The organism is Aestuariivivens sediminicola (assembly GCF_022662015.1).
In the GTDB taxonomy this organism is placed as follows: Bacteria; Bacteroidota; Bacteroidia; order Flavobacteriales; family Flavobacteriaceae; genus Aestuariivivens; species Aestuariivivens sediminicola.
In genome coordinates, this window is sequence record NZ_JAKMCM010000001.1 from 749,730 (window position 1) to 865,072 (window position 115,343).

92 protein-coding genes (2 of these 92 cut by a window edge) are annotated in these 115,343 nt (G+C 40.5%); 45 read left to right on the plus strand and 47 right to left on the minus strand.

The window, feature by feature from the left end; all coding sequences use genetic code 11:
* A protein-coding gene (gene uvrC / locus MR041_RS03330; RefSeq protein ID WP_242092164.1) for an excinuclease ABC subunit UvrC crosses the window boundary here: on the minus strand, nucleotides 1-56 show its 5' portion. The gene continues 1,738 nt to the left of window position 1, outside the view; 56 of the gene's 1,794 nt are visible here — the first part of the coding sequence; the start codon lies at nucleotides 54-56; its stop codon lies off the left edge, out of view.
* Nucleotides 57-141: 85 nt separating this feature from the next.
* Between uvrC and MR041_RS03335 the strand changes: the two genes are divergently transcribed.
* The 4 genes from MR041_RS03335 to MR041_RS03350 are packed head-to-tail and all read left to right on the plus strand — an operon-like array spanning nucleotide 142 to nucleotide 2,980.
* A complete protein-coding gene (locus MR041_RS03335; RefSeq protein ID WP_242092165.1) occupies nucleotides 142-585 on the plus strand; it encodes an ATP-dependent zinc protease family protein in 444 nt (147 codons plus the stop codon).
* Complete coding sequence (gene rimK, locus MR041_RS03340; protein ID WP_242092166.1) at nucleotides 563-1,438, plus strand: 30S ribosomal protein S6--L-glutamate ligase; 876 nt, start codon at nucleotides 563-565, stop codon at nucleotides 1,436-1,438. The genes MR041_RS03335 and rimK overlap by 23 nt, the downstream gene beginning before the upstream one ends.
* Nucleotides 1,439-1,441: 3 nt before the next feature.
* A complete protein-coding gene (locus MR041_RS03345) occupies nucleotides 1,442-2,413 on the plus strand; it encodes a succinylglutamate desuccinylase/aspartoacylase family protein (protein WP_242092167.1) in 972 nt (323 codons plus the stop codon).
* A gap of 3 nt (nucleotides 2,414-2,416) precedes the next feature.
* On the plus strand, nucleotides 2,417-2,980 hold the full coding sequence (locus MR041_RS03350; protein ID WP_242092168.1) for a 5-formyltetrahydrofolate cyclo-ligase: 564 nt from the start codon (nucleotides 2,417-2,419) through the stop codon (nucleotides 2,978-2,980).
* Here MR041_RS03350 and MR041_RS03355 read toward each other — a convergent pair.
* From MR041_RS03355 to panC, 8 genes are all read right to left on the minus strand, one after another.
* On the minus strand, nucleotides 2,977-3,609 hold the full coding sequence (locus MR041_RS03355) for a lipoprotein signal peptidase (protein ID WP_242092169.1): 633 nt from the start codon (nucleotides 3,607-3,609) through the stop codon (nucleotides 2,977-2,979). The genes MR041_RS03350 and MR041_RS03355 overlap by 4 nt on opposite strands.
* A 248-nt stretch (nucleotides 3,610-3,857) precedes the next feature.
* Entirely contained in the window at nucleotides 3,858-4,232 is a 375-nt protein-coding gene (locus MR041_RS03360; RefSeq protein WP_242092170.1) for a TraR/DksA family transcriptional regulator, read from the minus strand.
* A 4-nt stretch (nucleotides 4,233-4,236) separates the two neighbouring features.
* Nucleotides 4,237-7,641, minus strand: coding sequence for an isoleucine--tRNA ligase (gene ileS / locus MR041_RS03365; RefSeq protein WP_242092171.1), 3,405 nt, complete (start codon nucleotides 7,639-7,641; stop codon nucleotides 4,237-4,239).
* A gap of 72 nt (nucleotides 7,642-7,713) precedes the next feature.
* Nucleotides 7,714-9,069 carry a DNA repair protein RadA gene (radA, locus tag MR041_RS03370; protein ID WP_242092172.1) on the minus strand — a complete coding sequence of 452 codons (1,356 nt, stop codon included), beginning with the start codon at nucleotides 9,067-9,069 and terminating at the stop codon, nucleotides 7,714-7,716.
* A 45-nt stretch (nucleotides 9,070-9,114) separates the two neighbouring features.
* Complete coding sequence (locus MR041_RS03375; RefSeq protein ID WP_242092173.1) at nucleotides 9,115-10,266, minus strand: alpha/beta hydrolase; 1,152 nt, start codon at nucleotides 10,264-10,266, stop codon at nucleotides 9,115-9,117.
* A 185-nt stretch (nucleotides 10,267-10,451) separates the two neighbouring features.
* Nucleotides 10,452-11,408 (minus strand): lysylphosphatidylglycerol synthase transmembrane domain-containing protein, encoded by a 957-nt coding sequence (locus tag MR041_RS03380; protein ID WP_242092174.1) that lies wholly within the window; start codon nucleotides 11,406-11,408, stop codon nucleotides 10,452-10,454.
* A gap of 85 nt (nucleotides 11,409-11,493) precedes the next feature.
* Entirely contained in the window at nucleotides 11,494-11,844 is a 351-nt protein-coding gene (panD, locus tag MR041_RS03385) for an aspartate 1-decarboxylase (protein WP_242092175.1), read from the minus strand.
* A 13-nt stretch (nucleotides 11,845-11,857) separates the two neighbouring features.
* The gene (panC, locus tag MR041_RS03390) at nucleotides 11,858-12,709 is read right to left on the minus strand and encodes a pantoate--beta-alanine ligase (protein ID WP_339328745.1); all 852 of its coding nucleotides are present in this window, start codon (nucleotides 12,707-12,709) and stop codon (nucleotides 11,858-11,860) included.
* Nucleotides 12,710-12,817: 108 nt separating this feature from the next.
* Here panC and MR041_RS03395 point away from each other — a divergent pair, with 108 nt between their 5' ends.
* The 7 genes from MR041_RS03395 to MR041_RS03425 all read left to right on the plus strand — a co-directional run bounded on the left by MR041_RS03395 (nucleotide 12,818) and on the right by MR041_RS03425 (nucleotide 23,854).
* A complete protein-coding gene (locus tag MR041_RS03395; protein ID WP_242092177.1) occupies nucleotides 12,818-13,627 on the plus strand; it encodes a glycogen/starch synthase in 810 nt (269 codons plus the stop codon).
* A gap of 28 nt (nucleotides 13,628-13,655) precedes the next feature.
* Complete coding sequence (locus MR041_RS03400) at nucleotides 13,656-15,314, plus strand: BamH family beta-barrel-assembly machinery protein (protein ID WP_242092178.1); 1,659 nt, start codon at nucleotides 13,656-13,658, stop codon at nucleotides 15,312-15,314.
* Between the two features lie 173 nt (nucleotides 15,315-15,487).
* Entirely contained in the window at nucleotides 15,488-17,335 is a 1,848-nt protein-coding gene (gene glmS, locus MR041_RS03405; RefSeq protein ID WP_242092179.1) for a glutamine--fructose-6-phosphate transaminase (isomerizing), read from the plus strand.
* A gap of 230 nt (nucleotides 17,336-17,565) precedes the next feature.
* Nucleotides 17,566-20,316: a TonB-dependent receptor gene (locus tag MR041_RS03410; protein WP_242092180.1), complete on the plus strand. Its 2,751-nt coding sequence runs from the start codon at nucleotides 17,566-17,568 to the stop codon at nucleotides 20,314-20,316.
* A 16-nt stretch (nucleotides 20,317-20,332) separates the two neighbouring features.
* A complete protein-coding gene (locus MR041_RS03415; protein WP_242092181.1) occupies nucleotides 20,333-21,853 on the plus strand; it encodes a G-D-S-L family lipolytic protein in 1,521 nt (506 codons plus the stop codon).
* 166 nt (nucleotides 21,854-22,019) lie between these two features.
* A complete protein-coding gene (gene atpD, locus MR041_RS03420; protein ID WP_242092182.1) occupies nucleotides 22,020-23,528 on the plus strand; it encodes a F0F1 ATP synthase subunit beta in 1,509 nt (502 codons plus the stop codon).
* Nucleotides 23,529-23,575: 47 nt separating this feature from the next.
* Complete coding sequence (locus MR041_RS03425; protein ID WP_242092183.1) at nucleotides 23,576-23,854, plus strand: F0F1 ATP synthase subunit delta/epsilon; 279 nt, start codon at nucleotides 23,576-23,578, stop codon at nucleotides 23,852-23,854.
* 194 nt (nucleotides 23,855-24,048) lie between these two features.
* Here the strand turns inward: MR041_RS03425 and MR041_RS03430 are convergent, their stop codons facing one another.
* From MR041_RS03430 to MR041_RS03460, 7 genes are all read right to left on the minus strand, one after another.
* On the minus strand, nucleotides 24,049-25,131 hold the full coding sequence (locus MR041_RS03430) for an acyltransferase family protein (RefSeq protein WP_242092184.1): 1,083 nt from the start codon (nucleotides 25,129-25,131) through the stop codon (nucleotides 24,049-24,051).
* A gap of 50 nt (nucleotides 25,132-25,181) precedes the next feature.
* Nucleotides 25,182-25,907, minus strand: a complete 726-nt coding sequence (locus MR041_RS03435; protein ID WP_242092185.1) for a LytR/AlgR family response regulator transcription factor — start codon at nucleotides 25,905-25,907, stop codon at nucleotides 25,182-25,184.
* 60 nt (nucleotides 25,908-25,967) lie between these two features.
* A complete protein-coding gene (locus MR041_RS03440; protein ID WP_242092186.1) occupies nucleotides 25,968-27,047 on the minus strand; it encodes a sensor histidine kinase in 1,080 nt (359 codons plus the stop codon).
* 11 nt (nucleotides 27,048-27,058) lie between these two features.
* A complete protein-coding gene (locus MR041_RS03445) occupies nucleotides 27,059-30,361 on the minus strand; it encodes a VCBS repeat-containing protein (protein ID WP_242092187.1) in 3,303 nt (1,100 codons plus the stop codon).
* An 88-nt stretch (nucleotides 30,362-30,449) separates the two neighbouring features.
* Nucleotides 30,450-32,363: a SusD/RagB family nutrient-binding outer membrane lipoprotein gene (locus MR041_RS03450; protein ID WP_242092188.1), complete on the minus strand. Its 1,914-nt coding sequence runs from the start codon at nucleotides 32,361-32,363 to the stop codon at nucleotides 30,450-30,452.
* Between the two features lie 14 nt (nucleotides 32,364-32,377).
* The gene (locus MR041_RS03455; protein ID WP_242092189.1) at nucleotides 32,378-35,497 is read right to left on the minus strand and encodes a SusC/RagA family TonB-linked outer membrane protein; all 3,120 of its coding nucleotides are present in this window, start codon (nucleotides 35,495-35,497) and stop codon (nucleotides 32,378-32,380) included.
* Nucleotides 35,498-35,815: 318 nt separating this feature from the next.
* The gene (locus MR041_RS03460) at nucleotides 35,816-36,259 is read right to left on the minus strand and encodes a LexA family protein (protein WP_242092190.1); all 444 of its coding nucleotides are present in this window, start codon (nucleotides 36,257-36,259) and stop codon (nucleotides 35,816-35,818) included.
* A 442-nt stretch (nucleotides 36,260-36,701) separates the two neighbouring features.
* On the opposite strand from MR041_RS03460, the gene MR041_RS03465 reads away from it, so the two are divergent.
* Nucleotides 36,702-37,175, plus strand: a complete 474-nt coding sequence (locus tag MR041_RS03465; protein ID WP_242092191.1) for a regulatory protein RecX — start codon at nucleotides 36,702-36,704, stop codon at nucleotides 37,173-37,175.
* Here the strand turns inward: MR041_RS03465 and MR041_RS03470 are convergent.
* From MR041_RS03470 to MR041_RS03510, 9 genes are all read right to left on the minus strand, one after another.
* Nucleotides 37,165-38,034 carry a cupin-like domain-containing protein gene (locus MR041_RS03470; RefSeq protein ID WP_242092192.1) on the minus strand — a complete coding sequence of 290 codons (870 nt, stop codon included), beginning with the start codon at nucleotides 38,032-38,034 and terminating at the stop codon, nucleotides 37,165-37,167. The genes MR041_RS03465 and MR041_RS03470 overlap by 11 nt on opposite strands.
* A gap of 419 nt (nucleotides 38,035-38,453) precedes the next feature.
* Nucleotides 38,454-39,548, minus strand: a complete 1,095-nt coding sequence (gene bioB, locus MR041_RS03475; RefSeq protein ID WP_242092193.1) for a biotin synthase BioB — start codon at nucleotides 39,546-39,548, stop codon at nucleotides 38,454-38,456.
* A gap of 173 nt (nucleotides 39,549-39,721) precedes the next feature.
* Nucleotides 39,722-40,765 carry an agmatine deiminase family protein gene (locus tag MR041_RS03480; protein ID WP_242092194.1) on the minus strand — a complete coding sequence of 348 codons (1,044 nt, stop codon included), beginning with the start codon at nucleotides 40,763-40,765 and terminating at the stop codon, nucleotides 39,722-39,724.
* Nucleotides 40,765-41,652 carry a carbon-nitrogen hydrolase gene (locus MR041_RS03485; protein ID WP_242092195.1) on the minus strand — a complete coding sequence of 296 codons (888 nt, stop codon included), beginning with the start codon at nucleotides 41,650-41,652 and terminating at the stop codon, nucleotides 40,765-40,767. The genes MR041_RS03480 and MR041_RS03485 overlap by 1 nt, the downstream gene beginning before the upstream one ends.
* Before the next feature lie 90 nt (nucleotides 41,653-41,742).
* Entirely contained in the window at nucleotides 41,743-42,918 is a 1,176-nt protein-coding gene (locus MR041_RS03490) for a beta-ketoacyl synthase N-terminal-like domain-containing protein (RefSeq protein ID WP_242092196.1), read from the minus strand.
* 21 nt (nucleotides 42,919-42,939) lie between these two features.
* Nucleotides 42,940-44,205, minus strand: coding sequence for an adenosylmethionine--8-amino-7-oxononanoate transaminase (gene bioA, locus MR041_RS03495; RefSeq protein ID WP_242092197.1), 1,266 nt, complete (start codon nucleotides 44,203-44,205; stop codon nucleotides 42,940-42,942).
* Nucleotides 44,202-44,810 carry a dethiobiotin synthase gene (bioD, locus tag MR041_RS03500; protein WP_242092198.1) on the minus strand — a complete coding sequence of 203 codons (609 nt, stop codon included), beginning with the start codon at nucleotides 44,808-44,810 and terminating at the stop codon, nucleotides 44,202-44,204. The genes bioA and bioD overlap by 4 nt, the downstream gene beginning before the upstream one ends.
* Nucleotides 44,807-45,187 (minus strand): putative signal transducing protein, encoded by a 381-nt coding sequence (locus tag MR041_RS03505; protein ID WP_242092199.1) that lies wholly within the window; start codon nucleotides 45,185-45,187, stop codon nucleotides 44,807-44,809. Before MR041_RS03505 ends, bioD begins: the two co-directional genes overlap by 4 nt.
* A 9-nt stretch (nucleotides 45,188-45,196) precedes the next feature.
* Nucleotides 45,197-46,417, minus strand: a complete 1,221-nt coding sequence (locus MR041_RS03510; protein ID WP_242092200.1) for an aminotransferase class I/II-fold pyridoxal phosphate-dependent enzyme — start codon at nucleotides 46,415-46,417, stop codon at nucleotides 45,197-45,199.
* Nucleotides 46,418-46,487: 70 nt separating this feature from the next.
* Between MR041_RS03510 and MR041_RS03515 the strand changes: the two genes are divergently transcribed.
* Nucleotides 46,488-47,033 (plus strand): GNAT family N-acetyltransferase, encoded by a 546-nt coding sequence (locus MR041_RS03515; protein WP_242092201.1) that lies wholly within the window; start codon nucleotides 46,488-46,490, stop codon nucleotides 47,031-47,033.
* A 96-nt stretch (nucleotides 47,034-47,129) separates the two neighbouring features.
* Nucleotides 47,130-47,579, plus strand: coding sequence for a DUF3157 family protein (locus MR041_RS03520; protein ID WP_242092202.1), 450 nt, complete (start codon nucleotides 47,130-47,132; stop codon nucleotides 47,577-47,579).
* Between the two features lie 39 nt (nucleotides 47,580-47,618).
* Here MR041_RS03520 and MR041_RS03525 read toward each other — a convergent pair whose 3' ends face one another.
* From MR041_RS03525 to gdhA, 4 genes are all read right to left on the minus strand, one after another.
* Nucleotides 47,619-50,027 (minus strand): TonB-dependent receptor plug domain-containing protein, encoded by a 2,409-nt coding sequence (locus tag MR041_RS03525; protein WP_242092203.1) that lies wholly within the window; start codon nucleotides 50,025-50,027, stop codon nucleotides 47,619-47,621.
* 3 nt (nucleotides 50,028-50,030) lie between these two features.
* A complete protein-coding gene (gene recO, locus MR041_RS03530; protein ID WP_242092204.1) occupies nucleotides 50,031-50,750 on the minus strand; it encodes a DNA repair protein RecO in 720 nt (239 codons plus the stop codon).
* Nucleotides 50,750-53,122, minus strand: coding sequence for a type IX secretion system anionic LPS delivery protein PorZ (porZ, locus tag MR041_RS03535; RefSeq protein ID WP_242092205.1), 2,373 nt, complete (start codon nucleotides 53,120-53,122; stop codon nucleotides 50,750-50,752). Before porZ ends, recO begins: the two co-directional genes overlap by 1 nt.
* Before the next feature lie 84 nt (nucleotides 53,123-53,206).
* Nucleotides 53,207-54,550 carry an NADP-specific glutamate dehydrogenase gene (gene gdhA / locus MR041_RS03540; protein ID WP_242092206.1) on the minus strand — a complete coding sequence of 448 codons (1,344 nt, stop codon included), beginning with the start codon at nucleotides 54,548-54,550 and terminating at the stop codon, nucleotides 53,207-53,209.
* A gap of 243 nt (nucleotides 54,551-54,793) precedes the next feature.
* Between gdhA and MR041_RS03545 the strand changes: the two genes are divergently transcribed.
* Nucleotides 54,794-55,633, plus strand: a complete 840-nt coding sequence (locus tag MR041_RS03545) for a THC0290_0291 family protein (RefSeq protein ID WP_242092207.1) — start codon at nucleotides 54,794-54,796, stop codon at nucleotides 55,631-55,633.
* Between the two features lie 16 nt (nucleotides 55,634-55,649).
* Here the strand turns inward: MR041_RS03545 and MR041_RS03550 are convergent, their stop codons facing one another.
* Nucleotides 55,650-56,114, minus strand: a complete 465-nt coding sequence (locus tag MR041_RS03550; protein ID WP_242092208.1) for a DinB family protein — start codon at nucleotides 56,112-56,114, stop codon at nucleotides 55,650-55,652.
* A 58-nt stretch (nucleotides 56,115-56,172) separates the two neighbouring features.
* Between MR041_RS03550 and MR041_RS03555 the strand changes: the two genes are divergently transcribed.
* A complete protein-coding gene (locus tag MR041_RS03555) occupies nucleotides 56,173-56,532 on the plus strand; it encodes an arsenate reductase family protein (protein ID WP_242092209.1) in 360 nt (119 codons plus the stop codon).
* Here the strand turns inward: MR041_RS03555 and MR041_RS03560 are convergent.
* Together MR041_RS03560 and MR041_RS03565 are read right to left on the minus strand one after the other, a co-directional pair.
* Nucleotides 56,529-57,260 carry an SOS response-associated peptidase gene (locus MR041_RS03560; protein ID WP_242092210.1) on the minus strand — a complete coding sequence of 244 codons (732 nt, stop codon included), beginning with the start codon at nucleotides 57,258-57,260 and terminating at the stop codon, nucleotides 56,529-56,531. The two genes, MR041_RS03555 and MR041_RS03560, sit on opposite strands and share 4 nt — an antisense overlap.
* 141 nt (nucleotides 57,261-57,401) lie before the next feature.
* Nucleotides 57,402-57,830 (minus strand): hypothetical protein, encoded by a 429-nt coding sequence (locus MR041_RS03565; RefSeq protein WP_242092211.1) that lies wholly within the window; start codon nucleotides 57,828-57,830, stop codon nucleotides 57,402-57,404.
* A 215-nt stretch (nucleotides 57,831-58,045) separates the two neighbouring features.
* On the opposite strand from MR041_RS03565, the gene MR041_RS03570 reads away from it, so the two are divergent.
* The 3 genes from MR041_RS03570 (at nucleotide 58,046) to MR041_RS03580 (ending at nucleotide 61,299) form a co-directional block, all read left to right on the plus strand.
* Nucleotides 58,046-58,936: a peroxiredoxin family protein gene (locus tag MR041_RS03570; protein ID WP_242092212.1), complete on the plus strand. Its 891-nt coding sequence runs from the start codon at nucleotides 58,046-58,048 to the stop codon at nucleotides 58,934-58,936.
* A 110-nt stretch (nucleotides 58,937-59,046) separates the two neighbouring features.
* Entirely contained in the window at nucleotides 59,047-60,564 is a 1,518-nt protein-coding gene (locus MR041_RS03575) for a glycoside hydrolase family 10-like protein (protein ID WP_242092213.1), read from the plus strand.
* Between the two features lie 147 nt (nucleotides 60,565-60,711).
* Nucleotides 60,712-61,299 (plus strand): LysE family translocator, encoded by a 588-nt coding sequence (locus MR041_RS03580; protein ID WP_242092214.1) that lies wholly within the window; start codon nucleotides 60,712-60,714, stop codon nucleotides 61,297-61,299.
* Between the two features lie 661 nt (nucleotides 61,300-61,960).
* On the opposite strand, the gene MR041_RS03585 is transcribed toward MR041_RS03580, so the two are convergent.
* The 7 genes from MR041_RS03585 to MR041_RS03615 all read right to left on the minus strand — a co-directional run bounded on the left by MR041_RS03585 (nucleotide 61,961) and on the right by MR041_RS03615 (nucleotide 69,666).
* Nucleotides 61,961-62,317 carry a hypothetical protein gene (locus MR041_RS03585; protein WP_242092215.1) on the minus strand — a complete coding sequence of 119 codons (357 nt, stop codon included), beginning with the start codon at nucleotides 62,315-62,317 and terminating at the stop codon, nucleotides 61,961-61,963.
* 82 nt (nucleotides 62,318-62,399) lie between these two features.
* The gene (locus tag MR041_RS03590; RefSeq protein WP_242092216.1) at nucleotides 62,400-63,602 is read right to left on the minus strand and encodes a hypothetical protein; all 1,203 of its coding nucleotides are present in this window, start codon (nucleotides 63,600-63,602) and stop codon (nucleotides 62,400-62,402) included.
* Between the two features lie 171 nt (nucleotides 63,603-63,773).
* A complete protein-coding gene (locus MR041_RS03595; RefSeq protein WP_242092217.1) occupies nucleotides 63,774-64,535 on the minus strand; it encodes an outer membrane lipoprotein-sorting protein in 762 nt (253 codons plus the stop codon).
* A gap of 19 nt (nucleotides 64,536-64,554) precedes the next feature.
* Nucleotides 64,555-66,933 carry an efflux RND transporter permease subunit gene (locus tag MR041_RS03600; RefSeq protein ID WP_242092218.1) on the minus strand — a complete coding sequence of 793 codons (2,379 nt, stop codon included), beginning with the start codon at nucleotides 66,931-66,933 and terminating at the stop codon, nucleotides 64,555-64,557.
* A 2-nt stretch (nucleotides 66,934-66,935) separates the two neighbouring features.
* On the minus strand, nucleotides 66,936-67,544 hold the full coding sequence (locus MR041_RS03605; RefSeq protein ID WP_242092219.1) for a DUF2461 family protein: 609 nt from the start codon (nucleotides 67,542-67,544) through the stop codon (nucleotides 66,936-66,938).
* Nucleotides 67,545-67,566: 22 nt separating this feature from the next.
* The gene (locus tag MR041_RS03610; protein ID WP_242092220.1) at nucleotides 67,567-68,688 is read right to left on the minus strand and encodes an acyl-CoA dehydrogenase family protein; all 1,122 of its coding nucleotides are present in this window, start codon (nucleotides 68,686-68,688) and stop codon (nucleotides 67,567-67,569) included.
* Nucleotides 68,689-68,802: 114 nt separating this feature from the next.
* Nucleotides 68,803-69,666 carry a helix-turn-helix domain-containing protein gene (locus MR041_RS03615; RefSeq protein ID WP_242092221.1) on the minus strand — a complete coding sequence of 288 codons (864 nt, stop codon included), beginning with the start codon at nucleotides 69,664-69,666 and terminating at the stop codon, nucleotides 68,803-68,805.
* A 173-nt stretch (nucleotides 69,667-69,839) separates the two neighbouring features.
* Between MR041_RS03615 and MR041_RS03620 the strand changes: the two genes are divergently transcribed.
* From MR041_RS03620 to MR041_RS03655, 8 genes are all read left to right on the plus strand, one after another.
* Nucleotides 69,840-72,020, plus strand: a complete 2,181-nt coding sequence (locus MR041_RS03620; protein ID WP_242092222.1) for a PQQ-dependent dehydrogenase, methanol/ethanol family — start codon at nucleotides 69,840-69,842, stop codon at nucleotides 72,018-72,020.
* 150 nt (nucleotides 72,021-72,170) lie between these two features.
* On the plus strand, nucleotides 72,171-72,917 hold the full coding sequence (locus MR041_RS03625; RefSeq protein WP_242092223.1) for a Type 1 glutamine amidotransferase-like domain-containing protein: 747 nt from the start codon (nucleotides 72,171-72,173) through the stop codon (nucleotides 72,915-72,917).
* Nucleotides 72,918-72,931: 14 nt separating this feature from the next.
* Nucleotides 72,932-73,549, plus strand: coding sequence for a class I SAM-dependent methyltransferase (locus tag MR041_RS03630; protein WP_242092224.1), 618 nt, complete (start codon nucleotides 72,932-72,934; stop codon nucleotides 73,547-73,549).
* Between the two features lie 265 nt (nucleotides 73,550-73,814).
* Nucleotides 73,815-74,630, plus strand: a complete 816-nt coding sequence (locus tag MR041_RS03635) for a sterol desaturase family protein (RefSeq protein ID WP_242092225.1) — start codon at nucleotides 73,815-73,817, stop codon at nucleotides 74,628-74,630.
* A 65-nt stretch (nucleotides 74,631-74,695) separates the two neighbouring features.
* Nucleotides 74,696-75,496 carry a 4,5-DOPA-extradiol-dioxygenase gene (ygiD, locus tag MR041_RS03640; protein WP_242092226.1) on the plus strand — a complete coding sequence of 267 codons (801 nt, stop codon included), beginning with the start codon at nucleotides 74,696-74,698 and terminating at the stop codon, nucleotides 75,494-75,496.
* 374 nt (nucleotides 75,497-75,870) lie between these two features.
* Nucleotides 75,871-79,125 carry a SusC/RagA family TonB-linked outer membrane protein gene (locus MR041_RS03645; RefSeq protein ID WP_242092227.1) on the plus strand — a complete coding sequence of 1,085 codons (3,255 nt, stop codon included), beginning with the start codon at nucleotides 75,871-75,873 and terminating at the stop codon, nucleotides 79,123-79,125.
* A gap of 12 nt (nucleotides 79,126-79,137) precedes the next feature.
* A complete protein-coding gene (locus tag MR041_RS03650) occupies nucleotides 79,138-80,646 on the plus strand; it encodes a RagB/SusD family nutrient uptake outer membrane protein (RefSeq protein ID WP_242092228.1) in 1,509 nt (502 codons plus the stop codon).
* A 115-nt stretch (nucleotides 80,647-80,761) separates the two neighbouring features.
* Nucleotides 80,762-81,691 carry a dihydrodipicolinate synthase family protein gene (locus MR041_RS03655; protein ID WP_242092229.1) on the plus strand — a complete coding sequence of 310 codons (930 nt, stop codon included), beginning with the start codon at nucleotides 80,762-80,764 and terminating at the stop codon, nucleotides 81,689-81,691.
* A gap of 116 nt (nucleotides 81,692-81,807) precedes the next feature.
* Here MR041_RS03655 and MR041_RS03660 read toward each other — a convergent pair whose 3' ends face one another.
* On the minus strand, nucleotides 81,808-82,533 hold the full coding sequence (locus MR041_RS03660; protein ID WP_242092230.1) for a FadR/GntR family transcriptional regulator: 726 nt from the start codon (nucleotides 82,531-82,533) through the stop codon (nucleotides 81,808-81,810).
* A 129-nt stretch (nucleotides 82,534-82,662) separates the two neighbouring features.
* Between MR041_RS03660 and MR041_RS03665 the strand changes: the two genes are divergently transcribed.
* The 8 genes from MR041_RS03665 (at nucleotide 82,663) to MR041_RS03700 (ending at nucleotide 97,263) form a co-directional block, all read left to right on the plus strand.
* Nucleotides 82,663-83,832: a n-acyl-d-glucosamine 2-epimerase gene (locus MR041_RS03665; RefSeq protein WP_242092231.1), complete on the plus strand. Its 1,170-nt coding sequence runs from the start codon at nucleotides 82,663-82,665 to the stop codon at nucleotides 83,830-83,832.
* Nucleotides 83,833-83,839: 7 nt separating this feature from the next.
* Complete coding sequence (locus MR041_RS03670; protein WP_242092232.1) at nucleotides 83,840-84,973, plus strand: sialidase family protein; 1,134 nt, start codon at nucleotides 83,840-83,842, stop codon at nucleotides 84,971-84,973.
* Nucleotides 84,974-87,586: a family 20 glycosylhydrolase gene (locus MR041_RS03675; RefSeq protein ID WP_242092233.1), complete on the plus strand. Its 2,613-nt coding sequence runs from the start codon at nucleotides 84,974-84,976 to the stop codon at nucleotides 87,584-87,586.
* Nucleotides 87,576-88,361 carry a creatininase family protein gene (locus tag MR041_RS03680; RefSeq protein WP_242092234.1) on the plus strand — a complete coding sequence of 262 codons (786 nt, stop codon included), beginning with the start codon at nucleotides 87,576-87,578 and terminating at the stop codon, nucleotides 88,359-88,361. Before MR041_RS03675 ends, MR041_RS03680 begins: the two co-directional genes overlap by 11 nt.
* 22 nt (nucleotides 88,362-88,383) lie before the next feature.
* A complete protein-coding gene (locus MR041_RS03685; protein ID WP_242092235.1) occupies nucleotides 88,384-89,544 on the plus strand; it encodes a sialidase family protein in 1,161 nt (386 codons plus the stop codon).
* A gap of 116 nt (nucleotides 89,545-89,660) precedes the next feature.
* Nucleotides 89,661-92,978, plus strand: coding sequence for a glycoside hydrolase family 2 TIM barrel-domain containing protein (locus MR041_RS03690; protein WP_242092236.1), 3,318 nt, complete (start codon nucleotides 89,661-89,663; stop codon nucleotides 92,976-92,978).
* A gap of 285 nt (nucleotides 92,979-93,263) precedes the next feature.
* The gene (locus tag MR041_RS03695; RefSeq protein ID WP_242092237.1) at nucleotides 93,264-95,879 is read left to right on the plus strand and encodes a sodium:solute symporter family protein; all 2,616 of its coding nucleotides are present in this window, start codon (nucleotides 93,264-93,266) and stop codon (nucleotides 95,877-95,879) included.
* A 19-nt stretch (nucleotides 95,880-95,898) separates the two neighbouring features.
* Complete coding sequence (locus tag MR041_RS03700; protein ID WP_242092238.1) at nucleotides 95,899-97,263, plus strand: Gfo/Idh/MocA family protein; 1,365 nt, start codon at nucleotides 95,899-95,901, stop codon at nucleotides 97,261-97,263.
* A 94-nt stretch (nucleotides 97,264-97,357) separates the two neighbouring features.
* Here MR041_RS03700 and MR041_RS03705 read toward each other — a convergent pair whose 3' ends face one another.
* From MR041_RS03705 to MR041_RS03720, 4 genes are all read right to left on the minus strand, one after another.
* Entirely contained in the window at nucleotides 97,358-98,983 is a 1,626-nt protein-coding gene (locus tag MR041_RS03705) for a hypothetical protein (RefSeq protein WP_242092239.1), read from the minus strand.
* A gap of 23 nt (nucleotides 98,984-99,006) precedes the next feature.
* A complete protein-coding gene (locus tag MR041_RS03710) occupies nucleotides 99,007-99,630 on the minus strand; it encodes a porin family protein (protein ID WP_242092240.1) in 624 nt (207 codons plus the stop codon).
* Between the two features lie 8 nt (nucleotides 99,631-99,638).
* Nucleotides 99,639-100,172: a T9SS type A sorting domain-containing protein gene (locus MR041_RS03715; protein WP_242092241.1), complete on the minus strand. Its 534-nt coding sequence runs from the start codon at nucleotides 100,170-100,172 to the stop codon at nucleotides 99,639-99,641.
* 314 nt (nucleotides 100,173-100,486) lie between these two features.
* On the minus strand, nucleotides 100,487-100,918 hold the full coding sequence (locus MR041_RS03720; protein WP_242092242.1) for an RrF2 family transcriptional regulator: 432 nt from the start codon (nucleotides 100,916-100,918) through the stop codon (nucleotides 100,487-100,489).
* Between the two features lie 120 nt (nucleotides 100,919-101,038).
* Between MR041_RS03720 and MR041_RS03725 the strand changes: the two genes are divergently transcribed.
* From MR041_RS03725 to MR041_RS03765, 9 genes are all read left to right on the plus strand, one after another.
* The gene (locus MR041_RS03725) at nucleotides 101,039-101,539 is read left to right on the plus strand and encodes a c-type cytochrome (RefSeq protein ID WP_242092243.1); all 501 of its coding nucleotides are present in this window, start codon (nucleotides 101,039-101,041) and stop codon (nucleotides 101,537-101,539) included.
* 6 nt (nucleotides 101,540-101,545) lie between these two features.
* A complete protein-coding gene (locus tag MR041_RS03730) occupies nucleotides 101,546-102,115 on the plus strand; it encodes a fasciclin domain-containing protein (protein ID WP_242092244.1) in 570 nt (189 codons plus the stop codon).
* 22 nt (nucleotides 102,116-102,137) lie between these two features.
* Nucleotides 102,138-104,108 (plus strand): Sec-dependent nitrous-oxide reductase, encoded by a 1,971-nt coding sequence (gene nosZ / locus MR041_RS03735; RefSeq protein WP_242092245.1) that lies wholly within the window; start codon nucleotides 102,138-102,140, stop codon nucleotides 104,106-104,108.
* Nucleotides 104,109-104,218: 110 nt separating this feature from the next.
* Nucleotides 104,219-104,818, plus strand: a complete 600-nt coding sequence (locus tag MR041_RS03740) for a hypothetical protein (protein ID WP_242092246.1) — start codon at nucleotides 104,219-104,221, stop codon at nucleotides 104,816-104,818.
* Nucleotides 104,819-104,838: 20 nt separating this feature from the next.
* Nucleotides 104,839-105,279, plus strand: a complete 441-nt coding sequence (locus MR041_RS03745; protein WP_242092247.1) for a nitrous oxide reductase accessory protein NosL — start codon at nucleotides 104,839-104,841, stop codon at nucleotides 105,277-105,279.
* Between the two features lie 162 nt (nucleotides 105,280-105,441).
* Nucleotides 105,442-106,680, plus strand: a complete 1,239-nt coding sequence (locus MR041_RS03750) for a nitrous oxide reductase family maturation protein NosD (RefSeq protein ID WP_242092248.1) — start codon at nucleotides 105,442-105,444, stop codon at nucleotides 106,678-106,680.
* Nucleotides 106,680-107,402: an ABC transporter ATP-binding protein gene (locus MR041_RS03755; RefSeq protein WP_242092249.1), complete on the plus strand. Its 723-nt coding sequence runs from the start codon at nucleotides 106,680-106,682 to the stop codon at nucleotides 107,400-107,402. The genes MR041_RS03750 and MR041_RS03755 overlap by 1 nt, the downstream gene beginning before the upstream one ends.
* Nucleotides 107,380-108,162, plus strand: coding sequence for an ABC-2 transporter permease (locus tag MR041_RS03760; protein WP_242092250.1), 783 nt, complete (start codon nucleotides 107,380-107,382; stop codon nucleotides 108,160-108,162). The genes MR041_RS03755 and MR041_RS03760 overlap by 23 nt, the downstream gene beginning before the upstream one ends.
* Nucleotides 108,163-108,805: 643 nt before the next feature.
* On the plus strand, nucleotides 108,806-109,978 hold the full coding sequence (locus tag MR041_RS03765; protein WP_242092251.1) for an acetyltransferase domain-containing protein: 1,173 nt from the start codon (nucleotides 108,806-108,808) through the stop codon (nucleotides 109,976-109,978).
* Nucleotides 109,979-110,120: 142 nt separating this feature from the next.
* Here the strand turns inward: MR041_RS03765 and MR041_RS03770 are convergent, their stop codons facing one another.
* The 3 genes from MR041_RS03770 to MR041_RS03780 form a co-directional block, all read right to left on the minus strand.
* A complete protein-coding gene (locus MR041_RS03770) occupies nucleotides 110,121-112,502 on the minus strand; it encodes a DUF2309 domain-containing protein (RefSeq protein WP_242092252.1) in 2,382 nt (793 codons plus the stop codon).
* Nucleotides 112,503-112,531: 29 nt separating this feature from the next.
* Complete coding sequence (locus MR041_RS03775; protein WP_242092253.1) at nucleotides 112,532-114,013, minus strand: proton-conducting transporter transmembrane domain-containing protein; 1,482 nt, start codon at nucleotides 114,011-114,013, stop codon at nucleotides 112,532-112,534.
* A gap of 179 nt (nucleotides 114,014-114,192) precedes the next feature.
* Nucleotides 114,193-114,507, minus strand: coding sequence for a hypothetical protein (locus tag MR041_RS03780; RefSeq protein ID WP_242092254.1), 315 nt, complete (start codon nucleotides 114,505-114,507; stop codon nucleotides 114,193-114,195).
* Between the two features lie 91 nt (nucleotides 114,508-114,598).
* On the opposite strand from MR041_RS03780, the gene MR041_RS03785 reads away from it, so the two are divergent.
* Nucleotides 114,599-115,343 carry the 5' portion of a LysR family transcriptional regulator gene (locus MR041_RS03785; RefSeq protein WP_242092255.1) on the plus strand. It continues 179 nt past the right edge of the window, so only the first 745 of its 924 coding nucleotides appear in the window; the start codon lies at nucleotides 114,599-114,601; the stop codon falls past the right edge of the window.

A 115,343-nucleotide genomic window follows, 5' to 3' on the forward strand; every position in this document is an offset into this window, starting at 1 on the left:
ACTCCAGGTTGACTTGGTAGGGTTTTTAATTGTATCTCTAAAGCCGGAATGTCCATGACTCTCAAAGGTAATTAATATTTGAAATTTAATGTATTTTGAATTTACTAATTTACTACCTTTCGCCGCTTTTTAATTTTGTAAATGAGTAAAAGAATTATTGGTCGCGTCGATGTTGTCGACTTTCCGCAACTTGGCCTTTATAACATTGATGTTAAAATTGATACCGGTGCGTATACCTCTGCCATACACTGTTCCCAAATAATTGAAGAATACGGAACATTGCGATGCATTTTTAACAGTGCCGTACATCAAAACTTCGGTAAAACAGAAATTGTTTTTGACACCTTCACACATACCAATGTGAAAAGCAGCAATGGTTATGCGGAAAACCGTTACAAAGTAAAATCTGAAGTTATATTTTTTGGAAAAACCTACAAGATTAACTTAACTTTAAGCACCAGAGACGATATGAAGTTTCCCGTACTTATTGGCCGACAATTTTTAAAACGAAAATTTTTGGTTGATGTCGATTTGGAAAACGTATCCTATTTAACATGTCAGCATGAATATAGTTATTCTTTCTAGAAACTCCAGTTTATATTCTACACAGCGTTTGGTAAACGAGGGTGAAAACAGGGGGCATTATATGGAAGTTATCGACCCCCTGAAATGCGATATCATTATCGAGAAAGAGAAACCTACGATTTATTATAAGGATCGTTACCTGGACTATGTTGACGCCATAATTCCCCGCATTGGTGCTTCTGTAACCTTTTTTGGCTGCGCCGTGGTCAGACAGTTTGAAATGATGAACGTGTTTACCTCTGTCACCTCTGATGCCATTATTCGGTCGCGGGATAAATTGCGCAGTTTCCAACGCCTTTCTAAAGCAGGCATTGGTATGCCAAAAACGGTGTTCACTAATTATTCACGGGATATCGACCAGGTGCTTTCTCATGTTGGAGGTACACCGGTTATCATTAAATTATTGGAAGGCACTCAGGGTTTAGGTGTGGTGTTGGCAGAGACTAAAAATGCCGCAGAATCTGTATTGGAAGCATTTAACGGACTTCAGGCCAGGGCTTTGGTACAGGAGTATATTAAAGAAGCCAAAGGGGCCGATTTAAGAGCCCTGGTGGTTGATGGGCATGTGGTCGGTGCTATGAAGCGGCAGGGTAAAGAAGGCGAATTTCGGTCCAATCTGCACCGCGGTGGATCCGCAGAGGTTATTAAACTCAATGAGGCCGAATTAAAAGTGGCGATGAAAGCGTCGCGCGCTCTTAAATTACCTATCTGTGGCGTAGACATGTTACAGTCGAATAGAGGTCCTTTGTTACTTGAAGTGAATTCAACGCCTGGTTTAGAAGGTATCGAAGGGGCAACAGGTAAAAATATAGCCAAAAGTATTATTACCTATATAGAACGAAATCGGAGTTAATTTATGAGTACTGAAAATGAACCCCTGGTCATCTTAAATCAGACTGTTAAACCCGGCGAAAGCAAGGAGGTTAACTTTAGTGTGGCTAATTTACATACCTCTTCCCCGGTAAATGTACCAGTAATCATAGAACGATCGAAAAAACCCGGACCTACCGTTTTGTTTACGGCTGGGATTCACGGAGACGAAGTAAATGGTGTTGAAATTATAAGACAACTTATCGCAAAAGGTATTAACCGGCCTAAAATTGGTACCATAATTTGCATTCCGGTAATAAACATTTTTGGTTTCATTAATTTAAAACGTGAATTCCCTGACGGAAGGGATTTAAACAGGGTATTCCCCGGCAGCCCCAATGGGTCATTAGCGAGCCGGGTAGCCCATAAACTTATCAACGAAGTGCTACCGCACGCCGATTTAATTATTGATTTTCATACAGGCGGTTCGGGACGGTTTAATGCCCCTCAGCTAAGATATGCCAAAGACAAAAAAGACCTTGACATACTCGCAAAGGTATTTGGGCCTCCCTTTGTTTTATACTCTAAAAACTTGTCTAAATCCTTCAGGACAACCTGCAATAAATTAGGGAAACCACTATTACTTTTTGAAGGCGGAAAATCCTTTCATATTGATGAAACAATAACCAACTCGGGTGTTAACGGTTCCAAACGGGTTTTAAAACACATGGGGATGCTGAAGACCGTTTTTAAGTCATCAAAACCAAAAAAGGAATGCATCTTTATTATAGACAGTAAATGGCAGCGTGCCAAATATTCTGGTATGTTCAAGGCCTCAGTAGCCATTGGAACCCAGGTCATAAAAGAAGATATCATAGGCAATATTACAGATCCCTATGGTAAGTTTAACTACTTTGTTCGCGCTGTAAGTTCCGGATACATTATAAACGTCAATGAATCTCCAATCGTTTATCAGGGCGATGCCTTATTTCATATTACTACCAGACTTAAAAAGTGATCCATGACGAAAGCTGAGCTGAGAAGGAAATATAAAAGCCTCCGCCATCATTTAACCCAGAATGATATTGATGACCTGAGTTTGGCTATTGCAAACCAACTTTTAAAATTACCTGTTTGGGAGCATTCATTCTATCATGTATTTCTCACCATAGTAAAACAGAAAGAAATCAATACCGACTATATCCTGAACATACTCTCGGGAAAAGACAAAAACATCGTCATTTCTAAAAGCGATTTTAATACCGGATTGATGACGAACTATCTGTTAACCGATAATACGGTCCTTAAAAATAATGCATGGGGTATTCCTGAACCTGCTGGAGGTATTGAAATTGAAAACCAGGCTATAGACGTGGTGTTTGTGCCTCTTTTGGCCTTTGATAAACAAGGCCATCGTGTGGGCTACGGCAAAGGATTTTACGATACGTTTTTATCTGAATGCAACTCGGATACAGTAAAAATAGGATTGTCCTTTTTTGAGGCTGAAGATCGTATTGATGGCCTGTACGACACTGATATTACATTGAATTATTGCGTGACACCCAAACAAATATTTCAGTTTTAATCGACATCTTCATTTTTTGGAAAGGCTTTTTTATTAAATACAATGAGCATAATAAAACCGGTGCTTATCGCTACATCGGCTACATTAAAAACCGGTTCAAAAAAGGTAAAATACTCACCTCCATAAATGGGCAACCACTCCGGCAAATACCCTTTATACAGAGGGAAATATAACATATCCACCACTTTTCCGTGAAATATCGTATCATAACCTCCGGCCTCAGGTAGAAAAGAAGCTATCTGACCATAGCTGTCATCGAATAAGACACCATAAAAAACGGAATCGATAATATTTCCCAGGGCACCTGCAAAAATAAGGGCTATGGCAAGAATTAATACTTTAGGACTACCCTTTTTCGTGGCACTATATAACCAATAGCCTATTCCAATTATCGCGACGATACGAAATAAAGTGAGTCCAATTTTACCCATTCTATCTGAAATGATGGGGATAAAATCACTGAGCTTAGTCCCCCAGGCCATGCCATCATTCTCAATAAAATAGATCTTAAACCAACTGAAGACAGTAATGTCCTCGGTTAGAACAAAATGGGTCTTCACGTATATTTTACTAATCTGGTCGATCAATAAAATAATTAGAATGAGAATCATGGATTTTTTCAGTGACATAAGACTTGTTCAGGCTCTTGCAACGCACTGCCTTCAACGTAGACAGGTGTTTCTTGTACCCTTTTAAAAATAAAAAACGTCTCCATAAAGAGACGTTTCAAAAGTACATGATTTTTTTAATTTGAAACATCACTTTTACCAAATTAAAAAAATTGCGTACCTGCAAGGCGGTTAACAATGTAAACTTAACCGTTCTATCCTAACTATATAATTTAAGTTTATCAGAGGGCCTGTAGGACGTAAAACCTTTATTGCATATTTTTTGCCTCTATACTCAGGGTAGCATGTGGTACCAACTTTAAACGTTCCCTGTTTATAAGTTTTCCGGTGACCCGACAAACACCATAGGTCTTGTTCTCAATCCGAATGAGCGCATTCTTCAAATCCCTGATAAATTTTTCCTGACGTATGGCCAATTGAGAATTTGACTCTTTACTCATGACTTCGCTACCTTCGTCGAATGCCTTAAACGTTGGCGATGTATCGTCAGTACCATTATTATGATCGTTCATATAGGCACTTTTTATGAGCTCTAAATCGTGCTGTGCTTTTCTGATCTTTTCCTGAATCAGTGCCTTGAATTCGCTCAAATCCTTATCTGAATATCTTACATTTTCTCCCATTTCTCTAATGTTTTTGAATGAAAAGTTTGGTATTTACATCATCAAAAGCAACTTCAATACCTTCCTCTATTTCATCTTTAATTTTTAATTCTTCTGTTAATGTCTCTGTTTTAATATAATCAATATTGGTTTCGATGGCAGTGACAATCTGATCATCTTTTTGGAGCGTGACATTAATCCGATCCGTTACCTCAAAACCTGAATCTTTACGCAAATTTTGAATTCGGTTTACCAATTCCCTGGCGATACCTTCTCTACGCAACACATCTGTGATCGTAACATCCAATGCAACAGTTAAGGCGCCCTCATTGGCCACCAGCCAACCTTCGATATCCTGAGATGTTATTTCCACATCAGTGTGTTCTAATGTAATATTTTTTCCATTAATAGCAATATCTAAAATACCATTTTGTTCTATTTTTTTTATATCCTCCGACGTCAGGTTCATCACCGCGTTGGCTATGGCTTTCATGTCCTTACCAAAACGTGGCCCAAGTACTTTAAAATTTGGCTTTATTTTCTTCACCAGGATATCCGATGCATCCTCAAGAAGCTCTATTTCCTTGACATTGACCTCGTGCTTTATTAAATCCGATACCGCTGCAATTTCTTCCTTTTGTTGCAGACCATCAACCGGTATCATAATTTTTTGAAGTGGTTGTCTTACTTTAATCCGTTCTTTAGCTCTTAACGACAATACCAATGATGATATTGTCTGGGCGTTTTCCATTTTGCGTTCCAATGGCTTATCGACAAAGGAGACATCAAAGGTCGGAAAATCGGCTAAATGCACACTTTCAAACAATTCCTTTTTGGTAACGGCATTCAAATCCAAATACAACCTATCCATAAAGAAGGGCGCAATGGGCGCACCAAGTTTAGCAATAGTGGTCATACAGCTATATAAGGTCTGGTATGCAGAAATTTTATCCTGCTGGTAATCGCCTTTCCAAAAACGTCTTCTACTTAAACGCACATACCAATTACTTAAATAATCCTGAGTGAAATCCGATATGGCCCTTGCCGCTTTAGTGGGTTCATAGTCGGCATAAAAGGCGTCAACCTTTTGAATCAAGGTATGCAATTCCGAAAGAATCCAACGGTCCAGCTCAGGTCGCTGAGTTAAAGGCATATCCGGCTCAGAATAATCAAAATTATCCAAATTGGTATACAGGGCAAAGAAGGAATAGGTATTGTAAAGCGTTCCAAAAAATTTCCGCTTGACCTCTTCAACACCTTCCAAATCAAATTTCAAATTATCCCAGGGATTGGCATTGGCGATCATGTACCATCTCGTGGCATCTGCACCATAGGTTCCAAGCGTTTTGAAGGGATCTACGGCGTTACCCAAGCGTTTGGACATTTTTTGTCCGTTTTTATCCAAGACCAGTCCATTGGATACCACATTTTTATAGGCCACCGAATCGAAAACCATGGTGCCAATGGCATGAAGCGTGTAGAACCATCCGCGTGTCTGGTCAACACCTTCAGCAATAAAATTGGCAGGGAAGGTTTTACCCTCGTCTATTAAATCACTATTTTCAAAGGGGTAGTGCCACTGGGCATATGGCATCGAACCCGAATCAAACCAAACATCAATCAGATCACTTTCCCGGGTCATGGGCTGTCCGCTTTCAGATACCAACACGATCTGATCCACAATATTCTTATGTAAATCGATTTTTGCATAATTGGTATCGGACATGTCACCAACTTCAAAATCTTCAAAAATATCGGCCTTCATGACACCTTTTTCAACGGCATTTGCCATTTCGGTTTTGAGTTCCTTTACAGAACCAATACACTTCGCTTCTTTACCGTCTTCGGTTCTCCAAATGGGCAATGGTATACCCCAATAACGCGATCGTGACAAGTTCCAATCGTTTGCATTAGCCAACCAATTTCCAAATCGACCTTTTCCCGTGGCTTTTGGTTTCCAATTAATGGTTTCATTCAACTCAAACATCCGATCTCTAACATCGGTCACCTTAATGAACCAGGAGTCTAAAGGATAATAGAGAATGGGTTTATCCGTGCGCCAGCAATTCGGATAACTGTGCTTGTACTTTTCAACTTTGAAGGCCTTATTTTCCTCTTTTAATTTTATGGCAAGTTCAACATCTACCGATCGCTCCGGAACTTCCCCATCGTTATAATACTCATTTTTTACATACTTCCCTGCAAATGGTCCCATTTCCGGTCTAAACCTGCCCTGCAGATCAACCAATGGTACCAGGTTGCCATTTTCATCTTTGACGAGCATCGGTGGAACTTCCGGTTTCGCTTGCTTGGCCACCAGGGCATCATCAGCACCAAAGGTGGGTGCTGTATGCACAATACCGGTACCATCCTCAGTGGTGACAAAATCTCCTGAAATTATACGAAATGCGTGTTCAGGATGATGATAGGGTAACGCATAAGGCAATAACTGCTCGTATCGGATACCCACTAAATCTTTACCGATAAATTCCTTCTCTATATAATAAGGTATTTTCTTCGCATCGGACTGATAAGCCGATAATTCTGAATCCTCATCAACCTGGACGAATTTCCCGGAAAATTGATAAGTGACCAACTTTTTAGCCAATACGACATGAACAGGCTCAAAGGTATATTGATTATATGTTTTTACTAAAACATATTCTATTTTCGGACCCACAGTTAATGCGGTATTACTGGGCAGGGTCCACGGGGTTGTGGTCCAGGCTAAAAAGTAAATATCACCAAAACCCTGGAGCAGGTCCGGAAGGGTTTCACGCCTCGCCTTAAACTGTGCTACAACCGTGGTATCGGTCACATCCTGGTAAGTTCCCGGTTGATTGAGTTCATGAGAGCTCAATCCGGTTCCCGCCTTTGGGGAATAGGGCTGAATGGTATACCCTTTATACAGCAATTCCTTATCGTAGATTTGTTTGAGCAACCACCAAACACTTTCCATATATTTAGGCTCATAGGTAATATACGGATCGTCCATATCCACCCAATAGCCCATTTTCTGAGTTAAATCATTCCATACGTCCGTATAGCGCATCACAGCTTTTCTGCAAGCGGCATTATAGTCTTCAACCGAAATGGATTTACCGATATCTTCCTTTGTAATCCCAAGTTCCTTTTCTACACCTAATTCAATGGGCAGACCATGGGTATCCCAACCTGCCTTGCGCTTTACCTGAAATCCCTTTTGAGTTTTATATCGACAAAATATATCCTTTATCGCGCGAGCCATGACATGGTGGATTCCGGGAAGACCGTTGGCTGATGGAGGACCTTCATAAAACACATACGACTCATGTCCTTCCCGAGAAGATACACTCTTATCGAAAATGTTATTTTCCTGCCAGTAGCTTAGAATTTCTTCCGCTACTTTCGGCAAGTCAAGTCCTTTGTATTCAGCAAATTTCACACTCATTTACTCCTAAATCTTATAAGTTCGCGAATTTAAGGAATTTTGATAAAAAACGACTTATGGAATTGCTGTAATTTAGACAATAAATTTTACGATATCCTCGATCTTTGAAACCAACTCAATCGTAATGGATTCAGGCTTCAATGAAATCTTATTGTATTTCGATATGAAAATTGAAGAAAACCCTAATTTCTCAGCTTCTAAAATGCGCTGCTCCACGCGCTGCACTGGGCGGATTTCTCCGGACAGACCCACCTCAGCCGCAAAACACAGGTCACTTTGCAGCGGCCTATCTTCATTCGAGGATAAAATAGCTGCTACAACGGCGAGGTCTATTGCCGGATCGTCGACTGTAATTCCTCCCGTAATATTTAAAAATACATCTTTGGCCCCAAGACGAAAACCTGCTCGCTTTTCTAACACGGCCAATATCATGTTTAGACGTTTAGCATTGAATCCTGTGGCGGAACGCTGAGGTGTGCCATAAACGGCAGTACTCACCAGGGCCTGAACCTCGATCATTAACGGACGCATACCCTCTAAAGTAGCGGCTATGGCATTTCCTGAAAGCGCCTCATCCTTTTGGGAAATCAGCAATTCAGATGGATTAGTCACCTCTCGCAAGCCCGATCCCTGCATTTCATAAATACCTAACTCGTTGGTAGATCCAAATCGGTTTTTATGGGCCCTTAAAATTCGAAACACATGATTACGATCGCCTTCAAACTGCAATACCGTATCGACCATATGCTCTAAAATCTTAGGCCCGGCAATATGACCGTCTTTAGTAATATGACCTATCAATAAAACAGGTGTTGCGGTTTCTTTTGCAAACTTTATCAGTTCCGTGGCACATTCCTTAATCTGTGAAATACTCCCGGCTGACGATTCAATATAGTCACTATGCAAGGTTTGAATGGAATCGATAATCACGACCTCAGGCTCCAAATCTTCAATTTGCTTGAAGATATGTTGTGTTTTTGTTTCAGTTAAAATATAACAGTTCGTATCTGAAGCATGAATCCGCTCCGCTCGCATTTTAATTTGCTTCTGACTTTCCTCTCCGGAAACATATAAGGTTTTATAGGGTAATGTCAAGGCTATTTGAAGGAGCAGTGTACTTTTACCTATTCCCGGCTCACCCCCCAACAAGGTTACAGCACCAGGGACAATACCCCCTCCTAAAACACGATTAAACTCAGCATCATAGCTGCTTAAGCGAGGTTCACTGGAAGTATCAATAGCATTTATTTTTAAGGGTTTAGACGACCGCTTAACCACAGAGGACGACTTCCAGTCGCTCTTCTCAGGTTTCTGAATGAGTTCCTCAACAATGGTATTCCATGCTTTACAGGCATTGCATTGACCTTGCCATTTAGCGTATTGATTGCCACAGTTCTGACAAAAAAATGTTGTTTTTACCTTGGCCATGAGCCTATACGTTCTTAACCAGTTTTGGTGTTTTAAAAAATAGTATCAATACCCGAAATCTATCTTAATAGCATCGGCTTTTTCCAACATTAAATCCTTTGATAGACCCGCTATTTCATCTAAAATATATGCCGATTGATACGTTCTCATAGCCTTCTTGGGCTCACCGGTCTCCTCATAAAATCGTGCTAAATAATAATTTCCCAACAATGTTTTTGGATAATGTTTTCGCGCCATCTTTCCCAACTCCTCATAGTCCTTGAAATTCTCATTTTTCTCTATAGCCGCAGCAATCGCTTTAAAATCATTAACCAATATGCGCTTGTCAATGGAAAAAAGGTCGAATATGGTTTGGTACTTATCCCGAAGATAGCTTACCGGAGAATCATCTAACTTCAAAATGGTTTCCTGGTACTCCTTCTTTGAAATAGGTTGAAATACAAAAAAGATGCTTTCCAGAGCCCTTGGAATGGCATGTGCCGGCACCGAATAGTGTGTGGGTTGCTCAAAACTATCAAATCTGTATAAAACATTATCATTATCGATGTTTTTAATACCAGTATCTAAAGCCTGGGTCATATCTCTTATGGATTTGGAATCGTTGTTTGTGTTCGCTAAATAATAAAATGTTTTACTTCCCAATTTGGCCAGGCGCTCCGGAACATAATCAAGCATATTTGGTGCTAATTCAGGACTTACCACAACATAGGCCTGAAACAAAGGCTCCGGCTTTAACAGATAATAGTTTATGAAATTTGCCGTTTCACCATGACCAATGGCCACTCGAAAGTTAACGGTCCTGAATTTATTTTCTATATAAGGGACCAATTCCATACCTATGAATTCAAAAAAAGCAGCGCCGGTATCTATTGGTAACGAGTTTTGTTCGGAATACAAACAATCATCATAGCGCTGGTCTAATTGATTCACCCCTACCACAATAGCCTCCGGCATATCTTCCCAATAGGAGTAGTAATCAACATTGCCTGCAACGGCCTCAAATAAGTAATCCCCATCCAAAACGATAAAAACAGGATATGCCTTATCCTCATTAGTAGTATACCCTCGGGGTAATTGTATTTTCAGCTGACGGGATTCTCCTAATCTGGTCGATTCCAGGGTCTCGTAGGTGACTTGAGCAGTTACTAGGTTAAAAGCAAAAAATGGTACTAAAACAAAAAGGGTTATGCATTTCATTTTATTATTGATTTGAGATTTATTAGGAGCAAGGTAATAAAAGTATTTCGGTTTATAATTCCATCATTAGGATTTAATTGTTATGACACATACCTTAAAATCGTCTGAAGGATTAGGGAACATTCCAAAAATAATATGGAAGTGCAATCTTTAATTAGGCAAAAAAAGATTTCGCAAAACACCCCTCATTTCCTGGTTCTATTATAGATGGGAAGGTAAATTAAGGACAGTCCCCCTAAAATAATGATTAATAAGGTTTGGGAGGCCCACATGATCCAGCCGAAAGCAATACTGGGGTCCTTTTCTATCCCGAAGATAGAAAAGGCTAAAAATACGGCCACCGGATAAGATCCGATACCCCCGTTCGTTGCTGCTATACTAAAACTGGCAGAAATAAAACCAATCAATACAGCTCCAACGGGAATTTGGTTCAATTCATCAACAGAAAAAGTAGTGACATAAAACATAAAAAGATACATGGCCCAAATGAATAGGGTATGCCATATGTAGGCCCACTTTTTTTTCATCTTAAATATGCTGAGTGTACCTTCAATCAATCCGGTAATAAATTTCTTTATCCGCAATGCCAAAACAGATCTGCTTTTTTTGATGAACCTGTAAAGGAGGATTATTACTCCGCACCCAAACACTACCATAAATAAAAGTTTAGTGGGTTGAAACCTTTCGATTAAGAATTGGTAAATAAAATCGAATTGCAGAAATAAGGTAATACAAATAATGCCCACCATAACCACCATATCGGCTATGCGTTCTGCGACAATGGTCCCAAAGCCCTTCTCAAAGGGAACATCCTCATAATTCGTAATAATAGACGCCCGTGCCACTTCTCCTGCTCGTGGTATCGTATAATTTATTAAATAGGTGGCAAAGACCGCCATAATACTGTTCCCCAGTTTAATGTCATAACCCATCGGTTCTAACTGGAAGCGCCAGCGATAAGCGCGCGACAGGTGACTCAGAAGACCGAGTAACATGCCCAAAACAATATAGGTGTAATCTGCTTTTTTTACATATTGCAGTAATTCTTCGACAGAGACCTTTGAAATTGAATACCACACCAAAAAAACTCCCAATAACAATGGGAGTGTGATCTTAAGGATTCTTTTAATCTTACGGCTCATCCGAACACTATCAAAATGGCATTAAAAAGCTTATGCTTTCAGTACACAATCTATTTAAATGGCCTGTTTAAAGGTAATAACGTGTCTATCTCAACAAATTAGTTGTTTCGTCAGGAAACACCAGCGAAGGCTTAAATACCTTAGCCTCCTCGACATCCATAAAGGCATAGGTAATTAATATTAAAGTGTCTCCAACAGAAACCTTTCGGGCAGCTGCACCGTTTAGCGTAATTTCACCCGTTTTGCGAGGGCCAGGTATACAATAGGTCTCTAAGCGTTCTCCATTATCATTATTAACGATCTGAACCTTTTCACCCTGTATGATATTGGCCGCATCCATTAAATCCTCATCAATGGTAATACTGCCTATATAATTAAGGTCAGCACCTGTACATTTTACCCTGTGAATCTTAGATTTTACTACTTGAATTTGCATGTGGCAAAGATAATTAATTTAACGCGATATTATCGATAAGTCTAATATCATCTGCATATACCGCAATAAACGCTCTATATCTTCTTTTATCGGTCTTGTTTCGAATGGGCCTTAGGGTTTTTTCGTCTGCGATTATAAAATATTCCAACTCCAAAATACCGTGACCCTTAAATTGTTCCTCGACCCATTTTACCACCTCATTGGCACTTTTTGATGCAAATTCCTGCTTCGCCTCTTTCAAGACAGCATAAATAAATGGTGCTGCATTTCTTTGTTCCGAGGTTAACCTGGCATTCCTGGAACTCATAGCAAGCCCGTCGGACTCACGATGAATTTTACATCCTATAATAGTCACTGGAATATCATTCTTGTTAACCATTCGTTTTATAATGGCTAATTGCTGAAAGTCCTTTTCTCCAAAATAAGCATTATCCGGATTTACGATTTCAAAAAAGCGTTTCACCACGGTGGCGACGCCATCAAAATGACCCGGCCTGTATTTACCCTCCATTTCACGTTCCAGACCGTCGAAATCAAATTTCTGAGACCTCAGATTTCCTTCATATATATCATCTACAGAAGGCGTGTAAACCATAATTCGATCTTCATTCAAACTTTCCAGTAAGGCAATGTCCGAATCAAATGTCCTTGGATACTTCTCCAAATCGGAGGCGTTATTAAATTGGGTAGGATTCACAAAAATACTGACTACAACAATGTCGTTGGAATTTAATGCTTGTTTTACCAATGCCAAATGGCCCTGATGTAATGCCCCCATTGTAGGCACAAAGCCTATGACCTGCCCTTTGACCTTTCTCAATTCCAACTCGGCTTTGATTTGCGTTTTTTCTTGATAAACCAGCACTTTTAATAAAAAATTAACGGGTGCAAACTTAAGATTTTACAGTCAATCTGCATAAATTTTTGTACTTTTGCGTGTTTTTTATTTTGAATCTTCAAAAGCAAACTATTTATGAAAGATAAGAGGATATTATACGTATCATCTGAAGTAGTACCATATTTACCCGAAACTGAAATTTCATCAATGTCGTTCGAAGCCCCAAGACTAGTGAACCAACAAGGTGGTCAGATTCGGATTTTTATGCCAAGATATGGAAATATAAATGAAAGAAGACACCAATTGCACGAAGTGATCAGGCTCTCCGGTATAAATTTGGTTATAAATGATCTGGACATGCCTCTTATCATAAAAGTAGCTTCCATCCCAAAAGAACGTATTCAGGTATATTTTATTGACAACGACGAATATTTTAAAAGAAAAGCAACCTTAACCGATGAGGACGGTAAATTGTTCTCCGACAATGATGAACGCGCCATTTTCTTTGCCAAAGGTGTTATTGAGACGGTAAAAAAATTAAATTGGTCTCCGGATATTATTCATGTTCACGGCTGGTTGGCTTCTCTTTTGCCCCTTTATTTAAAGGAATACTACAAGGATGAACCTCTGTTTAATGAAAGTAAAATAGTAACTTCTATATACAATCAAAGTTTCGATGACGCGTTAAACAAGGATATGTTCAATAAAATAAAATTTGATAATATCGATGATGAGGCTATAAAATCGCTTGAAGATCCAACGTATTGTAATCTCATGAAGGTGGCAATAGATTATTCCGACGCCTTAATAATTGGTTCTGAAACGATACCGGAAACCTTAGATGCTTACCTAAAAGACTCCGAAAAACCAATTTTAGAATACAAAAGTAAAGATGAATTTGGTGAAGCCTATACAGCGTTCTTTACCTCGAAAGTATTAAGCTAACCTCCGTTTAGTACATTATTTTAGCCGTATGAAGAAGATATTTCCAGCCCTGAAACCCTCACTTATTTTTGCATTAATGGTGCTGAGCTTTATTGCCTGCGACAAGGATTTCAATTCCATCGACAGCGACGTATTGGGCAAATCGAATGCGAATTTCAACACCACTAAAATCAATATTGAAAGCGTCCTTGGGTACAATAAAAAACTCAACAATACTCAGGTGAACGGTTTAAACTCAAACTTATTAGGCGTTTATAAGGATCCGATCTATGGTCTTACTACAGCCAGTATCCTGACCCAGATTACGCCGGTATCCTACAATCCGGATTTTGGAGACAATGCCACCATCGACTCCGTTGTCCTGAATATCCCCTATTTTAGCAGACAAGATGGTGTAGATGATAATGGGAATGCGACCTATGTGATGAACGAGCGCGATTCCCTCTATGGAACAGAGCCCATCAAACTCTCCATTTACAGAAACAATTACTTCCTAAGGGATTTCAATCCCAATTCTCAAAGTCAGGAAACCCAAAATTATTATTCTTTCGCAGAGAACACGCCAAACAATGCGGAAAACTTTATAGTAACCGAAAGCGGAAGCGTAAATTTTGATGCCTATAAGGGGGCATTAATTTACGAGAGTGATGCTGAGGGCTTCTTCCCAAGCAATGCCTCTGTGATCACAAAAACAGGTGAAGGCGATGAGGCCACGTTTAACTTTGCAGTACCTGCTTTCAGGGTAAAACTGGACACGCTATTTTGGAGAACGGCCATATTTGATGTCGAAGGAGGTAACGAATTAAGTAATTCGAACAACTTTAAAAACTACTTTCGCGGACTCTATTTTAAAGCAGAGGCCATTAATGACGACGGGAATATGATACTCCTCGATTTAAGTTCGTCAAGCGCTACGATAACAATACATTATTCACAGGATTCGACTACCGAGGATGATGCCAGAATACCATCTGCCTATGTCTTCAGTTTTTCAGGAATTAAAATAAACACCCTGACAAACGACTTCAGTACTGCACCGGAACCCCTGGTGGACGGCAATCGAATAGAAGGGGATCAAAGACTGTATTTAAAAGGAACTGCAGGTTCGATGGCTGTAATTGATTTATTTGGCGGAGATCCGGACAATAATGGCATTCCGGATGCCCTTGAGCAGTTACGATCCGAATTTTTAGACGCCGATAATAATCCTATAAAACTTATAAACGAGGCCCATTTGGTCCTTACTGAAGTCCCGGAACTCACAGGGGGCGCCAACCATACTTTTGACAGGCTTTATGCTTATGACATCAAGAATAATCAGAGAATAATAGATTATGAACTCGATCCGACAGGCAATACTACTTTTCCCGCAAGCTCCATTCTAATTCACCTGGGTGTAAGAGATACCCTGTCCCTAGACCCACTGATCTACGGCTATAAAATACGCGTAACCGAGCATGTCAAGAATTTGGTGTTCCGTGATTCTACGAATACGAAAATCGGGCTTGTTATTTCCAACAATGTCAACTATACCGACAATGTTGATCTATTGAACAGTACAGACGATGTGTCGGAAGTACCCGCGGCAACCCAGTTGACCACCAGAGGAACCGTACTTTATGGTTCGAATACTGCGGAGAGCGGTAAATTAAAATTAGAGATTTATTATTCCGAACCGAACGATTAAGAATCAAGGTGGCATCATCTGGAAGTCAGGTTAATGCGATGAGTGATTCCCTTTCAGCACAGGATCTACCTTGATGATTTGATATTCATTCCACGTTTTGTTACCATAAATTTTGAAGGTTAATACATTATTTTCGGATATTTGTTTTCTCAAATACTCAGAAATCATTACTTATGTGTGGCATTGTAGGTTATTTAGGAAGCAGAAAGGCGTATCCCATTATTATCGAAGGATTGAAACGCCTCGAGTATCGGGGTTACGATAGTGCCGGTGTTGCCTTGTTCGATGGCAAGACCCTGAACCTTACAAAGACCAAGGGTAAGGTAGCCGATTTAGAGCAAAAAGTACAATACGACGCAGAGGCCTCAGGCCATATGGGTCTCGGGCATACCCGATGGGCAACCCATGGTATTCCGAATGATGTGAATTCCCATCCCCATATTTCAAATTCCGGTAACCTGGTGATTATCCATAATGGAATCATCGAGAATTATGAATCCCTAAAAAAGGAACTCCATTCCAGAGGGTATACCTTTTCATCCGAAACCGATACAGAAGTACTTGTCAATCTTATAGAGGATGTCAAACTGAAGGAGCATGTGAAACTTGGAAAAGCCGTACAAATTGCACTTAACCAGGTGGTTGGAGCTTACGCTATCGCCGTCTTCGACAGGACGCAACCTGACGAAATGGTCATTGCACGGTTAGGAAGCCCACTGGCCATTGGTATAGGTAACGATGAGTATTTTATTGCCAGTGATGCCTCACCGTTTTTGGAATATACCAAAAATGCCATCTATCTGGAGGACGAGGAAATGGCCATCATACGATTGAACAAAGACATAAAGGTTAGAAAAATTATAGATGATTCTTTGGTCGATCCCTACATACAGCGACTTCAGATCAGTTTGGAGCAAATTGAAAAAGGGGGGTACGATCATTTTATGTTAAAAGAGATCCACGAACAGCCCAGGGCCATTAAAGACACCTATCGCGGACGACTTCATGCCGCTCAGGGCCTCATAAAAATGTCCAGTATTGACGATCATATTGAAAAGTTGCTCAATGCCAACCGCGTTATAGTGGTTGCCTGCGGCACCTCATGGCATGCCGGGTTGGTCGCGGAATACATTTTCGAAGATGTTGCGCGAATTCCTGTTGAAGTTGAATATGCCTCAGAGTTTCGATACCGCAATCCCATTATTACCGAAAAAGATGTGGTTATTGCCATTTCACAGTCCGGGGAAACCGCCGATACTCTGGCTGCCATAAAACTGGCAAAATCCAAGGGCGCATTTGTATATGGTGTGTGTAATGTGGTGGGGTCTTCGATTGCTCGAGAAACGCACACAGGAGCCTACACCCATGCCGGACCGGAAATAGGCGTTGCCTCAACCAAGGCCTTTACGACACAAATAACGGTTTTGGCACTGATGGCACTGCGCCTGGCCAAAGCAAAAGGCACGATTTCCGATTCGGAATTTCGACAACTGCTTTTCGAACTGGAACTCATTCCTAACAAGGTTGAACAGGCACTGCAATCGGATGCCCATATTAAACTGATTGCAGATACGTATAAGAATTCACGTAATTGCCTGTATCTGGGCAGGGGCTATAACTTTCCCGTTGCCCTGGAAGGCGCCTTAAAATTAAAGGAGATCTCCTATATTCATGCCGAAGGCTATCCCGCGGCCGAAATGAAGCACGGTCCCATAGCATTGATAGACGAAAATATGCCCGTGGTGGTTATTGCCATTAAAAAAGGTCACTACGAGAAAGTGGTGAGTAATATTCAGGAAATTAAATCCCGTAAGGGTAAGATCATAGCCGTGGTAACCCAGGGCGACACTCAGGTACGGGCCCTGGCAGATCATATTATTGAAGTACCGGAAAGCTCGGAAATACTCTCCCCTCTTATCACAACCATACCCCTTCAGCTTTTATCCTATCATATCGCCGTGCTTCTGGGTAAAAATGTGGATCAGCCAAGAAACCTTGCAAAATCAGTAACCGTGGAGTAGTAAAATCTGTCCCGAATGATCTTCGAACTACGATTTCGGATAATTTCAAAATAAATATTTGTGAACTTTAACCGAAATAATTTGTACATTTATCAAAAAACAGCTCTAGACTTTAAGAAACTATCAAAACTTCATAGTTCTTTTTTCATAATTTTTACTATGCGTGCATAATTTTTTCTATTTTTAAAACCTGACATTACTAATTCTAATGATTTATAAAAACTAACTCTATGAAAGCAATTCTCCCGACACTACTATTGTTTTTTAGTGTAATAGCATTTTCCCAAACGACGGTTTCCGGTTCTGTACAGGATGACAGCGGACAACCTTTGCCCGGTGCAAGTATCCTTGTGGTAGGCACCAGTTCCGGTACTGTAACCGATTTTGATGGTAATTTTACCTTTACCTACAGCCAGGACCCGCCGTTCATGCTTCAAGCCAGTTTTGTAGGTTTTGAAACCATGACCCTGGAAGTAACCTCGAACAACCAGACCTTAAATTTCACCCTGGTCGAGGGCAGCTCATTGGACGAGGTGGTTATCTCTGCATCCAGAACACCGGAACGCATCTTCGAATCGCCGGTAACGGTTGAACGTTTTGGAATCCAGGATATAAAAACGACGACTGCTGTCGATTTCTACGACGGATTGGAAAATCTCAAGGGTGTAGATATCAATACCAACAGTTTGACCTTTAAATCGGTAAACACCAGGGGTTTTGCCACCTTTGCAAACAATCGCTTTATGCAATTGGTGGACGGTATGGATAACTCGACCCCGGCCCTTAATTTCCCCATCGGTAACCTGGTGGGTATGATTGAAACCGATGTACAAAGTGTTGAACTGTTACCAGGTGCATCTTCGGCCCTATATGGTGCCAATGCCTTTAATGGGATTTTATTTATGAGGAGTAAAAATCCCTTTGATCACGATGGCATAAGTGCCTCAATTAAAAAAGGAATTACCTCACAAGAGGCCGCCGGAGATAATGATTACATCGATATGGGACTTCGGGTTGCGCATAAATTCAGTGATAAGTTTGCAGTCAAGGTTAACTTCGGTTATTTAAAGGGGACTGATTGGGCCGCAACGGATTTAACAGATAAAAATGATCCGTCTAAAACCAGAGCAGATCTGGATTATGATGGCTTAAATGTCTATGGCGACGGCTTAGTTTCCACAAACATTAGAACCGCTTCAGGCGGACTGGGCATTATTCCGGATGTGGTTGTATCAAGAACAGGATATGAAGAACGTGATCTGACCAATTACAATGCTGAAAGTGTTAAAGCGGATTGGGGATTCTATTATCGCCCTTGGGCCAATGATTTTGAAATACAATATGTTGGCAAAGTGGGTACGGGTTCTACAATCTATCAGGGAAGTAACAGATACAACATAAATGGTTTCTTTCAAGAACAGCATAAAATAGAATTCAAAAACGACAATTTCTTTTTAAGAGGTTATTTTGTTGGAGATGATGCCGGCGACTCCTATGATATGGTTGTTGCGGCCACACAAATACTTAATTCCTGGAAACCGCATACGCAGTGGTTTGCAGAATACATTGAAACCTATGCCGGCGCCACGTTGAGCGGGGCTACGGACGAACAAGCACATGCAGCAGCAAGAGCACAAGCCGAATCCGGCAGATATGAACCGGGAACCCCCGAATTTGAGGCCGCATTGAATAGAAGTATAAGTGACCCGAATCTTGCAACCGGCTCTAAATTTCAGGACGCTTCGAAATATTACCACGTGGATGCCAATTATAATTTTAGCCATTTAATTGATTGGGCCGAAATTCAGCTTGGTGGTTCATACCGAAAATATAAATTAAATTCCTCAGGAACCATTTATACCGATTTTGACGGTCCTATCGATTATTCAGAATATGGGATATATACTCAGATCCAAAAAAACATAGAGTTGAACGAGGTCTTCGATTTAAAACTGACAGGATCCATTCGATATGATAAATCAGAATTCTTTGATGGTTTCTATTCTCCCAGAATCTCTGCAGGTTTGACCATAAATGAGAACCACAATATAAGAGCCTCAATACAGACCGGATTTAGAAATCCGACCACACAGGATTTATTTATTGGATTGGATACCAGCACCTATGTTCTTGTAGGTTCTGCACCGGATAACCTGGACCGATATTCGAGAGAATATGATATAAGCACTTCAGGTCAAATATTAGGACAACCTGCTGTAATCACACAAACCGGTGAAGCCGCCTATACGAACTCCTACACCAGAGCCTCGGTAGAAGCGTTGGCAGCTACAGGGAATCCGGATGTTCTCGAAATAGCCAACCCTGAATTAATCAAGCCTGAACGTGTTACTTCTGCTGAAGTTGGTTACAGAGGAAAATTAAACAAGTTCACAATCGATTTCAGTGCCTATTACAACAGTTATAAAGATTTTATTTCTCAGAATCTCGTTTTAGCGCCATTTTACGGAACCGTTGGTGACGGTTCGCTTTCAGTAGCCGCTATGGTAAATGATGATTTTAAAGCTTATGGTATTTACACAAACTCAGATACCAATGTGAATTCTTATGGCGCTTCAATTGGACTGTCGACCAAAGTTTTTGGCAACTTCAATTTAAGTGGCAGTTACACCTATGCAAAACTGGATTTCGATAAGGTTAAATATCCTGATTTTGTTACCAATTTTAATACCCCTGAGCATAAATTCAAAGCCGCATTCGGAAACACCGAATTGTTCAAGAACTTTGGATTTAATGTAGCCTATCGATTTAGTGACGACTACTACTGGGAAAATACCTTTGCCAATGGTCTGATTCCGGAATACCACGTCGTCGATGCACAGATAAATTTAACCGTTCCGAGTTTAAAATCTATCTTCAAAGCAGGAGCCACTAATTTATTAGGAGATGAGTACTTCACTGCAACAGGTACTGGTTATATAGGCTCAATGTACTATGTATCATGGACGATTAACAACTTGTAAAATGAAAAAGAACACTATGAAAGCAACATATTTAACCCTACTTCTCATCGCATTAGGTCTTACAGCCTGTACTGAACCCGAAGATGTCTTAAAAGACAACAATGCTTTTATCAATAACGAACCACTCCCCGAACTTACTGCGGGTTCTGTCGATTTTTCAAATTATGTCGCCATTGGGGCCTCTTTTACTGCAGGATACACCGATGGCGCTCTTTTTAAAGCATCTCAGGAAAATTCCTTTCCAAATATGCTAGCCATGGAATTTGCTAAAGTTGGGGGCGGTGATTTCACGCAACCTCTTATGAATGACAATATTGGCGGATTACTGATTGGTGGAAATCCCAATCCTAATTTTTTACCGCGCCTTTTCTTTGACGGTGAGGGTCCGGTAAGATTACCCGGAACTCCTACTACCGAAGCCTTAAACATTCTCCCCGGACCATTTCACAATATTGGGGTTCCGGGAGCAAAGAGCTTCCATATGCTGTTTGACGGTTATGGCAATCCGGCAAATCTTGCTTCAGGTAATGCTAATCCCTATTTTGTGAGAATGGCTTCCAGCCCATCCGCTACTATGATTGGTGATGCCATTGCACAAAATCCGTCATTTTTTACCTTAACCTTAATGGGTGGTAATGATGTTATTGATTATGCTTTTTGGGGAGGGGACTCTTCTAAATCTTTAACTGATCCCGCCACTTTCAATTCTGCATTTACCGCAGCCGTCAATACCCTCACTTCAGGTGGTGCTAAAGGTGTCGTAACTAATGTGCCCTATGTTCAGGATTTACCGCATTTTACAACTGTACCCCATAACCCCATTCCATTAGATGCCGCTACTGCAGGGTTCTTAAACAGCATCAATGCCTATGGTGCTTATAACGCTGGCATTGTACAGGCCTTTGCATTTTTGGTTGGTAACAATTTAATGACCCAGGAAATGGCCGATGCCGAAATTGCAAAACGAACTATTGCATTTGAAGAAGGCCCGGGCAATGCTGTGGTGATAATGGATGAAAGTCTAACAGATTTAACGGCCTTGAACCCGGCTTTGGTCAGTATGCGTCAGGCCACCGAAGACGATTTAATCGTCTTGTCGGCTGCTACGTTTATCGGCTCAGAAGCCATCCCTGGAAATCCTCAGACTGTGAATGGCGTTGCCATTCCCTTGGCCGATCAATGGGTTTTAATTCCTGAAGAACAAGAAGCGATCAAACAGGCAACTGACAGTTATAACAGCACTGTTGAATCAATAGCAAATTCCAATCCCGACCTGGCACTCGTTAATTTAAAAGACCTTTTGCATGAACTTAAAACAGAGGGTATTTCTACTGGAGATTTTACTCTTACATCTGATTTGGTCCTTGGGGGAGCAATAGGATTAGATGGCATACACCTGACCTCCAGAGGTTACGCTATGCTCGCTTCAAAATATTTAGAGGCCATCGATGCCGCTTTTGGATCGAACTTTATCGCTTCAGGGAATACACCTAACCTCGGAGATTATCCCACAAATTATTCACCTTTTTTACCATAAATTAAGTTTAACCATCATACTGGAAACGCCTTGAAATTCAAGGCGTTTTTTTATGACCAAAAAAGAAAAAAACAACTTTTATTTTAAATTAAAAACTATATCTTTGCAGCGCGAAAACGGAAACTGTTTTCAATCAATTAAATAGCATAACAAAAACGTAAAAGTAATGTCTAAAGTTACAGGTAAAGTTGCACAGATAGTAGGTCCGGTTATCGATGTTGAATTCGCTGCGGGTTCGGAACTTCCAAAAATTTATGATTCCTTAGAAATTAAAAGACCTGATGGTTCTATTTTGGTATTAGAGGTACAGTCTCACATCGGTGAAGATACGGTGCGTACCATTGCCATGGATTCCTCGGATGGATTGAGTCGAGGCACCGAGGTCACTGCTACCGGCGCTCCCATACAAATGCCCATTGGTGATGATGTGTATGGCCGTTTGTTCAACGTTATTGGTGATGCTATTGATGGTCTGGGTGATTTACCAAAGGCCGGTGATGCGGGTTTACCCATTCACAGACAGGCTCCAAAATTTGAAGAATTATCGACCTCTACAGAGGTCCTATTTACAGGTATAAAAGTTATCGACCTTATCGAGCCTTATGCCAAAGGTGGTAAAATTGGATTATTCGGTGGTGCCGGTGTTGGTAAAACGGTATTGATCCAGGAGTTGATTAACAATATTGCGAAAGGTCATGGTGGTCTGTCGGTTTTTGCCGGTGTAGGAGAGCGTACCCGTGAAGGAAACGACCTTTTAAGAGAGATGCTGGAGTCTGGAATTATACGTTACGGTGAAGATTTTATGCATTCCATGGAAGAAGGGGGTTGGGATTTATCTAAGGTAGATAAAGCTAAAATGAAAGAATCCAAAGCGACCTTCGTTTTCGGACAAATGAATGAACCTCCCGGAGCCCGTGCCCGAGTGGCTTTATCCGGTCTTACCATTGCCGAATATTTCCGTGATGGCGCCGGTGACGGACAAGGTAAGGATGTGTTGTTTTTCGTAGATAACATCTTCCGTTTTACACAAGCTGGATCTGAGGTATCTGCCTTACTTGGACGTATGCCCTCTGCGGTAGGTTATCAGCCTACATTGGCAACAGAAATGGGTGCGATGCAGGAACGGATCACCTCGACCAAGAAAGGTTCCATTACATCAGTTCAGGCGGTATATGTCCCTGCGGATGACTTGACTGACCCTGCTCCTGCAACGACCTTTGCGCACCTGGATGCAACTACCGTACTGTCTCGTAAAATTGCAGAGCTGGGTATATACCCCGCTGTGGATCCATTAGACTCAACATCCCGAATTTTAACTGCCGATATCTTAGGTGCCGACCATTACAACTGTGCACAGCGCGTAAAGGAGTTATTGCAACGTTATAAGGAATTACAGGACATCATTGCTATTCTGGGTATGGAAGAACTTTCGGAAGACGACAAATTAGCGGTTGGCCGTGCACGTCGGGTACAACGTTTCTTATCACAACCTTTCCATGTTGCAGAACAGTTTACAGGAATACCGGGGGTATTGGTAGATATTAAAGATACCATTAAAGGCTTTAATATGATTATGGACGGTGAGTTGGATCACCTGCCGGAAGCCGCTTTCAACCTGAAGGGAACCATTGAGGACGCCATTGAGGCCGGAGAAAAAATGTTGGCTGAAGCATAATATTAGTGATGCGTTCAGAATAACGCATCACTCACAACTTAGAGACTATGTATTTAGAAATCGTATCACCAGAGGCCACCTTATTTAGTGGAGAAGTAACCAGCGTTGCTGTGCCGGGGGTTAACGGCGAATTCCAAATGTTGAAAGATCACGCCCCGATCGTTTCCTTGTTAAAAGAAGGTTTTGTAAAGATATTTGGTACCATTGAACTCGATGAGGAGGTCCAGGATAAATTTACCAAAGGTGATAAAGGCACTACTCTTTTAAAGATTAGCTCGGGCACCATAGAGATGAAGGACAATAAAGTGATTGTTCTGGCAGATTAGGCAGCATCTCAAAATACTTAAAGCCCTTATAGAACTCTTAAATACTTAAGTCTTACTTTTCTGGTTGACGTTTAAGGTTATCGCGCAATACCAACTGAAGTCGAAACCTACAATTTAATGGTAAGATGTAAATGCATTTCGACTGCGCTCAATGTGACCTATTAGGATTTTCTTTTTTGACCCTTATTACTGCCCTAGACCTTTATAAATATTTTCCTTCTGTACATAATATATCCCAGAAGCAAATAAAAAGCAACCACACTCAGGGCGTATAACAATGACGACATTTTATTGCTGAGAACATCGTGAACGAAAATGGTGTTATAGAGCCATGAGTGAATATTCGTGTCCCCAACTTTAGTCAAATAGAAGGTTTTGCTAATAAAGCTGGATAAAAAATAAATGGTAATGGCATTCATGCCGGTATATTTAAAAATGGTTCCGAAGGTCATTTTACGTTTGTCGGTTAAGAAATAGATGACGCTCAGGATCAGCGTCCCCCATCCACTGGTGACCAACACAAAACTGCTGCTCCATAAGGCTTTGTTAATCGGGAACCACAAGTTAAATACATAACCCGAAATCAATAACCCTATAGCAATCAATACGAGCATCTTGGTGCTTTTAAATGTACTTAGAACTTTTCCGATTAAAACACCCAAGATACAGGTCACTACCGCCGGGAAGGTACTCAAGATCCCTTCCGGGTCGTAATCGGCCTTCCACATATGGGTCCCCAGAACATTTAAATCCACATAATTTGCCCAGTTGTTGGGTGCACGATCGAAGGTCGGCAAGGACCCATCCGGCAAGGGCACAAAACCAAGTAGCAACCAATAGCCTATTAAAACAAAACCCCCAATGCCCACCAACACCTTCCAGTTGAAATTCAGATTTAATATTGCCGTAATGAAAAATACAATTCCAATGCGCTGCAAAACACCAAAATAGCGCCATGACTCTACATCCTTAAAAAATGGAACGTAAGGCACAAACCAATTCAATAAAAGCCCCAAACCGATAAGCTTTAAACTTCTTACCGCTATTTTTTTATAGGTAGCCGCATCATTGGACCTGTTCTTATAGGCAAAATGGATGGATATCCCAACAATAAAGAGAAAGAAGGGGAATATTAAATCTGTAGGGGTTAATCCATGCCATTCGGCATGTAAAAGAGGAGCGTACACATGACTCCACGTGCCCGGTGTATTCACCAGAATCATAGCGGCAATGGTGAATCCTCTTAAGATATCGACAGATACAATTCGTTGTGCCATTGTCTTGTTTTAGTTAGTTTAGTTAATTCTTATGTGTTATGCGCTTCATTTCAAGCACCACTCGCATCATTAATATTAAAAATGCGTTCTTTTGCCTCTTTCAAATACATTCTCCCAATAGGTATTTTTTTGTCTGCTATTTCAATGGTATTCCCGTCCAGGGCCTTCACATGACTCATGGATACCGTATACGATCGATGTACCCTGATAAAATTCGAGGAAGGCAACTCCTCGGTTATCGCGGTTAAGGACTTGTGCACCACATAATCCCCTAAATTGGTAATCACCTTAATATAATCCTTTAAACTTTCAATGTAAAAAATATCGGTGAGATAGACCTTGACCAGTTTTTTATTGACCTTCAAAAAAATATGGGGCTCTTGTTGCAGATTAGGATCGCTAGAACCACCGGATGTTTGTTGCTTCAGCCTGTATACCTTATTAATCGTCTTGAGAAACCGGTTAAACGGTATGGGTTTCACCAGGTAATCGGCAACATCCAGCTCAAAACTCTCGACGGCGTATTCCCTGTAGGCCGTAGTAACAACCACCAGGGGCTTATAACCCAAATTTTGTAAAAAAGTAAACCCGGTCATCTGAGGCATATTGATGTCCAGAAAGATCACATCAGGTTTGCTTTGCTGAAGCTCCTCAAAGGCCTTTAAAGGGTTATTATAGATATTTAAAACCTCCAAATTATCAAATGACTTCAAATGGTTTTCAATAACCTGGATCGCCAGGGGTTCGTCATCTATAATGGCACATGTGATTTTCACACCTCTAGTCTTTAGTAATTCTATGCGTATAAGTTAATTAATAATTCTAAACATTGGGGCTTATGACACAGGGATCTTCAAAAATAAATTGTAGACACCCTTATCAGCACTGGTCTTCAATTCAAAATCCTTGGAAAATAATATTTTCAAACGCCTTAGGGAATTTGAAATCCCTATTCCCTTTTTCACTTCATCAACCGTGTTCGGGTTAAAATTGTTTGAAATATTAAAATTCAGATACCGCCCATTGATGACTTCAAAGCTCATTTCCATTTTCATCTTTTCGTTGTTTTTAAGACCGTGCTTAAAACAGTTCTCCACAAAGGTAATGAGCAACAGAGGCGGAACTTTAACATCTTCTATATCACCGGTAATATGCATTTCCGTTTCAACCCTATCCTTGAATCTGAGGTTTTCAATATCGATATAATTATTGATATGGTCTATTTCCTTCAATAAACTTGCTTTGGAGTCCTGCACCTCATACAGCACATATTCCATTAAATCCGATAATTTTAACAATAGTCGTGGCATATTATCTGATTTATTGAGGGCCAGAGCATATAAATTGTTCAGTGTATTGAAGAAAAAATGAGGTTGGACCTGTGTTCTTAAAAACTTGAGCTCCGTGCTCAATTGCAATTGGGACAGTTCCTCATTGCGTTTTTTCTCAATACTATAGTCCACCAGGACCTTTATTGCCGTTACAAACGTAATCACATAGAGTTCCCCCAGGGCGACAACAATAAAGTGATTGAAATCCAAAAAGGAAACCGGACGTCCCAACTCCGGGGACAAAACCCCTGTGAAGGTGTAAATAAGGGAGGTTCTTACAATGTAAACCAACACCAAGATCAGAAAAATAGCACCCACATATTGTAGGTACTTCTTCTTTAGAAACAAGGTGGGAATTAAATAGTATACATTAAAGTAAATGACAACGATGTGAATAGGGAATTCTACTAAATTGGTTTGCAGGGAGTAGGTGAAATCATTGTGGAAACTGCCCCATCGTATCAGGTTAAAGGTGAAATAACCGAGCCAGAAGAGCACATGATACTTTATTGGAATCGTAGTTCCAATGCGTTCCCTAAGTGATGAAATAAACAAATTAAAAAGACCTTTCACTGATAATTTCAATTACAATACATTTACTCACTATAAGAAAACAGATTCACTTGGTCATTGTTATTGGTCACTAAGATCATGTTTCCGTCAGTATGCTTCAAGGTGATTATATCCTTTGAATTACCAATGTTCAAGAATCCAGTGGCGTTAAGATCATAAACCTTAAAATCGCCTTTATTAAATGCCATCACATTTCCATAGGAGGCGTCATATCTGACGGTCTCAACTTCGGAATTATAATGATTGCCAATGGCAATGATCTCATTGGATCCGTCCTTATCTATATCCAAAAATTCAAAGTCCATAATAGGGGCAATCTGGAATTCCCTGGGAAGTTCTTTAATTATAAATCCTTCTCCTGTATTTTCCAGGAAAATACTTTTTAATGTGGTTGCCTTTAAATGCAATGCGCTTCCCAAAGCTTCCTCGCCATAAATATCTTCAAGTTTGGCCTCCGCAAATTCAGTATAGGTTGGAAACTTTTCCTTTATAAATGGCATTTGTTGCGATGAGCATTCCCGCCCTCTGGAAGGTACCAAATAGCCCTTGTAATTCGAAGTGAGCACGATATCATAAGTTCCGGAATTATCAAAATCATCACAAAACACATGAAAGGGCTTCTCTTTACTGGCCTTGAATTTTGTATTTAGGCCCAGATTGCCGATAAAATAATCGTCATCCCCGTCCTTATCGATGTCCTCTGCCTCGATGCTAAACCAAAGTCCCTCAGTATCCTGCAAAACATCTTCTACAGGTTCTAAAACACCATTGTTATTCTGAAAGATGGTTATGGGCATCCATTCGCCAACGACAATTAAATCGTCATCCCCGTCATTATCATAATCCGTAAAAATGGCATCCGTAACCAAACCCACATTCCTGACCTGCGGACAGACTGATTCGGTTTTATCGATGAATTTATTGTTTTCGTTAATGAGTATATACGATAGTGGTGGATAGGGATATTTATCCGCTATTACCCTGCCTCCGACAAACAAATCCAAATCGCCGTCACCATCAATATCACTTGCCTTTACACATTGACCACTGGAGCTTATCTTTGGCAGTCTGTCACCGCTTTTTGTGAAATCTCCATTGCCATCATTGATATATAATCTATCCTGATAGTACATACTCCCCTCTTCAAATTCTGAGCCGCCACTTACGACGTAAAGATCCTGATCGCCATCATTATCGGCATCAAAAAACAGGACCCCCAGGTCTTCATAATCCTTATCCATCTCCCAAACAGCATCCGATGGTTTTTCAAATCCCCCATCTGCTTTTTGAATGTACAGTGCGCCACTTTGACCTTTAGCTCCACCGATAAAGAAGTCTTCTAATCCGTCCTTGTTAATATCTGCTTTATCAACAAAAGGGCCATTGGTAGATTGACTATGTGGCAGCAGTATCTGTTCCTTAAAATCATCGTGTTCGTTCTCTAAATGCTTAAATGAGATGCCCAATTGATCCGGAGCCACCTGTTTAAACACCGTTTGTTGTTCTTCAATCTTTTCACTTTTTGGAACCTTAGCCTCCTTTTCATTCAAGACAATTATTTGGTTGGCTTTCAATTCTGTAAGTCTGGTAATGGTATTACCCGGCCATTCAACCAATACTTCGTCAATGGTTGTGGCCTCACCAATTCCAAAATTCAAAATATTGTGTACGGATGATAAAAACCCTCTACTGGTGTATAGTTCCTGATATTGCTTTTCACCATTCACAGAAATCGTCACCTTTGTCCCAATGGCTGAGGTATTGTTAGGATTTCCGATCAACCTAAATTGAATAAAATTGTGGGTGTCGTTATTCCTGTAGATCTGAGCCTTATCATTGATGTTGTTAATGACCAGATCCAGATCACCATCATTGTCAAAATCAGCATAGGCGGAGCCATTGGATTGTGTTTTACTATTCAGGCCCCAGGAACTGGTGGCATTGGTAAACTTTAAGTTTCCACTATTTTTATAGGCATAATTCTTTAGTTTATTCGAGGGTTGTAAGGCTGTCACCTCCTGAAAATCCGGATTCCCCTTCTGGGCATATAGCTCGCCCAGCTTGGTTCTGAAATCCTGGTCACCCATATCCTTTAAAATACCATTCGTTATAAAAATATCCTTCAACCCATCGTTATCGTAATCTGCTATTAATGGCGCCCAACTCCAATCGGTTTTTGCCACCCCACTCAACTGAGCAATTTCACTGAACTTTCCATTACCCCTATTGAGTTGTAAGGTGTTGACCATATATTGATGATGGTATTCATTCTTTACCATTTCATAAAAACTGCTGGTATTCATACTCGCCATGTTCTTTTTACTTCGAATATGATCCTCAGGAGCCATCTCCAGGACTATTAAATCCGGTAAGAGATCGTTATTGATGTCTGCATAATCCGATCCCATGCTACTGAACGAAATATGGTTCATCATGTCCAGAATTTTATTTTTAAACGTACCATCGCCATTATTTATATAAAGCATATCCGGCGTATAAAAATCGTTGCAGACATACACATCCGGCCAGTCATCCCCATTAAAGTCTCCTATTGAGGCACTCAAGCCCCAGGCCTTATTTACAACGCCCGCATCATGGGTAATCTCCGTGAAGTGGGTGCCGTCGTTTCTATAGAAAATATCAGAACTAAACCTGGACACCGCGCGTTCTATAGTCATCCGTAATCTGCCTGTGTTTTCAAAATCCGGACGATGATTTAATAAATACAGGTCCATATCGCCATCCTTGTCATAATCAAAAAAATAGGATTGCGTGCTAAAACTGGGAGTATCGACCTTCCATTCTGCCGCCTTGTCAATAAAGGTGTTGTCCTTCTGATTAATATACAGTCGGTTTACCATGGAATATTGGGTCAGGGGCGTTCCGGATTTGCATATATAGATATCCAACCAGCCGTCATTATTAACATCGACCACAGAAACGCCTGTAGACCATCCATAAGGATCCTCCAGACCCGATCCTTCAGTTACATTTTCAAACTCAAAATTTCCTTTATTTATATAGAGTTCATTATTGTTTTGGTTTGCCACAAAGAAAATATCCACTAAACCATCGTTATTGAAATCGGCTGTAGCAACCCCGCCACCATTGTAAATATTGGCGAAATTCAGAAAGCTCATTTCCGGAGTTTCTTCAACCCTGTTTTCAAAATCCACATGTGTTTCTTCATGGGGCAGTACTGTAAACTGGCTTGCCTCAGTGGTGGATTTATTACCGACATCAGCTAAAACCAGAAATGTATCGTTTCCGTTACAACCAAAAATCAAAATAGCTATAAAGACGCAGGAAATTAGATTTTTCAACATATTACTTTTTAAATTAAAAAAATAGAGAAGGGAGAATCAAATATACATATGATTCTCCCTTTAAAGGTATTATTTTATAATTAATACTTTAGTTCTGCTTCGCCCACCATAGCGGTGTATGTATCTCATCGGGGCCGCCAAGTTGTTGAACTGCCTGGGCATGACCGAGAGGCACATTGTTTTCAAAGGTCGAAGGATAAGGTACCCTTTGCCCAAAGAAATTCACCTGATTGGTCATATAGTTACTGCTCGTTATTTGCGGAAGATTTGGAAGTGGTTCCTCAACTACCGGATTTTCGAAGAATGGTAACCCTAACCTTCTGTGGTCATTCCATATTTCAAGTGGTAACCACGCATGTTGCGCAATGAACTTCTGCGTAATAATTTTATTCAAACGATCATTTCTTACATTTCCTCCTTCATAAATAGTATTATTAGGGAAGCTGTAATTCATCGTTCCTGGTGTCCCAGTATAACCATCTATATAATCTCTGGTTACACTTGCAGGAGGTTCTGCAGTATGATCCCAGCTTACGGAGGTTCCGTTATTATTGTAGTCCTGAGAAGCCACATAAGTCGCTACATGATCTGAAACACCATAGTATTCAAAACTATGCGCGATTCCGGCTTCATAAGCCTCTTTACCACCAATTGGTGTTGACCATCCTCTAACGGCAGCTTCAGCTATTAGGAAATGGGTTTCCCAGGATGGGAAGAAGATACGTTCATTCTTATCTCCTTCTCCTCTGAAGTCCATACCTAATCGCGGGTATGTACCATGAGATATCAATTGGTTTTTTTCTCCTGCCGCACCCCATCTTCCCGCAGCAAATGCGTTGTAGGTATAGGCACCATCCATGGTCATTAGAACATCGCCATTATCATCCAATAAACTTCTTTGAGTTTGGGTATGGCTATTACTCCATGTCGGGAAAAAACTATAATTATCGTCATCGATATTTCCAGGAATCGGGAAGGTTAAATACGCTCTGGGATCAATGCTTTCTGGCAGACCATCCAGCCAAAATCCGTTAGCAGGATCGTTTGAACGTTGTGGAAAATGATTCTCAAATTTTAAACCCATATAGTTTGCCGGCTTAATGTTGATCTGATCTTCGGGCGCTAATTGATCAACCGATTTTACCCCACCAAGTCCTAAAACCGCATTCCTGTAGGTTGTAGTCATATAATGGCTGTTCCATTGTCTGGACTGTACATTAACAAAACTGTTCCAACCACCGGCTTCGGCTACTCGCATATCATCTGCCGACGAAGCAATGATCATCCCACTGTTGGCGGCTTCCTCAAAATGCTGTTGCGCGACAGAAGGCGCCACCTCAGACAAGCGCATCGCTAAACGCATACGCATGGAATTCCCATATTTCTTCCACTTCATATAATCGTATCCATAAGCGGGATCTAAATCCGAGTCCGGTTTAAAGGTGAGGTTTTCATCTAATTTGCTCACGGCATCTTTTAACTCTGCCAGCATGAAATTATAGACCTCTTCTACACTGTTGTACTCCGGGTTTTCACCTTTAAAGCCATCCACAGGAATAGGTCCGAAGGTATCCGTCATTTCACTCATGATATATACCCTCCAAATTCTTGCCACCTGCAATAAATTCTCAGTATATTCCTTAACATTTCCTGAAGCTATTTTTTCTTCAGCAACCGTAATGGCCGTTGTTATATTGCGCAGCCATGCGGAGACATAGCTTTGAAAATAGTCGCGTGTCCAACCGTCATTCATACCGCCTTGAGACAACACCCCTAACCTGGAGGTATGAGAAGCATCCTTCCAATACAATACAAACACACGCTCCGCAATATGCGGATCCTGCTGTGCGGCTCCAATAGAATTATTGATAAAAAACTCTACTTCTACTTGTTCTGCAGTTGCAGCCAAGGGATCTACGTTGATTTCTTCAAAATCACTACATGAAAAAATCATTAGCACTAAACTGAACAGTGCCCATTCTTTACAAAATACTTTTTTCATAATCTTTCTTTTTTTTAAAATTTAGCAGCTATATTAAAAAATACAGTTCTTGTTGTAGGTGGTGCCAGGTTCTCGAAACCGGTCGCATTCGATGCGGTTGCGTTTACCGCTTCCGGATCCACACCATTGAGGTCACTGGAGATCATCCAAACATTGTTTGCTGATATTCCAACAGACAAGCCCTTAAAAGGTGACCTGTCTAACCATGCTTTATCAAAATTATAGGTTAAATTCACATTTCTTAACCTTACATTGGTCGCGTCGTATACAAATGCTTCATTAATACCCAGGTTTCCTGAGCGACTGGTAATGCCAGAATAATAATTTTCCGGTGAAACACCAACCGTGTTTTCACTTAAATTTCCATTGCCATCATCGAACACGCCATCAAATACAATAGGCTCTCGTTCTCCATTAGGTGCCGTAACAGCCGCTAACCCGGATGCCTGCAGCGCATGGTTCGTTCCAGAGAATATCTCGCCACCTATTGTAGCACTTATTAAGAAGCTAAAAGAAAAGTTTTTATAGGTAAACATATTCGTAATACCTAACAAGGCATCGGGAACCTGAGATCCCAACACGTGCTTATCACTAGTCGCCAGTGGTATTCCATCAGCATCTACCAAAATCCTTCCGAAAAACTGACTGTTCTCATCTTCCACTCTTCTATACTTACTTCCAACGATAACACCATAATCGCCCCCAACATCAGCTCTGATATTAAAGTTGTCGAATCCGCCCAAGCTGAATTCCGTCACATCGTCCGCCAATTCCTCTATTGTGTTTTCGTTGAACGAGTAATTGATATCCATATCCCAGGTAAAACTATCGTTTCTGATAATTCGAGACTTTAAGGTCAACTCTACACCGGTATTTTGGATATCCCCTGCATTTATCTTTTTAGCATTAAATCCACTGAATGGATCTAAAGGAAGGTCGATGATCTGGTTTGTAGCATTCGACTTATACCATGCGAAGTCCAGACCAATTCTGTTGTCGAGGAACCGCGCTTCCAAACCGATCTCCCATGATTTAATCAACTCATTCACAATATCGGGATTTCTTAATACACTATTCGTTCCAGCGGTGGTATTACCCAATGGATCGTTACCTATGGTGTAGGCGTTCAACAATTGATAAGGACTCAAATCGTTACCCACTTCCGCATAGGATGCTCTTATCTTACCAAAAGTGAACCAGCTCGGCAATTCATTTCCGGTCTTAGTGATCATGTCTGAAATAACAATCGAGGTACTCACAGATGGATAGAAAAACGACCTGTTTTCCTTACTCAACGTGGACGACCAGTCATTTCTGCCCGTGATATCTAAAAACACATAACCGTCATAATTGATCTGCGCAAAACCGTAAAAGGAATTAATCTTTCTCTCACTAAATGACTGGGAGACACTCGCCGGGTTCACTCCATTATTCAGGCTGAATAAGTTTGGAACCAGTAAGACACCTGAACTACTACTGATACCACTGTTTACCTGGGTCATTAAGTTCCCACCTAAGGATAGAGAACCTCCGAATTTTCCAAAAATATTGTCCTTAGCCGCCGTGATCAGTGCGCTGTAATTCTGCTCATTAAAGGTCCTTTTTCCTAAACTGTAAGTCGAATTCGTCGAAGTCCCTGCAAATACTTTACCCTCAGTATTGGTGGTATATAAATCTGCTCCTCCACGTACCTCTGCCTTTAACCAATCGTTGAACTCATGACTTAAAACGGCAGTCATTATAAAACGATCCCTGGAATCATAGCTCAGACGTCTCTTGTTCGCCCAGTAGGGGTTAATCTGATTCGAGTTCGGATCAAACCATATCTGATTACCAAACTCATCGACACCGGCAGAATATTGCCTGATATCACGCGATCTCGGGAAGTTTATTATGGTCTGGTATTGACTTAAAGCACCAAAACCGGTTCTCGGTCTGTTGTTAGCCGTTGTTTTATTGTACTGTACTTTCGTATCGATGGTCCAATCCTTTTCTTTTCCGAAATGATTGACGCCTCTGGCAGTTATGTTTAGACGTTCCAATGTCGCTGATGGTGCGATACCCTCATCATCCAAATAATTTGCTGAAGCATAGTAGGATCCGTTTTCTGAGTTATTCTGGATGGACAGACTATGGTTCTGACTAAACCCGTCGTTGTAATAGTTTCCTATATTATCATAAGCCTTATCGAAAGTAACGGAGCCTTGCTCAGGTCCGGTTTCTGTCTGACCTTCAATTTTTGGCCCCCAGCTATCCGTAGAATACTCGCCGTAAAAACCTTCGTTACCCTGTCCAAAACTACCTTGCAAATCAGGCGTCATGAAAATACTTTGAAACCCGGTGGTAACCGAGTAAGCAATACCTAAGCCCTGATTCGATTTACCTGTTTTGGTTGTAATTAAGATAACACCGTTACCCGCACGAGATCCGTAAAGGGCTGCCGCGGAGGCTCCTTTAAGTACCGATAAGGATTCAATATCGTCCGGATTGATATCCGCAATACCGTTACCTAAATCGGTTGCAGGACTCCAGAACCCTTCATTAGATGACCCCGTAAAGTTGTTTATCGGTGTACCATCGACTACAATTAAAGGCTGGTTATCGTTGGTTAAGGAACTAAATCCCCTTAATACGATTTTTGTAGATCCTGCAGGTCCATTACTACTTTTTATAACTTGTAACCCGGTTACCCTACCGGAAAGTGAATTCACCAAGTTTGGTTCTCTCTGTTCAGCAATCGTTGCTCCCTGGATTTCCTGTACGGCATAACCCAGAGACTTACGCTCACGTTTGATACCCAAAGCAGTTACGACAACCTCATCCAGCTGGCTGGCATCTTCTGTCAATGTCGCGTTTACTGTGGACTGACCACTTACAGCTATTTCCTGGGACACATACCCAACAAAAGAAATTTGCAACACCGCATTATTTGTTGTCAGTGTGATACTGTAGTTTCCATCGAAATCGGAGGACGCCCCATTAGACGTTCCTTTTTCAATAATATTTGCTCCCAGGAGCGGAACACCATTCGCATCCGTAATTGTTCCTGTAATTGTTGTGCCTTCTTGTGCAAATGCACCTTGAATCGTTAGTGCACAAACAAAAACCATGAGTTTTAGTAGTTGTTTAATCATAATTGTTTTTTGAATTAGTTAATTTGATCTTGATTAGTGTATTATACGCTTCATTAAAATTTAATGAATAAATTTAGGATTAAAGTGTTTTTATCATATACAAATCGTTTTAAGTTAGTCTTTGAATTGTTGCTTTTTTGAAATAAAAATTTAAAGTATCACTTTTGAGATACCTCTAGAAAAAAAATATATAAACAACATCATTTTACACACAAACAACTTATTCTAAATGCCGGCTGCCAATATAGCAAAAAAAATAATCATAAAATGTTAAAGTCAAAATAGGTCTGGGGTTCGATTAAGAATATGGTAAACACGCTAGTAAACCCGCTTTATGACATTGGTGACAATGCCCCAAATTACAAAGTGGTTGTCCTCCGTAATTTTAATCGGAAGGTAATGGTCGTTCTCGGGTTGCAACCATACCCCGTCGGATTCTACCTTCAAGCGTTTCACCGTAAACTCACCATCCAGAAAACAAACCGCTATCTTGTTATGCTCCGGAGCCAAACTTCGGTCGATAACCAATAGGTCCTGATCATGCAATCCTGCATTTACCATAGATTGTCCGGATACACGCGCAAAAAAAGTGGTGGCTTTGTTTCTAACCAGCTCACGATCCAGGGACATGCGCTGCCCCTCAAGATCTTCCGTTGGCGATGGGAATCCGGCAGAAATTCCAGTTTCATAAAATAGAACCTCTAATTCAGATTGAGGATCCGGACTGTAAATAGTAAGGGATTTAGATGCGTTTAACGGCATGACTTTACGATTCTTTACACAAATCTTAATAATCTTACAGCTAAAAGTAAACAAAATTATTTAATGCACAACTAATTTTAGTTCGCAAATGGGATAAAAGAACAGACTTTTCTGTTAATTTAACATGTTGTAGGTTTTGACCTTCAAGTTTTACATGTCTGAGTCAGGCAGGCATTTAGACCACTATAATTGCATTATTTCCGATACCTTCAACGGACAGGCAGACCACCCTGAGTAGGCCTTTAGGTTAGCAAATGATCATTTATACTTAAAACAGAGGACATAAGCTACCGATTCACTCTAAGCTTTAAAACTTATGCTTCGATTTAGATTTCTTACCCTTAAAAAATAAACTCAGATGAGACATTATGGGTTTTTTGGTTAGATTTGAGATCTGGAAATAGGCGTCTTGTAATGCATTCCTTTTTCTAATTTCTATCTAATGCCTGAAAAGAAATCATACACTGTAGCCGAAGCCACTCGAAGGCTTGAGCATTATTGTGCCTACCAGGAACGCTGTCATAAGGAGGTGAGAGAAAAGCTCAGAGACCTGCATATGATTCCGGAAGCTATTGATCATATTATGGTACACCTCATCAATCATAACTATCTCAATGAGACCCGTTTTGCCAAAGCCTATGTTAGTGGAAAGTTCAAGATGAAGGCATGGGGCAAGCGCCGCTTAGGCGCCGAGTTGTTAAAAAAAGACATCTCTAGATCTATTATTAATGAGGCCATCCTAAGTTTAGATGATGACCTCTATCTTGACACCCTTGATCGACTCGCTAAAAAATATGTGACCACAAGTACGGAAAACAACACATTGAAAAAGAAAAAGAAACTTATTGATTATTTGTTATACCGCGGTTGGGAACCCCATTTGGTTTATGATAAGGCAAAAGAACTTATGGATTGACCATTTTTTTATGGGTGCGTACAATTGCCTGCTCGTTTTTCCAGTCAATCCATTTTTGTCCTTGAATTCGGCGCATCGTGTTGTCCAATAAACGCATAACGAATACATTATAAATAGCCTTACTCAGGTTTCCCGGGTTTTGTGCCAGGGCTCTAAGGCTCATTGAGAATCCGGGGGTTATATAGCGCATATAATGCCAATAGCCCTCGGGCATATACAGCACCTCGCCGTGATGCAGCTCGCATACCCATCCTTTGGCCTTCTTTAATGCCGGCCATTTGTCAAAATCTGGATTACTGAAATCGATGTCCTCTCTTGTAATCAGTGAATGCGGAATTTTATACAAATACTCGTTTTGCTTCTGATCGAACAATATACATTGTTTTTTGCCTTCAAAGTGAAAATGGAAAATATTGGCCAAATCGATGTCGTAGTGCATGAAGGTGTGCGCATTCATACCTCCAAAAAAGAGCATCGGCAAGCCTTTCATAAAACGTAATCCGAAATCGGGATAGGAAAAATCGTTTTGAAGTTCCGGAACCTCCTTTAAGATGTTCCAGAGAAAAATGCGGTATTTTGTAGGTTTGCTTTTTAAGAGATCGACATAGGCCCTCATCTTCATTTTAGCGTGAGGTTGGTTAAAACCCTCCTTATAATCCACCGGTCGGTCGTCGTAAAGAGGCACTGTAATATCGCCGGCGGCAGCCTTCATGAAATCCAGGTTCCATTTCGTATAGGCCGGCCAGTCCTCGATACAACGTTCAATAACCACAGGTCGTTGTGGTTTAAAATAGTCTTTTAAGAATTCCGACTTCGTAAGGTGTTCTACTCTCGGGATGTCCTGTAGGTTCAACGACAATGCGATATCATTTAGAGGGTCAAAGTTAAGAAAAGCACCTTAAATTGAAAACAGGTTTTATTTTGATCTTTAAGCCCAAACGTGATGGTCAGATAACATCCTCTCATAACCTACAACTTCTCGAAATACGCCTTAAACTATCGCCTAACTATAAAGCTTTAAAGGATTGGGCAGATTATGCGATTCCTTTCACTGAGAAAAAGACAATTCATAACTACAGACTTCAAAAATTGTCCTGTGAATTTCTGAAATTGTCCTGTGAATTTTGAAAATTCACAGGACAATTTTCAAACATGATGCTTAGGAAATAAGATTATCCTAACTAGAAATTTTCTAATGCTTGCTTATCGAAATAAACACTTATGATTAATCCCTAAAAGTGGTCTGCATGACAATTCAGGAAGCAGTGCGATCCGGATTTATTTTGTGGTCTTCGCCTTTTGTTTAGCGACCTCATTGCGTTCTATGGTATGTTCCGGGCGGGACCATCGGGGATTTTCTCCCAAAGCCTGGTATTGCGAATCTTCGGCCTCTACCGTCTGTGGATGCACATGCTTTAAAAAAGGTTTCTGAGGATTCAGCCCGAGTTCATCAAACATTTCCATATCCTCATTGACATCAGGATTTGGTGTCGTTAACAATTTATCTCCGGCAAAGATCGAATTGGCCCCGGCAAAGAAACACATGGCCTGACCCTCTCTTGTCATCTGGGTGCGTCCCGCCGATAACCGCACCTGGGTTTCGGGCATCACGATACGGGTCGTGGCTACCATACGTACCATTTCCCAAATCGAAACCGGTTCCTGATCTTCTAAAGGCGTACCCTCGACCGCAACGAGTGCATTAATGGGAACAGACTCCGGTTGTGGGTTGAGCGTCGACAGGGCCACCAACATTCCCGCACGATCTTCAACCTTCTCGCCCATGCCGATAATGCCTCCACTACAAACGGTCACATTCGTTTTACGGACATTATCAATAGTCTTTAAACGATCCTCAAAGCCTCGTGTTGAGATGACTTCCTTATAATAGTCTTCCGATGAATCCAAATTATGGTTATAGGCATACAAGCCGGCTTCCGCCAATCGTCTGGCCTGGTTTTCAGTAAGCATCCCCAGGGTACAACAAACCTCCATGTCCAGCTTGTTAATGGTACGCACCATTTCCAGGACCTGGTCGAATTCCGGACCATCTTTAACATTGCGCCAGGCAGCACCCATGCATACGCGTGAACTGCCACTGGACTTGGCCCGCAGGGCCTGGGCTTTAACCTGCTGTACGGACATTAAATCGTTACCCTCAATAGCGGTATGATACCGCGCTGCCTGTGGACAATAGCCACAATCCTCGGGACAACCCCCTGTTTTTATGGATAACAATGTAGACACCTGAACCGTATTCGGATCGTGATGCTGCCTGTGCACTGTAGCGGCCTCATAGAGCAATTCCATAAGCGGTTTGTTATAGATGGCTAATATGTCTTCTTTGGTCCAATTATGTCTTGTTTCGCCCATAACGCTCAAAATTAGTAAATGTCAAAAGTACTAATTTAAAAAGATTCCTTAACGGATTAAAAACATAAATTGCTAACAGCATTTTTAACGCGATGGTTCCTTGGTATTTCGATTCCGGGTCGCGACCTCATTCTTTAGGTGAACCCACTGGACGCCTGTTTACCATAAAAACATCATTCAGGTATCTGCTGACTCAGGCAATGCAGCGTACCAAAACCCCAGATAAGGTCAATGGCGTTTATCGGTATCACCTGCCTGCCCTTAAAACAGCTGGATAAGATGTTCAGCGCTTTGGCATCCTTTGAATCATTGAAGGTAGGGACCAAAACAGCCTTATTAAGTATGAGGAAATTAGCGTAACTCGCCGGTAATCGTATCCCTTCAAAAACAATGGGATCCGGCATTGGCAGGGGTACTATTTTAGGTTTCGCACCATTTTCAAGTCTGGCGTTTTCCAATCGTTTGAGGTTGCTTTGAAGGGCCTTGTAATTGGCATCCCGCTTCCTGGTTTCGACTACTGTAACAATGGTGTCTGCATTTACGAAGCGGGCTAAATCATCAATATGCCCGTGGGTATCATCCCCGGTAATGCCCTCTCCCAACCAAATGGTATTGGTCACACCAAGATAGGTTTTAAAAATAGCCTCATAATCCGATCTGGACAGGCCCGGATTTCTAACCTGCACCTCTTGATCTAACAGGCATTCTTCGGTGGTCAGCAGGGTACCCATACCATTCACATCAATGGCACCGCCCTCTAATGTAATCGATCGGCCCTTATAGGTTACCTGCTCCAATTCTAAATTAAGAACGGAAGCCATAACGCGCGGAATATGACGATCCAGTTTAAAATTACCATACTTGGCCCATCCATTAAAATTGAAGTTGAGCGCCTTTCTTTGATTTCCTCTTTTAACCACTATAGGTCCCGCGTCGCGCATCCAGCTTCGGTTGCTTTTATGTAGTATATAAGACACGTGGTTCACATCGACATCAGCCTTCAGCAACATGGCCTGTAATCTTTCCTGAAGCTTTTGATTCGCTACAATAATGTAAACCTTTTCCAGTGACGCAATTTTTTTTATGAACTCCACAAAGGCCCATTGCACTGCACCATACTTACCAGGCCAATCCTTTCCATTGTGAGGAAAACAAAGCAGAATGCCCTCTTGCTTTTCCCATTCTGCCGGAAACCGCCACGCATCGCCCATTGCCATCAGTCGATTACCCGTTTGGTTAAATGCCCATAGGCATCAATTCTGCGATCTCTGAGAAAAGGCCAATTTTGTCTGACCTCCTCCTGTAATTCCAGATCCACCTCGGCCATCAGGATCTCTTCTTTATCCGTGGATGCCTGGGCAAGGATCTCGCCCTGTGGTCCGCAAATAAACGACGAACCCCAGAACTGTATCCCCTCGGTTCCCGGAATGTATTGTTCAAGGCCTATCCTATTTGCTGCGGCAACATAAATACCATTGGCCACGGCATGACCCTTCATAACGTTCATCCAAGCCCCTTGCTGATTTTCGCCAAATTCCTCCTTTTCCTGTGGGTGCCATCCGATAGCCGTGGGATAAAAAAGAACTTCCGCCCCTTGTAAGGCGGTTAACCGTGCCGCTTCAGGATACCACTGATCCCAACAAATTAAAGTGCCAATGTTCCCTTTTTTGGTCTGTACACTTTTAAAGCCCAGATCGCCGGGAGTGAAATAAAATTTCTCATAGTAGTGCGGATCATCAGGGATATGCATTTTCCGGTATAACCCTGCCTCTGACCCATCAGAATCAATAATATACGCACTGTTATGATATACGCCTGACATGCGTTTTTCAAAAAATGGAACAATAATCACGACGCCTAAAGATTTTGACAAATCACTAAAGGCCTTAAAAGAGGTACTGTACAATGGTTCTGCCAGGGCGAAATTTGCAGTGTCCTCACTCTGGCAAAAGTAGTGACTGCTGTATAACTCAGGAAGGCAGATCACCTCCGCTCCCTTTCCGGCAGCTTTCCTAACCCATTCGGTACATTTTTTAAGATTATTCTCAAGTTTGTTATTCAGATTGAGCTGTATAACTGAAATCTTGTAGCGTTGCTTCGACATGTCTTTTAGAATAAACTGATTTTAGGTTTTAACACGGCCTTTAGGCGCAGATAAATATAGCTCTTTTTATGGCTTGAATTATTTTAAATTTTATTTTGAAATCACAAGACTTACGGCATTACCCCCAAAGCCTACAGCATTCACCATGATGTTCTTAAGACGTTTTGGATCTGCCTGTTTATAATAAGGTACATGAATAAATTCCTGATACTGCAGCATCAATACGGCCAGTTCTAAACTTAAAAGACCGGATGCTCCAAAACTATGACCTATTTTCCATTTATTGGACGTTAATACCGGCAGGTGGTCCGAAAACACCAATTTTATGGCATTCCATTCGCTTTTATCTCCTTTGATGGTCCCCGGGGCATGCATCACAATGGCGTCGATATCATTCGGATGCATCTCGCCCAGTGCCATTGTCATAGAACGTTGAAAACACTTCGCGTCACTGGAAATGGAAATATTGTGTTCTAAGATTTCCGTTGCGTAGCCATAGCCTGTAATGAATGCGAGGGCATGATCCTTAGCTCCTGATTCGAGGCAGGCCATGGACGCCGCTTCACCTAAAACCATAGTATTATGTCTTTTATTGAAATCCAGGGCGCGGCAGGGATAGTTCGTTTCTGTGCTGAGGCTGCCCTCCAATTTATGTTTCGAGTAGATCTTTAAAGCTTGCATTTGTGCCACAGTAAATGCGGTTAAGGGGGCTTCGCTGCCTCCCACAAGAAATTTATTGCACATTCCGGATTGTAACCAGGCCACCCCGTTTAAAACGGCGTGCAAGGCTGTGGAACAGGTTATGGAATGGCTTACATCGGGGCCCTGAGTTTGTAAATCGTGTGCTACCCAGGAGGACAAGTTTCCTAAAGTGGTGGTAGGAGAACTCAAGGTATTTGCTTTGCCTTTCTTTAGAAAAGTTTCATAGTGATGTTCAAAGACACCAGTTGCGCCACGAGACGACCCAATGTTGACGCCAAAATTATCAGACGGTGTCCATTGTGCTTGCTCTACCGCTCTTCGGGAGGCATAAATGGCATACAACACCGTTCTGTCCAGGGCTTTGTACTTGGCATCCGACCCTCTTAATCGCTCTATTTCCTCTGAGGCTTCCGGCGGTAGCTCGGCAACAGACACCGGATTACCCGTAAACTGTTTTTCAACAAAACAGTGATCGCTATTCTGATAGGCATGCCATACCTCCTGTAAAGATTTTCCGAGGGGTGAAATGGACGCAACAGCAGTTATTGAGATTGGTTTGTGCAAAGCCTTGGTTTGAATGCAAATTTAAATGATTTCTAATGCTTCTTCAATTACTTTATAGACTTTCTGCAGCTGTTTTTCCGAAATGATATAGGGTACTTGCAGGTATATCGTATTTCCAAGTGGTCTTAAGAACACACCTCTGTCCATAAAGAATTTGAGCAATTTATCCCTCAAGGCGCCATAACGTTCCATTTTAGTATCGAGATCCAGGGCCAGTACAACCCCAATATGCCGAACTTCCTTCACTTTCGGATGGGTCTTAATTTTATTCTTAAACTGATTATGAGAACCTTCAATGCGTTTAAGATTAGTCTGCATCTCTTCGGATTTCAGTAATTCAATTCCTGCAATGGCTGCTGCGCAGGCTATCGGGTTGGCAGAATAGGTATGACAATGAAAAAATCCCTTTGTGATGTCGGGACTTAAAAAAGCGTTATAAACAGCTTCGGTGCATGAGGTAATGGCCATGGGTACTAGACCTGCTGTAAGGGCCTTGCTCAAACACATGATGTCCGGTTTCGTTTCCATATAATCTGAAGCAAAATATCGTCCTGTTTTACCAAAGCCCGTCATGACCTCATCTGCTATGGTAAGAATCCCTCTGGCCTTGCAAAATTCAAGAATTTGGTTTAGACCCTTTGTGTTGTGAATGGTCATTCCTGCCGCTCCCTGTAGCAGCGGTTCATAGATAAAACCCGCAATCTTATACTTTTTGTCAAGGGTTTGTAGTTGCTTCAAGATCCCCTCATGGTTAGACCCATTCGGTGTCGGTATGCGCTTAACGGCTATTAAAAAATCTTCAAAAGGTCCATTGTAAACCGACAATCCGGACACACTCATGGCGCCGAAGGTATCCCCGTGAAATCCATTTTCGAAGGCAATGAAGGTGGAGCGCTTTTCTCCTTTATTGAAATAATACTGAAGCGCCATTTTTATACTCGCCTCTACCGCTGTGGAGCCGTTATCGTTAAAAAATATACGGTTCTGATTATCCGGAAGAATCTCCATAAGTGCTTCAGACAGGCTCACAGCGGGTTCATGGGTAAAATCACTAAACATGACCTGATCCAAACGCTGCATCTGCCGGTATACCCTATTTAAAATAAAGTCATTGCAATGCCCATAAACGCAGGTATACCAGGAGGCAATAGCATCAATATATTCACGCCCCTGCTCATCGGTCAAGAGACAGCCCTTAGCGCTCACAATAGCAACACTTTCAGGATTTAATTGGTGTTGTCTTAAGGGGTGCCAAATATGCTTTTTATCACGTTCCTGTAAACTCATAGTCGATCCTTGAACCTTTCGGCATATTCTTTAACCACATTCTTGTCGAAATAAGGTTCTTCATCAATTCGTCCAATGACAGGCACATCGGTCATTTGTTTAATGATACGTTCCGTACTTTCATGCGCATCTCCACTAAAGATAATGGACACATTGAAGCCTTTTTCCTTTAAGGCATGTAGCGTTAATAGGGTATGATTGATGCTTCCTAAATAATGTCTCGACACGACAATAACCTGGTAATCAGGTTGAATCATATCCATAACCGTAACCGTGTCGTTCAATGGCACCAATAATCCGCCGGCACCTTCAATGACCAAATGATTATTGGTCTTGGGGACCTTTATGACCTTTAAATCAATTTCGATGCCATCAATAGCTGCAGCCGCATGGGGACTCATTGGAGTTTTCAATGCATACCTGTTGGGATGGAAAACCGATTTTGAGTTGGACACCAGTTTTTTTACCTTACAGGTATCGTCATGATCCAGATCACCTGCCTGAACTGGTTTCCAATAGTCCGCCTCCAGGGCTTCTACGCAAATGGCAGAAACTATGGTTTTTCCAACGTCGGTACCAATACCCGTTATAAAATAGGTTTTCATTCAAAAATGGTTTTGCAAAGGTTACAAATGTATCGTGTCTTTTCGAAAAAAGGGAATAGCATATAAAATATATTTTTTCGCTCCAAGGGCGCCATTTCTATTTTATGGGATTGGCATCTTGGACATGATATTGCATTCCCCAAAGCATCTACCTGATAGGTTTTAATCTCATTGTAAATCTGTAAGGCCCTATCCAGATCCGTATTCAAAATTAACAGTTTTACACCCCCTATGGCCAAGCTTATCAGTGGATCGGCATCGATGGTCTTTTCATCCATTAACATGCTTGTGATACCTTCGGCATCCAATTTCGATTTGACGACATGCGCCTCAGTAGCATACTCAAAAGTCGCCAGGGTGGTATAACTGTTATTCATATGCCGTTTTTAAAAGACAAATGTAGCAAGTAACTTTAGGACTTCAGTAATTTCTTCTTTAGAATTAAAGGCATGAAGACAAAACCGCAGGCGCTCCTGTCCTTCGGGCACGGTGGGTGACAGGATCGGTCTTACATCATATCCTTTATCTTGAAGTGCCTTGGCAATGATTTTAGTATTATTGCTTCCCGGCACTAAATAACAGTGTATGGCCGAGTTGCTATCGATAAAACCCCAAGGTGTTTTCGGACGGTCTTCCCAGGAAAAGGTTTGTAGACCAAGTCTTTTAACTTCAGACTTGAAAAATTGAATGTTCTCCTTCAATTTAAGCCCGGCAGGATGTGTCCTCCTGTCGTTATTATCATCATTATGACGCGTAGGATTGACCAGTTCATGGTAGGCTAATTGTACGGTCGCCAAGCTGTGTGGAGGCAGTGCCGTCGTGTATATGAAACTACGTGAAAAATTAACCAGATACTGTTTAAGTCCCTCGGCACCTAAAATCGCTGCACCGTGTCCACCCAGCGCTTTTCCAAAGGTTACAAGTCGCGCAAAAATCGACTTCTCCAGCCCGAGATCCTGAACCATTCCTTCTCCCTTCCCACCAAAAACACCTATGGCATGAGCTTCATCAACGATCAAAAAGGCCTTATGGGCATCACATAGCTCCACCAGGTTTTCAAGATCGGGTGAATCCCCGTCCATAGAAAAGACAGATTCCGTAACCACATACAAAGTGTTGTTTTTTATTAATTTCTGACCCCGCTCAAGATGACGGTCTAAATCTTCTAAATCGTTGTGCTTAAACTTAAACGATTTGGCATGACTCATACTGATACCATCACGTATTGACGCATGTATATATTCATCGTAAAGAATGATATCTCCGCGTTGAGCTACGCTGGAAAAAAATCCCAAATTGGCATCATAGCCTGAGTTAAACACCAGGGCGGACTCGGCATGGTGAAATTCACAGAGCATCGTTTCTAAAATCGGATAGAGGACATGATTCCCTGAAAGCAGTCGTGAGCCTGAACTTCCATTGTGGTATATCCCATGATCACTTAAATAGGCATGTGTTTTTTCAAATATCGATTTTGAACGGGCAAACCCCAAATAGTCATTCGATGCGAAATCGACCAATTGATTTTGGACACCCAATTGTCGTAATGCATTTGATGCGACTCTTTTATCCAGCTTTTGCTGAAGGTTTCTAGGAAAATGACCCATACGACAAATGTATATAAAATAGCTATCTTTATCCCTATGTTTTTGGCAATGCCTAAACGTATAAATTCAAATGCATTCGACCAATATCACCTATCAGAGAGCAACAACCGATGAGGAGCTTCTCCAGATTTTGGCGCTTCAAAAACAAAATCTGGCAGACGTTTTATCGACAACAGAAAAAGAAAATGAAGGTTTTGTAACGGTGGCCCATTCTTTCGATCTATTAAAAGAAATGAATGCGGCCTGTCCGCATATCATCGCTAAATATGGGGATACGGTTATAGGTTATGCCCTTTGTATGACTAAAGCCTTTAAAACAAAAATACCGATTCTCGTATCGATGTTCAATGTCATTGAATCGCTGGACCCCATTCCTGAAAACTATGTCATCATGGGACAGGTATGCATTGCTAAAAGCGCACGAGGACAAGGTGTGTTCCGTGGTTTATACCATTATATGTCGGAGATTTTAAAACTGGATTTCAAATATATTATAACGGAAGTGGATGTTGATAATTCACGCTCATCCCTAGCCCATAAAGCAGTTGGCTTTAAGGTATTAAAGCAATACCAATCTGATGATCGGGTCTGGGAACTCATTGGATTAGAGATTTAAGGGGGATTTGCAGTTCTCTATAGCATAACGCGACCAAGCACCAATGATATTGACAATTAGTTTTGTATTTTTAGCCCTCTTTAAAATTTATTTGCAATGAAACGTCTTTTATATCTCCTATTTTTTATACTCTCCTTCCATGGTTATACGCAAAATAATTATATCGTAAAAACCGAAGATGGACGTCGGGTCTTGCTGAAGGCCAATTATACATGGGAGTATATCGATGCCGCATCACCGAAATCGGCAGCAGTAGCAGAAGTGAACAACGTGGCCTTTAACGACAAGGCCTGCCAATTACCAAGTGATTTTGTAGAACCCAAATTGGATAATAAGATTCAGAACCAACTAAAAAAGGGACGTGCCACCATAGCTCATGTTAAAAAGAAAGTGGCCAAGGATTACAACTGTTCGGTTGAAGAGGTCATATTGGTGGCTTTTTCTGAACAAAAATCGAAAGGGGTCTATGATTTCTGCGCCAGGGGCAAAAAAGTGTCCTATAAACGGGTGGGGAATTCCATAATTGAAAAAGGCAAACTGTTTTAAGCTGCCACGATTCCAAATCGGTTTCATTTTTTAATTAGCTCAGTACGAATATTTCAAAGACAACACGTAATTTCTTCCGGGTGCGGTTATTCCGGATGAATAGGGCCGATAGCGCTGATCCGTAATATTCTCGGCGCTTAGGCTAAGGATGACGTCATCATTTATTTTATATTGGGTGCGCAAATTCAATGTCGTCCAGGATGGGGAAAAAGGATTCCCATTCCCGTCAGAGGCATAAATATAAGCCTTACCGGCTTCGGAAGGGGTGAGTTGGTTAAAGGATAATTCGCCATTATAGTTCAAAAATACATCCGCTATAAAATCTCTGGAGGTGTAAATTAAATGTGTATTCCCAAAATTTGGTGCTGCATGGCGCACCGGGACCTCGATACCCTCGTTCTCTTCCGTGCCACCGACAATACTATACTGGGATTTAATGTTAAAGTGCCTCGAAACCTTGGCGTCAAGTCCAATTTCAAATCCATAGATCCAGGCTTTCGATGCGTTTTGAATAGCCTGCACATTACTCAATTCACCATCGTACACAATCTGACTTTCACCGTTAACGGTATAGTCCCGTCTCACCAGGGCATTATCCAAATAGGTATAATAGGAGCTCATATCCAACACGACATTTTTAAAATTCAATTTCACCCCCAGTTCTCCACCATAGGCATATTCGGGTTTTAAATTCTCATTAGGTACCACGACTGAACCGGGTTCGGAATCGAATACTTTGCCAATGTCATCTATATTCGGGGCCCTGAATGCCGAAGAGGCATTGAACCGCCATTCCAGGATCGAATTGGGCAACCAGGTGAGTCCGGCCGTTCCTGTTAATGCGCCCGATTTATTTTCAGACCTATTAAAAGGTAAGTTTAAAAAAGTATTGTTCTTCTGAAAATTGGCCTTGGATACAACATGATTAAAGCGTAAACCCGACTGAAAGACAAATTTCACATTAGGCTTGTATTTTAAACTGCTATAGATCGCGGCCGATTGCCAGGTAGCCCCGTCAGGGTATCTGGAGACATCCACAGACCGTGTATTGGTGTTAATATCTTCTTCAAAACCATTGGAATGCACTTTGTTGTATACGTACTCCAGACCATAAAATAATCCCGTTTTTGAACCCATTCTCTTTTCAAAATCAAAATTCATGGAATAGGCATCCACCTTTTCTGCTCTTCGATGTCTCAAATCCGATTGAAAATCTCGATCTACACGACTTTCCTGAAAGTTCTGATAGGCTAAGGTCGCTTTTATTTTATCATATAAATTCGATCTACTGCTCAACTTGGTAATGAGTAAATTCGACATGAACCATTTTTGCGGACCATAATACCATTCCGCCGAGCGCAATTCATCTCCCCTATATCTTATCAGCCTATCGTACCTCGGAATATCGGAGCTCGAAGTATAATACAATCCCAAATCGAAACTCAAATTATTCTGGGCTTCATGTCGTATTTTCTGAAGTAGATTGATTTGATTATAACCGGAATATTTTTGAACCAGCGGGTCGTCATTTTCAACAATGAGGTCCTGGTTATTTGTACTCACAATAAATTCCGGCCTGAGGTAATCCCTTGGCCCGTGTTTCCCCATTCTTAAATCGCCAAAATCGGAATAGCTCGCACTGGTATAAAAGGCCCATTTCCTGTATCCCAAATTAAAATCGATATGTCCTGTATTTTCATGATTAGCTGAAGCATACCTCAATGTTGCATTCGACTTGAACACCAATGTATCGCTATAAGCCAATTGCGGTTTCTGAGTATAAAAGCCCATGACCCCACCTATGGCATCACTGCCATAAATCACGGAGCCGGCACCCAGGTTAACTTCAGTTCGTTGTATTGAGAACGGATCGATAGCAATGACATTCTGAACATTACCCCCTCTAAAGATGGCATTGTTCATGCGCACACCATCCACAGTTATGAGCAATCTGTTGGTTGAAAACCCCCTAATCATAGGGCTTCCACCTCCTAACTGGCTCTTCTGTATGAATACCTGTCCCGTGTTACCGAGTAAATCTGCACTTGTTTGTGGATTCGCAAAAGCGATCTCTTCCTTGTTTATACTCAGTATCTTTTGTGGAATATCCCGTTTATTCTGTTCGAATTTGGATTGGGAGACCACAATTTCATTTAATCCCTGAGTATTGGATTCCAAGTAAATGATTCCGGATGCAGCTACATCCTCTTTTTTCAAGGTTTTTAATACATGAGTTAAATGTTGAAAAAAAATAAGATCAGAACTGGTAAACCGATCTAATGATGCCTCTCCTTTAAAATTTGAAATAACACTTTTAGATTTATCCGTATTGTAAATGGCCACACCGTAAACCGGTTCCTGAGTTAGTTTATTGAGAACTTTTATCTGTTGCGCCTGTATAACCCATGTCATTAATAAAAAGAAAAGTGTTGGTTGGTAAGGCTTCATGTACTAACTAAAAACTTGATTAAATATTTGCATGGATTTAGGGGGTTTAAAATTACCCAAATGAAACTCATAATAGCGCAACATGAGATTTAAAAAGGACTGTCGTTGCTTCGTATTAATTTTTATCAAATTAATTGCATCAAATGTCGTGCCTAAGAGCTGTTTAAGAAGGTCAATATTTTGCCCTGATACGATATGCTCACGATCAGCCTTAGCAACAAATTTGCCCTCTTGCAAATCAAAGTATTCAAAATTCAAGTGATCATCATCCGGATAGAAACCGAGATATTTCGTTAATTTAAGTAAAAACAGTAAATGAAAATTCGCGTAATTTGTATTGGAATCAAGCCATTGCAGCGTCGTTTCAAGATAACTGTACATGAGATTGTTTTCTTCTTCTTCCCTCAACGCTTTCGTCAAGAGTTCAGCTATAAACATGGCAATAGCACTTTTGTACACATTGGTATGCATGGTGGCATACACATAATTTGCCTTTACCTCTTTGATGGTATGTAAAGTCCTTTTTTCCTTGTACAGGATGACAAGGTCCAACTGGGATAATAACTGGAAATAGGCTGTCTTTGTACTACCCTTTCTGGTATTTAAAACACCGCGCAACAAAAAACTAACGACACCAAGGGCTTCGGTATAGCATCTAACGATTAAATCGCTGTCACGATATTTGAGCTTTGATAAAACAATGGCCTTAGTTGATACATGCATTACCTGACAACCATTAATTTTAACACTTTGGTTTCAAAGGTATCCAAATCAGAAAGCATAATAAGGTATACGCCGGAGGCCACAACATTATTGGCCAAATTTTTACCATTCCAATAGGCGGTCCCGCCATCAATTTCTAAATTGTATCCATTATATCTCAGGTTTCTTCTGGATTGTGCCTCGGCCACCAAATTTCCCTCTATATCCGTTATTTTAATATTAACATTTTCTGAAATATCCTTTATTTTAACCTTTTGCTCGACGATATCGAATTGCGGTCTTACGGGGTTAGGGTAAGCATAGGCACTCTGTAAATCCTCAAGCGGACTGGACCCTCCAGACTGAAATGACACTAGTCCCCTGGAGGTGGCTATATATACAATACCACTGGTATTGTCTATTGAAATATCGTTAATTATATTTGAAGGCAAAGGCGAATTATCCGTGGTAAAATGAAAAATGGTCTGTTGCCCATCCGAAGAAAAGTAAAATACACCTGAATTGCCGGTTCCTACCCACTTATTGTTAGAACCATCAACCTTGATATCGGTAATTTGCTGTTGAAATAACAGTTCCTTGGCGATACCATCTTCCAGAATTATAATGTCGTTGGTTTGAACAGTCTCATCTTCAAAAAAATTGGAAGTATTATATAAGACCCTTAATCCTGCAAACGTGCCTATCCAGAGCGTTCCCCTGTTATCTAGAGCCAAAGCCGTAACATAATCATTAGGTAAATTACCGTTTTCTCTATTTATACTCTTGGCCTTAATCCCATTATTGTTTTCGTTAAAAGCCGCCAGGCCATATTCGTAGGTCGCTATCCATTTGGTCCCATCATTGCCAATTACCAAATCGCTATATCCATTATTATCCAATTCTACCGCTGCCTCTATGCTGTAGGATTGCCAGGAATTACTCGACGGATTAAACACTTTAAGTGCAGGATCGACGAAATTGGTTAACGACCACAGGAGGCCGCTGGAATCAAAAGTGATACACGACAACCTAAGATCACCAGTATAACTCGGATTGGAAGGAAGCACTAAATCGTCCAGACCACTATTATTTTCATCATAAAGAAATGTTGGGATCGTGTCATTGATTTCGAGCAACCCATCAAAGTAAGAACCAATAAACGCCTGGTTATTATCCAGCGGGTTCACCGCAATCTGTTTTAAGCATCTGGCACCTAAAAGCTCACTAAACGGGATGTTATGCCATTGCTCGTCTTGCAGGTAACTCAACCCCCGACTGTTTAATGGATATGGGTTTAAGAAGATGTTATGTTCGCCATAGGTAGTCCACAACCCGTTAGGTCCTGCGAGTAATGCAAAAGGATTATTTAAAAGGGGACCCTCAGGTCTGATCTCCTCAAAGGTAAGCGGATTTTGCACAAGCGTTCTCAGCATGCCATAATCTGTAGTGCCTATATAGAGGTATTCCCCTTCGATGACCGCCGATGTGAAATCCGTAGCAAACATAGGGTCATCCGAAATTTGAGCGACCACTTGGAAACTGTCATTATAGACATAAACGCTATCTGTGGTGGTGACTATCAAATAGTCATCAACAAAGGTCATATCTGAAGGAACATCCGGATACAGAAACAGCTCCGAAAGGACATCATTCGTTATACTGTAAATTCTTCTGCTTAGGCTAATGGCGTACAACTGATTAAATGCCGCTTTTATTGCCACAAAATTACCCGAAGATACGGTCTGCCAGTTATTAAAATCGATAATGTTAGAGTCATTTACCAAGGCTTTCCTGATGCCATTGCCTCCCAGACAGGAGGCGTAGATATAATCGCCACTAATGGTGGTTTGACTGACCTGTATTTGCTCTCCGCTGCTTCCAATAAAATAGGTGTCTCCGAATTCAAGACGTTCCAAATCATAAACGGAGATCCCATAATCGGTAGCAATGTAGACCCAGTTATTATCAATATTGAAATGGTTTATCCGTCTGTTAGAGGCAATGATTGTTGGTTTCTCTATAATATCGACAACGGAAAGGACCTCATCATCATTATCAAATCGAATTTCAATCAGTCCATTAACATAGCCAATTATCAGCAGTTCGTATGCCTCACTATAACTAATGGTAGATATGGTTTGCCCTGATAATCCGTTTATCGTAGTAATGGTTTCTAGCGCACTGGTTTGCGTATCGTAGCTAAAAACCGCATTTTCGGTAGCGGCATATATCTTATTGTTCCCTTTAACAACTTGAGATACATTATAATAGGAGAAATGCCCTTCCCATAACCCTGAAAAATCCTGAGCCCATAACCAGGAAGTCGTAATCAGGCCAATAAGTAAAAAGAATCTCTTACACATAACATCTTTTGGGAATTCAAATATATTCATATATAACGACATTTGTCAGAAAATCATATAAATAAAAAGGCTCCCTGATTATAGGAAGCCTTCAAACTTTGAATATGTATGAATCTATACGATTCCCTGAGCCAACATGGCATCCGCCACTTTCACAAAGCCGGCAATATTCGCCCCTTTAACATAGTCTATGTAACCATCTTCTCTGGTTCCATACTCTATACAGGATTGGTGAATATCGGCCATGATCTCTCTTAGTTTCTTATCTACTTCCTCCCTTGTCCATTTATATCTCAAAGAATTCTGAGTCATTTCTAATCCAGAGGTGGCCACACCACCAGCATTGGATGCCTTTCCCGGGGCGAATAAAATTTTAGCATCATGGAACACGTGAATGGCTTCTTTGGTGGAAGGCATATTAGCACCCTCACTTACACAAATACAACCGTTCTTTATAAGGGTTTTGGCATCTGCTTCATTGAGTTCATTTTGCGTTGCACATGGCAGGGCTATATCGCAGGCTATACCCCAGGGTGTTTCACCTTTTACAAACTTGGCATTAGGGTATTTTTCAACGTATTCGCTAATCCTACCTCTTTTTTCATTCTTCAAATGCATCACAAATTTTAATTTGTCCTGATCTATGCCATCTTCATCATAAATGTAGCCTGAAGAATCGGATAAAGTCAATACCTTTGCCCCCAACTGCAATGCCTTTTCAGCTGCAAACTGGGCGACATTTCCGGAACCTGAGATAATCACTCGCTTGCCTTCAAAATCATCCCCTTTTACTTCTAACATATTTTGGGCAAAATAAACGGTGCCATAACCTGTAGCTTCCGGTCTGATTAATGAGCCTCCCCAAGACATGCCTTTCCCGGTTAACACCCCTGTGAATTCATTGCGTAATTTTTTGTACATCCCGAATAGGAAGCCTATTTCACGTGAACCTACCCCTATATCTCCGGCAGGGATATCCGTATTCGCGCCAATATGCCTGAACAGTTCACTCATGAAAGCATGGCAAAAGCGCATGATCTCATTATCGCTTTTCCCTTTAGGATCGAAATCGCTTCCTCCTTTACCCCCTCCCATAGGTAGGGTAGTCAGGCTATTTTTGAACACTTGTTCAAAGGCCAAAAACTTCAGGATGCTTAAATTGACGGTCGGATGAAATCGCAACCCCCCTTTATAAGGCCCAATAGCTGAATTCATTTGCACTCTGTAACCTCTGTTCACCTGAATCTCACCGTCATCATCAACCCAACACACCCTAAAACTGATAACACGTTCCGGCTCTACCATTCTAAGCAGAATGTTTTTGCCGTAATAAATGTCATGCTGAACAATGTAAGGAATTACCGTTTCGGCAACCTCCTCTACCGCTTGTAAAAATTCTGGTTCCTGACCATTTCGTTGTCTTACAAGATCTAAAAACTCATCAATGATTTCTTTCATCTGTTTACTTTAATGCTTTTAACTGGTCTTACTTCGAAGAAGTGTCTCTAAAATTGATTAAAAATTATTAAATACATAATTTTACTGCGCAAATATACGTTATCTTTAAAAATTACACTGTTTTTTTTTGATATTCGTAATATATTTTATTGTGCCTCCCTCCGCTGTTTTATAAACATTTGAATGTTAGACGGGTTTTCATATATTTGCTTATGTAATTCCCCAAAAAGCAATGCCAAATTTATGCCTAGCCTAAGACACTTATTAACTGCCTTTCTCTTCATTGCTTTTGGTAAAATAAGCTATTCTCAGCTAGGATTTTCGCATGAAATTGGGGTTATTGCAGGGCCTGTTGAATTTAGGGCTGATTTTGGCAGCCGTTTTGATGAGGCCACCAACCTGGGAAACTCCGGAATTGGAATCGGCATTGTACATTATATTAATTTCGCCTATCGGGCCGATTGCAATTGCTATTCCACGGACACGTACTTTAACGATCATTTTAAGCTGCGCAATGAGATTTCCTGGAACTATACCAATTTGGACCATCATGGGGAATGGGTCAGACCTATTTATACCTCTGCAAATGCTGATAAACTTCGGGCGCACAGTGGCGTTGCTGAAAATTTTGATATCGGGACTCAAATCGAGTATTTCCCGAGAAGTATTCGATCTTTCCAAGCCTTTAGTTATTTGCTTGCGCCCTATGTGAGTTTAGGGATTCACTATACTGCCTCATCACCACAGGCCAGTACGACCTACGCCGATGGTGATGTCTTTAATGGCAGTAATATATATTCCTATTGGTATGAAGAACCTCGTTTTCTTCCACCACTTCCGGCAGGGGTACCTGAAAGTGAACGCCAATATCCGATTGATACCAGCCCGATTTCCGATTGGTCGCTGGTAACCAGTGTTGGGGTACGTTATAAAATTGGTGTTTTGTCGGACCTTCTTTTGGATTTACGATGGCAACTTTACTTTAACGATTGGGTGGACGGCTTTAACCATAAGCTGAGCTATAATAAATTTAACGATTGGCTCATTTGGCTGAACTTTGGTTATATCTACTACCTGGATTAAAAGTTTCGAATGATATTTAATGTTTAATGGCTTTCAAAAGCGCCATAATGTACCCATAGTGTAAACCTTCATGTACTGCGACAAACTGCAGGGCTTCATCGATATTATGTAAGGTGTTTCCCGTTGTGGAAACCGTATATGGTTTGTAGTCTTTAAAAATGCCCTGATCGTAATGGGCTTTCGTCTTCTGTATAGTGGGACTCAACAAGGCCTTTATCTCATCGACCTCAGATTCTGTTAAGGCGGCATGAGGCGCACTGCCCTTTCTATACCTGTCAATTAAATCGTCCGAAATATGGGGTTCCAAACCCGATAATCTATAGGTCAATAATTGTTCAGACACCAAAACATGTGCAATATTCCAAATAATATTATTATTGAACCCTTCTGGGATTCTATTTAAATCCTCCAAGGTGTTATTCTCAATAATTCCTTTAAATATATCGCGCGTATTGTTTAAAACTTGAAAGACAAAATCCATTTCATTTAATTTTCCGATAAATATAGTTTTAATTTGCTGTTTATAAACTCAAGATCCTATGAAAAAAGTATATTATTTAAAAACCTGTAACACCTGTATGCGCATATTAAAAGGGTTGAACCTATCAGCTGATTTTATATTACAGGATATCAAGAACGAACCGATAACTGTTAAACAGTTAGAGGAAATGAAGGCGCTTAGCGGCAGTTACGAAGCCCTGTTCAGTAAACGGGCTAAACTATATAAAGAAATGGATCTAAAGCATCAGGACTTAAGCGAACGTGATTATAAACATTATATACTGGAACATTATACCTTTTTAAGCAGGCCTGTGTTTATAATTGATAACCACATTTTTATAGGCAATTCCAAAAAGACGGTCGAAGCGGTAAAATCTTATTTAATGGCACTCAACTAGAATAAGGTGCCTTTATCAACCGCCTTGACAAATTCAGGTGTGTTGGTATCAATACCTCTTTTATATAAATCCCGCGTTACCGGATGGGCCTGAAATTCCTGGGTTGTGAAACCTGTGGCTATCAATTCATTCAATTGCGGTTGCGACTGTCCTTCATCCAACCAATCTTCATAAAGATCTTCAGCCAGGACTAAGGGCATGCGTTTTCTTTTATTGTGTATCTCGGCAAAAAAGGCGTTGGCCTCAACCGTTAAAATTGTAGTCGTTATCCGAGCATCATCCAATTCATTATAAAGTCCGGCAAACAGGAACAGATCACCTTCAGGATATACCTCGGAGGGTTGATAACAGAAATATGGAATGGACACCCCGTTCTCATGATGCGGTTCAAAAAATCCATCTGCCAGAACTAAACAGCGCTTATCCTCAGCGCTATCCTTAAAGGATGCTTTTTCAAAAATACTTTCGGATCGGGCGTTGAGGGTATTACTTTTTTTAAAAAAGGTCTCAGGATCGTGAGCACCCCATTGGGGTACAAGCCCCCAAATGGCAGGATAAATGAATTCAGGTTCGTCCATTTTAATTATATAGAGCTTGCCATGGGTAAACCCATTTAAATGGTAGTAAGGCCTGTATTCGGAAGGCGCTTTAAATCTGATCTTAAGGTTACCGAATCGTTTTTGTTCGATAGCCTCTCTTTGTTTTCGCAGGGAGGTGGCGTAACACATACAACGAATTTAAAAAAAACCACCTGTTCTATCAAGTCCTTTGAAAGAAGCAAGGTTTATGTGTTCGCATGAAACAACCTCATTCCAAATGAAAACTTTATTATTTAACGATAATGGCCGGGATGGTCGGGTATTTATAACCTATATGATCATGGATACAACGATGTATATTCCGTAGACAAAAAATGCCAATAAACCCAAATAGAAAAGGTATTTAAGAATGGTTGCAATCGGTCTCAACGGACCTGCAACCAATTTATAGGCTACAATACCCACTACAAAGGCAATTATCATGGGGACATACCACTCATATGCTGTAGTTTCAATAGCATGATACATGCCGAATCCCCATATGATAAACATGATGACGCTGGCTAAATTATCTTCAAAGGCATTATCAAACCAGGATGAACCTTTACTTCCAGAACCTCCTTGACCAACACGATTACGCCCCGAATAGGAGACTTTATCAGGAACCCAAATGGTTCCCATACCACTGCAAAACGTACAGGGACCACCATTAACCCCGCGTCCGGAACCAAAACAGCCTGCGCATTTTTCTCTAGCCATAGGTTTATTTTTAAGGGCTTCCTATAAATTACATTAAAGTTAAGTATAATTTTCAAGACATAATTTTATGTATATTACATGAGTAATCGTACTATAAATGCTGTTTTTGCCGTCGCCATTCTAATGTCATACGGATACAGCGCTTTGAACAGTTACCTGCTTGCATCCCTTCCGAATATTTGGAGGTATTGCATAACTTAAAAACACATGCCAATATGAAACACAGAATCCTTCAATTCCTTGCCATTTTGGTCATTTTTCTATTCACCGCTGTTAGCACCATGTTCATATTTGGAATTTCACAGGGTGCATTCTCGAAAACCATAGGTTCGAATAAAGGTATTAGTATGCTACTTATTTATTTGGTTCTCTTCCTAATAACCTGGTTAAGTTTAAAAGCCTTTAAACAAAGAATAGGTTTTTCCGGAGTTATCATAACCCTATCAGTAGTTCTCATTTTATTAATCATATTGAACCTAGATGGTGCCACGATCAGATTTACCTATAAAGTACTTCCCTTTTATATCTCATGGGTTCTCGGGGTTTTATCGGGTTTTTTATGGTACATAAGAACGAAAAACCGAATTATTGTAGCTATGGTTCTGGCGATATTCCCGGCAATTATGGCTGTCGGGGTTTACAATTTATGGTTTCACCGTGTTGAATACGGTAACTGGACCGGTAACATTCCTGCAGAAAAGGTGGGAGATTTTGAATTTACAGATATGGATGATGAGCTGATCACGAATACATCCCTGAAAGGAAAGCTGGTGCTTTTTGATTTTTGGTTTATTAACTGCGGCCCCTGTTGGAAAAAGTTTCCTGAATTGCAACGTCTTTACGACACCTATAAATCCAACCCAAATATTGTTCTTTACGCAGTGAACCGCCCGATGAAATCCGATAAACCAGGCGCTTTATTTAAAAGTATAGAGGAGAGAGGGTACTCCTTTCCTGTGTTAAAAGGAAGTCAACAGGTATTGGATCGTCTGGGTGTTTACAAATATCCAACAGTTATGATTTTGAATACAGAAGGTGAACTCATATTTATGGGTGAAATTGAAGATGCCGAGAAAACATTGGAAAAGTTGCTTCAGTCCATATGATGATTTCAGTGAAATTTTTGAAACCAATGAGGATAAAAATGTTTTATAGGAGAGTTAAAACGATCCAAGTTCTCACGATCCAAAATACGTCACTTTTAACGTTCATCCTGATGATCTTTTTAGGCGTTGGGTGTCATTCCTCAAAAGAAATTACCCCCACAGCTCCTGAAAAAACAGTAGATCGAGATCAATTCGTCCCATGGAACCCTGAAACACCCTACAACATTTCGGAATTCAGAGCGGCATGGGTAGCTACAGTCGCTAATATCAATTGGCCAAGTAAACCGGGATTACCAGTTGAAGAACAACAAGACGAAGCCATAAAGCTCTTAGAGCGTTTAAAAAACCACCACTTTAATGCTGTTATCCTTCAGGTACGGCCCCAGGCCGATGCGCTATATGAGAGCATGTATGAACCCTGGTCCTATTATCTCACAGGGATACAGGGTGAACCGCCCAAACCTTTTTATGATCCTTTAGCGTTTTGGATCAGGGCTGCCCATGAGAGAGGATTGGAATTGCATGCCTGGTTGAATCCTTACCGGGCGCATCATACCACCGGCGGTGAAATAAGTGAGCAATCCATTATAAAAACACATCCTGAATTAGTGGTTAAACTGGAAAATGGGATGTACTGGATGGATCCATCCTTAAAAGGAACTCAGGAGCGATCCCTTGCTGTGGTTATGGATATTGTCCGCCGTTACGATATTGATGGCATCCATTTCGATGATTATTTTTACCCCTACGACTCCTACAATAAAGGTAAAGACTTTCCGGATACACGAAGCTGGGAGTCTTATCGAAATTCGGAAGAAGGTATGTCTAGGGGAGATTGGAGACGTGATCACGTGAACCGATTTATAAAACAGGTATACACCGAGATAAAAGCCATTAAGCCCCATGTGAAATTCGGCATCAGTCCTTTTGGCATTTGGCGACCGGGATATCCTGAGTCCATACAGGGTTATGATCAATACGAACAGTTGTATGCCGATGCTCGACTTTGGCTTCAGGAGGGATGGGTAGACTATTTCGCCCCGCAATTGTATTGGAAAATCAGTGCTTTAGGGCAAAGTTTTCCCGTGCTTTTGGGGTGGTGGGAGAATCAGAATCGAAAGCAGCGACATCTCTGGCCGGGGATTCGATTACAAAGTCGTAAGGAAGGGTTGAGCACTGACGAAACGGTAAATCAAATTATGATTACCCGTGGCATGCTGCCCACGAGTAAAGGCAGTATTCACTGGAGTATCGGGCCCTTGGTAGAACAGGATACCTTAGCAGATCGGTTAATCAAAGGACCCTATAGAAAGAATGCCTTAGTACCGCCATCGCCTTGGTTAGACAATGTACCCCCACAAAAACCACTGGTTGATATTCGAAGCGTAAATGGGTCTCAAATCATATCCTGGGACCACCCTGAGGATAAGGACGTATTTCGCTGGGTACTGTATTATCAATACAGGGACAAACCATGGCAACACCTCATTATAAGTCGCAGTGCAAGAACTTACGAGCTTCAGCATTCTGACAATGACAATTTGCCACTTCAAAACATTGGTCTGACCGCTGTTGACCGAACCGGTAATCAAAGTGCTTTTTTTAAGGTAGCCGTTGCAGGCAATTGATGGTTTATATCTGAAAAACGGTTCTGTAGTCTCCCAAAGATGATGCGTCGAATTATGATTTATGTAATTATACTTATATTAAGCTCTAACCAAGGGTGTGTATTTAAAACAAATGGGCCTTTGTAACACCTTCTTAAAATGTCTTATTTGCAAACATTTATATTTGGTCTAACATTGGGACTCTCCATTGGCCCAATAGCCATTCTCATATTAAATCAGAGTATTAACTGTGGATTTAAGAATGGGGCGCTGTGCGGATTGGGTGCCGCAACCGCCGATCTTACTTATGCGATCATTACTTTTACTTTCGGCAGTGTACTGATTTCTTTATTAAATAACCATATGGACATAATTCCTGTGGTTTCTGCCCTAATCCTTATCATCTTCGGACTGTGGATGATTTACACGACCTTCAGAAAAAAAGAACATAAAAAAGCGGGTAAGTATTCCTTAACATGTAAATTCCCATTAATCACCACCTATGGACTTACCATTGCAAATCCATTAACCATTATTGTGTTTTCAGGTTTTGCGGGTATATTGACCGCTCAGGAAAATAGTAATGTTTTTATTCATGCTCTGGTTATATTTTTGGCTAGTCTATCAGTTCAAATGCTCATCGCCCTGGCCGGTAGTAAATTATCAGGCTTTTTTTCTAAGCCCATCACCCTTTTATATTTTAATGTAGTGAGTGCATTGGGCATTATAGTCATCGGGGTCTCTCAATTATTTTGAATACGCTTCGCCTATTGTAAAGAACCCTTTATAAGTTCAAAATGATCTGTTTTTGAACATCTCCAGCCGGCTTTCATTAACTAATCAAATACTTTTATAACCATCAGAACAAAATTTACTATCTTTAAACGGAAACTAAACTAAATCATGCATTGTGATGCATCCCTTAATAGTCACGACATTACTTCTAACCAATTAAATTTTTGACTTATGGATTTCAAGAAAACCATCATCAACCTTCTAACTTGTTTAATTCTCTCGCCTATCATTGTCTATATTATTTTAGGCATAGCAGGATTAGCTGGATCTACTTACGAGATGTCACATGGAGAGACCTGGATTATCTGGGTTCTTATGGCCATTCTGATTAATCTATCTATTGCGAAGAAATCAGCTTAATCGATTATTACTCGTTTTGAGTAAGGCTTTTTCAAAACATAATATGTTTAATAAAATCATGAAACCGCTAAGAATTTAGCGGTTTCATGATTTGGTGTTGGTATCTTATGTCTTTATTTCGTTATACAGGCCCGTCACAATTATTTTTCATCCTTTCGGTTTCCTTTATTTTTGCCGCTTTTATAAAGGTCGTATGCCCAACCAGTAATCATCAATGCCAATATCATTTAAACCTATTGAAAAATCGTTACTCGATATATCGTTAAAACAATTTGAATTCAATCATATCAATTCCAAAAAAGGATTTGGTTCTTTGTATGGCGATGTCATTATTAAATCCTTTACAGGTATAAATAATGATGGATAAAAACTCCTCTGTCGACCAGTAATACAATGATATTCCAGAGTCAATCAGGGGAACAAAAGCATCATACCCCTGATTCTCCTCTTTACCTTCGCCACCCGGTGAGAAGATGATGGGTTGGCCATACATTCTCAAATTCAGGGTCTCAGTAATGTTTCTAAAATAGGTTTCAATTATTGATTTATCCACTTGAACTCCTGAATATCCTTCCATGAGTAGTCTTTGTCTTGTTATGCTTGGTGCTAAATCTTTCATAAGATTTTGTGTTAATGGTGTTAAACTCTCAAAATGCTCTGTTTATTCTAAAATTAAGGATAGACTGAATACCAATACATCATTAAAAATATTTAATGAGGGTGAGACCTAGAAAACTGTCCTTTTTAAAATTTGACAAGAAGACTTCATTTTCGGCTATACTAGTAAATAGACGCCCCTCCAATTCAAGCTTCATAGTGCTTCCCAATCGCCTTGAGGCCTCAATACCAATTATTTTACTGCTTTTTTCCAAATCACTTATAACTCCTAATAGGATTGAGGTGTCCTGCATATCGTTAAATGCAATTCTGGAGCCCATAAAACAATCGTTTTGTAATGCATTAAATGCGAGATCACCTCGATCGTCATAAAGATACTCCAATATTAATCCAATATCCACTCCCGAACTTTTTATATTGCTAATGGTATATTCAAAACCAGTATTGAGCCCGACAAACTTCTGAAGCGCATTTGATCTGTAAATGGATTCCAGTTTCCACATAAAGGCATTATTGGTAATTTGCAATTCCAGGCCAAACTGATGAATAACAGGATATAAGGCCATTATACCCGATTGGTCATCAAACTGAACAAAAGGTTCCCGACCAGTACCGTAAAAATAAGATAACCCTAAATCAACACTGTTAATGCTGTTGGCGTACCTCAAAGCCAGATCCTGATGCCATTCCTTTGATGCGCTTTCATAAAGTACCTCATCGGCTTTAATAATTACCGGAAATCTGAATCGGCCTATTGATCCAGGTAAAGTTCTCTTTCTGTGAAATGGCAAATAAAAAAGATCAAAGGTGCCCCAATTGGTATAGATTGAAAATTGTACCATGGGCTGGCCCAGTTTTTCTTCACCGTCAAAACTTTCAATGGCATCGGTTTGATTGATAATATCAACCAAATGGTTACTCTCTGTAACACCCCAAAAGACCTTTTTCAAACCAATACTTAATTCCCAGTTCCCTTTTATCTTATGATAATAGAATTCCCTAAAATCGAAATGGGTCCTTTCACCATCACGATCAAACCTTACAAATCCTTCTACATTCAGGCTATGATCTCCGTCCTTCCACTCAACCGTGTATTTCGGTCTCAATGCCAACGACGGATAGTATCTCTTTTGACCATCGAATGCCCGGGCTTCTAAAAAATATCTGTTTTCCAATTCAATATCCAGCTCCAAGTCATGATTGAGTGCTTTGTCAATAGTTTCATCCTGAGCATTAGCAATACTCAGAAGCAAGCCTACTGAAATATATATTATATATTTTTTCATCATTTTACTTTTTTCGTTCTTTATACTAACTCACGATGACCTTATGCCTTTACATACTAGTATAAACTACCCTTTTAGCCGGATGTGGTTGCCGATTTTAAACATCGAGGGCTTTAATAAGGCCCCCAATGTTATCATCAACTAACAACTTAAAATCGAATCAGTACGATTCTAATTTCTCCTTAAAGCATTTTGGGTGAAATCATCATCTGTTAAGTTCACATCAAAATCATAGTTTAAAAATTCCAACACCGTTTCCTTTTTACTTTGGTGATTCACCATATTAAGTTTCGCAGCTCTCCAAAAATTATTTTTATAAAGTTTGTATCCACTATAGGTTAAGGTCTTCAACAAGGCATTCTTCCTGTCATAAAAGGCTATGGTCTCAATACGATACCCGGCATCCTTGTTGTACGTAACTACTCTCCTGGTATACCCTGACTTCGGATCGACGGGATATTGTTCAACCACCAGGTAGTTATTCTCTTCCCGTAAGAATTTGTAGGTGTATTTCTCCACTTCCTGTGATGATAAATCCTCATAAGCAAATTCGCTTCCCACAAAAGGTCCTGATTTGTTGTTTGAAGAAATACGCTTTACTCTTTTTATCGAAGGCAAATACAACCATTGATCGTCAGGCCCATTCTTATGTGTGAAGGTTAAGGTAGAGGTTCCCTTAACATCCTTGGGACTGCTAAATATGATCAATGATTTATCACCATCCTCAACTAACTCCAGGGTTCTCACTTCTAAAGCGCGTTCACTAACCTGTCCGTTCTTATTCTTTAAAACCATTTTTAAATTGGAGGCGGAACTCTTAAATCCCAGATCAGCTTTTTCAGCTGCTTGTGCGATCTCCAATCCTCTATCCTGAGCTTGGCTTACCGTATAAAGTGCAAGCGATAGAACTACTGTAAATAATACATTTTTCATTGTCTTTTGTTTTTAATTGTTATCTGTAAAATAATACCGAGGTATATCTTTTCCTGGCTTTTTTTATGGGGCTGGTTAATATTAATAGTGCAGGCAATAGCAAGAAGTCTATGATCAAGGCTGCAATGATGATTACCACCGTAATTCTTGCCATATAACTGTTTAGGGCGAATGAGGACGTCGACAGTACCGCAAATCCGGATAGCAATACTATGGTTGTAGTCACCAAGGCCTTGCCTACTGTCTGAAAAGCATATTCCACTGCGCGTTGGGGGCTGTGACCATATTCTCTTCTCGCCCTTAGGAATTTACTCATGAAGTGGACCGTATCATCTACAATGATGCCGAGTGTCATTCCAAAAACGATAACCATTCCTGTATTGATCTGGGCCTTGTACAAGGCCCAGACCCCAAAACCAACCAGTACTGGGGCCACGTTTGGCACTAAACTCAACAGGCCTAATTTAAAATTCCTCAAGGCCAGCATGAGCACCAAAGAAATTAATACGAGTGCTATGATGTTTCCGGTAAACATGCTATCCGCCTGCCTGAATCCGAGCTTAGAGAACATGAGCATCGGGCTCACCCCAATGGCATGCATGTATTCAGGTGTGTTGTTCCTTAACCAATCCTCGCCTCTTCTGGCAAATGCGATCATGCTGGGGCTGTCCAAATTTTTAACGGTAACAGTAACTCTGGTTTCGGATTTGTCCACATTAATCTGATTATTTAAATCCAATCCAAATGGTAAGGATAGTTCATATAAAAGCAGATACTGTGCGGCCTCTTCCCTTGAATCCGGAATCTTGTAAAAGGCGTCATCGTCACTATGCATCGATTTATTAATGCGTCGTGCCACTTCACTAAAAGCATTCACATGAATGACCTCAGGTTGCTCGTATAACCAATTCTCAAAATCGTTAAGCTTATTTAAATATTCCGGATTATTTATACCACCACTCTCACCACTGCCAATAGAATATTCCACATTATAAACCCCGGTTAAATTATCGCTTATATAATCGGTATCGGATCTGAATTGGACGGTTTTATCAAAGTAATTGATGAACTCGTCATTAAAACTGTTTTTAGTTGACAAGTATGTCAGCCCACCAATAATAGCCAAGGAAATCACAGCAACAGTAATGGGCTGTCTTATTACTAGACTTGATAACCCAAGGTACGAGTCGAAATTGAACCATGAAGTCCCACTGGCATCTCTCTTTTCAACCTTCTTAAAGGGTAGAATTGCCATAACTGCCGGTAATGCTGTTGTTGAGTACAGGAAGGCCATGGTCATACCAAAGGCCACTATGTTGCCTAAATCCCAAAATGGAGGAACATCGCCAAAATTCATGGTCAGGAAACCAATAACCGTTGTTAGACTGGTTATGAAAACCGGCATAAAATTTAAACGCATCGATTCAATTAAGGCACCATACCTATCCATGCCATCCTTTCTTATTTTCTGGAGCATGGTAATTAAAATATGGATGCTATCGGCAACCGCCAAGGTTAGAATCATGGTAGGGAATACCGATGACGGTGGTGTTAGTTTTATGCCCATTATCCCGACAAAACCTAATGTACTAACAATGGAAAACAGAACCACCAATAGCGTGGCAAGGGTGCTCTGAAAATTTCTTGTCAAAATAAAGGTCGTCAGAATAACAATGAGTAACATGATACCTGTCAGTGCCATATCCTTCATTGAAGCCTCAAAAAAAGCTGTGGTTAAAGGCACCATTCCCGATATATGAATCTGGAACTGTGGATGATTTTTCTGAAATTCAGAGGTCATTTTCCTGATGGAATTCATCACCTCAGGTACTTCCAGGGCACTATCTTCGCCAGGAAGATTAACTGTAATGTTGATGGCCGTTACACTACCCTCCGGATTTATAATCCTACTGACCAACATGGGCTCATTTAATGCAACATCCCTGATGGCCCCTATTTCGGAGTCTGTCTTATTAGCTGAATCGTATGACAAATCATCGACATACAGATCGTCATATTCGGCTCTTGTGTATTGAAAATTTGTAATTGCATCAACTCTCGAAGAATAGGGCGTGTTCCAGGCTTCCGTGGTCAATTCCTCAATAGCAGTTAAATTTTCTTTTGTAAATACATTTTTATTCTTTGGTGATAATACCAGAATGACATTATCGTCCTTCGTATACTTCTCCTGCAAGGCATCAAAGGCTTCTAATTCAGGATTGGATTTACTAAAAAACACATGGTAATCCCCGTCAAATTTCATGACGCCTTGGAGACCTAAAACTGTGGTTAGCGCAACAGCTGATACAAAGACATACCATTTGTTTTTAATTACAAACCTTGCCCAGTTGATGGCAAATTGGTTGGCTGAGTTTTTTATTTTTTTAAATGCATTCATAATCACTTATTTAATATTGTTTTAAAAGTATCTATTACCGGTTTTGACATCCGCCAGTACGTTAGAAATAGTTGGTCTAATCCGACGTTGTCAATAATGTGAACCGGTATTAAGGTTTGAAATGTCAAACTGTTATGAGTTCGAATCAGCGCTCCAAATGTGCTTTTAAATCGGGGACGCTCCGTAAGGACATACACCTTATACAGGTGACATTCAATCTGTTTAATTTGAGCCGGACCAAGCTTGAAACATCCCAGGGCTATTTTGATGTATCTGGATCCCATCTCCAGATAAAAACCGGGTTCATCTCTCCGCTTTCTTCCTTTTGAACTAATCAATGCTGACTTAAACAATTTGTAGGGTTCGCCATGCCTATTGAATCGCATGTCCTTTTGAATCCTGAACACGGCATCACTAACCTCGATATCGATGGATGGATCTTCAAATTTTACGGCTTTTAGCATGTCCTCTACAAAGCGATTAAATGGCTCATTCACATCGTGTTTGTAAATGGATTTATTTTTTATGAACCATTCTCGATTGTTATTGCGTTCAAGTGCTTCAAAGAAGGCTATATAGTCTCTTGTAAAGTATTTTGTTTCGGTTTCCATTTTTATGATTTTAAATATTCTTTTAATTTCCCAGCAATTGGTGACCGGTAAAATCATATTGCTCCCATTTTGGTAAAGGATGAAAATGTCCCGCCTGCACATCTCTGAACATTCTTTCAATAGCATGGGACTTAAAAAAACTTTGTCCTCCGATCATATCCATGCATTGGTTCAGGGTCGATATACAGGCCTCCGTTACATTCGTTTTTAAGCTCAAAATATCGGTGGTCCTTTTATTGTTGGGACTGAAATGGAGATCCTGAGCCTGTTCTACCATATATTGCCATTGCGTCCAGGCCATTATGAGTGCGTTATACGCTTTCCCTACGATATAGTTTAGGTGCTTCTGATTTCTTGGATAATTTTTACTAATACCAATAGCATCATGAAAAGCTCCCTCCGCAATACCAACATATGCCGACATGATAAGTGGCATGGCCACAGGTATCACGACATTCCAAACACCATGATATACGCCCTGAGGCCTTTGTAACGAAATGGCCGAATCCGGAATGAATACTTTATCGAAAACTAGGGTTTGTGATCCCGTAGATCGCATTCCCATAACATCCCAATCATTTAGAATAGTTACCCCAACTGAGTTTGTTGGCACACCAAAGTGATATACCAAATCACCCTTTTTGTCATCCCTGTAAATACCACTTGTGATCACCAGATCACCTGCAACGGACTGACTGGCAAAATGCTTCTTCGCTGTAAACAGATAACCCCCTTGGGTCTTTTTTAAATTCCCATTGGAGTTGAGCCAATCCCTCGCCCCAGTGCTTACGAGCACGAGTTCGTGTTGAGATACATTTTTCAGTAAAACCACATTAGATCCATCCTTATGGTATTTCCAAACACTGGCTGCAATTAAGTGTTGGTGCATGGACAATGCCAATGCCGTAGAACCACAAGATTTGCCAATAACCTTAATGCATTCGCACATATCCTTGTAGCTTACACCCTGCCCTCCTAATGATTTGGGTATTAATGCAGAAAAATAACGATGCTTTTTTAAGACCTCGTAATTGTCGAAAACAAACCCTCCATTGTCGTCATTCGATTTTGCATTTTCCTTAAATACGGTTGCTAAAGACTCCGTCAATGCAGCCCATGAAATATCTATTTTTTCCTTAAGCATGATTAAACTGTTTATTAGTTTGAATGCAAAGGAATAGAACAAACAGGGTTTGGATTATTCAGAAAAGTCCAATGTTTTGACTGAGAGGTCCAAGGTCTTATTATGAGTGTTATTCTAGTCTATTTTTCGGTAGGATGAAGGTGTTTTACCGTATTTTGATTTAAACGCCCTGCTGAAATGGGCACCACTTTCAAACCCACAATCATATGCTATTTGAGAAATGGTATCTGAATTATATTTGATGAGCTCGGCCGCTTTCTTCAACCGCCGCTCTATAATCCATTTTCCGGGACTGGAATTGTAATGATTTTTAAAATCCCGTTTAAAACTCGACTTGCTTCTATGGCAAAGCTTTGCGAATTGCTCCAAACTCAAATTGTAATGAAAATTGGACTCCATAATATTAGGTAATGAAGGAAGATCATTGAGGGTGGTATTCTTTAAATACGAAGCGATCTTATAATTATCCTTGCTGTTGGCCAGGCTTAACAAAAGTTCTTTGGCCTTTAACTGAAGTAAGCTGTTAAGTGGTTTGTTGGTATCATAAAAATACCCCAGTAAAGATTGAAAAAAAGATTTAAATTCAATAGTAATATTAATTCGGTCAATGATAAAAGTATCAGCTCCTTCAACATTTTTGATAGGAATATTTTTTATTTCATTTTTTAGACTGGACTTAATAACGTCATCAGAAAAGAATATGCCCAGCATACAAAAATCTTCCTTAAAATTTTGCTTGATAATGGAGGCGCCTTTTTTTACATATATAGCTTCACCCTTCTTTACACGCCATTGCCGGGTATTTGAACTCCATGTTTTTTCACCACTCAATATATATATAATATAATCGTATTGCGACCATATCTTCACGGTGTCTTGTTCCAGAGGACATTTATACTCAACAAATAAAATGTTACCAACTTCAAATTTATTGAAGACGATATCACCCTTCATGGTTTCATAAAAGTCATATACCATAAATATTTGTTTCTGGTCGTTTCAAAAATAATTATTTTATAAAAAAGTATTTAAAAATTCATTACATTTAATATGTCCTATGGCGCACAAATCACTTCGCCTTTAATGCTTATAGGGTCAAAGAAACTTCCCCGTCTCTGCATGTATTGAATTTACGATTTAAATAATATGACATGTGTGCATCACCTGTAACCTCAAGGATCCGTGTAAAAAAGAGACCCTGTTATATCCTATTGCTGAATGTATTAATCCCCCTGTTTTTTTTAACCTGTCTATGTCTTCAGTGTACTCAGATTGCTAAGCCGGGCTCCGAAGCGCATATTCGTAGAATCACTTCGCAAATTACAGACGAATATTTGATGAATGCCGATCTTTTTCCTGAAAATTGGGTGACCTATGGTGGGAATTATGCCGAAGATCGATATAGTATACTGACTCAAATAAACAAAGACAATGTCAATCAATTACAACTCAAATGGGCACTTAATCTGGGCACCAAAAGAGGCATTGAGGCCACCCCGCTTGTTGCCGATGGTATTATGTTCTTAACAAGTACATGGAGTAAAGTCCATGCCATAGACACCAGGACAGGAACACTCATTTGGACTTTCGATCCCGAGGTCCCAAAATACTATGGAGAGAAATTATGCTGTGATGTTGTTAACCGCGGCCTTGCCTTATACAAAGGTCGGGTTTATTTTGGCACCTTGGATGGGAGATTGATAGCACTCGATGCCGCAACCGGTAAAAAGCAATGGGAGGTCATAACCGTCGATCAAAGTAAGTACTACAGTATCACCGGAGCACCAAGGATTGTAAAGGGTCAGGTTATTATAGGTAATGGCGGGGCCGAATTTGGTGTTCGCGGTTACATCACGGCCTACGATGCCATGACAGGAGAGCAACGTTGGCGATTTTATACGGTTCCCGGCGACCCATTGCAGCCTTTTGAGTCGGATGCACTAAAGATGGCGGCAAAAACATGGTCGGGTGAATGGTGGAAATACGGTGGTGGCGGTACGGCCTGGGATGCCCTGGTTTTTGATCCAGATTTAAATATGTTATATGTGGGTACAGGTAACGGTTCACCATGGAACCGACTGTACAGAAGTGATGGTAAAGGCGATAACCTGTTCTTATCCTCTATTCTTGCTATCAATCCTGATGACGGCACTTTGATCTGGCACTATCAAACCACACCCGGTGACCATTGGGATTATACCGCCACACAACCTATCATCCTGGCTGATATCGAACTGAATGGTGAAATGAGACATGTTCTGATGCAAGCGCCTAAAAATGGATTTTTCTACGTTCTGGATCGTACCAACGGTACATTCATTTCCGGTGAAAAATATACCTATATCAATTGGGCAGAAGCCATTGATAAGACCACAGGAAGACCCATAGAAATGCCTTTCAGCAGATACAAAAAAGAAAATGCCGTTATTTCTCCGGGTCCAAATGGTGGACACAATTGGCACCCAATGGCCTACAACCATAAGACCAAACTTGTTTATATTCCTGTACAATTGAATGCGTTTACCTATGGAAATACCAAAGATTGGAAGCCGGTTAAAAAGGGGTCCAATCTTGGTTCCATACCGCTGAATGATCTGCCTACCCGGTTGGATGAAACAGCTCCTGACAACATGAATGAAGGGGTATTATTGGCATGGGACCCCATAAAGCAAACCTCTGTATGGGAAATTAACCATCGCGCCTTTTCTGTAAATAGCGGGGTGATGACCACGGCTGGAGATCTGGTCTTTCAGGGAACGGCAGATGGTAAATTCAGAGCCTATGACGCCCATAACGGCACTGTGCTTTGGGAGTACAATCTAACCACCGGTGTGGTGGCCCCTCCTGTTACCTATTTGGTGGATGGTAAACAGTTTATATCAATAGCTGTTGGTTGGGGTGGTGGTATTCCTTCCCTTTGGCAGAAGGCCACATCGCAAATCAATCCCGGAACCGTATTCACGTTCGAACTGGGCACCGATAGCTCAAGGACCTATGGGGGATTCGAAAAATTCAAACCTTTAGAGCTTATATCTATAGACATTACTGCTACGCAAAATGAATTGGATATGGGTGGTGAACTTTACGAAAGATACTGTTTGATATGTCATGGAGAAGTGGGAATGACCGGTGGTTCCATACCCAATTTAGCCTATTCGAATGAGACGACTTTCAACATGATAAAAGATATAGTTCTTGGTGGTATTTACTTGGACAAAGGCATGCCCAATTTATCGGACAGATTGCGGGAAGCGGAGCTTGAGCTTATAAAAAAATACATTCTAAATACGGCTAAAGAACTGAGTATGGATTTGATAAAATCGTCTGAATAAGCATTTAAATTATGATGTTTACTTCAAAGTAAGCTACACTCAAAAAATCAACCTTATAGAGAATGAACTCTCGAGACGTAACAACCAATTGTTTCAAGCCTGTTGTATGGATATTTCTTTGTAGATTTAGAATATCAATGTTTTCATATTATGGGATATATAAAGTTGTTCCTGCAATTATTCTGTTGTTCTATGATCCTTTTTGCCGAGCCTCAAAATCAGGAACCTTTTGTGGAGGAAATATCATTATCATCCGAAGAAATATCTAAGCCAGAACCAATAAAGCTGTATCTCGCATCCAATGCGGTAGCTGTAATGGATGATATTATCCCATTACTCCCATTTGTACCGAATGGACGCCAGGTATGTTACATTACAACTGCCGGGTATAATGCACCCTGGATTCAGGATAATATTAAAAAGATTGAAGCCGAAGGCTTTCAAGTTAGACCTGTAGATTTGGCAGTACTCTCACCTAAGGACCTTGATGCCATTTTTGAAGGTTGTGATATCATTTGGGTTGGAGGTGGAAATACCTTCTATTTACTGCAGGAAGTTCGACGCTCCGGATTTGATGCCTTTTTAAAACAGAAAATAGCTTCAGGTATCCCTTATGTGGGAACGAGTGCAGGTTCCATTATACTTGGCCCACATATCGAATTGGTAAAATTCGCTGATGATCAAATGGAAGCTCCAGATTTAACATCCTACGAGGGGCTCGACGTATTTCCACTGGTCCCTTTAGCCCATATTGATAATCCCGAATTTAAAGGATTTTACAAAGATATTCTCTTGTTTGCCCTCGAGCATGATATCCCATTTGTCTCCCTAAAAGAACAGCAATTTATTTTTGTAGAGGGTGACAACTGGAAGATTGTTAATTCGCAAAAACGCTAAGTTAATTTCAAAACATGGGCATCTATAACACATATGTACTTCCGCGATTGGTGGATTGGGCATGCCGCCAGAAGCCCGCACAAAAACAAAGAGAAAAAATAATACCTTTGGCTCATGGCAAAGTCCTGGAGATTGGCATCGGGTCGGGATTAAACTTACCCTTTTATAACCAAAATAATATTAATCATCTAACGGCTATTGATCCTTCTCCCGACATCTGGAATCAGAATACCATTGACACCAAAAAATTACCTTTTGATTTTGACTTTATATGTGCTTCTACCAATGCTATTCCGGCGTATAACAACAGTATGGATTGTGTCGTCATGACCTATACCCTGTGTTCCATTACCAATGTTTCTAAAGCCTTTGAAGAAATTAGAAGGGTTCTTAAACCCAGTGGAGTATTTCTTTTCTGCGAGCATGGGAAGGCCCCTGATCCCGCCGTCCGGAAGTGGCAAAATATAATCAATCCCATATGGAAGCGATTGGGTGGCGGCTGCACCCTTAATAAGGATATACCGGCTATAATTAAGAGCAACGGACTTAAATTAAGTAAAATGGATACCATGTATATCCCGGGTTGGAAACCGGCAAGTTTTAATTATTGGGGTCAAGCTGAAATGTATTAATACTATTTGAAATTGCAGTACAATTCATTGAACTGTCATCTGATAATCTGATAATTTTGTCAAAAATTGACAGGACAGCAACAAAAAATGCACCTAAATGCTTTAACGAAACGAAATTAAAATTATCTTTAGTCTATTAGGGCTATTTTATTTATAACAGAACCTTACCTGTTCCAGATCCAACCACATGCAAATGATCTAATTATAGGATCTATCATTTTGCCAATTATGGACCAACCAAGATTTTTTAAGTAAACTAATTATCATGGAACAGATCATCAATTCAATCAATACGATTAATGAAAATTATTTAATCGTAATCCTCATTGCTTTATTTTACAGTCTTGAAAGGTTACTGGGATCACCCTTCAAATTCGACGGACGTCTCAATCACTTTTTACACAATTTTCTATTCCAAATCACATTTTATTTTGCCAATATTGCGTTTGCCATTGTACAGGTTAGCATTGTTTCATGGTCGACTGAAAATGAGATCGGTCTTTTCAATTGGTTCGATATACCCCTTTGGCTGAAAGTAATTTTAGGCATTATGTGTCTGGATTTTTCATCCTATTGGTTTCATCGTCTAGCACATGCCTCGCCGCTATTATGGCGTTTGCATCGCGTTCATCACAGTGATACCAAAATGGATACTTCGACCTTCTTTAGAGGACATCCTTTGGAAGTTTTAGTCTTTGGTACATCCAGTGTGGTAGGCTGTGTTGTTTTTGGACTTGACCTGACAATTTTAGGGGTTTATTTCTTTGTACTGCTACCTTTTTTGGTCGCCCAACATGCCAATTTTGAATTACCGGACTGGACGGATAAAGTTTTTGGTAAAGTGTTCATCACTCCAAATTTTCACAAAGTACATCATGAGCAGAATCAATTTTATACCGATTCAAATTTTGCCGATATATTTATTTTTTGGGACAAACTATTTAATACCTTTAAATATTTACCTGTAAAGGACATGCGCTACGGATTAAAAGAATTCGATAACGATAAAAAGCAGACTTTTTGGTATTTATTAATTAGTCCATTTATCAATATAGAACGACAAATGAATGACAAACCTTAGCGGCGTTATTAAAAATTAATCAGATCAAATTATCTTGACGCGTGACTTTAAGAGATCTTAATAGAATGACCTCAAAATTGGGTCTTACTTCTAAGATGCCTGTCTTATTCCTCGGCCATGGAAGCCCTATGAATGCCATCGAGGAAAACGAGTTTGTATCAGCATTCCGGTCACTGGGGCAAGAATTGATAAAACCCAAAGCCATACTGTGTATATCGGCCCATTGGGAAACTAAGGGAACCTTCGTAACCGCCATGCGACGTCCACGAACAATTCATGATTTTGGCGGCTTTCCAAGAGAACTTTTCGAAGTACAATACCCCGCCCCGGGAAGTCCTGAAGTGGCCCGGAAAATACAAAACACCGTTACTAAAACGAAGGTAGGATTAAATAATCAATGGGGTCTCGACCACGGGGCTTGGAGTGTTATTAAACACCTCTATCCGAATGCCGACATCCCAGTAATACAAATGAGTATTGATTATTCTCTAGCACCCAAATATCATTATGAATTGGCTCGGGAATTAAGTAGTCTTCGAGAAAAAGGTATTTTAATAATTGGAAGTGGGAATATGGTGCATAATCTCCGCGAAGTGGCTTGGAATAGATTAAACGAGCCCTTTGCTTTCGATTGGGCTTTAGAGGCCAGTGAAAAGATGAAACATTATATTTTAAATGGACACCATGACCATCTCATCGATTTCAAATCTCAGGGTACGGCATTTAATCTAGCCATTCCTACTCCAGAACATTATTTGCCTTTATTATATGCCCTCGCCTTGAAGGGCGAAACCGAAAACATTTCATTATTCAATGACAAACCTCTTGGTGGAGCATTAACCATGACATCGGTTAAAATAGGATAAAATCATTCGTGATTTCCCTTATAGAACGATTAATAATTAGATCTAATCTTTCTTCAGATCTGATGTAAACCAAAATATCTTCAGTTTGCTTGAGCTGCTATCAACCAATTAATTAGGAACAAATACAACACCTTCGAAAGACATCGGTACAATCAGTCTGAATTACCTTCTCTAAATGTCCAATCTTCAATATTGCGTAAAATCAACTTTTAATAATTTTTTTGAAAGAACAGGTTTCCCTGTTTTTTAATTGTACGAAACTAATTATCGAATAAAAATTTTGATACTAATAAATTTTGTTATACTATTGCATTATGTATGACATAATATATTATATTTAACAATAACCATTTAACTAATTCAAATCATTTTGTATGAAAAAAAAAGATTTTAATATCAACAATTTGATATTCATTTTGTTCTTTTCTTTACCATTTCTGTGTATTGGTCAAGAGAAAACAATGACAGGGACCGTGGTTTCCGCAGAAGACGGTATGCCACTTCTTGGTGCTACCATAATTATTAAGGGCACCACTACAGGAACATCAACAGATTTTGATGGAAAATACACTTTAAATGCAACTACTGGAGATGTACTTGTCTTTAGCTATGTTGGTTATACCCCAGTCGAAATAGGAATAGAAACTGAAACAGTCATTAATGTTTCTTTAAAGGAAGATACTTCCGTATTAGACGAAATTGTAATTACGGGATATGGTAAACAAGCACGGACCAAGTTAACGACTTCAGTCTCAAAACTCGACACTCAGATTTTAGAGACCTCTACAAGGTCTAATGCTGCAACCGCTTTACAAGGAACAATTGCCGGTTTAAGAGTTACTAATACTACCGGACAACCAGGTTCAACGCCTCAAATCGTGCTTCGAGGGGGAACGAATTTTGACGGTACAGGAGCTCCACTAATTTTAATTGATGGTATTCCAGGCTCTTTCTATGCCTTAAATCCTGATGATATTGAATCCGTTGAGGTACTGAAGGATGCCGCTGCGACTGCCATTTATGGTGCAAGATCTGCAAATGGTGTTATTTTGGTAACAACGAAAACTGGTAAAATTGGTAAATCATCAATAAATTACAAATACAGATACAGCACCAATAAAGAAAGAAATGATCAAAAATACCTTGGAGCTGCAGATCATATAAATTATAACAGACAGTCCGTTGCATGGTATAGAGAAGTTGCCGGTAACCCGGGTGCCTTTGGAGCTTTTGTAGATGGTAATCATGGTGCTGGTACCGGGAACAATGCTACCAACGATCCTTTTACAACACAACTACTGTCCACAACAAACCAATATCTATTAAATCAACCTGGATGGACCACAATTCCTGATATATTAAATCCTACCCAAGACATCCTTTTCTACGATAATAAGGGCGTTGGTGACAGAATTTATCAAGACAGCTACAGTAAGGATCATTATTTATCCTTCGATGGTGGTAACGAAAAAGGCTCTTACTATCTCGGGTTAGGTCTTTTAGATAATGACGGACTAATTTTAGGATCCGGGTTTAAAAGGTACTCCGGTAAATTTAGTGGATCCTATCAGGTGACAAATAGTGTGAGAGTGAATTCAAATATTTTATATTCTCATTCCAATTTAAGCCTGAGTCCGCTGGGTAGTGACAATACTGTATTTAGACGTTTTCAGGGACAGGCTCCTACCTCCAGAACATACGATAGCAATCCGGACGGTACGTGGTCAGATCAATATGCTGTAGGTCAAAACCAAGGTTTTGGAAATCCATTATATTATCAAGATAAATTTGTCAGAAAAAATTTAGAACAACGTCTGGCGGCGTCAGTTGGTATTAACTGGGATATTATCGATGATCTCACTTTTTCTGTAAACGGCAGTCATTTTGCAATCAATAATCATGATGAAAACTTTAACCGAGCCTACAGAGTAGGAAGCACTACCGGCCCACTTCGTACAGGTAGAGAGGCCAGTGTCAGTCTGGACAGAACCTTAAGAAACCAACTCACAGGAACCTTAAATTATACCAATCAAATAGGCAAGCACAATATTAATGCTTTAATTGGGGCAGAATATTTCAAGGACAACTATTTCGGAACTTCCGCCGGAACAAGAAATTCACCAACCGATTTAATCGAAACGCTGAACGCGGGAGCAGAGGCAAATGGTATTCCTTCCAGTTTTGAAACTGAATATGTAATAACCTCTGCATTTGGGCGGTTCTTATATGATTTTGATGACAAATACTTATTTGGCTTTACATTTAGAAATGACGGTTCTTCAAGGTTAGGCAACAATAAATTTGATTTCTTCCCGGGAATATCCCTTGGATGGAATGCTCATAATGAAGCATTCTTCAAAGCATCCTCGATAAGCAATATTATTTCCAGATTAAAGCCCCGGTTGAGTTATGGGGTGAACGGGAATCAAGAGGTATTGAGTAATTATGGTGTCTACGGTTCTTATGGAGAACAAGGGGTTTACAACGGCCAAACCGGCTATGCGAACTCAAGCCTACCAACCCTGGATTTGCAATGGGAAAAATCAACCACTTTTAATACCGGTTTAGATATTTCTCTTTTTGAAAACAGGCTATCGTTTATTGCAGATGTTTATTCCAGGGATATCGAGGATAAATTAGCCAATCTTACCTTGCCATACTATACTGGATTCAGCGGTATACTGACGAATAACGGAACCATTAGAAATAAAGGTTTTGAGTTACAGGTGAATGGAGATATCGTTCGTAACGATGATTTTACCTGGAATCTCTCTGCAACCTTTACCACGAATAGAAACTATGTGGTAAAGCTTCCTGAAAATGACAACGAGTTTAACAGACAAGGTGGTACCCTAATCTGGAATCCAAAGACTGGACAAGAAGAATGGGTAGGAGGTTTTCAGGAAGGTAAAAGATCCGGGCATGATTTGGTCGTAGCTTTCGAACAAGCCGGTATTTACGCCTCACAAGCCGAGGCTGATGCTGACAATAATATCACGGATAACTATGTGCCAGGAGCCAGCAGAAACAAGCGATGGGCTGGTGACGTAAAATGGGTCGACCAAAATAACGATGGTATTATCAATGAACTTGACCGAAAAGTTATAGGGCGAACCACTCCGGATTTTGTTGGTGGGTTTTCAACTAATTTAAGGTATAAGAATTTTAATCTCTTCGTTAAAACTGATTTCGCCACTGGACATTTAGTTTGGAACCACATCAGAAATAAAGGCTATGGTCAAACTCAGGGTAACTTGGCACAGCCTATTGAAGTCAAAGACTCCTGGACGCCAACGAATACGGATACGGATTGGCCCCGATTTGTGTTCGTCAATGGCTCAAAAAATGTCTGGAGGGGTAGTGAAAGTGCCAGTAGTTTAAAAAATTTTGGTAACGCCAAATTCTGGGAAAAAGGAGATTATCTGGCGCTTCGCGAAATCACTCTGAGTTATGATGTCCCCACGCAATACTTTAACGAGGTTATCAAAAGATTAAGCCTATACCTTACCGGTTCTAACCTGCACTACTTCAAAAGTATGAGTGGCGACACCCCTGAGATCGGTGGCGTTCAATATGGCGCTTTCCCCGTTCCAAAGACGTTTACAATTGGACTTAATGTAACATTTTAAATTTAAAACAAAATGAAGAATTATATATTTATCATAATAGCTTTAATCACAATAAGTAGCTGTGAAAATGAATTGGAACTATCTAGTCCGAGTCAATTAACGGCAGCAGGATTTTGGGATACAGAAGAAGGAGCACTTACGGCACACACAGGTTTATATGCAAATCTCAGAAGTGAAGCCGGAGACCTTTGGTTATTGGGTGAAATGAGAAGTGATATCTGGGGAGGGCGAACCTATGAGTCTCCGTTTAATGAATCGCTTATCGAATCGAACATCACCGTTGCAACTGCGCCATTTGGCGGATGGGCAGGACTATATACGCTCATTCACAGAGTGAACGATTTTTTAACCAATGTTCCTAATGTGTCATTTAATGATGAGTCTGATAAAAACCATTTGTTAGGTCAGGCTTATGGTTTAAGAGCTCTGTATTATTACACCTTATTAAAAACATGGGGAGATGTCCCTATTATTTTAGAACCTCTAACGGATGTTAACCCGGAAGGTTTAAGTCGGGAAAGATCATCACAGGCAGAGGTTATGGCCTTGATTAAATCCGATATTGAAGCATCTTTAAACGCCTTTGGATCGGACAACAGCTTTTGGGAAGGAGGCCGTGTATTCTGGTCCAAAGCCGCCTCCTTAGCCTTAAAGGGAGATGTTTATATTTGGTCCGGAAATCTACTCAATGGCGGAAATTCTGATTTTACTGAGGCTAAAACAGCGCTACAACAAATTTCATCCTTAGGTGTTAGTCTTGTACCCAGTATTTCTGGACTATGGGGTGTTGAAAATGAAACGAACGAAGAATTTATTTTTGCGATCCAATATAAACGAGATGAGGCCTCAAACATTTACAATAGTTTAACAGGCAGAAGTACTGAAATTAATCCACAATACAACGATGCGGGGGAATCGATGAGTGATTTTATTATCGCCGGTGCTAACAGATATGGTCAGTCTGAAAAGACCTTGTTTTTATTAGATGATAGTGATGATGCGCGCAAGGATGCCACTTTTATCAGATTATATACGGATGACAACGGCGGTCTGGGGTATCAAACCTATGACGAATCCAAGTACTTTGGTTCAATATTTAAGAAATTCCTTGGTCGGGTCGATGGTTCTGAACGTATTTTTGAAAACGATGTTCCTGTATATAGATACGCAGATGTACTTTTACTTTTAGCCGAGGCAAAGAACTTGCTGGGCGAGGATCCCTCTGGAGAAATTAACCAAATTCGTCAACGGGCATATGGCGAAAATTATTCACCAGGAATTCATGCCTATGTGAATAGTACTCAGGCTGATAATGTTAACGCTATTTTAGAAGAGCGTTATAAAGAGTTTATTGGTGAGGGCAAACGTTGGTGGGATTTGAGACGTGCCGGAAATAATTATGTAATCAATAACATCAGTTACTTATCCGCAGGTGAAGAATATAAATTATTATTGCCTATTACAACCGACATGATTGGGAGAAACCCACTCTTAAACCAAACACCCGGATATACCGATTAATTTCATAATGTTTTAATAGTTTAGTTTTGTATTTGAGTTAGTTTCGAAGAGAGAGTTTAAGTTAAAACTTTAACTCTCTTTTCTCTACAAAACAATTTTTAAGTAAATTCGATTCATGACTTTAAAAAACTTAATAGCAGCTGTTTATGCCCCGATGCATGAAAATGGGTCATTAAATACGACCAGGATAAAAGATTACGGTCAATTTCTATTACATAATGACATTTCAGGTGTATTCATGAATGGATCTACTGGTGATTTTACATCACTTTCCATATCTGAAAGAAAAGAAATTACCTCGGCTTGGTCTAAATCTAAGTCCGGCCTTTACCTTATAGATCATGTTGGGGATCCCAGTTTAAACGTTGCGAAAGACCTGGCTACTTATGCCTCTGACAAAGTTGATGCCATTGCTGCCATTGCACCATTTTACTTTAGATTAAACAGTGTTGATAAATTAGTGACCTATTGCAGCGAAATCGCCGCATGTGCCTCTAACTTACCTTTTTATTATTATCATATCCCAGTTTTATCCGGTGCTGATTTGAATATGGTGTCCTTTTTGGAAAAAGCGAGGAATGAAATTCCTAATCTGGCAGGTATCAAGTTTACGGACAACAACTTAATAGATTATGGATTTTGCAAGAGTTTAGAAAATGGCAAATACAATATTTTATTTGGGTACGACGAATTATTTTTAAACAGTTTACCCTTAGGAGCAGAAGGTTGGGTAGGCAGTACCTATAACCATTTGGCGCCATTGTACTATAAAATTAAATCACACTTTAATAACGGAGATATGCCGGAAGCCGCCAAGCTACAATCCATGGCGATTAAATTTGTCCAGTTATTGGATAGTAAAGGTGGGTTTAATGGTGTCGCAAAAGGATTTATGAAACATCTTGGAGTTGATTGTGGACCAAGTAGGTTTCCACATACAACATTAACCGATGAGGATTATAAAGTGATAATTAAGGAACTCACGGCCATAGGATTGGAAAAATGGTTCAATAAAGGCATAGCCCAATCAGTTCATACAAAATAAAGATTTAATTAAAGCATTTACATATAAAGTCAAAAAGCTAGCCCTGAATAAAAATTAAGGCTAGCTTTTTTTATGACTAAAAGTTCATTTCCTTTTAAAAGAAAATAAAACACCTTTTAAGATTTTACAATATGTAATATTCTATCAAAATGTGGTTCAAGGTGATTTCTCATAGCCTCTCTAAAGGATTGTGCATCGCCATTTTTTAAAATATTCAATAGGTCTCGATGTGTTACAAACTCACCTTTTGAATATTTAAAATCTTTGGCGCCTTCGGGCATGTTATCATGCACATAGTTAAACACCGGCAACAATAAATCTTGAAACCGCTTCAATGTCGTATTGTTTGACAATTCATATAATTTACCATGGAAGGCGATCTCATGTTTTAAGCTAAAAAATGTAGTGTCATTTTCCTCCTTTTCCTGTTTAGACACTATTTTATCCAAATCCTCAATATCTTCCTCAGTTTTTCTGGCAAATAACAGGTCGGCCATCCCCATTTCCAATATCAAACGCAATTCGAATATATCAATCAAGGCTTCTTCACCTAATAAATTATATTCAATGGCCTTTTCGAAATTCTGAACAATATCCGGTTGGGTAAGTACCATCCCTTTGCGCTTTTTCGACTCTATTACACCAATGGTTCTTAACCTTAAAAGCGCTTCTCGTATCACAGTTCTGCTAACACCTAAAGCTTCAGCAAACTCAAGTTCTTTCGGTATGGAATCCCCTATTTTAAGGTTATTGACCTTAAAATATTCTTTCAGCCTCATTTCAACCTTATCCACTAACGATAAATTTTCTAAAGGTGTAATATTGTCAAGATTCGATTTCATATAATTTTATTGTTAAAAAATTGAAATACAATTATATAATTTATTATTTTTGTATTATGTTATACATATAAAGATATAACATATTATGTAATAATGCAAGCCAAGATAAAAAATAATACCTAAAAGCAAATGAAATATGCAACTCTATATAAAGACACTTTACTTCACGACATAATTCCATTTTGGGAAACTTACTCTTTAGATCGAAAAAACGGAGGCTATTATACCTGTCTGGACACCTCTGGAACTATCTATGATACCGATAAGTTCATATGGCTTCAAGGAAGACAAGCGTGGACATTTTCCATGCTTTACAATAAGGTTGAACAAAATGAAAAATGGTTAGATATTTCCAAAAATGGTATTGATTTTCTGCGCAAATATGGGATGAATGAAAATGGTGACTTCTATTTTTCTGTAACTAACGATGGCAAACCTTTAGTAAACGCTTATAATATTTTTTCAGACTGTTTCGCTGCTATGGCCTTCAGTCAATATGCCATTGCATCGGGCGATGTAGAGGTAAAGGCATTGGCAAAAAAAGTTTACACTAACATTCTTAAGAGAATAGATAATCCAAAAGGAAGGTTCGAAAAAAACATGGATACCAGACCGCTAATAGGTTTCTCCTTGCCCATGATATTGTCAAATCTGGTGTTAGAATTGGAAAACGTATTAGATCCTCAGGAGGTCGAGAAAACCATCGATTATAGTGTCAACCAGGTTATGAACGTGTTTCTGGATACAGAAACAGGATTGATTTTTGAACATGTTTTACCCAATGGCGAACACCATGACAGCTTTAATGGACGCCTTTTAAATCCTGGACATGGCATCGAAGCCATGTGGTTCATGATTGATATAGGTGTACGAAGAAAAGATCAAGACCTTATAAATAAGGCCACAGAGACCATATTACATATTCTAAAATTCAGCTGGGACGAAAAATATGGCGGAATATATTATTTTATGGATTCAAAAGGGTACCCTCCTCAGCAATTGGAATGGGATCAGAAACTGTGGTGGGTCCATTTAGAAACCTTAGTGGCATTGTCCAAAAGCTACCAGTACACACAAAATAGTGCCATTTTAAAATGGTACACTAAAGTCCATGACTATGCATGGAATCATTTTTCAGATCCTGAAAACGGAGAGTGGTTTGGCTATTTAAATCGCCGTGGTGAAGTATTACTAAACTTGAAAGGCGGTAAATGGAAAGGTTGTTTTCATGTTCCGAGAGCCATGTACCAATGCTGGAAAGCTTTTGAAAATATTGAATCAAACAACAATTTTAAATAATAACACGATGATAAAATACAGTGTAATGTTCATGGCTCTACTGCTATTGAGTAATTGTAAAACCAAATCGAACGACGAAAAAATTGATTCCCATGTTCATCCCCCGGAATCCGTATCGCTTTTCAAAACAGGCATGCAGGAAGGCGTATCCTGTTATAGAATTCCGTCTATTGTAACCACCCCAAACGGTGATTTACTCGCTGCAATAGATCAACGCGTACCATCCTGCGGGGATTTAAAATGGAGCAAGAATATCAATATCGTTACAAGAAGGAGTGAGGACAATGGTAAAAGCTGGACTCCTATTGAAACCGTTATTGATTTTCCTGAAGGACAATCTGCTTCCGATCCCTCAATGATCGTTGATACCATTACGGAAACTATTTTTCTGTTTTATAATTATATGAATTTGGAAACCGAAAAAGACATCTATTATTTGCATGTCATGCAAAGCACTGACGATGGAAAAACCTGGTCCGAACCAAAAGATATTACTTCGCAAATAACGACATCAGAATGGGAAAAAGATTTTAAATTTATCACTTCCGGAAGAGGCATACAAACACGTTCGGGAAAACTTTTGCATACTATGGTAAACTTAAACAGAGGATTACACATTTTTGGAAGTGACGACCATGGTAAAACATGGTACTTCATAGACCAGCCCATCCAACCTGGCGATGAGTCAAAAATTGTTGAACTTGCAGATGGGACTTTGATGATTAATTCTCGGGTTAACAAAAAAGGTATGCGCTATGTCCATCGATCTACCGATGAGGGCCAAACTTGGGTTACTAAGGCCGAAACCGAGTTAATAGATCCGGGTTGTAATGCCAGTATCATTCGTTACACATCGACAAAAGATGGATTCGCGAAGAACCGGTTGCTGTTCTCAAACGCCAAATCAGCTAAAGACCGAATGAATATGACCGTAAGAATAAGCTATGATGAAGGTCTGACCTGGAGTGAAGGCAAAACCATTTATGCCGGATCATCCGCATACTCCTCATTAACCGTTTTGCCAAATGGAGATATCGGGTTGTTTTTCGAAAAGGACGATTACACCAATAACGAATTTACCAGCTTCTCCCTCGAGTGGCTCACTGACGGAGAAGATAAACTTGAAGATATAAAGCGGTAAATGCAACATAAAAGTCCTAATTGTTCGTTGTTCTTTTTCCTTGGAGTATGCATGACATTTCATCTGTATTCGCAAGATTTAGAAAGTACATTTGAATCTCATCTGTCGGCAGAACAACTCAACAATGCCCCTGTAAAACTGATTCCCTTTCCTCAAGAGGTGCAATGGCAAAAAGGTACGGTTCATGTTACAGAGGTAAATATTCAGAGCAATACAAATCTAAATCCCACAACAAATGCGCTTATAGAAACCATTTTTAATCCTAACAGCATTAAAAATAAAGCCAAAGGGTTTTATCTGAAATTTACACCTGATGAACAGATGTCCGCCGAAGGCTATGCCTTAAGTGTCCAAGAAAAAGGTGTTGAAATTAGATTTAAAACCGAAGCCGGACGTTTTTATGGCTTGCAAACCTTGCGACAACTTACATCAACCACCCATGGGGAAACCCATATACAGCTTTGTGAAATAACTGATGCTCCTGCGCACAGTGTCCGTGGCTTCATGTTAGATGTAGGACGAAATTTTATAGGTTTGGATATTCTAAAGGAACAACTCGATATTATGGCGAGATATAAGTTAAATGTGTTCCAATGGCATTTAACGGACCGCCCTGCATGGCGTATCCAAAATAAGAAGTACCCGGAACTCACCTTAGCCAAGAACCACCGCCAAACAAGAAATCCCGGAAAATATTATACGTATAATGAGATCAGAGAGTTGATTGCCTATGCCAAGGACAGGCATATTTCTGTTATTCCAGAAATAGACATGCCCGGACACAGCGACTCGTTTACTACTGCAATGGGCTACCCTATGTCCTCAGAAAAAGGAATGATAGCTCTTGAAAACATATTAAATGAATTCTTCAGTGAAATCCCGAAAGACATGTGTCCAACCATACATTTGGGTTCAGATGAGGTTGAAATTGACAATCCCGAAGTATTTATGAACAAAATGATTGGTATTTGCCAAGATCATGAGCGTGATGTCATCGTTTGGAATCCCGGTCTCAAAATCGACCATGACGTCATAAGACAAACCTGGAGACCTAACAATCTTGAAAACAAGGGGTACCGAGAAATCGATTCCTGGAATAGTTATTTAAACAACAGCGAACCCATGACGGCCATTCCGAAATTATTGTTTAAACCCATTGGATATGGTTCGAAGAACACCATATTAGGAGGAATACTCTGTCTTTGGCCCGATGTGCGCCTCAACGCCGAAACCGACTTTATTGATCAAAATCCATTATATCCTGCCTTGCTGGCCTATTCCTGGAGCACCTGGACCGGTGATATTGAAAAAAGCTCCGATCGCTACCTGACCATGTTACCTGAAAGGGGCTCTTCGGCTTTTCATTATTTTAAGGCCTTTGAAGACTTTCTGCTTTATCATAAGATTCGCTTTTTTAAAAACAAACCTTTTCCTTATGTTAGACAGGCTAATAGAGAATGGTTGCTCTATAAATCGGAAGACGCTTTCGACGGTCAACTTTTGGAGAAAAAAATAATGCGTAGAGCACCTATAGACACCACGAATTGGATAAGCGCAGTTGGCAACACCATCATTATCAAGGACCGGTTTAAACAAGGTGGTTATTTTCCAGAAGCTCAAGTCGACGATGTCGTATATGCGATCACCACATTGCATGCGGAACATGAGGAAACCGTTAAAGCCTGGATTGGATTTGAAACACCTTTAAGAGCGAACAGGACCTATACCGGCATAGCAGAGCGAGGCACCTGGGATGCCAATGGTGGAACCATCTGGTTAAACGGAGAAGAATTGGAGGCACCTAACTGGGAGCATCCCGGATGGAAGCCATCAAAGCGCGACGGCTGGGGAAGCAAGGAAGATCAGGAGGTCCCATGGCGCAAAGAAGAATTATATTGGACACGAGAGCCGATTCATATACACCTTAATAAAGGAAGCAACAGGCTTGTATTTCGAGTACCTTCGACCTCAGATTATCAAAACTGGATGTTTACCTTTGCTCCCATAGAGCGTATCAAAACATATTCGAATCACTACTACCAACGAAAAGCCCGGTTCGAAGGAGAACCGGACACGGATAACGAATTGATTTTTTTAGGGAACAGTATTACGGAAGGAGGCAACTGGAAACTTCTTTTTCCGGAGCACAATGTCATAAACAGGGGTATAAGCGGCGACGTTACCGATGGTATTTTAAACAGGATAGACGAAATCACATCATCACGACCCTCAAAAGTGTTTTTGTTAATCGGAACTAATGATATGGCTCGGGGGAAAAGTGTAGATGATGTGCTGGATGGCACACGTCAGATTATAGAGCAGATTCAAAAAAAATCAGAGCACACTAAAATATACCTTCAAAGCATATTGCCAATTCATCCTCATGTGGGTCAAAAGTTTTCCGGTCATAAAAAAAACCACGACAACATTTTAATGGCCAACAAGGCTTTGGAAGAATTAGCGCAAGCACTTCATGTCGAATTTATTGATCTTCACTCGTCCATGAGTAACAGGAAGAAGTACCTGAAACCAAAATACACCAACGACGGACTGCATTTAAGTGAAAACGGGTATAAAAAATGGAAAAAAATAATTCGTCAATATGTCAACTAACAAAACGAAAAGACCACGCCCTTATGTATTGTCAGAGACCAACTGGAAAGATCTGAAAACGCAGGATTTTACAGTTGCAGTCTTACCATGGGGTGCGACAGAGGCCCATAACTATCATCTCCCTTATGGAACCGACCACTATCTCGCTGAAAAAGTGGCCATCTCCAGTGCGGGCAAAGCCTGGAAACAAGGCGCCAGGGTTATCGTGCTTCCAACGATCCCCTTTGGTGTGAATACAGGGCAGATAGCCATTCCACTGTGCATGAATATGAATCCCAGTACACAATATGCCGTTTTGAAAGACACCGTTCAGGTTTTAGCACATCATAACATCAAAAAATTAGTCATCGTTAATGCCCATGGAGGGAATAACTTCAAGCACATGGTGCGCGAGTTGGGTTTGGAATTTCCCTCTGTCTTCTGTTGCGCCGTTAATTGGTGGCAATCCGTTAAAGCGGAATCGTTTTTTGAAGAACCCGGAGATCATGCTGGAGAATTGGAAACAGCCACCATGCTTTTTCTCAAACCAGAATTGGTCCTTCCCCCTGAGCATTGGGGTCAAGGTAAAAGTAAATCATTTAAGATCAAAGGATTAAAAGAGGGTTGGGTCAGTGCGCAACGTCAATGGCACAAAGTAAGTGAAGATACCGGTGTGGGCAACCCAAAAATGGCAACCAAAGACAAAGGTGAAAAATTCTTCAACGCGGTGACAACCCAAATAGCTTCGTTTCTTGAAGAAATACACAGTGCTGATTTAAATGATATGTACGAGTAGAAACAAAGAACCCTTAAACCATATGCATCCCTTAAAACCATTTATTTACTTTATTGTTATTCTGTTGATCAGTGCTGGCTGCAAGTCTAAAGACAAACGCCATCCACAGGCACCTGGAACCACTCTCCAAAATGAGAACATCACGTTGAATCCAATATTTATAAAAGGCCAAAACGGATACGCCTGCTTTAGAATACCCGCAATTGTTGTAACACATGATGGCAGTATACTCGCTTTTTCCGAGGCAAGAAAGAATAGCTGTTCAGATACAGGAGATATTGATTTGGTTATGCGAAAATCCACCGATAATGGCACATCATGGGGTGAGATTAAGGTCATTTGGGATGATGGCGAAAATGTGTGCGGAAATCCTGCTCCCGTTATAGATGCGGAAACCGGACGCATTCACTTGTTGTCAACCTGGAACCTTGGTGAAGATCATGAATCTGAAATTATTGAAGGCACGAGCAAGGGGACACGTGAAATCGTACATTTAATTTCAAACGATGACGGTAACACCTGGACCACTCCGAGAAACATAACCAAATCGGTGAAGTTACCCAACTGGACCTGGTATGCCACAGGACCGGTTCACGGGATACAATTAAAGAATGAAACATTTAAGGGAAGGTTGGTTATCCCCTGCGATTTCATTGAATCCCAATCAAAAAAGATGTATTCCCATATAATTTATTCAGACGACAATGGGCAGACCTGGCAATTGGGTGGGATTGCACCCAATGATAAGGTTAACGAATCGACGGTAGCCGAACTTGAAAACGGTGATTTGCTCCTAAATATGCGCAATTATAATCGAGACAGTATTCAAGGGCGGCAAATCGCCTTTAGTAGTGATGGTGGTTTAACCTGGAAAGATCAGTATATTGAGGAAAATTTGCCCGAACCCGTTTGCCAGGGTGCTTTACTGGGTGTAGAAAGGAATGACAAACAGGTGTTACTGTTTTCAAATCCATCCAATAATGAGTCAAGAACCAATATGACGGTCACTTTGAGTAGGGATCAGGGAAAATCGTGGAACGAAAAAATCAGCATTTATAAAGAACACGCTGCTTATTCGGATTTAGCTGAGCTTAAAAATGGTGCAATTGCCGTTGTTTTTGAAGCCGGTATTGAAAATGCCTACGAGGGTATCTTTATAAAAACAATAACATTGGAAGACTGATCGCGGTATGATATGTATACTGTACTTGAGGTGACCTTTCGTGTTTTGGTATTTTAACGGTATCTGCGTATAACAACAATACCTCAATTTGATAGCACATTTTAAAATTGAAATATATGTTTGGTTTTGGATTACATAGTTTTAAAAAACACTTGCTTGTCGGGCTCATGTTTATTTTGACACAGGCCTATTCTCAGATCCCGGACCCCATAGCGAATTACAAAGACTATATTGAAAATGAACAGATCATAGAAGAAAATAAGCTGGCTTCCCACGCCTCATTCACATCATTTACCTCGGTCGATGCTGCAATGAGAAACAGGCCTGAATTTTACCAATCGTTGGATGGGGTATGGAAATTTAACTGGGTAAAAAATCCAAAGGATCGGCCGATAACCTTTATGAATCCAGATTTTGACATCTCCAACTTTGACAGTATTAAAGTCCCGGCTAATTGGGAGTTGGAAGGCTTTGGGATTCCCATTTATGTGAACCATCAGTACGAATTTGCCGATTTTAAGGCCCCTGTTGCAGAAGACATGGAATTTATCGATGGAAGATATCCCAAAAATCCGGGTAAGGTCCCCAATGACTATAATCCTGTCGGGACCTATCGTCGCGACTTTAATTTGGATGACACCTGGAAGGGTAAAGAAATTGTCTTGCATATAGGCGCCATGAAATCAGGTGGTTTCGTATGGCTCAACGGTCAGTATATCGGGTATTCACAAGGCAGCAAACTGCCTGCTGAATTTAATATTACCGAAGCCGCCAAAACCGGGAAAAATGTCCTAGCCATTCAAATATTCAGATGGACAGATGGGTCCTATCTGGAGTGTCAGGATTTTTGGAGAATAAGTGGCATTGAACGCAGTGTGTTTGTCTATGCACAGCCCAAAATTCGCATTGCGGACTTTGAGGTATTATCCACTTTGGATGCATCTTATACAAATGGCGTATTTGACCTTTCCGTGATCCTGGAAAACAAATTAGCAAAAAACCAACTCGGTAAGGTCTCATACAAGATATTAAACGATAAATCGTCAGCCGTTTTAACAGGAAGCACGTCATTTTCTGTCGAGGGAAACAGCACTCAGGAACTCGTTTTAAATGGCACCCTTAACCAGGTAAAACCCTGGAGTGCAGAGCATCCAAATCTTTATACCTTGGTTATAGAAACGGAGGACAAAAAAGGAAACCTACTCGAGGCTACTGCTGTAAAGATTGGGTTCCGGTCCGTTGAAATAAAACAAGGTCGCCTTCTGGTCAACGGACAATGCATTACTTTAAAGGGCATCAATACGCAGGAAACGGATCCAGATACGGGTCATGTGATGTCTGATGACCTCATCTTAAAAGACATTACCTTGTGGAAACAGCATAATATAAATGCGGTTCGTTTAAGTCATTATCCCAGGGGAAAACGCTTTTATGAACTCTGCGACATGCATGGTATCTATGTTATTGATGAGGCCAATATAGAATCGCATGGTATGTATTATGGTAAATATTCACTGGCTAAAAATTCCAATTGGGAAAGAGCGCACCTTGATCGCATGATTCGTATGGTACAGCGCGATCGCAACCACCCTTCCGTCATCATATGGTCCATGGGGAACGAAGCGGGCAATGGCGAAAATTTTTATAAGGGATATAAGGCCATCAAACAACATGATAAGACCAAAAGACCTGTTCAATATGAACGCCCTTATAAAGATTACGATGGGAGTCTTTATGACATGGATTGGAATACCGATATTATTGTCCCGCAATATCCATCACCTCAAACATTCGAGACCATTGGAAAGTCAAAAACAGACCGTCCGTTTATCCCCAGTGAATATGCACATGCCATGGGTAACAGTACAGGAAATTTTCAGGACTATTGGGACATTATAGAACAATACGACCATCTGCAAGGCGGATTTATCTGGGATTGGGTCGATCAGTCCATATGGAAAACCAATGAAAAAGGCGAACGCTATTATGCCTATGGAGGTGACTATGGGAACCATATGCCAACAGACAATTCCTTTCTCAACAATGGCATCGTATTTCCGGATCGGACCCCTCAACCGGGTTTATATGAGGTAAAAAAGGCCCATGAATTTATTAACTTCAAACATAAAGGTGTAAATCGGCACAATGAGTTACGGGTATTAGTTGAAAACCTCTATGATTTCACGAATTTAGATCGATTTACATTGACGGCGAAGATTAAAGGAGATGGCAGCGTTCTAAAAACCATAGTCATCCCGGATCATGCCGTAGAACCCCATACCGGAAAACTCATTAGAATTGATCTCAATGGTGTTGCCTTTAAGGAGAATACCGAATATTTTGTAGAGATCTCAGCAAAAACCAAAAATAGGTGGGGCCTGATTCCAAAAGACTTTGAAGTAGCTCATGAACAGATTGAATTGGTGGATAAGTATAAACTATCTCCAACCCATAGCGAATGGAATGGTGCACTGACTATTGAGGAGTCCCCCAATTTTATACATGTTCATGGCAAAAGCTTTAGCATAACCTTCGATAAGCGCAAAGGACAAATGACATCCTATGCTTATCACGAAAAGGAACTTCTGAAAAACGGTAATGGGCCGAGACCCAATTTCTGGCGCCCTGTTACCGATAATGACCTGGGTAACCGCATGGCGCAACATAACATCGAATGGAAGCGGGCCTCCCTGGATTTAAAAGTGAAGCATTTCGAGGTTATAAAAGGTGACGAAGCTCCTCTAAAGATTGGCATCACCTATGATCTCCCCGGGGTAGAAACAACATTTAAATCCATCTACACCCTATTTGGAAATGGCGTCATTAAAATCGACAATACATTACATGAAACCCATTATGAAGCCGATATCCCACGTGTGGGAATGCGCATGCAGTTGCAAAAGGAATATGATAGTTTGACCTACTATGGCAGAGGCCCTTGGGAAAATTATCACGATAGAAAAGCCTCGGCCTTCATGGATATTTACAGGCAAACCGTTAAGGAACAATACGTCCCCTATATACGTCCCCAGGAAAACGGCTATAAAACAGATACGCGATGGCTGGCCATTTACAATACAAACCACGAAGGGCTGCTTTTTGTAACGGATCAGGTCCAACCGGGTTTTGGCTTTAGCGCTCATCATATGCCCAATGAGATGTTCGATGTGACATCCGGTCTTGATTACAAGGGAAATGAGGCTAACCCAAGCAAACATACTACAGATATCACAGCTCAGGATCTGGTACAAATCAATATCGATCTGAAACAACGCGGACTTGGAGGCGATGACAGTTGGTACGCCAAACCTCAGAAGAAATATAGGATCAGTGGCCAGTTAAAACACCAATATGGTTTTTATTTGATCCCTTTCAAAGGATGGAATGAAGAGGATTTTATATCGGCGGGTAAATTATATGCACATCAGGATTGAATTTTACAACTACCAATAAAGACAACCAATACCATACGCTATGGAATACTTCAATACCCTCCTGAACAGGATCTGCAAATGAAGACCCAAACAATTTATATATTTAATATGTATGACATAATACTTTTATGTATATTTTCCCTATATTAGCATCCTGAAATTGATGAGCAAAGATTATCTATTTAATTTTCCTGGATCCGGTTATAGCCAATCGGACCCTTATGTCATTAAAAAACCTAATGCAGAGTGTTTCAATTATCTTGTTATTTTAAGACATCGCTGTCCATGAAGACCATCCGGCATACACTACTAGCAGCAGTTATGGCTTTAGCATTCTTCTGGTCCTTCGGACAGAGGGACGCTCCTATGGATGTGAAGCAATTACCCGAACTCCCCGCTTTAGTTAAGGACAGTGTCTCATTGGGTTACGCCGGTATGCTTGGAGGCATGCACAATGGCGTTGTAATCTCAGCCGGAGGGGCCAATTTCCCCAATGGTTTACCATGGGAGGGTGGTCAAAAAGTATGGCATAAGGCCATATACATTTATGAAAATGGCCAATGGCGCTTATCCAGCAAGCAACTGCCCGAACCCCTGGCCTATGGCGCTTCAGTCGCTACAGAACATGGCATTCTCTGTATCGGTGGGAATAACTCGGCGTCCTCTAAAAATACGGTTTGGCTATTGGCCTATGACAAGACCAGTAATGATGTCGAAATTTCAGAATATCCTTCACTTCCGGAACCATTGGCCTACGCAGCAGCAACTCTAGCTGAAGATGTTGTGTATGTTATTGGCGGAAAAAACTCAAAAAACACCACCAATTCCTTTTACAAATTGGATCTGACCCATGGGAAGCAATGGGAGAAGTTACCCGATTTTCCGGGACCTCCACGAGCATTGCACGCTGTAGCCCTTCAGGAGACATCCACAAATAAAAAACTATTTGTTATTGGTGGCAGAAATGAATCCTCTGGCATAAAATCAGAACCCCTTACCACCTATTTATCCTATGATTTAAAGGAACACTATTGGAAGGATGAAGGGGAACTTAAGATTGAAGGTACACCACGCGTGTTGATGGGTGCTTCCGCCGAACCCAGGGGGTCCATGCACATTATGGTCTATGGTGGCAGCGATGACATCCTGTTCAATACATTAGAGCATCTGGCATTGCAATTAAGTGAGACGCAAAACGATTCCATCAGAGCCCTTCTTACTAAAGAAAGAGACGACATCCTAAACAACCATCCCGGTTTTTCAAGAGACATTATTGCCCTCAACACGATTACAAACAAATGGTTCGTTTATGCGTCTCTGGAACACGGCATCCCGGTTACGGCACTTTCGTTTCAGGATAACCAAGGGTTTTCACTGGTTTCAGGTGAAACCTCCCCCGGTATTCGCACCCCTCAGGTGCAACAATTCATTGTCACGGACAAGGCCAATGCATTTGGATTTATAAACTATACGGTTCTGGGGTTATACCTGATCATTTCAGTGCTGATTGGGCTCTATTTTTCCCGCAAACAGAAATCAACCGATGACTATTTTACCGGAGGCGGACGCATTCCGTGGTGGGCTTCGGGTTTAAGTGTATTTGGAACGCTCCTGAGTGCGATAACCTTTATGGCCATTCCAGCGAAAGCCTTTATAACCGATTGGTCCTTCTTTTTCCTGAATATCACCGCTATACTCATCACCCCGGTCATTGCCTTTATTTTTATTCCCTTTTTCAATAAACTGAAAATAAAAACGGCATACGCCTATTTAGAGGACAGATTTAACTACACCGCCCGTGCCTTTGGCAGTTTATCTTTTATCTTATTTCAATTGGGTCGCATAGGTATCGTCCTCCTATTACCGGCTCTAGCCATTTCAATTGTTACGGGTATCCCGGTAGAAATAAGTATTCTGATCATGGGGGTGCTGTGCATTGTTTATACCACCTTTGGCGGTATCGAGGCCGTGATTTGGACCGATGTCATGCAGGTTGTTGTGCTTCTCGGTGGCAGTATACTCGCCGTGATATGGATTCTCATACACACAGAAACAGCTTTTAGTGAGATGCTCTCATACGCCTCAGAAAGAAATAAATTCAATATCATGAATATGGAATTGAATTTTACCGAGTCCACCTTTTGGGTCGTTTTTATCGGGGGATTAGCCTCAGCCATGGTCACACAGGGTACAGACCAGACCATAGTACAACGCTTTTTAACGAGTAAGGATGTTAAGAATTCACAGAAAACCCTGTATACAAATGCCATATTGACTTTGCCGGCAACCATTATCTTTTTTGGAATCGGCACCCTACTCTTTATGTTCTATAGTGAAATGCCCGAGGCCTTGTCGCCTTCCATTTCCAATAACGATTCCATTTTCCCCTGGTACATCGTCACCGAACTGCCCTTAGGTGTTTCCGGTCTTTTGATAGCCGGGATTTTTTCGGCAGCCATGTCCAGCATTAGCAGTAGTCTTAATTCAGTGTCAACCGCGTATTGCAACGATTTTCACTCCCATTTCAGAGCGGGTATTTCGGATCATAAACTTTTAATAATTGCAAGAGTGGTTACGATTATAACCGGTATACTGGGGCTCGCATTAGCCCTTTGGATGGCCAATTCGAACATCAAGTCACTCTGGGATCAATTTTATCGGTTCCTCGGGCTTTTTACCGGAGGACTGGGTGGCATGTTCCTTCTCGGCATGCTTACAAAAAAGGCCAATGCCAAGGGGACATTGCTGGGTTTGGTGGTCAGTGCCATTTTTATTTGGTATATCAGTATCTTTACTGAAATCAATTTTTTAATGTATTCCTTTTTTGGAGTGGCCTCCTGCTTTGGATTTGGTTATCTTTTTAGTTTGATTTTTACTGAGACAAAACACGAAAACAAATAGCTTTTAAACACATAGCATCATGAATACACGTCGCGATTTTGTAAAAAAAACAGCCTTAATGGGTGCCGGGGTGGCCTTTGCCCCACAGATGACCCTTGGGAATACAACTGCTTTTTTTAAAGAAAAGTTGAACATAGGCTTTATTGGTGTCGGGTTACGCGGTACGACCCATCTCAGCAATGCCCTGTTGCGCAATGATGTGAATGTGACTGCCGTCTGTGACATTGATGAACGACGCATCGCTATTGCCCTGGATATGATATCCAAAGCCGGACAAAAGAAACCCATGGTATTTGGCAGTAGCGACCTGGATTACAGGAACCTGCTTGAATTGAAAGAAGTCGATGCCGTCATCATTGCGACGCCATGGCTGTGGCATACCCGAATGGCTGTAGACGCCATGAAGGCCGGAAAATATACTGGCGTGGAGGTATCGGCGGCAAACACCCTGGAGGAGTGCTGGGATTTGGTGAATACCTTCGAGGAAACGGGCTCCCACTTAATGATTCTTGAGAATGTAAACTATCGCAGGGACGTTCTGGCCGTATTGCATATGGTAAGACAACATGTTTTTGGCGAGTTGCTGCATTTCAGATGCGGGTATCAGCATGACTTAAGGCATGTTCTGTTTAACGATGGTAAAACAGCTTATGGCAAGGGTGTTGAGTTTGGCGACAAAGGCATATCGGAGTCCGCCTGGAGAACACAGCATTCGTTGTTGAGAAATGCCGATGTCTACCCCACTCACGGTCTGGGCCCTGTAGCGGTTATGGCAGATATCAACCGAGGCAATCGTTTCGTATCCCTGACCTCTCATGCCACAAAAGCGGTTGGATTGCATAACTATATTGTCGCTCATGGAGGTGAAGCGCACCCCAATGCAAAATTAAAATGGAAACAGGGGGATATTATTACCTCCACTATAGAGACTGCAAAGGGAGAGACCATAATAGTGACCCATAATGTAAATACAGCGCGTCCCTATTCACTGGGCTTTATGGTACAGGGTGCTAAAGGGCTCACAGAATTCGATAAACACACCCAACGCATCCATGTTGAAGGCCTTACCAAAGGCCATGTGTGGGAAGATATGGCATCATGGCTGGAAAAATACGACCATCCTTTATGGCAAAAGTACGAGCAGATTGCGGTAGGTTCAGGTCACGATGGCATGGACTTCTTTGTTCTGAACGCCTTTGTGGAATCTGCAAAGGAAAACGCAGCCCCGCCAATGGACGTTTACGACGCCGCTGCCTGGAGTGCCGTGACACCCTTGTCGGAATTATCCATAGAAAACAATGGCGCACCACAGGATTTTCCGGATTTCAGCCGTGGCAATTGGATAAAGCGCACGCCATATGACTGGATGAAAAACACCTATTAGAAAATAACAGGTTATTTCCATTAAAGTATCCTTCAGGTCGAACTAAACCTTTTTATAGTCGCTCTTCTTGGAAGGCCCTATTTAGGCATCAGGTTTATTTAACAAGCAAGAATTTAAAGGTTACCGGGGTTTGCAAGGTAACCGGGATATTTCTTGGGTTAAATAGGATCACCTGAACATTCGCTTGTCCGTTCCCGTCAATGCTCTGCAGATAGACCGATAATATACATCCCTGTAAATCAACATCGGCGGAGGCCAGGAAAATATCACCCATTTCAAAGACTTTGTCAGCCGGAGGATCAATCTTCAGACTATTGGGTGAATACCAGGCCGAATTAGCACTAATGACGCCGTTACTCCCAACGGGAATATTAAAAGACCCATCTGCACTGGTCGACACCGGCGGTGAAATGATGGTAACATTGCCAGGTGTATTTTCAATTACAATACCAGTGCCTGCAGTAAGCGTCGTTAAATTGAAGTCACTCGTCGTACTGTCTCCGATCAGGATCTGCCCATCCGAAACGACTGATCCATCAAGACCGGTACCGCCATTCTCCACGGCTAAGATGTCTGTCACCTTAGTTGACAAGTTTATGGTATTGTCCGCAATATCTTCATTGAGAATAGTTCCGTTTAAAATCTCTGAGGTCTCTACCGCACCCGCAGCAATATCTTCAGCAAGAATGGTTTCATTTAAAATTTCAGAAGTCTCCACAGCACCTGTGGATATATCTTCAGCCAGAATGGTCTCATTTAAGATCTCGGAGGTCTCTACAGCACCCGTGGATATATCTTCCGCTAAAATGGTCTCGTTTAAAATCTCAGAAGTCTCCACAGCACCTGTAGCAATATCTTCAGCTAAAATGGTCTCGTTTAAAATCTCAGAGGTCTCAACTGCACCTGTAGCGATATCTTCAGCCAAAATGGTCTCGTTCAAAATCTCGGAAGTCTCCACAGCACCCGTGGAAATATCTTCAGCCAGAATGGTCTCATTTAAAATCTCAGAAGTCTCCACAGCACCTTCGGAAATGTCTTCAGCCAAAATGGTCTCATTTAAAATCTCGGAGGTCTCCACAGCGCCTTCAGAGATATCCTCAGCCAGAATGGTCTCGTTTAAAATCTCAGAGGTCTCCACTGCACCTTCCGAAATGTCTTCAGCAAGAATGGTCTCATTTAAAATCTCGGAGGTCTCCACAGCGCCCTCAGCGATATCCTCGGCAAGGATTTCTTCATTGAGTATTTTTTCAGTAGTAATCGCATCATCGGCAATGTCATCAGTATAGAAAGCATAGGGGACAGCCCTAAACTTCTGATTGCTTACCGTTTTGTAACTCCCATTATTCTTCGTCGATATCTCAACCTTCAAGAACTGGTCGGCATCAATCCAGGGCATATCCAATAAGCGCGCATAGGCCGTACTCGTAACCACACCCTGTCCAATAACCAGGCTAAACAGACCATAGGCGTCGGTTGTGGTGACATGGGTTTCTTCCCACTGGACCTCGCCATCAAGTCCTTTTGTAATCGTAAACCGTACACCGATTTCCCTATTATACAATGGTTTTGCCTCGATATCAAGACCTACAATTTCCTCGGTTTCATCGTTCAGTGCCACCGCTTGATAATAAATGCCATCCAGATCACCGATGCGCTGTGCTGAAATGTAATTAACAGCGATACATAATGTTACAACTAATATATATTTAAATTTTTTCATGACAGTCAAATTAATGGTTAGTACTATTCCGTTAAATTAAATGAAAGACCCAATGAGATCCCATAACCTCTGTTAGATGTCGTCTGATCCGAATCCTCTTCTATGTTACTCAGCCCGAAGAGGTATAGTCCCTCAGCATAGGCCGATACGAAATTGGAAATTTTAAAGTTGATTCCTAAATTACCTATGAGGCCAAAATCTGATTTCTTCAGTATATCGGATTCTGTAATATTGAACTCCTCGTTATTTAAAACCTGAGTGCCGCGTAGTAAATGTCCATAGTAGACATTGAGGACTGCATAGGGACTGAACACGCGACGTTTCATCATATAACCGCCTCCAACTTTCATCTCTGCATACTCCAAACGCCAAGAGTAGTTCGCGTCATCATATACATAGTTGGCGCCTCCGTTCCGTTTTCCCAGTCCGGCTTTCAACATGATGTTGTTTTCAAAAATATTACGGTATCCAATACCGTAAGCCCCCGTAAAGATCGATTGATAATCAGAATTCAGTTTGTTGTTATCGCTGTCAACAAATTTAAAGGTGCTCACCAATTGAGACGCCTCAATCGTAAGGCTTGACTCCTGGGCCATGCCTGAAAGCGATATAAAAAACACTGTTAGTAGAAGTATAGTTCGTTTCATAATAATGTTTATTTTGATATTATTAATTTACTGACCGATTGCTTGTTGCGGTCGTCCTGAATTTTCAAAAGATAGAGTCCTGTTGCCCATGTACTGCAGTTAATGACATGCTCTTCCAGGTTCAGAATTTTTTGATTGTAAATGATATGCCCCTGAACATTCGAAATAAGAATGACGGCTTCGTTTAAGGCGTCCGAACTTTTGAGGGTCACTGAATACCTTGAAGGATTTGGAAATATTTTAATGTCCAGTTCCTCAACATCCTCTTGCGCCACCTTTTCGATTTTAATACTGACCGGCTGCAAAAAGCCCTGCATCACCCTGCTGTTCTCCACACTTTGGGTATTGAAGCTTTGCCCTATGGTCTGTGCATAATAATGATCATCACCTGTAGTGGTTGTTCCGTAACTTGAAATACTTTGCCTTATTACGGTCTGTGAATAACCGTAAGAAGACAAGAGCATAAAAACAATGCTCAGGCTAAAAAGCCCCATTTTAAATTCAAGTTTTTCCGATAATGATGTCGTGTTTGGTTTTATCATAGTCGTGAAATTTAAAAAGCAAATAAAGATAGGAGATAATTTTCTTTAGCTTTCAGATTATCACGATTATTAGACGATATGACAAATCTTTCAGATGTCGTACGCTCTTTTCTACTTTTTTTTACTGTTTTATCGATGAAATGCAAAGCGGCTTTTTCTATTTGGTCGTCTCAATAAGCTCAAGAAAAGGCTAAAAGGGGATCTCATTTTGGGAAGATAAACTGTGGTAAAATAAAAAAAGAGCGCCTTAATTCATTTTAAGTTTTTATTTAATAGTACCATTGGAGCCTAACTCATAAATAGGATTATAATCTTCAAAGAGGTAAATAGGACAATCCGGACTGAATTTCAATTGATAAATCTTCAAGCGTCTTTTCCTTTAAAGATTCAATGAGTTTTGATCGCATTGGACTTACTATATGATGCAGCGGACAGGGTTTGTATTCATTACAGCTCTCCAGGCTCAACAGGCAACTGTTCATTCTATAGGTCCCATCTATAGCATAAATGACATTTAAAACCGGCTGTTTGAGATTAGATTCAGTCAAATAAAACCCACCTTTCACTCCTCTCGTGGAGGATATAATCTCCTGTTTTGATAACTCTTGAAGGAGCTTAGCAATATAGGCCTTGGGTACATTGATGGGTTCTGCAATATCCTTAACCATTATTTTCCTTTCTTCTCCGGAATGCACAGCAAGAAACAATACCGCTTTTAACGCATACTTTACTGAGTTGGTAAACATATTTCTCCTTTAAAAAATTACTTCAAATATAAAAAAGATATTTTTGTCTTAAATATGATAATTATCATATTCTTATCCTACTTCAACCTTTAATTTTGACAAAACAAAAACTATTTAACTATGGCAAAAATACCTAAAATTATACTTCTATTCTTTATTGCTGTCCTCTTGGGGTGTGGGGGCAAGGAAGAAAAAAAGTCGGAATCCTTTTCTTATGAAAAAAAAGAAGTACAAAAAGAAACCCCTAAAAAAGCTGAAACCGTTCCAGCTTCAAAAAGAATTGATTTGACCAATAAAGGCCTCGGCCCTATTACTTCGGTTACACTTGCTTCAGATATAGATCATACTATGGCATCTCAAGGCGAAGAGGTGTTTAAAAAAATGTGTACTGCTTGTCATAGGCCCGACAAAAAATTCATTGGTCCGGCACCATTGGGGATACACGACCGCAGAACACCTGAATGGATAATGAATATGATCCTTAACCCCGATGAAATGGTACAAAAGGATCCGCTGGCTAAAGAACTATTGATGGAATTTAATGGATCTCCAATGGCCAATCAGAATCTCACAGAAGAGGAGGCCAGAGCTGTTTTAGAATACTTTAGAACTTTAAAATAACAGAATATGAAATTAATTAAACAACTACTATTTGTTCTTGTTCTGATCATCATGCTTTATGGATGCAAGAACAAAGACAATGCAATGACTTCAACCCCGACTTCAACAGAAGCGACATCAGAAGACAGAACTGGACAAGCTTTTATTCAGGACGACGAATCTACACCAAATTGTTTGCAGATAGCAATTGGTTCTCCGGATCATAAAACACTGGTTGCTGCCGTACAGGCAGCCCAGGTAGAAAATGCCCTGGTCAACGTTGGACCGCTAACCGTATTTGCTCCAACGGATGATGCGTTCGCAGCCTTGCCCGAAGGAACAGTAGAACATTTAATGCAACCTGAACAGAAGGAAGCCTTGGCCAATATCTTGAAATATCATGTTACACCCGGCAATTTGAGTACCACCATTTTAACCAAACTTCCAAAACTGGGACAAGCCAATAATCAATATGTACAAGTTGAAGTTATAGATGGCAAACCAGTTATTGGTGGTGCAAATATAATCGCCAGCGTACCTGCAGGCAATGGCATCGTACATGTCATCGACAAGGTTTTATTACCTCCAACCGAATAAGAAACTTAATAAATGAATCACAATGAAACATATTTTTAAATTAACCATTGCAGTCATAAGTGTTTGTGTGGCATTCACGAGCTGCAATAATTCAGGAAAATCAGATAAAAAATCCGGTGCCCTAGCCGGCAATGTTGCTGAAAAGGTATATGTGGCCCCAGGAGAACACGATGAGTTTTATGCCTTTATTTCAGGCGGTTTTAGCGGACAATTATCGGTTTACGGATTGCCATCGGGACGCCTGTTCAAGGTCATCCCCGTTTTTTCTCAAGATGCAGAGAAAGCATACGGATATAATGAAGAAACCAAGCCCATGCTAAATACATCTCACGGATTTGTCCCATGGGACGATTCGCACCACCCTGACATCTCTCAAAGCAATGGTGTCATTGATGGCCGGTGGGTTTTTATAAATGGCAACAATACACCGCGAATCGCAAAAATTGATTTATCGGTTTTCGAGACCACTGAAATTATTGAAATTCCGAATAGTGCCGGAAATCACAGTTCGTCCTTTGTTACTGAAAACACCGAATATGTCGTAGCCGGAACACGCTTTTCGGTTCCTGTTCCTCAAAGAGATATGGCCATTAAAGATTACAAAGGCAACTTTAAAGGGGCATTGACCTTTATTTCTGTTGACCCTGAACACGGACATATGGATATAAAGTTCCAATTGATTATGCCAGGTTTCGATTACGATTTATCGCATCCGGGTCGAGGAAAATCTCATGGATGGTTCTTCTTCTCAACGTATAATACCGAGGAAGCAAGCACGCTTATGGAGGTTAATGCGTCACAAAATGATAAAGATTTTATAGCTGCCGTGAACTGGAAAAAAATTGAAGACTACGTCAATAATGGAGGAGGTACGATGATGCCGGCAAACTATGCTCATAATGTCTATGACGAGCGCACACACGCAGCAACTTCTACAATGAAAAAAGAAGTACTTACCGTAAATCCTCTGGATGTACCCGGAGCCGTTTTTCTGATGCCAACACCTAAATCGCCTCATGGATGTGATGTCGATCCAACCGGTGAGTACATTGTTGGAAGTGGTAAGCTTTCTGCTAATTTAACCGTCCACTCTTTTACTAAGATGTTAAATGCCATAGAAAACGAGGAGTTTTCAGGTGATGCCTATGGAATTCCAATCATTAATTTCGAATCTTCACTTGCAGGGGTTGTTCAGCAGCCGGGCTTAGGGCCATTACATACTGAGTTTGACGATAAAGGCAATGCCTATACCACATTCTTTATTTCTTCCGAGGTGGTAAAATGGAAAGTAGGGACCTGGGAAGTTGTTGACAGACAACCTTGTTACTACTCCGTGGGACACCTAATGATTCCGGGAGGCAACTCACAAAAACCTTTTGGTAAGTATGTTGTCGCCATGAACAAAATTACCAAAGACCGTTATTTACCGACTGGTCCTGAAGTAACGCAATCTGCTCAACTCTATGACATTTCCGGAGATAAAATGGAACTATTATTAGATTTTCCAACAGTAGGTGAACCGCATTACGCTGCCGGATGTCCAGCAGATTTGATTAAACCGCGTTCAAGAAAGATCTTCAATTTAGAAGATAATGCGCATCCTTATGCTGCGAAAAGTGAAGCGGACACAAAAGTTGTACGCGACGGTAATATCGTCCATATTTATATGACCACCATACGAAGCCACTTCTCACCCGATAACATTGAAGGCATAAAAGTAGGAGACAAAGTATATTTTCACATTACCAATTTAGAGCAAGATTATGATGTTCCGCATGGGGCAAGCATTATTGGAGCGAATACATCCGAGATATTAATCATGCCGGGGCAAACTGAAACTTTTGTTTGGGAACCAAAACAGGAAGGTGTTTGGCCATTCTATTGCACCGATTTCTGTTCGGCTCTACACCAGGAGATGCAAGGTTATGTAAGGGTATCTGCTGCCAATGCAAATACGCCTTTAAAATGGTCTTTAGGAGAGGATATTGAATAAAAGATAGGTGAAAAATTTGTTTTAATGTTGTTTCCCTATTTAAAGGCGAGAGCGAAAAACACTCTCGCCTTAACCTATCACACTGAATGAACAATAAAAATGAAGACACAATGAAAAAGTCGAATATCATTATGCTTATTGCTGCAATACTTCCTTTAGGGCTATTCGTATTCCCCCTATGGAAAATTACTTTAGAGGCGCCTCAATATCCCACACCTCTGGGCATGTATATTCATATCAATGATTTTTCGGATGCCAATCCGCACGATATTAAAAACATAAACTTGATGAATCATTATGTTGGCATGAAATACATTCCTGAGGCCATCCCAGAATTCAAGATTTTTCCAATTGGCATCATAATAACATCAATCATTGGTTTAATTATTGCGTTTAAAGGAAACTATAAATGGTTCTTATTCTGGTTCATTCTCATGGTTGTATTAAGTAGCGCAGGACTCTACGATTTTTATCTTTGGGAACATGATTACGGTCATAACCTTGATCCAAAGGCCATAATGAAATTCACCAATCCTGACGGAAGTGTGATGGGATTTCAACCCCCGTTATTCGGCACAAAAGACATTTTAAATTTTACAGCACATTCATATCCAAGATTGGGTGCCTACTTTTTGGGAACAGGAATTTTTTCTTCACTTTTAGCTTACTTCATTGGGAAGAAAAAGAAAACAGCTATAAACATCTCGTAGCGCATACAATCATAAATACTATGGAAGCACTAAAATATAATTCGATATTAATAGTATTCATGCTGCTGTTCAATTGCAACGTGGGGCCTACAGCTATTAATTATGGTACTGATGGTTGTTATTACTGTAAAATGACCATTGTTGACAGGGTGCATGCTGCAGAAATTGTTTCAAAAAAAGGAAAGGTCTATAAATTTGATGCCACAGAGTGTATGGTTAATTTTTTGAGGGAATTTGAACCGTTAGAGATCGAACTTTTCCTGTCAAACAATTACACAACGCCAGAAACACTGATCGATGCTACAAAAGCCACGTTTCTAATAAGCGAAAATATTCCCAGCCCGATGGGTGCTTACCTATCTGCTTTTAAACATAAAAAAGATGCAGAAAGATTCAAAACCGAAAAAGGTGGTGTACTTTATACCTGGAATGAACTGCAAGCACATTTAAATAAAAACTAAATGTTCACTTGCTTATCCATTTAGCCTTATGAAATATATTCACATAGGGTCATTCATTGATCTGGTTTTGAAGCAGGCGCTCCAATCTATGAGGACTACAATGGAATTCAAATGAATGAAAATTTAACGGTTCAAGTTGGCGTTACATATAATGCAAGGTAAATGAAACATTATAGAATACATTATATTCTTTTAGCTTTAACGATATTGAGTGTTCGTGGGTACTCCCAGAACCTTCAAGTTTGTAACGGTTGCCACATTTCTTCCATAAAGCAAGCTATTGCAATGGCAAATGACCATGATAGCATTCTGGTAAAACAAGGAACCTATAAAGAATATGGTATTTTAGTCGACAAACCTGTGACGATTGTTGGAGAGAACTATCCCATTATTGATGGTGAGTTAAAAGGTGAGATTATAACTGTGGTTTCAGATTCAGTAACTGTTGAAGGTCTGCATATTATGAACGTAGGCACCAGTTATACTGAGGACTACGCTGCCATTCGCATAAAAAAAAGCAAGCATTTTGTCGTTGAAAATATGGTGTTGGAGAACTTATTCTTTGGTATATATCTGGAAAAATCCAACTTTGGTAAAATCGCCCATAACAAAATCATTGGTGACGCCATACAGGAATATAACTCCGGCAATGGTATTCAATTGTGGTACAGCAATTACGTCGACGTTGAGCACAATTACATAAAACAGGTTCGCGATGGGATTTATTTGGAATTTTCAGATCATTGTAAGATTAAAAACAACGTGAGCGAAGCTAATCTGAGATATGGACTGCATTTTATGTTTTCAAATCATGATCTTTACGAAGACAACACGTTTAGGAATAATGGAGCAGGTGTTGCCGTTATGTTTTCGAAGCACATAAAAATGTTCAATAATTCATTTAAAGAAAACTGGGGAACGGCGTCTTACGGAATGCTTCTAAAAGAAATCAATGATTCAGAAATTATTGGCAATTCATTTGAAGAAAACACTACAGGGATTCATATTGAGGGATCAAATAGAATTAGGTATCGCAACAACGACTTCGTAAAAAATGGCTGGGCTATCAAAGTTAGAGGGGCCTGCTATGACAATCAATTTTTAGAGAATAACTTTCTATATAATTCTTTCGACATTTCCTATAACAGTAATGTAAATGATAATCGTTTTGACAGAAATTATTGGAGTAACTATACGGGCTATGATCTTAACAAGGATGGCATCGGTGATGTGCCTCACAGACCGGTTAAACTTTTCTCTTACGTTGTAAATCGTACCCCGGAAACGATTATTCTTTTGAGAAGTTTGTTCATAGATATTATAGATTTTTCAGAAAAGGTTTCTCCGGTTTTTACGCCTGATAATCTGCTTGATAATAATCCATTAATTAAAAGATTATAATGATTCGTATTCAAAATCTACATAAATCCTTTGGCAAAAACCATGTGTTGAGTGGTGTTGATCTGGACATCACCGAGGGCGGTATATTTGCGATCCTCGGACCCAATGGCTCCGGAAAAACAACATTAATCAAGTCTATCCTAGGCATGGTTATCCCCGATAAAGGAACCATTTTGGTAGAAGGCGTTCCTACTAAAAACCGTTCACTCTATAGAAACAGAATCGACTATCTACCGCAAATAGCAAATTTTCCCGGTAATTTAAAGGTCTGTGAGCTCATTCGAATGATCAAGGATTTACGTGGTAAAGTCGCCTACGATTCCATCCTAATTGAAAAGTTTCAGTTAGCGCCCTATTTAGGCAAAAAATTGAGTACACTATCGGGAGGTACCAGGCAAAAGTTAAATATCGTTCTAACCTTTATGTTTGACAGTCCGCTTATTATTTTAGATGAACCAACAACAGGTTTGGATCCCATTTCACTAATTCAATTAAAACAACTGATTCATGGGGAAAAGAAAAAAGGAAAAACCATACTCATAACCTCTCATATCATGAGTTTTGTTGAAGAGGTTTCTGATGAAATTGTGTTTTTGCTTGAAGGTCAGGTATATTTCAAAGGAAGTATCAGCAGTTTGAAATCTAAAACCCAGCAGTTGGATTTTGAACATGCCATCGCATCAATTTTAAAAGACAATCATGCTCAAAATATTAAAATATAGCTTTTTTGATTTAATGCGCAGTCGTTGGAGTTACGTCTACTTCGCTTTTTATCTGTTACTCGGTGTTGTACTTCTTTTTTTGAACAATGACCTTTCAAAGGCCATTATAACCTTAATGAACATCATCATTATACTGGTGCCGTTAATCGGGACTGTTTTTGGCGTCATGTACTATTATAATTCCAAGGAATTCACTGAGCTTTTATTGGCACAGCCCCTTAAGCGTTCTTCCATTTTTTTAGGACAGTATCTGGGGGTTGCCTTATCGTTATCAATGAGTTTAATCCTTGGCTTGGGCATTCCTTTTGTAATCTATGGGTTATTTAAAAGTAATGCCATTTGGGATTTTTCATTGTTGCTCTTAATAGGCGGTTTTCTCTCATTAATATTCACCGCCCTGGCCTTTAATATAACTCTGAGCAACGATAATAAGATAAAAGGCGTTGGTTATGCCATCTTGTTATGGCTGTTCCTGGCCATAATTTATGATGGCATATTCTTGATGTCCTTAATTCTATTAGAAGCATACCCATTGGATAAACTGTCCTTGGCCGGCACCATGTTAAACCCTATTGATCTGTCCAGAATACTCATCTTGTTAAAACTGGATATTTCGGCCCTATTGGGATATACCGGCGCTGTATTTAAGCAATTTTTTGGAACCGGTCTTGGGCTGATCGTATCTTTCCTGATGCTGATTACCTGGGTGGCTGCGCCGTTAGCCAGAATTATATATGTCTGTAAACGAAAGGATTTCTAATCGTACGCCTTATTTTTTAGTACATCCTGCATGTCCATCAACTTCAACAAAACAACAATCCCTAAAGCAGATAGGGACTTCATAGAACCATTTAATACATTTCATTGTTGTCAATCTCGAATAAATCGGGACAGGACTATCATAACAAGAGTTGCCTGTTAAAATTAAAAATATGCTCTTATGCACCAGTGTTTGTAGACTTACAAAACATCTGTATAAAAAATCATGTCTTAATAAGGCGGCACTTTTTTAAATTATATTTTAAAAAAAAGAGCCACAACACATTGTGACTCTTAAAACATAAATTAGGTGTACTTGGGGCGTTCGTTCATGGAGAACATTTTCTTGGATGAAATTCTACTCCTGATTTGGGTGCTTTATTATAAAACAACCTACTTGGTAAAAACACTACCGGAATTCTTCAATTTTAGTTCATGTGTAAAATATATCGGATGTACTGTCAAAATTTTAATCTGACAAAATCTCCAAGGTCTTATCTACAGGCCCATTCTTATCTCAACCACCTGATACTAAAAATCTTCTAAAGGATTAAGTATTTTATTTACATTTACATTCGACCATATAACGTGAATGCCAAAGCGTCTTGTTTATTTCATCTTTGGCCGGTAATTGCGATAAGACTATGAATCGACCTAAAACAAAACGAATAGAATCCCTTGATATCCTTAAAGGCATGGTCATTATTTTCATGGCGCTCGATCATACCCGCGATTATTTCCATACCGATTCCTTTCTCTTCGATCCTGCCGATCCTGAAAAAAGCAACCTCCTCCTGTTCTTTACACGATGGATCACCCACTTCTGTGCCCCGGCATTTAGTTTTCTGGCCGGGATTTCAGCTTTTTTGGTGGGCAGAAGAAAAACACCCGCCCAGCTCTCCTCATTTCTTTTAAAAAGGGGCCTATGGTTGATCTTTATTGAATTCACCATTGTCTATTTTGGCTGGAGTTTCAATATTTCCTTTAGTTCTTTTGGACTACTGGTTATATGGTCCCTAGGCATCAGTATGATTGTTCTGGCTGCCATTGTACATCTGTCCATGAAACGAATTCTCATTTTGAGTCTGGTTATTATTTTTGGACATCATTTGCTAGATAACCTCCATTATAATGAGAACCTATTTTGGTCTATACTCCATGAGCGTAGCTATTTCACCCTGTTCGACAGTATAAAATTACGGGTGGTTTACCCCATTATTCCCTGGATAGGGGTCATGTCCCTAGGCTACTATTTTGGCAAATTCTACGATAGAACCATAAAGCCTGAATACCGACAACAACGCTTTACCATAATCGGTTTGGCCTGTATTGCCGGGTTTTTTATCTTGAGAGGTCTTAACCTCTATGGAAATTCAGATCCCTGGATGGCATTTGATAATGGAATACAAACCCTCATCTCCTTTATGGATCCCGATAAATATCCGCCATCCTTAACCTATTTATTGATGACCCTTGGCCCTTCCATTCTATTTCTGGGGACTTCAGAAAACCTCAAAGGTCGTTTGGTCAACTTCTGCACCACTTTTGGAAAGGTGCCTTTCTTCTTTTACATCGTCCATATCTATGCCATTCACCTGTTGGCAATCCTTTTAGCTGAATTCACGGACTTTGGTTATGAATCCATGATATTAAGCGGATTTGTTTCAACCAACTCGCAGCTGATCGGTTTTGGTGTTAACCTCGGGTGGGTTTATCTGATCTGGTTGAGCATTTTGTTAATGTTATACCCCATTTGCTTGAAGTTTGGCAATTATAAAATGAGTCATAAACACCACTGGTGGTTGAGTTATTTTTAATACCAACAAAGTTTAGCATTAGAAATGGCAAAACTGAATTATGAGGTATGTTATCATATATTGAAAAAGAAAACCTCAACCTAATTAGGCTTTCTTTTTATTGGTAATTAAAAGTCAATGACAACAGATCTATTTTTAATTCCTATACCAGGACATCCTCCGCTACCTCTTGAATGACCCTTTCTGTTTTTATTGATGGTGCATTATTCCCTTCGGAAAGTACGCTCCAGTTCATATTCTTCCAATATAATTCCATCCTGTCATTCTGAATGGGATCGACTACCATAAGATAGATCCATTCATTATCGATCAGGTTCTTAATATCCGAATTGTTCAAAATGATAGTGTTTACACGTTCACGTGGCGCAGCAATTACAACGGTTAATCTTAAGGGTTTGTGGTAGAGGGACTCGTCGGATAGATGGAGTGATTCCAATGGCAATCCCATTTTTAGATCGCCGCCATTGCCCTGAACCACCCCGAAGTTCCCGGTAATATTATGGATTATTTTAGATCCGCCACCGAACACCTCATTGTCAACTGAAGCGAAGTAGTATTGATTGTTAATCCATTGTGTCACCACCATGGGGCCCTTCATAATGGCTTCCAGCGCCGCTCCTGTGTTATCCATTTCCCAATCATAGGAATGCAGGAAGCATCGTCCATCCAGAGGGGTTTTCTTAGTTAAGTTTCTTGGCCCGATTATAAATGCTGCGTTTTTTGCCAGACCCCATTCCGGTCGTGTATCGCTCCAGTTATTGGCCTTTTTAAAGGCCAGCCTCACACTGTTTTTTTCAACCCCTAGACGTTCTTGGGTGGCAGTCTGCTGTGCTTTCAAAAAGTCCGCTTTAATCTTTTCAATTCGTTTTTTATGTGAGGCAGGTACCTGGGCATCAAATAGGTCCACTTCATCCGTTGTGGTATTGTGTTCCGCTCCGACAAAAATCGTCTGTTCCGGAATATGAATGCCATGAACATGGGCCAAAGCCTCTCTTACCACTTTCATGTTAGCCAATTTGGCCAGCATGCGAGCATTATGCCTTCCGGGGCTTGCTGCACAGGCGCCACAGTCCAAACTGGATCCATACGGATTATTGGCCGTGTGAGCCCGGTGACCCACAAACAAAACCACCGGCGCAAATTGATCCCATCCCATAAGATCGAATGCCGTTTTTACGATAGCCACCTTATCTTCAAGTGGTATCCCGCTATCCGGTTCAGAATGCTTATGAAGGTCAGGTTCACAAACCGCCTCTAAACTGCCCTTCCATTTTCTCTTATAAAGCAACCCGGGAATAGCTGTTCTTGCAATCATTGACAAGCCATAAAACAAACCGGATCCCTCAACATAACCAAAGGCTGAGGGCAGAATGTGCTTCATTCGCTTTAAGAAGTATTTGGAAAAGGTTTTCAGGTCCATGTACTTCTTGTAATCAGCCAGTTCAGTCTGTTTACCGGGCTGCCCTATTTCTACTGTTTTATAAGCAGAATCTAAAATAGGCGGACAAGATTTTCTGGAAATACCGTCATTTAAATTTTCATAATCCATTGCAATACCAAAGAACCCTGCATATCCAAAGGTTTCATAAGGGCCCTTGGCTTCTATATGTCTTCTGATGCACTCAGATCTGGTGTCAATACAGAACACCATTTGGGCAGCGGGCGCATTACGATCATCCACATTCTTGTCAATATGTCTAGATCCTTCTCGGACGATATCGGTTAATTTTTTTTGCCAGCTTTGTTCCCAGGCTTTTAGCCATGCATACTGAATCTTAAGTACAGACAGCTGATCATGCACTATCTTTGGCTCCGGCCGGATGGAAAGGTTCTGTTTTATGGTAATCCACAGTCGAACCGCCAAATACTCCGTCAGGTTGATAGGATACGCCTTTTGCCAGGCCGTATTGGCCTCGCTTCTGTAATTAATATACCCTACCCAACCCGGCAGTGCCGCTAACTGTGCAGTAAAGATGCTCAGATAATCCTCCTCTTTATACCTACTCAATGCCATTTCAATAGCCAATTCCGGGGATTCAGGTATATCATTCAGGGTTTTAAATCCCAGTTCCTGGTCATAAATAGCAAGTCGTCTCCACGCCCTGAAAAATCCCAATTCCCGATTGGGCATGTCCCATTCTGACAATCCCTCATCCAAAAATGCCGCCAGCCATTTGCTCGTAAGCTTATCAATACTTGAGGATTTCGGACTTATCTGAATGGCTTCAGAGGCCTCTAAAAATTCCAGGCTTTCCTCCGGAGTTCGTTTAGAACCCTGCTCACGCAATAATGTTCGAATGACATCTCGATTGATCTCGCCAGAATTCCAGGCGTCTTTATAGACAGAAGCCTTCGGAAAAACACGAGCGCCCAGGTTTTCTGATGCTTGTTTTACGGCTTTTTCAAAATGTGAGCCTTCATAACCCGATAAGGGGTTTGATGTTACAAAAGCGTAAAGAGGCCAGGTCTTGCCTACCGCTTTCGAGGCTTCTAAGATCGTATCATGTAATTGTCGGTGATTCATAATGTTCTGTTTTTAATGACTAACCTATTCTAATTTAAAATGGTCCTCTTGTTGGGTTGGGTTATATTAAGGAGTTTCACGTAAAGCCAGGGTACCCGGCGATAAACGCCAAGTTTCATAATAAAGAACCCCATAAGAAAAACAAGCCCAAACAGTATTTGCACACCGGAAAGAGGCAGAGCTGCTGTTTCTATGGCTGTTTTGGTCAGAATCAATGTTATGCCATTAAATAACATCGCATAAATGACAATCCCACTAAAAAATAATAGCGGCGGGATGACTATTTTTTGGAATAATGAAAATACCCGCTGTTTTACAATATTGTATGTCATTTGCCCCACAGTTATAGCTACAATGAGTGTTAAAAACACGCTACTGTCTAAAGCCTGGCCTTTGCCTGTTAAGGTGGTAAACAGAAGTGCTCCGAGAACACCGTAAACCAGGACTAACAATCCTTGAGGCACATTGATTCTTATTTCGGGTGCCCGTTTCGGTTCGGATAATGCAATACTTTCTCCTGCCGAGAGAAACAAGTAAGCCTTATAAAAACCGTGAAGGATAAGATGCACGATGGCCGCGTTAAAAAAGCCCAATCCGCATTGCATGATCATAAATCCCATTTGAGCAATGGTGGAACAGGCTAATTTCTGTTTGACATGCACCTGTAACAATTTGGCAAACTGTGCTATTATCGCCGTCAGACCTCCGATAAGGAACAACAGATCGAAGGTCCCTGAGGCTAGTATCAATACAGAAAACAGGGTCAACAAGATACCACCACCATTAACAAAACCGGCATGCATCAGAGCAGAGGCTGGTGTTGGTGCCGTCATGGCGGAAAGGAGCCAGCGATGGAAAGGAAATACGGCAGACTGGATGATGGCGGCCAAAACAATACACAGGGCTGCAAGCACATTGATATAACCAGGCAGGTCCTCAATAGCTGATAACAGCCCCGCTAAGGTAAACTCCCCTGCATGAAACGCCATTAACAACAGACCAAAGGTTAAACATAAAGTGCTCGCTAAAAAATACCTTCTGGTAAACTTAGCAGCCTGTACAGCATCATTCCAATCGGATTTAATGCCTATCAACTGCGCCATAAACAGTCCCATTGCCAGCCAGCTTAGTATTAAGGGTACAACATGATTTGAGAAGACCAAAAGCATGACCGAAATGGTAAACCCGAAAGCGTATCCTATAAATACACCCTGTCTTTTAAAGCCTCTGAGATAGTCCTCAGAGTAACTGCTAATAAGAGCGCTAAAAAAGGTAACCACCACCCAGATGAGTAAAGTGAAGGCATCAAATCTAAAGTAATCCCCGAAAAGGTATGTGTCATTTTCAGGTGTGAATAGAAGCAGCCATATCACAAATACAAAGCAGGTTATCCATAGTAAACCAGAATGCATTTTATTAACTAATCCAGCATATGCATCCGTACCCGAGATTTCCTCCTGTTGGTGTGGTTCTAAGACATGCGGTAAAGAGCGATTCATCAACTGTTTCATATCGGTTTATTTTGAGGCCCTGAGTCTTCCAATAAATACCAGAACGAGAATAAACGCACAAACCAGGAGTTTGTTAAAAAATACAGCATCCAGGGAAAAGGCAGACCAAGTGAAAAAGATTAAGGTGATTAAACCTATAATTGGTAATAATAATAGTTTATACATATTCATAGTTTTAATTATACTTCTTCTGCTAATGAAATTTCCAGGTGTCCATTAATCCTCAACATGCCACCCATGGCCCGTACTTTATTGATAAATTCCTTGGCTACTATTTTTTCATTCTGAAGCTCCTCGATTCGACTGTTGAGTTCTGTGGTTTCACAGTGGTGATTTCCTTCCCAGATCTTTAACCTGTGGATTTTGTGAAAATTGATCTTTTCATCGATTAAAGCACTGACGACATCGCTAGCCTCTGAAGGCGTAAACGCTCCATCCACTAACTTGATTTTTTGTTCAACTTGTTCTAATTGTTCTAATACTTGTGTTTCCATAATTTATTGTTTTAAAAATTCGGCACAAAGTTTATAACTTTTTTCCATATATTTTTATTTATATTTGTTATGCTTTATATAAAATTTATTTATGAATTATACTTTGCATCAACTTCAGATATTTCTGAAAATAGCGCAACTGGAGAGTATCACTAAAGCAGCGGAAGAGCTTCATCTCACCCAACCTGCCGTATCCATCCAACTCAGGAATTTTCAGGATCAGTTTGCCATTCCGCTTACAGAGGTTGTCGGTAGAAAGCTTTATATCACGCATTTTGGAAAGGAAATTGCCGGTATTGCGCAAAAAATTATTGACGAAGTGCATACCATAAATTATAGGACCTTAGCCTTTCAAGGCATGTTATCCGGACGGTTAAAACTATCCATTGCCTCTACCGGGAAATACGTGATGCCCTATTTTCTTTCCGATTTTATGAGACAACACAGCGCACTGGAATTGAACATGGATGTTACGAACAAACTCAAGGTTGTTGAAGACCTGGAAAACAATACTACGGACTTAGCTTTGGTCTCCGTCCTACCTGAGAAACTGGATGTCCATAACATCGAGCTCATGGAAAACAGACTTTTTTTTGTAGGCAGTTCGAAATTACAATTTGAAAAAAAATATACGACAAAAGCACTGTTTGAACGCTTTCCTCTCATTTACAGAGAACATGGTTCGGCCACTCGAAATGCTATGGAGGCCTTTATTAACAAAAGTGACTTTTCCGGATTGAAAAAAATCGAACTCACCTCGAACGAGGCGGTCAAACAGGCCGTCATATCCGGTTTAGGCTGCTCTATTATGCCCTTAATCGGTTTAAGGAATGAAA

Coding starts and splice junctions, on each gene's coding strand:
- MR041_RS03335 (WP_242092165.1), top strand. CDS start 142: ATGAGTAAAAGAATTATTGGTCGCGTCGATGTTGTCGACTTTCCGCAA.
- MR041_RS03685 (WP_242092235.1), top strand. CDS start 88,384: ATGCATCCCTTAAAACCATTTATTTACTTTATTGTTATTCTGTTGATC.
- MR041_RS03730 (WP_242092244.1), top strand. CDS start 101,546: ATGAAATTAATTAAACAACTACTATTTGTTCTTGTTCTGATCATCATG.
- MR041_RS03505 (WP_242092199.1), bottom strand. CDS start 45,187: ATGAATAACAGTTATACCACCCTGGCGACTTTTGAGTATGCTACTGAG.
- MR041_RS03465 (WP_242092191.1), top strand. CDS start 36,702: ATGCCTGAAAAGAAATCATACACTGTAGCCGAAGCCACTCGAAGGCTT.
- MR041_RS03775 (WP_242092253.1), bottom strand. CDS start 114,013: ATGAAACAGTTGATGAATCGCTCTTTACCGCATGTCTTAGAACCACAC.
- MR041_RS03605 (WP_242092219.1), bottom strand. CDS start 67,544: ATGGAAACCGAAACAAAATACTTTACAAGAGACTATATAGCCTTCTTT.
- MR041_RS03400 (WP_242092178.1), top strand. CDS start 13,656: ATGAAGAAGATATTTCCAGCCCTGAAACCCTCACTTATTTTTGCATTA.
- MR041_RS03610 (WP_242092220.1), bottom strand. CDS start 68,688: ATGCTTAAGGAAAAAATAGATATTTCATGGGCTGCATTGACGGAGTCT.
- MR041_RS03710 (WP_242092240.1), bottom strand. CDS start 99,630: ATGAAACGAACTATACTTCTACTAACAGTGTTTTTTATATCGCTTTCA.
- MR041_RS03660 (WP_242092230.1), bottom strand. CDS start 82,533: ATGAAATCGAATCTTGACAATATTACACCTTTAGAAAATTTATCGTTA.
- MR041_RS03345 (WP_242092167.1), top strand. CDS start 1,442: ATGAGTACTGAAAATGAACCCCTGGTCATCTTAAATCAGACTGTTAAA.
- MR041_RS03355 (WP_242092169.1), bottom strand. CDS start 3,609: ATGTCACTGAAAAAATCCATGATTCTCATTCTAATTATTTTATTGATC.
- MR041_RS03520 (WP_242092202.1), top strand. CDS start 47,130: ATGAAACGTCTTTTATATCTCCTATTTTTTATACTCTCCTTCCATGGT.
- MR041_RS03595 (WP_242092217.1), bottom strand. CDS start 64,535: ATGAAAAATGTATTATTTACAGTAGTTCTATCGCTTGCACTTTATACG.
- MR041_RS03565 (WP_242092211.1), bottom strand. CDS start 57,830: ATGGCTAGAGAAAAATGCGCAGGCTGTTTTGGTTCCGGACGCGGGGTT.
- glmS (WP_242092179.1), top strand. CDS start 15,488: ATGTGTGGCATTGTAGGTTATTTAGGAAGCAGAAAGGCGTATCCCATT.
- MR041_RS03375 (WP_242092173.1), bottom strand. CDS start 10,266: ATGAAATGCATAACCCTTTTTGTTTTAGTACCATTTTTTGCTTTTAAC.
- MR041_RS03770 (WP_242092252.1), bottom strand. CDS start 112,502: ATGAATCACCGACAATTACATGATACGATCTTAGAAGCCTCGAAAGCG.
- MR041_RS03410 (WP_242092180.1), top strand. CDS start 17,566: ATGAAAGCAATTCTCCCGACACTACTATTGTTTTTTAGTGTAATAGCA.
- MR041_RS03650 (WP_242092228.1), top strand. CDS start 79,138: ATGAAGAATTATATATTTATCATAATAGCTTTAATCACAATAAGTAGC.
- ileS (WP_242092171.1), bottom strand. CDS start 7,641: ATGAGTGTGAAATTTGCTGAATACAAAGGACTTGACTTGCCGAAAGTA.
- MR041_RS03590 (WP_242092216.1), bottom strand. CDS start 63,602: ATGAAAAAATATATAATATATATTTCAGTAGGCTTGCTTCTGAGTATT.
- MR041_RS03680 (WP_242092234.1), top strand. CDS start 87,576: ATGTCAACTAACAAAACGAAAAGACCACGCCCTTATGTATTGTCAGAG.
- MR041_RS03600 (WP_242092218.1), bottom strand. CDS start 66,933: ATGAATGCATTTAAAAAAATAAAAAACTCAGCCAACCAATTTGCCATC.
- ygiD (WP_242092226.1), top strand. CDS start 74,696: ATGACCTCAAAATTGGGTCTTACTTCTAAGATGCCTGTCTTATTCCTC.
- MR041_RS03450 (WP_242092188.1), bottom strand. CDS start 32,363: ATGAAAAAAGTATTTTGTAAAGAATGGGCACTGTTCAGTTTAGTGCTA.
- MR041_RS03755 (WP_242092249.1), top strand. CDS start 106,680: ATGATTCGTATTCAAAATCTACATAAATCCTTTGGCAAAAACCATGTG.
- MR041_RS03695 (WP_242092237.1), top strand. CDS start 93,264: ATGAAGACCATCCGGCATACACTACTAGCAGCAGTTATGGCTTTAGCA.
- porZ (WP_242092205.1), bottom strand. CDS start 53,122: ATGAATATATTTGAATTCCCAAAAGATGTTATGTGTAAGAGATTCTTT.
- MR041_RS03425 (WP_242092183.1), top strand. CDS start 23,576: ATGTATTTAGAAATCGTATCACCAGAGGCCACCTTATTTAGTGGAGAA.
- MR041_RS03575 (WP_242092213.1), top strand. CDS start 59,047: ATGATCTTTTTAGGCGTTGGGTGTCATTCCTCAAAAGAAATTACCCCC.
- MR041_RS03550 (WP_242092208.1), bottom strand. CDS start 56,114: ATGGATTTTGTCTTTCAAGTTTTAAACAATACGCGCGATATATTTAAA.
- MR041_RS03705 (WP_242092239.1), bottom strand. CDS start 98,983: ATGAAAAAATTTAAATATATATTAGTTGTAACATTATGTATCGCTGTT.
- MR041_RS03430 (WP_242092184.1), bottom strand. CDS start 25,131: ATGGCACAACGAATTGTATCTGTCGATATCTTAAGAGGATTCACCATT.
- MR041_RS03380 (WP_242092174.1), bottom strand. CDS start 11,408: ATGAGCCGTAAGATTAAAAGAATCCTTAAGATCACACTCCCATTGTTA.
- panD (WP_242092175.1), bottom strand. CDS start 11,844: ATGCAAATTCAAGTAGTAAAATCTAAGATTCACAGGGTAAAATGTACA.
- atpD (WP_242092182.1), top strand. CDS start 22,020: ATGTCTAAAGTTACAGGTAAAGTTGCACAGATAGTAGGTCCGGTTATC.
- MR041_RS03740 (WP_242092246.1), top strand. CDS start 104,219: ATGAAAAAGTCGAATATCATTATGCTTATTGCTGCAATACTTCCTTTA.
- MR041_RS03635 (WP_242092225.1), top strand. CDS start 73,815: ATGGAACAGATCATCAATTCAATCAATACGATTAATGAAAATTATTTA.
- recO (WP_242092204.1), bottom strand. CDS start 50,750: ATGCATGTATCAACTAAGGCCATTGTTTTATCAAAGCTCAAATATCGT.
- MR041_RS03665 (WP_242092231.1), top strand. CDS start 82,663: ATGAAATATGCAACTCTATATAAAGACACTTTACTTCACGACATAATT.
- gdhA (WP_242092206.1), bottom strand. CDS start 54,550: ATGAAAGAAATCATTGATGAGTTTTTAGATCTTGTAAGACAACGAAAT.
- MR041_RS03460 (WP_242092190.1), bottom strand. CDS start 36,259: ATGCCGTTAAACGCATCTAAATCCCTTACTATTTACAGTCCGGATCCT.
- MR041_RS03555 (WP_242092209.1), top strand. CDS start 56,173: ATGAAAAAAGTATATTATTTAAAAACCTGTAACACCTGTATGCGCATA.
- MR041_RS03715 (WP_242092241.1), bottom strand. CDS start 100,172: ATGATAAAACCAAACACGACATCATTATCGGAAAAACTTGAATTTAAA.
- MR041_RS03745 (WP_242092247.1), top strand. CDS start 104,839: ATGGAAGCACTAAAATATAATTCGATATTAATAGTATTCATGCTGCTG.
- MR041_RS03690 (WP_242092236.1), top strand. CDS start 89,661: ATGTTTGGTTTTGGATTACATAGTTTTAAAAAACACTTGCTTGTCGGG.
- radA (WP_242092172.1), bottom strand. CDS start 9,069: ATGGCCAAGGTAAAAACAACATTTTTTTGTCAGAACTGTGGCAATCAA.
- MR041_RS03485 (WP_242092195.1), bottom strand. CDS start 41,652: ATGTCGAAGCAACGCTACAAGATTTCAGTTATACAGCTCAATCTGAAT.
- MR041_RS03350 (WP_242092168.1), top strand. CDS start 2,417: ATGACGAAAGCTGAGCTGAGAAGGAAATATAAAAGCCTCCGCCATCAT.
- MR041_RS03725 (WP_242092243.1), top strand. CDS start 101,039: ATGGCAAAAATACCTAAAATTATACTTCTATTCTTTATTGCTGTCCTC.
- MR041_RS03560 (WP_242092210.1), bottom strand. CDS start 57,260: ATGTGTTACGCCACCTCCCTGCGAAAACAAAGAGAGGCTATCGAACAA.
- MR041_RS03645 (WP_242092227.1), top strand. CDS start 75,871: ATGAAAAAAAAAGATTTTAATATCAACAATTTGATATTCATTTTGTTC.
- MR041_RS03545 (WP_242092207.1), top strand. CDS start 54,794: ATGCCTAGCCTAAGACACTTATTAACTGCCTTTCTCTTCATTGCTTTT.
- MR041_RS03700 (WP_242092238.1), top strand. CDS start 95,899: ATGAATACACGTCGCGATTTTGTAAAAAAAACAGCCTTAATGGGTGCC.
- MR041_RS03455 (WP_242092189.1), bottom strand. CDS start 35,497: ATGATTAAACAACTACTAAAACTCATGGTTTTTGTTTGTGCACTAACG.
- MR041_RS03480 (WP_242092194.1), bottom strand. CDS start 40,765: ATGGCAATGGGCGATGCGTGGCGGTTTCCGGCAGAATGGGAAAAGCAA.
- MR041_RS03360 (WP_242092170.1), bottom strand. CDS start 4,232: ATGGGAGAAAATGTAAGATATTCAGATAAGGATTTGAGCGAATTCAAG.
- MR041_RS03625 (WP_242092223.1), top strand. CDS start 72,171: ATGGGATATATAAAGTTGTTCCTGCAATTATTCTGTTGTTCTATGATC.
- MR041_RS03395 (WP_242092177.1), top strand. CDS start 12,818: ATGAAAGATAAGAGGATATTATACGTATCATCTGAAGTAGTACCATAT.
- MR041_RS03525 (WP_242092203.1), bottom strand. CDS start 50,027: ATGAAGCCTTACCAACCAACACTTTTCTTTTTATTAATGACATGGGTT.
- MR041_RS03760 (WP_242092250.1), top strand. CDS start 107,380: ATGCTCAAAATATTAAAATATAGCTTTTTTGATTTAATGCGCAGTCGT.
- MR041_RS03765 (WP_242092251.1), top strand. CDS start 108,806: ATGAATCGACCTAAAACAAAACGAATAGAATCCCTTGATATCCTTAAA.
- MR041_RS03415 (WP_242092181.1), top strand. CDS start 20,333: ATGAAAGCAACATATTTAACCCTACTTCTCATCGCATTAGGTCTTACA.
- MR041_RS03570 (WP_242092212.1), top strand. CDS start 58,046: ATGAAACACAGAATCCTTCAATTCCTTGCCATTTTGGTCATTTTTCTA.
- MR041_RS03615 (WP_242092221.1), bottom strand. CDS start 69,666: ATGGTATATGACTTTTATGAAACCATGAAGGGTGATATCGTCTTCAAT.
- bioA (WP_242092197.1), bottom strand. CDS start 44,205: ATGAGTTTACAGGAACGTGATAAAAAGCATATTTGGCACCCCTTAAGA.
- MR041_RS03655 (WP_242092229.1), top strand. CDS start 80,762: ATGACTTTAAAAAACTTAATAGCAGCTGTTTATGCCCCGATGCATGAA.
- MR041_RS03670 (WP_242092232.1), top strand. CDS start 83,840: ATGATAAAATACAGTGTAATGTTCATGGCTCTACTGCTATTGAGTAAT.
- MR041_RS03780 (WP_242092254.1), bottom strand. CDS start 114,507: ATGGAAACACAAGTATTAGAACAATTAGAACAAGTTGAACAAAAAATC.
- bioD (WP_242092198.1), bottom strand. CDS start 44,810: ATGAAAACCTATTTTATAACGGGTATTGGTACCGACGTTGGAAAAACC.
- MR041_RS03720 (WP_242092242.1), bottom strand. CDS start 100,918: ATGTTTACCAACTCAGTAAAGTATGCGTTAAAAGCGGTATTGTTTCTT.
- MR041_RS03585 (WP_242092215.1), bottom strand. CDS start 62,317: ATGAAAGATTTAGCACCAAGCATAACAAGACAAAGACTACTCATGGAA.
- nosZ (WP_242092245.1), top strand. CDS start 102,138: ATGAAACATATTTTTAAATTAACCATTGCAGTCATAAGTGTTTGTGTG.
- MR041_RS03445 (WP_242092187.1), bottom strand. CDS start 30,361: ATGTTGAAAAATCTAATTTCCTGCGTCTTTATAGCTATTTTGATTTTT.
- MR041_RS03510 (WP_242092200.1), bottom strand. CDS start 46,417: ATGGGTCATTTTCCTAGAAACCTTCAGCAAAAGCTGGATAAAAGAGTC.
- MR041_RS03630 (WP_242092224.1), top strand. CDS start 72,932: ATGGGCATCTATAACACATATGTACTTCCGCGATTGGTGGATTGGGCA.
- MR041_RS03515 (WP_242092201.1), top strand. CDS start 46,488: ATGCATTCGACCAATATCACCTATCAGAGAGCAACAACCGATGAGGAG.
- MR041_RS03750 (WP_242092248.1), top strand. CDS start 105,442: ATGAAACATTATAGAATACATTATATTCTTTTAGCTTTAACGATATTG.
- MR041_RS03675 (WP_242092233.1), top strand. CDS start 84,974: ATGCAACATAAAAGTCCTAATTGTTCGTTGTTCTTTTTCCTTGGAGTA.
- bioB (WP_242092193.1), bottom strand. CDS start 39,548: ATGGGCGAAACAAGACATAATTGGACCAAAGAAGACATATTAGCCATC.
- rimK (WP_242092166.1), top strand. CDS start 563: ATGAATATAGTTATTCTTTCTAGAAACTCCAGTTTATATTCTACACAG.
- MR041_RS03620 (WP_242092222.1), top strand. CDS start 69,840: ATGTGTGCATCACCTGTAACCTCAAGGATCCGTGTAAAAAAGAGACCC.